Genomic DNA, 113212 nt, shown 5'->3' on the forward strand with positions numbered 1-113212 from the left:
GAGAAGCAGAGCCCCGCGGCCAAGCGGTCCTGGGCCGAGGCCGGCGTCCCGGCCACCGTGCTCGCCGCCTACCGCAGGGCCGAGACCACCATGCGGCGCGGCGACCCGGGCTGCCGGCTGCCCTGGCAGTTACTGGCGGCGATCGGCAAGGTCGAGTCCGGCCACGCGGCCGGCGGCCGGGTCGACAAGAACGGCACCACCGTCTCGCCGATCCTCGGCCCGGTCCTCAACGGCGCCGGGTTCGCCGACATCGCGGACACCGACGGGGGCGTCTACGACGGGGACGCGACATACGACCGGGCGGTCGGCCCGATGCAGTTCATCCCCTCGACATGGGCGCACTGGGGCCGCGACGGCAACGGCGACGGCCGCCGCGACCCGAACAACGTGTACGACGCGGCGCTCGCCGCCGGGGCCTACCTGTGCGCCGGTACGCGCGATCTGTCGATCCCCTCCGACATGAACCGGGCGATCCTCAGCTACAACCACTCGGAGACGTATCTGCGCACGGTGCTGTCCTGGCTGGAGTTCTACCGCAAGGGCATCCACCCGGTCACCGATGGCACGGGGCCCGTCCCCAGGAGCCCCGGCGCGGGCGGCCCGAGCAAGGCCGGGCACCCCGTGGGCGGCTCCGGCTCCAAGGACGACGACGGCGGCATCGAGGTCGGCCCGCAGCCCGGCACCAGCACCCACCCGACCGCGCCGGGCACCCACGACCCCGGCCCGGACCCGAGCACCACGCCCGGCCCGGACCCCACGGACACCACCGGCCCCTCGCCCGACCCCTCGGACCCCGGCTCCCCGGACCCGAGCACGACCCCCGACCCGGACCCGACCACGACGAAACCGGCCCCGGGCTGCACGACCACCCCGACCCCCGACCCGACCGGCACCACCGAGCCCACCGGCTCCCCCTCACCCGACCCCATGGAGACCGCCGAACCCTGCACCACACCCACCCTGCCGCCCACGGCTGACTAGGCGCCCGCCAGCACCTGGGCGAGGTCGTAGCGGACGACCTCCTCCAGCTGGGCGTACGTGCAGCTGTCCGGCGTACGGTCGGGCCGCCAGCGGCGCCACTGGGCGGTGTGCCGGAAGCGGTCGCCCTCCATGTGGTCGTACGCCACCTCACAGACCCGCTCCGGCCGCAGCGGCACCCAGGACATGTCCTTCTTGCCGGACCAGCGGCTAGGGGCGCCCGGCAGCCGGGCGCCCGCGTGCGCCTCGGCCTCGGCCCAGGCGTGCCACGGGTGGTCGTCGGCGCCGGTCAGCAGGGGTGCCAGCTCGGTGACCAGCTCCGCGCGGCGCTTCATGGGGAAGGCCGCGCACACCCCGACGTGCTGGAGCGCGCCGCCGTCGTCGTACAGGCCGAGCAGCAGCGAGCCGACGACCGGGCCGCTTTTGTGGAAGCGGTAGCCGGCCACCACGCAGTCCGCGGTGCGCTCGTGCTTGATCTTGTACATGGCCCGGACGTCCGGCCGGTACGGCGCGTCGAGCGGCTTCGCGACGACCCCGTCGAGCCCCGCCCCCTCGTACCGCTCGAACCACTCCCCGGCCCGGGCCGGGGCGGTCGTGGCCGGGGCCAGGTACACCGGCGCCGACGCCCCGGCGAGCGCCGCCTCCAGGACCGTGCGCCGGTCCGCCTGCGGGGTGTCCAGGAACGAGTCGTCGCCCAGCGCCAGCAGATCGAAGGCGATCAGCGCGGCCGGGATCTCCCCGGCCAGCAGCCGCACCCGCGAGGCGGCCGGGTGGATGCGCTCGCTCAGGCGGTCGAAGTCGAGCCGCCCGTCGTGCGCGACGACGATCTCGCCGTCCACCACGCACCGTTCCGGCAGATTGTCCCGGACCGCGTCCACCACCTCGGGGAAGTACCGGGTGAGCGGCTTACCGGTCCGGCTGCCGATCACCACCTCGTCACCGTCCCGGTGCACGATCGCCCGGAAGCCGTCCCACTTGGCCTCGTACTGCATGCCCGGCGGGATCTTCTTCACCGACTTGGCGAGCATCGGCTTCACGGGCGGCATCACCGGCAGGTCCATGGCCCGATTGTGGACCGTACGGCAACCGGAGTCTCCCGATATGCGGCATATGTGTGCCCGGCCTACCGTGGCCGACATGGCAGCAGCGGGCACAGCGGTGGAGCTGGACGCGGCCGGGCGGGCGGTCCGGCTGTCGAATCCGGACAAGGTCTACTTCCCGGCGAAGGGCTACACGAAGCGGGACGTCGCCGAGTACTTCCTGGCCGTCGGCCCCGGCATCCTGCGCGCCCTGCGCAACCGGCCCACCACCCTCCAGCGGTTCGTGGACGGCGTCGAGGGCGAGTTCTTCTACCAGAAGCGCGCCCCCAAGAACCTCCCCGACTGGATTCCCACCACCGAGATCGCCTTCCCGAGCGGCCGGTCCGCCCGGGAGATGTGCCCCACCGAGGTGGCCGCCGTCCTCTGGGCCGCCAACCTCGGCACCCTCACCTTCCACCCCTGGCCGGTCCGGGGCGGGGACACCGACCACCCCGACGAACTGCGCATCGACCTGGACCCGCAGCCCGGCACCGATTACGCCGACGCGGTCCGCGCCGCCCACGAGCTGCGCGGTGTCCTGGAGGAGCACGGGCTGCGCGGCTGGCCCAAGACCTCCGGCGGGCGCGGTATCCACGTCTTCGTACCCATCGAGGCGCGCTGGACCTTCACCGAGGTGCGGCGCGCCGCGATCGCGGTCGGGCGCGAGCTGGAGAGCCGGATGCCGGACCGGGTGACCACCGCCTGGTGGAAGGAGGAGCGCGGCGAGCGGATCTTCGTCGACTACAACCAGACCGCCCGCGACCGCACCATCGCCTCCGCCTACTCCGTACGGCCCTTCCCGCACGCCCCGGTCTCCGCCCCGCTGCGCTGGGAGGAGCTGGACGACGCCGAGCCCCGCGACTTCGACCTGCGCACCATGCCCGTGCGGTACGCGGAACACGGCGATGTGCACGCCGGCATGGACCAGGAGGCGTTCCGCCTGGACTCGCTGCTCGAACTCGCCGACCGCCACGCGAGCGACGGCGGCCCCGGCGACCTGCCCTACCCGCCCGAGTACCCGAAGATGCCCGGCGAGCCCAAGCGCGTGCAGCCGAGTCGCGCCCGCCGGGACCCGGACGACCGGGCGTGAGCGAGCCGGAGCACGGGGCGCACGGGCGGCCGCTGACCCGGGGCCAGAAGTGGCAGGGCTTCAAGGAGTCCCCGTACTTCCCGGCGATCGTCCTGCTGTTCATCCTCTCCGCCGCCGCCGGGCTGTTCGCCGGCTCCTACACGTACGCGATGGCCAACCCGACCCCGCACAGCGTCCCCACCGCCGTGGTCACCGAGCCGGACACCGAGCGCGGCCGGGAGTTCGTCGCCGGGATGGACAAGGCTCTGGACGCCTCCCTGGTCATCCACGTCTATCCGACGGCGGCCGCCGCGCGCGAGGCCCTGGAGGAGCAGCGGGTCTTCGCCATCGTGCGGTCCGGCGGCCGGGGGGTGTCCCTGGACGTGGCCGCGGCCTCCGGGGCGGCCGTCGCCCAGCTGCTCGCCGAGTCCGCCGTGAAGGTGGGGGACGCGCTCGGCATCCCGGTCGCCGTGCGGGACGTCAAACCCCTCCAGAAGGGCGACCCGCGCGGGCTCGCGCTCTTCTACATCTCGCTCGCCGCGGTGATCGTCGGCTTCGTGGGCTCCATTCAGCTCAGCGTGCACGCCCGGTCGTTGATCCCGCTGGAGCGGATCGGCTTCACCGTCGCGTACGCGCTCCTCGGCGCCTTCGCCATCGCCGCCGTGGTCGACTGGCTGCTCGGGGCGGTGGACCTGCCCTTCGTCGAGTCCTGGCTGATCCTCGCGTTCACGATGTTCACCTCGGGCATGGTCTTCACCATGTTCAACACCCTGATCGGCCGCTGGGCGATGCTGCCGACCTGGGGCGTCATGGTGCTCCTGGGCAACCCGTCGTCCGGCGGAGCCGTCTCCTGGCCGCTGCTGCCCTCGCTCCTCGGGCACATCGGACGCTGGCTGCCGCCGGGCGCCTCCGTGAACGCCCAGCACACCGCCGTCTACTACCAGGGCCACCAGCGCGTCTTCCCGTATCTGGTCCTCGCGACCTGGTCGCTGGTCTCGTGCACCGTCTTCTGGGTGTGGCGCCACCGGCACCCCGGCGGCCGCGCGCACATGCCGCAGCACGCGGCGACGGTCACCTGATCCGTCAGACGTATTTTGCGACTCGCCCACCGGGCTTGGCGGCTCTGGGGCGGACTTTGTCCTTACTGTGGGTAAGCGATTTTCCCGGGCCCGTCACGGCCCGTCGCCAAAGCCTCGGCAGCAGCAGTGGGGAGTTCGACATGGACCGCAGAAGTTTCAGCCGGCGGATGCTGATGGGCGGCGGGGCCGTGGCGGCGGCCGGGGTGGCCTCGCTGTCCCTCCCGGCACCCGCCGCCGCCCAGCCGCACCGGGTCCGCCGCGCGCCCGCCGGGGGAGTGGTCCGGCACATCAAGATGTACGTGGAGAAGCTGGCGGACGGCCGGATGGGCTACGGGCTCGAAAAGGGCAAGGCCACCGTGCCCGGCCCGCTCATCGAGCTCGACGAGGGCGACACCCTGCACATCGAGTTCGTCAACACCCTGGACGTCCCGGCCGGGCTGCACGCGCACGGCGTCGACTACGACATCGCCAGCGACGGCACCCGGATGAACCACAGCACCGTCGAACCCGGCGCCACCCGCACGTACACCTGGCGCACCCACACCCCCGGCCAGCGCCCGGACGGCACCTGGCAGCCCGGCAGCGCGGGCTACTGGCACTACCACGACCACGCCGTCGGCTCCGACCACGGCACCGGCGGCATCCGCGAAGGGCTCTACGGGCCACTGATCGTCCGGCGCCGGGGCGACATCCTGCCGGACAAGACCATCACGATCGTCTTCAACGGCATGTCCATCAACAACACCCCGGCCGGGGAGAGCCCGGACTTCACGGCCACGCTCGGGGACCGGCTCGAAGTCGTCATGATCACGCACGGCGACTTCTACCACACGTTCCATATGCACGGTCACCGCTGGGCGGACAACCGTACGGGCATGCTCACCGGCCCCGACGACCCGAGCCGGGTGGTCGACACCAAGATCGTCGGCCCGGCGGACTCCTTCGGCTTCCAGGTGATCGCGGGCGAACACGTGGGCGCGGGCGCCTGGATGTACCACTGTCATGTGCAGAGCCACGCCGACCGGGGCATGGGCGGCATGCTCCTCGTAGCCGGCCCGGACGGCACCGTCCCCGGACACGACGGATAGACGGCTCAGGGGCGGGCGGCCGCGCCGAGGCGCCGCTGCTCCTCCTCCACGATCCGGCGGGCCAGCTCGCCCTCCGACACGTCCACCGCGTCCGGCGTCGTCTCGGCGACATCACTGCGCCGGGCGTACGCGTCGAACAGCCGCTCCTTGCGGGCCACGATGTCCAGCATGCGCCGGTCGATGCTGTCCGTGGCGAGCAGCCGGTGCACCCGGACCGTCCGTATCTGGCCCATCCGGTGCACCCGGGCCACCGCCTGATGCTCCGTCGTCGGCTTGATCTGCGGTTCGCACAGGATGACGACGGACGCGGCCTGCATGTTCAGCCCGACCCCGCCCGCCTGGATCTGGCTCAGCAGCACCGCGTGCCCGTCCGCCGCCGCGAACGCGTCGACCAGCTCCTGGCGCCTGGCCGCCGCCACGCTCCCCGTCAGCACTCCCGACACCCCGTCACCGAGCGCCCCGCGCACCGTCTCCAGGACCTCGCGGAAGTACGAGAACACCACGACCTTCAGACCGTTGCCCGCCGCCTCCGCGACCAGCTCGCGCAGCCGGTCCAGCTTGGCGGAGGTCTCCGGCCGGGCATAGGCCGCCCGGCGCATCCGCATGAAGTGCCCGTCGGCCACCGCCTCCCGGTACGCCAGCAGGTCGCCCTCGCTGAATTCCTCCCACTCGTCCACCTGGACCACGGCGGGCAGCTCGGCGAGGACGTCCTCCTGATTGCGCCGCAGATAGGCGGGAGCCACGGCCCGGCGGAACGCCCGCGAGCCCGCCGCGCCGTGCCCGGCGCCGACCGAGGGGGCCAGCTCGGGCCGGAGCCGGCGGACCAGGCTGCGGAACTCCTCCACCCGGTTCTCCATCGGCGTCCCGGTCAGGAACAGCACCCGGTCCGTCCGCCCCGACCAGCCGGCGACCGCGCGCGAACGACGGGTCTCCGGGTTCTTGACGTAATGCGCCTCGTCCACCACCAGCATCCCGGGCCGCACCCCGCTCTCCCCGGCGTCCGGCAGGGTGTGCAGCGCGTCGAAGGTGGTCAGCGCGACCCCGCCGGAATCCCGCCACTCCGCGAACGCGGCCCGCCGCTCCGGCCCGTGCACCGGCAGCGCGCGCAGCGTGGACCTGGTCCGGACCTCCCGCGTCCAGTTGATGAGGACGCTCGCCGGGCACACCACCAGGAAGTGCGTCTCCCCGTGCGCCGCGAGGTGGGCCAGGGCCGCGATGGCCTGGACGGTCTTGCCGAGCCCCATCTCGTCGCCCAGGATCACCCGCTTCTGGACGAGCGCGAACCGGGCACCGAACGACTGGTAGCCGCGCAGCGAGACCCGCAGCCGGGCGTCGTCCAGCCGCAGCCCGCGCACCCGGTCGGCGATCGCCGACGGCAGGAACCCCTCCGCCGCGTCCCGGTCCGGCCCCGAGCCGGAGAGCTCCGCGAGCAGGCTGTAGTACTCGGCGGACCGCAGCTCGAAGTCGACCCAGGCGGCGGCCGGGGACCCCGGCGCCCGCAGCAGATCGGCCGACACCTGGGCGAACAGCGACGGCAGCCCGCGCCCCACCGCGTCGGCGACGGCCGCCCGCACCCCGGCCACCGCCTCCCGCGCCCCGGCCCGCGACCGCCGCCCCGCGAACAGCATCCGCAGCCGCCCCCGCGCCGGACCGGCCGCCGTCAGCAGCGGATCGAGGCGCCCGGCCAGCGCCCGCGCCCCGTCCACCGCCCGCCGCGCGTCCGGGCCCGCCGCCACCAGCCCGTACACCGCGCCGAGCAGCGCGGTCACCGCCTCGTTCCGGTCGTCCACATCCACGCGGACCGCGACGGTGTCCCGCACCGCGTGCGCGATGCCGCCCGCCGCCGCCAGGGCCTGATCGGCCGTCTGGGCGCCGACGCCGGGGATCTGGCGGAGCTCGTAACGGTTCGCGCCGTACACCTGGCCGACCGTCGTGAAACCCGCCTGCTCGATCGCGCCGAGACGCAGCCGGCCCTCGGTGACGTCCTTCAGCCGGGAGACGGGGATGGCGGCGAGATCGGCGCGCACGAGGGCGTCCAGCAGCGGGTCCAGGCAGGTCCGGACGGCGGTGACGGCCCGGGTGTGGTCCGCGAGGACCCCGCGCGCCGCGTCCAGCAGACCGTCGGCGCGGAGGAGCAGTTCCCGCGCGGCCCGCCCGGCCGATGCTCCGCCCTCGGTCATGTACGTCCCTCTGTCTCCGCGACCCCGCCGCCCTTCGCGTACGTGGCTCATATCGTCCCATGCGGCATCGGCGACCCGGCCGGGCGGACACCTCATTGACGCGGCGTTGATCAGTCGTTTATCGCGGCAGGGCACTGTGGCCGTCATGCTGATCAACACCGCGACCGACCCCGCCTTCGCCTGGCAGGAGACGGCCCTGTGCGCCCAGGCGGGCCCCGAGTTCTTCTTCCCGGCCCCCGGCAGCTCCACCCGTGAGGCCAAGCAGCTCTGCAACGCCTGCGAGGGACGGCAGGCGTGCCTGGAGTACGCCCTCGACAACGACGAGCGCTTCGGCGTCTGGGGCGGCCTGTCCGAGAAGGAGCGGGAGCGGCTGCGCAGAGTCGGCCGCGTGCGGGCCTGAAACACCCCCGCACGTGCGAGACTTCGGCCTCCATCGTTTTCGTACGCGGACCCCGTGACCGTGGCGGAAGCCGCGTCGGCCTGGAGGAGGAGCCGAGTTGAGCGAGTACGACTATGTCGTCGTCGGGGCGGGTTCGGCCGGCTGCGTGCTGGCCGCGCGGCTGTCCGAGGACCCCACCGTGCGGGTCGCCCTGGTCGAGTCGGGCGGCCCCGACCGCAAACAGGAGATCCGGATCCCGGCCGCCTTCCCGCAGTTGTTCAAGACCCCGTTCGACTGGGACTTCAGTACGGTGAAACAGCCGGCGCTCGGCGGCCGTGAGCTGTTCTGGCCGCGCGGCCACACCCTGGGCGGCTCGTCCTCGATGAACGCGATGATGTGGGTACGCGGACACCGCGACGACTACGACGCGTGGGCGGAGTCCGCCGGACCGGACTGGGCCCACGACGCGATCGTCCCCTACTTCCGGCGCGCCGAGCGCTGGTCCGGCCCGGCCGGCGACACCACGGTGTACGGCACCGAGGGCCCGCTCCACATCGCGCCGCCCCGCAGCCCGTCCCCGCTGACCGCCGACTTCGTCACCGCCTGCCGCGACGACGGCCTGACCTTTCTGCCCGAGCTGAACGCGCCCGACCACAGCGGGGTCGCCCTCACCCCCGTCAACCAGCGGCGCGGCCGGCGCTGGAGCGCGGCCGACGGCTATCTGAAACCGGCCGCCCGGCGCGCCAATCTGGACATCCTCCCGCACACCCGGGTCCGCGTCCTCGCCTTCGACGGCGACCGGGCCACCGGGGTGGAGACGGAGAACTCCGGCACACTCACCGCCCGCCGCGAGGTGATCCTCAGCGCCGGCGCCATCGGCTCCCCGCACCTGCTGCTGCGCTCCGGCATCGGCGACCCCGGCGAACTGCGCCGCGCGGGCGTCGAGGTGCGCGCCGCGTCACCGGACGTCGGCCGCAACCTCCAGGACCACCTGTCCTTCGCGGTCACCCTGCACTGCCCGCGCCCGGTCACCCTGACCGGCGCCGACACCCCGAAGAACATCGCCCGCTACCTGCTCACCGGGCGCGGACCGCTCAGCTCCAACCTGGCGGAGGCCGTCGCCTTCGTCCGCAGCGCCACCGCCCCGGCCGCCCCGGACCTGGAACTGATCTTCGCCCCGGCCCCGTTCATCGACCACGGACTGACCCCGCCCACCGAACACGGCATCACGATCGGCGTCATCCTGCTCCAGCCCGAGAGCACCGGCCGCATCACCCTGGACACCGACCACCCGGACCCCCGCTCCGCCCTGCGCATCGACCCGGGCTACCTCGCGGCCGGCGCCGATCTGCGGCGCATGATGGACGGCGTCCGCCACGCCGAACGGCTCTTCGCCCACACCGCCCTCGCCCCGCACACCTCGACGCCCATGGGCCACTACCCGGGCGAGGTGGACGACGACCGCCTGGCCGAGGCGATCCGGACCGGGGCGGAAACCCTCTACCACCCCGTCGGCACCTGCCGGATGGGTGAGGACCCCGGCTCGGTCACCGACCCCCGGCTCCGGGTGCGCGGCGTCCGCGGCCTGCGCGTGGTCGACGCCTCGGTCATGCCGCGCATCACCCGGGGCCACACCCACGCGCCCACGGTCGCCATCGCCGAGAAGGCCGCCGAACTGATCAGGCAGGACGCCCGGGGCTAGGGCCCAGGGGCCGCCGCAGGGCCGGGATCAGGACGGGATACGGAACGTCTCCCCGTACATCTTCCAGGTCAGCGGCGGCTCCAGGGACAGGTTCTCGTCCTCAAGGAAGACGCGCTGCGCGGTGTCGATGCGCGAGGTGTCGTGCCGCTGGTTCTTCTTCGACTTCATCACGGCCCGCGAGGCGTCCAGGAAGATGTCCAGATACGCCGACTCGTCACCGCCCTCCGCGACCGTGTCCGCCTCGGCCAGTGCCGCCTGCCGGATGCCGTAGAAGGAATCCGCCTCGTGCCCCGGCCCCTGGAGCACCATGGTGTCGAAGTAGATGAACTGGCCCAGCGTGCCGAGACCGTCCAGCTTCGCCAGGCGCACCGCCGGCTCGAAGTACTGCTTGTCGCGGACCTCCTCCTGCGCCGCGCGGAACGCCGGGTCCTCGGCCGCCTTCTGCCACGCACCCGTGAACCCCGGGTCCAGGCCCTCGTGTGACCCGGTGCCGTCGACCTTGCGCAGCGCGGGCAGATACGGAGCGAGCGGATTGTCCGGGTGGTCCTTGGTGAACGCCTCGACGAACGCCAGCATGTCGTGCGTACCGGAGCAGAAACCGACGAGCCCGGCCGCGTAACCGGTGCCGTCGCCGCTGTCCTCGATCGTCGCGTACTGGGTGCGCCAGTCCAGCGTCGAGCCCTCCGCGCTGGCCAGCAGCTCCCACGCGATCTCGCGCATCTTCGGCGCGGCGAGCCCGGCCGGCGCCCGGTCGATCCGCTTGTTCATCGCCGCGCGCTCCGCGTCGTCCGCCTCCGCGAACGGGTCCGGGTTCACCGGCCCGGTGGCCGACGCCTCGGCGGCCTTGGGCGAGGCCGTGGGCAGTGCGGCGTCGTCGTCGCCGGTGTTGAAGAAGAGGGCGACGGCTATCGCCAGCGGCGCACCGATCAGAACGAAGCGGGTCACAGGTTTCACCGGCACAGCGTACGGTCCCCCTGCTCGACTGTTTCGGCCCGCCACCCTGCCGTGGCCACCGGCCCGCCGCCCCCCGACGGTCAGCCCTGGGCGCGGGCGGCCATCCGGGCCTTCCGGGCGGCCAGCTTCTCGTCGAACTTCGCGGCCTCGGTGTCCAGACCGTGCATGTACAGGCCCAGCTCCTCCTGGGCCTTCAGGCCGTCCGGGCCCAGGCCGTCGATGTCGAGCACCTTCAGATAGCGCAGCACCGGCTGGATGACGTCGTCGTGGTGGATGCGCATGTTGTAGATCTCACCGATCGCCATCTGCGCGGCCGCCCGCTCGAAGCCGGGCATGCCGTGACCGGGCATCCGGAAGTTGACCACGACGTCGCGCACGGACTGCATCGTCAGGTCCGGGGCCAGCTGGAACGCGGCGCCCAGCAGATTCCGGTAGAAGACCATGTGCAGGTTCTCGTCGGTCGCGATGCGGGCCAGCATCCGGTCGCAGACCGGGTCGCCCGACTGGTGCCCGGTGTTGCGGTGCGAGACGCGGGTTGCCAGCTCCTGGAAGGCCACATAGGCCACGGAGTGCAGCATCGAGTGCCGGTTGTCCGACTCGAAGCCCTCCGCCATGTGCGCCATCCGGAACTGCTCCAGCTTGTCCGGGTCGACGGCGCGCGAGGTGAGCAGGTAGTCCCGCATCACGATGCCGTGCCGGCCCTCCTCGGCCGTCCAGCGGTGCACCCAGGTGCCCCAGGCGCCGTCGCGGCCGAAGAGCGTGGCGATCTCGTGGTGGTAGCTGGGGAGGTTGTCCTCGGTGAGGAGGTTGACCACGAGCGCGATCTTGCCGATGTCGGTGACCTTGGACTGCTCGGCCTGCCACGCCTCGCCGTCCGCGAAGACGCCGGGGAAGTTCCGCCCGTCCGAGAAGGGGACGTACTCGTGCGGCATCCAGTCCTTGGCGACCTTGAGGTGCCGGTTGAGCTCCTTCTCGACCACCTCTTCCAGCGCGAACAGGAGGTGGGCATCGGTCCACGCCTGTGAACTGCCGAGATGGGGAGAAGTAATGGTCACGAGGGCTCCTGGGGACGGGAGAACTACCTACGGCTTCGTAGGTTACGAGACCGTAGGTTAAAGCGACGGTAAGGCTCTGGCCAAGCCCGAACGGGCGAGCGTCGCTCACTCTGCGTCACCGAAGGCCGGAGGGGGTGCGCGCCGGACCGGCACACACCCCCTCGTTTCCCGCGTCAGAGCCCGGCGCGCACCTCCTCGGCCGAGGTGTCCCGCAGCTCCCCGTCGAGCAGCAGCCAGCGGGTGATCCCCAGCGACTCCAGGAACGGCACGTCGTGGCCGGCCACGATGAGCGCCCCCTCGTACGCCTCCAGCGCCTCGGTCAGCCGTCGTACGCTCGCCAGGTCGAGGCTGTTCGTCGGCTCGTCCAGCATCAGCAGCCGGGGCGCCGGCTCGGCCAGCAGCAGCGCGGCCAGCGTCGCCCGGAACCGCTCCCCGCCGGACAGCGTCCCCGCCGCCCGGTCCGCCCGCGCACCCCGGAAGAGGAAGTGCGCGAGCCGCGCCCTGATGTGGTTGTCGGTGGCGTCCGGGGCGAACCGCGCCACGTTCTCCACCACGCTCAGCCCGTCGTCCAGCACGTCCAGCCGCTGGGGCAGGAAGCGCAGCGGGACGTCGGTCACCGCCTCGCCGGACACCGGTGCCAGCTCACCGGCGAGCGTACGGAGCAGCGTGGTCTTGCCCGCCCCGTTGCGCCCGACCAGCGCGATGCGCTCCGGACCGCGCACCTCGTACTGGCCCCGCACCCGTGCCCCGTAAGCGAGTTCCAGATCGCGCAGGACCAGCACGCCCCGGCCCGGATGGACCCGGGTGTGCGGCAGTTCGACCCGGATCTCGTCGTCGTCGCGGACCAGCTCGACGGCGTCGTCCAGGCGCTCCTTCGCCTCGGCCAGCCGCTCCGCGTGCATGATCCGGTGCTTGCCCGCGGACTCCTGGGCGGCCCGTTTGCGGGCCCCCATGACGATCTTGGGCTCGCGCTTCTGCTCGTACATCTTCTGCCCGTACCGCTTGCGCCGGGCCAGTTTGACCTGGGCCTCGGCCAGTTCGCGCTTCTGCCGCTTCATGTCGGCCTCGGCGACGCGCACCATGCGCCCGGCCGCCTCCTGCTCGACGGCCAGCGCCTCCTCGTACGCGGAGAGGTTGCCGCCGTACCAGGTGACGGTGGAGTCCCGCAGGTCGGCGATCTGGTCGACCCGCTCCAGGAGTTCCCGGTCGTGGCTGACGACGACGAGCACCCCGTGCCAGGCGTCGACCGCCGCGTACAGCCGCTGTCTGGCGTACAGGTCCAGGTTGTTGCTCGGCTCGTCGAGGAGCAGCACATCGGGCCGGGCCAGCAGCAGCGCGGCCAGCCGCAGCAGCACGCACTCGCCGCCGGACATCTCGCCGATCGTGCGGTCGAGCCCGATGTGGCCGAGGCCCAGCCCGTCCAGGGCGGCGCGGGCCCGCTCCTCGACGTCCCAGTCGTCGCCGACGGCGGTGAAGTGCTCCTCGCCGACGTCACCGGCCTCGATGGCGTGCAGCGCGCGGCGGACCGCGTCGATCCCGAGCGCGGCGTCGACGCGCAGCTCCGTGTCCAGGACCAGATTCTGCGGCAGATAGCCCACCTCGCCGGCGACGCCGATCCGGCCCCCGGTGGGTTCGAGTTCCCCGGCGAGCAGCCGGAGCAGGGTGGACTTCCCGGCCCCGTTGAGACCGATGAGCCCCGTGCGGCCGGGACCCACGGAGAGGTCCAGGCCGTCCAGGGCCCGGCCGCCGTCGGGCCAGACCAGGGAGAGCGACGAACAGGTGATGTGGGCGGTGGGGGCAGACATGAGGAATCTCCCGGTTGCGAGGAAGGACAGGGCAACGGGACGAGACACCGGCCACTGGCATTCGACGCGTTCCGGGAGGAATTCCGGGATCGCGGAGGGAAGGCCCTGGTCGCGGAGGACGGCTCGGAGAGCTGAGGTCGCACTCGGGCGCGCGGACACGGCGAAAGCCGGTCATGGCACGCGACACGGTGTCTCGGGACCTCAGACCTTCAACGGCCTGCTCCAATCGGCGACGACAAGGACACCGGAAACGGTACGCGGGACGAGGAGAGGGGGCAATCGAATTAACGGCCGCGCGGAAGCGGCCCCGGCGGTCTCAGCAGGGACCGAACAGCTCGGTCAGGCTCCGGTCCAGGCCGAGGAACCGGTGCTCGTGGCCGCAGGGCACCAGCTCCTGGGCCCGCCGCAGGAACCGCCGCAGCTCCGCGGTGCGCACATGCACCATCGCGATCCCCTCGGCGGCGTGGAACTCCAGCACCGTACGGTCGTAGCCGAACGGCCTGATCCGTACGTCCCCGAGCCCGGACGGCACCTCCATCCCGGCGGCGAGCAGATCCCGGGAGAACTGCCAGGACACCTCGGTCCCCTCCAGCGTCGCCGGTGCCGGGAACGCCATGCGTACGGCGAAGGGGTCCGCCCGGTCGTAGCTCAGGACGGCGGGCAGGGTCTCCATCTGCGGCGCGGACGCCACCATGCGGGCCTGTACGGACTGTGCGATGACCGTGGACACGAACCTGCTCCCTCTCGCGACCGGACGAACGGTTCCCGGCACCCGTACAGACGGCGGAACCCGCCGATCCGTGCACCGGGAGACGGCGTGAGCTGTGTCACCGCGCACACCGCTGCCTGTTCAGGTGCCCCGTTCCGGCCGGAGCACCCGTCAGAGCCGCTGACGGTACGGGGCGAGCGCGTCCGAGGTCTTGGTCGCGATGAACTCGGTGATCCGGTACGCGCAGACGCCCTCGACCACGAACGGATCGGTCGCCGCCAGCTCCTCGATGGCCGCCCGGTCGTCCCCGACCGCGAGGATCACCCCGCCGTCCCGGGGGTTCTTCCGACCGGAGGCGATGAACACCCCGGCCTCGTACTGCCGGTCGAGCCAGGTGACATGCGCGCTCAGCGCGGCGTCGACGCGGTCCAGCGGGGCGGTGTAGGACAGCTCAAGTACGAACATGATCTCAGGCTACCGGCGGGGACTTTGCGGACACGCCCTAGGGTGACGCACCATGACAGCGCTTCAGATGCCTTCCGACGCCGCCGAGGCCCGTGCCGTGCAGGAGGCCCTGCGCGGCCGGGTGATCCTCGACGAGCCGGGCCCGCCGCCGGGGACCGGGCGGGTGACCGGGGTCGACGTCGCCTATGACGACGAGCGCGACATCGTGGTGGCGGCGGCCGTCGTGCTCGACGCCGCGACGCTGGCGGTGGTGGACGAGGCGACCGCCGTCGGCCGGGTCAGCTTCCCGTACGTCCCGGGGCTGCTGGCCTTCCGCGAGATCCCGACCGTGCTGGCCGCCCTGGAGAACCTGGGCACCGGCCCCGGGCTCGTCGTCTGCGACGGGTACGGCAGGGCCCACCCCCGCCGCTTCGGCCTCGCCAGCCACCTCGGCGTTCTCACCGGGCTCCCGGTCATCGGCGTCGCCAAGAGCCCGTTCACCTTCACCCACGAGCCGCCCGGACCGGAGCGCGGGGACCAGTCGCCGCTGCTGGACGGGGCGGAGGAGGTCGGCCGGGCCCTGCGCACCCGGGCCGGCACCAAGCCGGTCTACGTCTCCGTCGGGCACCGCACCGGCCTGGACAACGCCGTCGCGCACACCCTCGCGCTCGCCCGGGACTTCCGGCAGCCGGAGACGACGCGCCGGGCGGACTCCCTGTGCCGCAGGGCCCTGCGCGAGGCGACCGGCTGAAGCTCAGCGCACCGCCGCCACCCGGAACCGCAGCCCCGCCGCCACCAGCCGGTCCAGCAGGGCGTCGCCCATCGCGGCGGCCGTGGTGACCTGCCCCGAGGTGGCCGGCAGCTCGTCCAGCGCCAGGCACAGCGCCGACTCCGCGAGCATCTTCGCCGTCTCGTCGTACCCCGGATCGCCGCCCGACACCTCCGTGAACACCCGCCGCCCGCCGCCCTCGCCGACGAACCGCACGGTGAACCAGCTGCGCCGCCTGCGCTCCGCGTCCGGGCCCGCGCCCGGCTCGTAACGCCCCATCAGCCACTCCCGCGCGGCCGGTACCTGCGCCGCGCCGAGCAGCACGCCGAGCGCGGCGGTGCCCCCGAGGGCCACCGGGAGGCGCTTGACCGAGGCGTAGTGGCGGTAGCGGAAGTCGGGGCCGTAACGGGGCAGCGCCTTCGCCGAGCGGGCGATGATCCGCGCGTCGAGCGTCGGCAGCGGAAGCGCCCAGGTGCCTGTGTCCGGGCTGAAGCGGGGGCGGCCGAGCGGGGCGTGGACACGGCGGCCGGCGAGCCGGGGCTCGTACAGCCGGCGCTCCTTCGCGGCGCGCGCCGTCTGCGCGCCCCGGCCCATCGCGGTGAGCGCCGAGGCGAACGTACCGCCGGAGAAGACGGCGTTGCTGCGGACGAAGCCGTCGATGCGCAGCGGCACGTCCTCGGGCAGCTGCCGGACCGTGAAGTAGGCGCCGAGGTCGTGCGGCACGGAGTCGAAACCGCAGGCGTGCACGATGCGGGCGCCGGTCTCGCGGGCCCGGGTGTCGTGCGCCACGTACATCCGGTCCACGAACTCCGGCTCGCCCGTCAGGTCCGTGTAGTCCGTGCCCGCCTCCGCGCAGGCGGCGACCAGCTGCTCGCCGTACCAGACATAGGGGCCGACGGTCGTCGCCACCACGTGCGTGGACTCGGCGAGCTCGCGCAGCGAACCGGGTTCGGCCGCGTCCGCCTCCAGCAGCGGCAGGTCCGCGCAGCGCGGATCGAGGGCGGTCAGCCGGGCGCGCAGCTTCGCCAGCTTGGCGCGGTCGCGCCCGGCGAGGGCCCAGCGACAGCCGTCGGGGGCGTGCCGGGCCAGATACCCGGCGGTGAGCGCGCCCACGAAACCGGTGGCGCCGAAAAGGACTACGTCATAGGGGCGTGCGGGCCCGTTCTGCCTGTTCACGAAAGCCTCCACGGAGGACGGCGCCGGACGGAGCGAGCAGAGGTTAGCGCGGCCGCCGTGGCGGTGTGCGGGCGGGAGGGGGTCATGGGGGAGTATCCATGAGTATCCGCGAGAAGAACTAAGCGCTTGCTCGGCCCAGGGGGTTGTGCGGAGCGCGGTGCGTTCCTAGCATCATCGGTGTTACATCAGTTGTGTCATACCGCTGGGGGCTCGATGGCGAGTACAGGTAACGGCCCGCGCGGCCCGCGCGGTCCCCTCGACGGGCTTCGCGTGGTGGAACTCGCCGGCATCGGCCCCGGCCCGTTCGCCGCGATGCTGCTCGCCGATCTGGGCGCCGACGTGGTGCGCGTCGACCGCCCCGGCGGCGCCGGACTCGGCATCGACCCGGCCCGCGACCTCACCAACCGGAACAAGCGCTCCGTGCTGGTCGACCTCAAGGCCCCGGACGGCCCGGCCACCGTCCTGGACCTGGCCGCCCGCGCCGACGTCCTCATCGAGGGCTACCGGCCCGGCGTCGCGGAACGCCTCGGCGTGGGCCCCGAAGCCTGCCTGGCCCGCAACCCGAAGCTCGTCTACGGCCGGATGACCGGCTGGGGCCAGGACGGACCGCTCGCCGAGCGCGCCGGACACGACATCGCGTACATCGCGCTCACCGGCACCCTCTCCATGATCGGCCGGCCGGACGAGCCGCCCACCGTCCCCGCCAATCTGGTCGGCGACTACGCGGGCGGCTCGCTCTACCTCGTCATCGGCATCCTCGCCGCCCTCCAGCACGCCCGTACGCCCGGCGGCACCGGACAGGTGGTCGACGCGGCGATCGTGGACGGCGCCGCCCACCTCGCCACGATGATCCACGGCATGCTCGCGGCCGGCGGCTGGCAGGACCGGCGCGGCGCCAACCTGCTGGACGGCGGCTGCCCGTTCTACGGCTCGTACGAGACCGCCGACGGGCAGTACATGGCGGTGGGCCCGCTGGAGCAGCGGTTCTACGACGCGTTCGTGCAGCTCCTCGGGATCGCGGACACCGTCCCGGACCGGAACGACCTGGCCCGCTGGGACGAGCTGCGCGCCGCCGTCGCGGACCGGTTCCGCAGCCGCACCCGCGCCGAGTGGACCGAGGTCTTCGACGGCTCGGACGCCTGTGTGGCGCCGGTCCTCTCGCTCCGTGAGGCCCCGCACCACCCCCATCTCGCCGCCCGCGCCACCTTCGTGGAGCACGGCGGACTCACCCAGCCCGCGCCCGCGCCCCGCTTCTCGGCCACGCCCACGTCCGTGCGCACCGGGCCCGTCCTGCCGGGCGCCGACACCGAAGCCGTCGCCGCCGACTGGGACGTGCCCGGCCTGCGGACCACCCGGAAGGACACCACGCCCTGATGCAGCGGCAGATCTTCACCGAAGAGCACGACGCGTTCCGCGAGACCGTGCGCACCTTCCTCGCCAAGGAGGTCCTTCCGCACTACGAGCAGTGGGAGAAGGACGGCATCGTCTCCCGCGAGGCGTGGCGCGCCGCCGGCCGGCAGGGCCTCCTCGGCCTCGCGGTGCCCGAGGAGTACGGAGGCGGCGGCAACCCCGACTTCCGCTACAGCGCGGTCCTGGCCGAGGAATTCACCCGGGCCGGCACCCCGGGGATCGCGCTCGGCCTGCACAACGACATCATCGGCCCGTATCTCACCGGCCTCGCCACCGACGAGCAGAAGCGGCGCTGGCTGCCCGGCTTCTGCGACGGCGAGATCATCACCGCCATCGCCATGACCGAACCCGGCGCAGGCTCCGACCTCCAGGGCATCCGCACCACCGCCGAGGACAAGGGCGACCACTGGCTGCTCAACGGCTCCAAGACCTTCATCTCCAACGGCATCCTGGCCGACCTGGTGGTCGTCGTCGCGAAGACCACCCCGGAGGGCGGCGCGAAGGGCCTCTCGCTGATCGTGGTCGAGCGCGGCGCGGAGGGCTTCGAGCGGGGCCGCAACCTCGACAAGATCGGCCAGAAGTCGCAGGACACCGCCGAGCTGTTCTTCAACGACGTGCGCGTCCCCAAGGAGAACCTGCTCGGTGAGCGCGACGGCGCCTTCATCCACCTGATGACCAACCTCGCCCAGGAACGCATGGGCATAGCCGTCGCCGGGATCGCCGCCGCCGAACACCTCCTGGAGATCACCACCGCGTACGTGAAGGAGCGCGAGGCGTTCGGCCGGCCGCTCGCCAAGCTCCAGCACATCCGCTTCGAGATCGCGGAGATGGCCACCGAGTGCGCCGTCACCCGGGCCTTCCTGGACCGCTGCATCGTGGACCACTCCGACGGCACCCTCGACGCCGTGCACGCCTCGATGGCGAAATGGTGGGCGACCGAACTACAGAAGCGTGTCGCCGACCGCTGCCTCCAACTGCACGGCGGCTACGGCTACATGGCGGAGTATCCGGTGGCCCGGGCGTTCACCGACGGCCGCATCCAGACCATCTACGGCGGCACGACCGAGATCATGAAGGAGATCATCGGCCGCTCGCTGCTCGCCTGACCCGTTCGCCGCCCACCACGCTCGCGCCACCACCCTCGAAAGGCAGCTGTCTTGAGTACCGAAGCATTCGTCTACGACGCGATCCGCACCCCGCGCGGCCGCGGCAAGGCCAACGGCGCCCTGCACGGCACCAAGCCCATCGACCTCGTCGTCGGCCTGATCCACGAGATCCGCGCCCGCTTCCCGGGCCTGGACCCGGCCGCCGTGGACGACATCGTCCTCGGCGTGGTCAGCCCGCTCGGCGACCAGGGCTCCGACATCGCCCGCATCGCCGCCATCGCGGCCGGCCTGCCCGACACCGTCGCCGGCGTCCAGGAGAACCGCTTCTGCGCCTCGGGCCTCGAAGCCGTCAACCTGGCCGCCGCCAAGGTGCGTTCGGGCTGGGAGGACCTGATCCTGGCGGGCGGCGTCGAGTCGATGTCCCGCGTACCGATGGGCTCCGACGGCGGCGCCTGGGCGATGGACCCGATGACCAACTACGAGACCGGCTTCGCCCCCCAGGGCATCGGCGCCGACCTCATCGCCACCATCGAGGGCTTCTCACGCCGCGACGTGGACGAGTACGCCGCGCTCTCCCAGGAGCGCGCCGCCGAGGCGTGGAAGGACAACCGCTTCGCCCGGTCCGTCGTCCCCGTCAAGGACCGCAACGGCCTCGTCGTCCTCGACCACGACGAGCACCTGCGCCCCGGCACCACCGCCGACTCGCTCGCCGCGCTCAAGCCGTCCTTCGCGACGATCGGCGAGATGGGCGGATTCGACGCGGTGGTGCTCCAGAAGTACCACTGGGTCGAGAAGATCGACCACGTCCACCACGCGGGCAACTCCTCCGGCATCGTGGACGGCGCCTCCCTCGTCGCCATCGGCAACCAGGAGACCGGCGAGCGCTACGGCCTCACCCCGCGCGCCCGTATCGTCTCCGCCGCCGTCTCCGGCTCCGAGCCGACCATCATGCTCACCGGCCCCGCCCCCGCCAGCCGCAAGGCGCTCGCCAAGGCCGGACTGACCATCGACGACATCGACCTCATCGAGATCAACGAAGCCTTCGCCGGGGTCGTCCTGCGCTTCGTCCGGGACATGGGCGTCTCCCTCGACAAGGTCAACGTCAACGGCGGCGCCATCGCGCTCGGCCACCCGCTGGGCGCCACCGGCGCCATGATCCTCGGCACCCTCATCGACGAGCTGGAGCGCCGCGACCAGCGCTACGGCCTCGCCACCCTGTGCGTGGGCGGCGGCATGGGCATCGCCACCGTTGTCGAGCGTCTCTGACCGCCCCCTTCCTACGGAGAAGACACACCCATGACCGAGAGCACGACCATCCGCTGGGAACAGGACGAGACCGGCGTCGTCACCCTCGTACTGGACGATCCCAGCCAGTCCGCCAACACGATGAACCAGGCGTTCAAGGACTCCATCGCGGCCGTCGCCGACCGCGCCGAGGCCGAGAAGGACTCCATCCGGGGCATCATCTACACCTCCGCCAAGAAGACCTTCTTCGCCGGCGGAGACCTCAAGGACATGATCCGGATCGGTCCTTCGAGCGCGCAGCTCGCGTTCGACACCGGCACCGCCATCAAGAACTCGCTGCGCCGCATCGAGACCCTCGGCAAACCGGTCGTCGCCGCCATCAACGGCGCGGCCCTCGGCGGCGGTTACGAGATCGCGCTCGCCTCCCACCACCGCATCGCCCTCGACGCGCCCGGCTCCCGCATCGGCCTCCCCGAGGTCACCCTCGGCCTGCTCCCCGCGGGCGGCGGCGTCACCCGCACCGTGCGCCTCATGGGCATCGCGGACGCCCTGCTCAAGGTCCTCCTCCAGGGCACCCAGTACACCCCGCGCCGCGCCCAGGAGAACGGCCTCGTCCACGAGGTCGCCGCCACGCCCGAGGAGATGCTGGCCAGGGCCCGCGCCTTCATCGACGCCCACCCGGAGTCCCAGCAGCCCTGGGACGTCAAGGGCTACAAGATCCCCGGCGGCACCCCCGCGCACCCGAAGTTCGCCGCGAACCTGCCCGCCTTCCCGTCGAACCTGAAGAAGCAGATCGCGGGCGCCCCCATGCCCGCGCCGCGCAACATCCTCGCCGCCGCCGTCGAGGGCTCCCAGGTCGACTTCGAGACCGCGCTGACCATCGAGGCCCGGTACTTCACCGAGCTGGTCACCGGCCAGGTCTCCAAGAACATGATCCAGGCGTTCTTCTTCGACCTCCAGGCCGTCAACTCCGGTGCCAGCCGCCCCAAGGGCATCGCGGAGCGCCCGGTCCGCAAGGTCGCCGTCCTCGGCGCGGGCATGATGGGCGCGGGCATCGCGTACTCCTGCGCCAGGGCCGGGATCGACGTCGTCCTCAAGGACGTCTCAGCCGAGGCCGCCGCCAAGGGCAAGGCGTACAGCGAGAAGCTGCTCGACAAGGCGCTGTCCCGGGGCCGTACGACCGAGGCCAAGCGCGACGAGCTGCTGGCCCGCATCACCCCGACCGGTGACGTGGCCGACCTCGCGGGCTGCGACGCGGTCATCGAGGCCGTCTTCGAGGACACCGCCCTCAAGCACAAGGTGTTCCAGGAGATCCAGGACGTCATCGAGCCCGACGCGCTGCTCTGCTCCAACACCTCCACCCTCCCGATCACCGTCCTCGCCGAAGGCGTCTCGCGCCCCGTCGACTTCATCGGGCTGCACTTCTTCTCGCCGGTCGACAAGATGCCGCTGGTCGAGATCATCAAGGGCGAGAAGACCGGGGACGAGGCGCTGGCCCGCGCGTTCGACCTGGTCCGCCTGATCAAGAAGACCCCGATCGTGGTCAACGACTCGCGCGGCTTCTTCACCTCGCGCGTCATCGGCCAGTTCATCAACGAGGGCGTCGCCATGGTCGGCGAGGGCGTCGAGCCCGCCTCCGTCGAGCAGGCCGCCGCGCAGGCCGGCTACCCGGCCAAGGTGCTCTCGCTGATGGACGAGCTGACGCTCACCCTGCCGCGCAAGATCCGCAACGAGACCCGCAAGGCCGTCGAGGAGGCGGGCGGCAGCTGGCCCGGCCACCCGGCGGACGAGGTGATCGACCGGATGGTGGACGAGTTCGGCCGCCCCGGCCGCAGCGGCGGCGCGGGCTTCTACGAGTACGACGAGACGGGCAAGCGGACGCGCCTGTGGCCGGGCCTGCGTGAGCACTTCGTGCAGCCGGACACGGACATCCCGTTCACCGACATGCAGGAGCGCATGCTCTTCTCGGAGGCGCTGGACAGCGTCCGCTGCCTGGAGGAGAACGTCCTCATCACCGTCGCCGACGCCAACATCGGTTCCATCATGGGCATCGGCTTCCCGCCGTGGACCGGCGGCGTGCTCCAGTACATCAACGGGTACGAGGGCGGCCTGCCCGGCTTCGTGGCCCGCGCCCGGGAACTCGCCGAGCGCTACGGGGACCGCTTCCTGCCGCCCGCGCTGCTGGTGGAGAAGGCGGAGAAGGGCGAGACCTTCCACGACTGACCCGGCACGCCGAGTGCCGTACCGCCGTTCCCGGGCGGTACGGCACTCCGTGCGTTCACTCGGCGGTGAACGCCGCCCGCAGCTCCTCCTTCAGCGACCGCTGGAACGCGGTCACCAGTGCCTGGAGCACCATCGGCTGCATGTGCGCGGACAGCGACTTCATCGCCTTGACGTGCTCGGGGTCCGCCTCCCGCTCCCGGTACGGATTCCACACCTCGTCCCGGAAGAGCCGGGTCAGCTCCTGCGCGGCCGACCGGGTGTGCTCCAGCAGCACCGTACGGGCGGCGAGGATCGTCTCGTGCGCGATCGGCACGTCCAGCAGCTCCACGCCGAGCCGCAGCAGCCCCGGGTCCAGCCGGAACACCCCGTCCTCGGGCGCGGACCGCTCCAGCACCCCCATCGCGGCCAGCCGGTCGAGATCCTGACCGCTCAGCGACCGCCCGGCCCGCCGCTCCAGCTCCGCCCGCGAGGCGTCCTCCGCCGAGTCCGGCGCCCAGGAGGCGACCAGGGCCCGGTGGATGGCCAGATCGTGGGCGCTCAGATCGGCCGGCAGCTGCTCCAGGTACCGTTCGATCGCGGCGAGCGTCATGCCCTGGTGCTGAAGCTCCTCGATGAGCGCCAGCCGCGACAGATGGTCATGCCCGTAGTGCCCGACCCGGCGCGGCCCGATCACCGGCGGCGGCAGCAGCCCCCGCGTGCTGTAGAACCGCACCGTCCGCACGGTCACCCCGGCCCGGGCCGCCAGCTCGTCAACGGTGAGCTTCGGCCCCTCCACCTCGGTCGCCATGTCCGCTCCTCGTGTCCGGTGCCCGGTGCAACAGTATTGCTGTCTCACCACCGATGTGAAAGTGCGGGCGGGCCGCGCCGCGACGGAGAGCGGTGCGCCGTCCAGGTGGCCGCACCGCCCCGGCCTGGTACGGGCGTACACCACGTGTCACTCTGTTCCGGCTCCTGTCGTGGAGCGGACCGGCGGAACGGGGAGGGCCAAATGACGGCACACGGCACCGGCGGGGTGGCCCCGGCGGCCTCCGACGCGCTGGGGGAGCAGATCCTCGACGCAGCGCGTGAGCAGTTCATGACCTTCGGGCTGCGCCGCTCGACCGTGGACGACGTGGCCAAGCGCGCCGGGGTGTCGCGGGTGACCGTGTACCGGCGGATCGGCAACAAGGACAGCCTGGTGTCCGCGTGCCTGCTGCGCGAATACCGCAGGTTCGTGGAGGAGGTGGACGAGGCCGTCGCCGCGCTCCCCACCCCCGAGGACCGGCTGGTCGAGGGCTTCGCCGCCGTGCTCCGGCATATCCGCGAACACCCGCTCATCGGCGGGCTGCTGCGCCTGGAGCCGGAGACCATGCTGCCCTTCCTGACCGTGGAGAGCGGCCCCGCCTTCCTCGCGATCCGGGGTTATCTGGCGGGCAGGCTGCGCGAGGTCCGGCGGCTGGAGGGCGGACCGGAGACGGACCCGACGCCCGTCGCCGAGCTCATGGTCCGGATCACCGTCTCCTTCCTCCTCAACCCGGTCAGCTGCTTCGAGCTGGACGACGACGCCCAGGTCCGCGACTTCGCCCGCCGTTGCCTGGTCCCGCTGCTCGCCACCTGACGGGCGCCTCAGCCGTGCCCGGGTCCCGGCCGGGCGGCATTCGCGTCGGCGGTCTCGTCCGGCAGCGGTTCCAGCGGCCGGCTGCGCGCCCAGTGCGGTCCGAGGTCGTCCAGCCGCCAGCCGAAGGGGTACGAACGCGGCTGCGGCCGGGCCGGGAAGCGGCGCGGCCTGGCCGGCATCCCGCGTACACACCGCGCCCGCAGCCGCAGCGCCGCCGACGCCGAGGTCCGCACCCACCGGGGCTGCGGCCGGAAGCCCAGCGCCCTCAGCAGCGGCTCGTCGAGCACCGCCAGCGCGAACCGGGCCACGAACGGCCGCAGCGGACGCGGGTACCAGCCCGCCATCACCCGGAACGTGGCACTGGCCACCCGCCGGTTCGCCGGGTCGTACGCGAACATCCGCTCCTCGTACGCGTCCAGCAGCCGCTCGAACCCCTCGTACGTGTCGGGCACGTCCTCGATGCCCATCATCGCCCCGGTCCGCCGCCCCGCCTCCGCCAGCGCCCGCACCTCCTGCGCGCACAGCGGGCGCCAGCCGTACCGGTCGATCCAGCGCTTCGGCCCCACGACCGTCGTCGCCAGGACGTACCGGAAGTCGTCGTTCTCGATGTGGTACTTGCCGTGGATGCGGTTCAGATGCCGCGCCGCCGCCCGCCCCCGCTCCGAGTCGAAGCCGTCGGCGGCCATCTCGTACCCGATCAGCACCGTGTCGTCGTACCGCTTCTGCCCGTTGCGCTCGAACTCCTGGGTGCGGTCGAGGAGTACGGAGATCCGGGGGACACCGTAATCACGCAGGAACGCCACGCTCACGCCCTGCCGGTAGTCCCACGGGAACTCGTACAGGGAGATCAGCCGAAGGATCTCGGCGTAGTCCCGCGCCGGATCCATCCGGCGGATCTCACGCAGGCGGCTGTACCGGCCCATGGTGAGCCCTCCTGTCCGTGGCCCGGCCTCAACGTGCCCGTTCTCGAAGCGATGTGACGGCACGTCGGTCCCGGAGAGTCAAAGTTACAAATACTATTGACTTGTTTCATCGGTGCCGTCAACACCACCGCGGGGACGCGCGGGCGGGCTCAGGCCGAGGCGCGGCGGACCAGCCGCGTCGGCGTGATCACCGACTCCGGGACCGCGCCGCCGTCCTCCAGCCGCTCCATCAGCAGCCGGACCATCAACCGGCCCATGCCCACCACGTCCTGACGTATCGTCGTCAGCGGCGGGTCCGTCGCCTCGGCCACCGACTCCATGTCGTCGAAGCCGACCAGGGCCACGTCCTGCGGCACCCGCCGCCCCCGCTCCCGCAGCACCCGCAGCGCGCCCGACGCCATCAGGTCGTTCGCCGCGAACACCGCGTCCACGTCCGGCCGCCGCTCCAGCAGCTCGGCCATCGCCCGGGCACCGCCGTCCACGGTGAAGTCGCCGTCCGCGAGCAGCGCCGGGTCGGCGTCCGGCAGGATGTCCGCGTAGCCGTCGATCCGGTCCAGCGCCGAGGTCTGGTCGCGCGGGCCCGCGATGTGCGCGATGTTCCGGCGGCCGAGCCCGGCCAGATGCCGTACGGCCTCCCGGGCGCCGCCCCGGTTGTCGCAGTCCACGAACGGCACCGCGTCGGTCGGCGCGCCCGGCCGCCCGGGCCTGCCGCCGTAGACCGCCGGGACACGGAAACGCCGTATGGCGGCCGGGAGTTCGTCGTCGGTGTGCAGCGAGAAGGCCAGCACCCCGTCGACATGGCCGCCGCCCAGATAGCGGCTGACCCGCTCGAAGTCGCCCCGGCCCTCCACCAGGAGCAGCACCAACTGGGCGTCATGCGCGTTCAGTTCACGGCTGATGCCCCGGATGTGCTGAGAGAAGAACGGGTCGGAGAAGATCCGCACCTCGGGCTCGTCGATGATCACCGCCACCGCCCCGTTGCGCCGGGTCACCAGGGTGCGCGCCGCGTGGTTCGGGACATAGCCCAGCTCCTCGACCGCCTTGCGCACCTGGTCCACGAGCGGCTGTCGGACGCCCGCGCCCCCGTTCACCACCCGGGAGGCCGTCGCCCGGGAGACCCCGGCACGGGCCGCCACCGCTTCCAGCGTGGGGCGTGCGTGGAGCGGGGCATCGGGGGACGGACCGGGCAAGGGACGCTCCTCTGTGGCACATCGGCTCCGGCCGGTCGGCCGGCCCCGCCAGCCTAGGCCCTGTCCCCTCGATCATGCCCCGGGCCGGGTCCCAAGCGGCCCGGACCGTCTGCCCGTTTCCGGAAAACATCGGTGCACGGGGCTACCGTGTGCCGCGCCGCCGCAGTACCTTCCGGCCATGCCGATCGCGCCGACGGCCGGGGGACGGCGGCTGCCCCGGCGCGGCCGTGTCCGCGAGCTCGCGCTGGCGGTCGTCTCCGCCGCGCTGACCGTCCCCCTGCTCGGCGTCCCCTCGGACGCCGCCCGCACCACCGCGCCCCGTACCGGCTTCGAGGTCTCCGGCGGGGCGCGCTGGACCCGGCAGTCCGAGGAGGCGTCGCTGCTCGCGGCCCTCGCCCGGCACGGTGACCAGGTCTCCGTGCACCGGATCGGCACCACGTCCGAGGGCCGCCCCCTGCGCCTCGTCCGGATCGGCAGCACCGACCCCGACGCGCTCACCGTGCTCCTGGTCTGCGGCCAGCACGGCGACGAACCCGCCGTGCGCGAGGCGTGCCTGAGCACGGTCCGGGACCTCGCGTACGCCACCGACGCCCGGACCCGCGCGCTGCTCGCCCGGACCGGGATCCTGGTCGTGCCCACCGCCAACCCCGACGGCCTGGCCGCGGGGACCCGGACCAACGGCGACGGCGTGGACATCAACCGCGACCACCTCGCCCTGCGCAGTCCGGAGGCGCGTGCCGTCGCCGGCGTACTGCGCGATCACGAGCCCGATGTGATCGAGGACTTGCACGAGTACGGTGCCACCTCCCCGTACTACGACAAGGACCTGCTGGTCCTGTGGCCCCGCAACCCCAACACCGACACGCGGCTGCACGACGAGGCGCGGGCCCTGGCCCTGGACCGGGTGCGGCCCGCCGCCGAGAAGGCCGGATTCACCACCGGTCTGTACGGCGAGTGGACCGACCCGGCCACCGGCCACCCGGTCAAGCGGACCGCCGGCGACGGCCAGGAGCGCATCCTGCGCAACCTCGCCGGCCTCGGCCACGCGGTCGGACTCCTGGTCGAATCCCGTACGGACGCGCTCTCCGCCGAGGAGCGCGCCGAACCCGCGCTCAACGCCCGCCGCCGCGTGACCTCCCAACTCGTGGTCCTCAAGGCGCTCTTCCGGTACGCGGACGAGCGGCGGGCGGGCATCGCCGCCGCCACCGCCGCCTCCCGCGCGGCGGGGGCCGACGACCGGGGGCCGGTGTTCCTCGGGGGCACGGACGACGAGGCCCCGGCGCCGGGCGACACTCTCACCGACCCGCCCTGCGGCTACCGCCTCACGCGGGAGCAGTTCGCCCGCGTCCGGGACGAACTCGCGCTGCACGCCGTCACCTCGCGGCCCGACGGCGACGGGGTCTACGTACCCCTGCGGCAGCCGGCCAGGAAGCTGATCCCGCTCCTGCTGGACGTAAGGGCCGCATATCACCTCACAAACGGTCAACCCGATACCGCTTGTTGATCCCGAAAGATGAGCTTTAGGTGTGGTACTGCCTACGGAGAGCGATTTATCAGTTTCCGTGAAAGGTGCCATTCGTGTCGCAGGACGATCAGAGAACGGGCGGCAGAGGGGATGTGCCGGTGACGGCCGACCTCCCCGGCGAACCGGGCCACGGCCGGCGCCCCGTCACCGACCGGGTGGTGTTCGGTGTCACGGCCGGCCTCACCCTGGCCTTCGTCATCTGGGGGGCCACCGCCACCGACTCGCTGGAGGACGTCTCCGACAAGGCCCTCAACGGCCTCATCCACAACGGCGGTTGGGCCTTCATGCTGGCCGCGTCCGGCTTCGTGGTCTTCGCCCTGTGGCTCGCGATCAGCCGGTACGGAAACATCACGCTCGGCCAGGAGGGCGAGGAGCCGGAATTCCGCACCGTCTCCTGGGTCGCGATGATGTTCAGCGCCGGTATGGGCATCGGCCTGATGTTCTACGGGGTCAGCGAGCCGCTCGCCCACTTCACCGACCCGCCGCCCGGCACCCACCCCGCCGACGCGGCCGAGGCGATGCAGACGGCGATGGCCACCACCCTGTTCCACTGGACGCTGCACCCGTGGGCGATCTACGCGGTGGTCGGCCTCGGCATCGCGTACAGCACGTTCCGGCGGCGCAGGCGGCAGACGATCAGCGCCGTCTTCGAGCCGCTGATCGGCCCCCGGCACGCCCACGGCGGCCTCGGCCGGTTCATCGACATCCTGGCCATCTTCGCGACCCTCTTCGGCTCGGCCGCCTCGCTGGGCCTCGGCGCCCTTCAGATCGGCAGCGGCTTCCACGAGCTGGACTGGAAGGAGAAGACCGGCACCGGCCTGCTCGTCCTGATCATCGCCGTGCTGACCGTCGCGTTCATCGCCTCGGCGGTCTCCGGTGTGGAGAAGGGCATCCAGTGGCTGTCCAACATCAACATGGTGCTCGCCCTGATCCTGGCCGTGTTCGTCTTCATCGCGGGCCCCACGATCATCGTGCTCGACCTCATCCCCACCTCGATCGCCTCCTACTTCGGTGACCTCGCGCAGCTCGCGGGCCGCACCGAGGCCACCGGTGAGGGCAAGGTCGCGGACTGGCTCGGCAGCTGGACCGTCTTCTACTGGGCCTGGTGGATCTCCTGGACGCCCTTCGTCGGCATGTTCATCGCCCGCATCAGCAAGGGCCGCACCATCCGCCAGTTCATCGGCGGCGTCATCCTGGTGCCCAGCACCGTCAGCCTGCTCTGGTTCGCCGTCTTCGGCGGCACCGCGATCAAGCTCCAGGAGGGCGGCGAGCTGAGCGGCGCCGAGACGCAGGAGGCGCAGCTCTTCGGAGTACTCCAGCAGTTCCCCGTCGCCACGCTGATGAGCATCCTGGTGATGGTCCTCGTCGGCATCTTCTTCGTCTCCGGCGCCGACGCCGCGTCCATCGTGATGGGCACCCTCTCCCAGAAGGGCATCCTGGAACCCGCCAAGTGGGTCGTCATCTTCTGGGGCGTCGTCACCGGCGCGGTCGCCGCCGTCATGCTGCTCATCGGCAACGGAAAGGGCGACGCCCTCGCGGGCCTCCAGAACCTCACCATCCTGGTCGCGGCCCCCTTCACCATCGTCATGATCTGCATGTGCGTGGCCCTGATGCGCGACCTGCGCCACGACCCCCTGATCGTGCGCCGCGAATTCGGCGTGGAGGCCGTCGAGTCGGCGGTCATCGAGGGCCACGCCAGGTACGACGGCGACTTCGAGATCCGCATCGGCCCGGGCGGCAGCCAGATCACGACGGAACGCCACGACGGCGCCGGGCCGGGGGGCTCCAGCCAGGCGTGAGGGGCCCGCGGGGGCGGGCGGGCCTCGCGGGGGCGGGCGGGCCCGGCGGGCCCCTCCCGGCCCGGCGCCGCCGCTTTCAGGTGCGGTTGCCGACGGCCCCTCAGGCCACCAGCCGTGCCGCCTCCCGGGCGCAGCCCAGGGCCACCGTGACGCCCGCGCCGCCGTGGCCGTAGTTGTGCACCAGCCGGGCGCCGCCGGACAGGGGCTCCGCCTCGATGCGGACGCCCGCGTCGCGGGCCGGGCGGAGGCCCACGCGGTGGCCGATGATCTTCGCGTCGGCGATCTCCGGGCGTATCCGGGCGCACCGTGCCACGATCTCCTCGGCCGTACGGGGATCGGGCGACGCGGTCCAGTCGTCGGCCACCGCCGTGCCGCCGAGCACCAGGCGGCCGGGCTGGGGGAAGAAGTAGGTGGTCGCGCTCGACGCGGGGTCGGCCTCGGTGAACCACTCGTGGATGCCCGGGTTCTCCACCAGCACCAACTGCCCGCGCACCGGGCGCACCCCGGCGTCCGGGACCAGCTCGCGGGCGCCGAGGCCGGCGCAGTTGACCACCGTCCCCGCCTCCGCGGCGGCCTCGGCGAACGAGGTGACCGTGCGGCGCTCGACCGTGCCCCCGGCCGCCCGCACCCGGTCCTCCAGCCACGCCAGGTGCGCCGGCATGTCGATCAGCGGCAGCCGGCACCGCAGCCCCCCGGCGGTCTCCACGGCGTCCTCCAGCTCCCCGGCCCACGCCCCGAGGTTCGCCAGGCGCTCGCCCCGGTGCAGCCCTGCCACCAGGCGTACGCCGGTCTCCTCCGGGCGTACGGCCAGCTCCTCGTACCACCGCAGCGCGGCCAGCGACCAGTCGCCGACGCGGTCCAGCGGCTCGATCCGGTAGGGCCACCACAGGGCGCCCGCCACGGCCGACGTCGTGTCGCCGGCCGGCTCGCGCGACCAGACCCGCACCCGGCGGCCCCGCTCGGCCAGCACCTTCGCCGTGGTCAGCCCGCTGACCCCGCCGCCCACCACGATCACGTCCGCCACCACTGCCGCCTCCCGGTCCGCATACCTGGGCGCCCGCCCGGCCGCCCCCGGCACATTAGGATCTGCACCCTGATGACTGCCACTCTCGTCGCCAAGGATCTCGCCGCCGGACACGGCGACCGCACGCTGTTCGCCGGGCTCGACCTCGTGGTCGCCCCCGGTGACGTGATCGGTCTCGTCGGAGTCAACGGCGCCGGAAAATCGTCCCTGCTCCGGCTGCTCGCCGGCCTCGACCGGCCGGAGGAGGGTGAGCTGCGGCTCTCCCCGCCCACCGCCAACGTCGGCCATCTGCCCCAGGAGCCCGAGCGGCGCCCCGGCGAGACCGTACGGGAGTTCCTGGCCCGCCGGACCGGCGTCGCCGAGGCCCAGACCGCCATGGACACCGCCACCCAGGCCCTGGTCGCGGGCGCCCCCGGCGCGGACGACGCCTACTCCGAGTCCCTGGAGCGCTGGCTGTCCCTCGGCGGCGCGGACCTGGACGAGCGCGCCGAGGAGACCGCCGCCGAACTCGGCCTCACCGTCGGCCTCGACCTGCCGATGACCGCGCTCTCCGGCGGCCAGGCGGCCCGCGCCGGACTCGCCTCGCTCCTGCTGTCGCGCTACGACGTCTTCCTGCTGGACGAGCCCACCAACGACCTGGACCTGGACGGCCTGGAACGCCTGGAGAAGTACGTCTCCGGGCTCCGCTCCGGCACCGTCGTCATCAGCCACGACCGCGAGTTCCTGATGCGCACGGTCACCAAGGTCCTCGAACTCGACCTGGCCCAGCAGCAGATCAACCTGTACGGCGGTGGCTACGCGGCCTACCTGGAGGAGCGCGAGCGCGCCCGGCGGCACGCCCGCGAGGAGTTCGAGGAGTACGCCGGCAAGCGCTCCGCGCTGGAGAGCCGCGCCCTGATGCAGCGCTCCTGGATGGACAAGGGCGTCAAGAACGCCCGCCGCAAGGCCACCGACTCCGACAAGATCGGCCGCAAGTTCCGCAGCGAGTCCAGCGAGAAGCAGGCCGCGAAGGCCCGGCAGACGCAGCGCATGATCGAACGCCTCGACGTGGTCGAGGAGCCGCGCAAGGAGTGGGAGCTGCGCATGGAGATCGCCTCCGCGCCCCGCTCCGGCTCGGTCGTCGCCACCCTCCGCGAGGCCCGCGTCGCACGCGGCGACTTCGTCTTCGGCCCCGTCTCGCTCCAGATCGACTGGGCGGACCGGGCCGCCATCACGGGTGCCAACGGGGCCGGCAAGTCGACCCTGCTCGCCGCGCTGCTCGGCCGCCTCCCGCTGGACTCGGGGCACGCGCACCTGGGCTCCGGCGTGGTCGTCGGCGAGGTGGACCAGGCGCGCCGGCTCTTCCACGGCTCGGAGACGCTCCTGGAGGCGTTCTGCGCGGCGGTCCCGGAGACGGAGCCCGCCGACGTACGCACGCTGCTCGCCAAGTTCGGACTGCGCGCCGACCATGTGATGCGCCCGGCGACGACCCTCTCACCGGGCGAGCGCACCCGGGCGGCACTCGCCCTGCTCCAGGGCCGGGGCGTCAACCTCCTGGTGCTGGACGAGCCCACGAACCACCTGGACCTGCCCGCCATCGAGCAGCTGGAGTCCGCGCTCGACTCGTACACCGGCACCCTGCTCCTGGTCACGCACGACCGCCGGATGCTGGAAGCGGTCCGCACGACGCGCCGGATCGAGGTGGCGGAGGGCCGTGTGACGGAGGTCTGATTCCCTCCGGCGTTCGAGGAGCGGGGCCCGGGGCAGCGCCCCGGTTTCGGGAAGGGGCGGCAGGGGACAAGGGCCGCCCCCACCCGCCCCCGTCCCCTACTCGCCCTTCAACAACCCCGCCCGCCGCAACGCATCGGCCATCGCCCCACTGGCCGGAGCCGCCGCAGGCGCGGACCGGCCGCCGCCCCCACCGCCACGGGACTGGCGGCCACCGCCCCCCTGCCGGGGCCGGGGCGGCCGCCCGCCCCGCTCACCCCCGGACGAAGCCCCACGGCCACCGGCCGTCTGCTCATCGTCCAACCGCAACGACAACGAAATCCGCTTCCGCGGAATATCGACCTCCATCACCTTCACCCGCACCACATCCCCCGGCTTCACCACATCCCGGGGGTCCTTCACGAACGTCCGCGACATCGCCGACACATGCACCAGCCCGTCCTGATGCACCCCGACGTCCACGAACGCCCCGAACGCGGCGACGTTCGTCACGACGCCCTCCAGCACCATCCCGGCCTCCAGGTCGCCGATCTTCTCGACGCCCTCCTTGAAGGTGGCGGTCTTGAACGCGGGTCGCGGGTCGCGCCCCGGCTTCTCCAGCTCCTTCAGGATGTCGCTCACCGTCGGCAGCCCGAACTTCTCGGACACGAAGTCGTCGGCCCGCAACGACCGCAGGACACCCGTGTTGCCGATCAGCGCGGCCACGTCCCCGCCGGTCTTCTTCACCATCGCGCGCACCACCGGATACGCCTCCGGGTGCACGCTCGACGCGTCGAGCGGGTCGTCGCCGCGGATGCGGAGGAAGCCCGCGCACTGCTCGTACGCCTTCGGACCCAGCCGGGCCACGTCCTTCAGGCTCCGGCGGGACCGGAAGGGCCCGTTCGCGTCGCGGTGCGCCACGATGTTCTCGGCGAGCCCCGAGCCGATGCCGGAGACCCGGGAGAGCAGCGGCGCGGACGCGGTGTTGACGTCGACGCCCACCCCGTTCACGCAGTCCTCCACGACCGCGTCCAGCGACCGTGAGAGCTTCACCTCGGACAGGTCGTGCTGGTACTGCCCGACACCGATCGACTTCGGGTCGATCTTCACCAGCTCGGCCAGCGGGTCCTGGAGCCGGCGCGCGATCGAGACGGCACCGCGCAACGACACGTCCATGTCGGGCAGTTCCTGCGAGGCGAACGCCGAGGCGGAGTACACGGAGGCGCCCGCCTCCGACACCATCACCTTGGTCAGCTTCAGCTCCGGGTGCTTCGCGCACAGCTCACCCGCGAGCTTGTCCGTCTCCCGGGACGCCGTGCCGTTGCCGATGGCGATCAGATCGACCCGGTGCTCCCGGGCCAGCCGCTCCAGGGTCGCCAGCGACTGGTCCCACTTGTTGGCCGGGACATGCGGGTGGATGACGTCGGTCGCGACGACCTTGCCCGTCGCGTCCACGACGGCGACCTTCACCCCGGTACGGAAACCGGGGTCGAGCCCCAGCGTGGCCCGCGTTCCGGCCGGCGCGGCGAGCAGCAGATCGCGCAGGTTCGACGCGAAGACGCGTACCGCCTCGTCCTCCGCGGCCGTACGCAGCCGCAGCCGCAGGTCGATGCCGAGGTGCACCAGGATGCGGGTCCGCCAGGCCCACCGCACGGTGTCGGCCAGCCACTTGTCGCCGGGGCGCCCCCGGTCGCCCACGCCGAAGCGCCGGGCGACCATGGTCTCGTACGAGGACGGGCCGGGCGCCTCGGACGGCTCCTCCGGCTCCAGGACCAGGTCGAGCACGTCCTCCTTCTCGCCCCGGAGCATCGCGAGCACCCGGTGCGAGGGCAGCGCGGTGAACGGCTCGGCGAAGTCGAAGTAGTCCGCGAACTTGGCGCCCGCCTCCTCCTTGCCGTCCCGCACCCGGGCCACCAGCCGCCCGCGCGTCCACATCCGCTCGCGCAGCTCGCCGATGAGGTCGGCGTCCTCCGAGAAGCGCTCCGCGAGGATGGCGCGGGCGCCCTCCAGGGCCGCCGCCGGGTCCGCGACGCCCTTGTCCGCGTCCACGAACGCCGCCGCGGCGGCGAGCGGCTCGACCGAGGGGTCGGCCAGCAGACCGGAGGCGAGCGGTTCGAGACCGGCCTCCCGGGCGATCTGCGCCTTCGTCCGTCGCTTCGGCTTGAACGGGAGATAGATGTCCTCAAGCCGCGCCTTCGTGTCGGCGGCCCGGATGCGCGCCTCCAGCGCCTCGTCCAGCTTGCCCTGCTCCCGTACGGATTCGAGGACCGCCGTCCGGCGCTCCTCCAGCTCCCGCAGATACCGCAGCCGTTCCTCAAGCGTGCGCAGCTGCGCGTCGTCGAGCATCTCGGTCGCTTCCTTGCGGTAGCGCGCGATGAACGGCACGGTGGACCCGCCGTCGAGCAGCTCGACGGCCGCCTTCACCTGTCGCTCGCGTACGCCGAGCTCCTCGGCGATCCTGCCTTCGATGGACGTCGTCACGGTTCTACCGACTCGCCTTCTCCTGCTGGCTGTGCTGGTCGGGCCCCGGCCGCCGCTGGGACGGACCCGGAGCCACACGCCCTGCATTGTGCCGGGTGGCCGGGCGCCGTGTCGCCCGGCCACCCCAGTGAGCGGCCGCGGTTTTTACGGTCAGCCCGTCGCGCTCGCCGGGAAGGCGCCCGCCGCCGCGGCCGTGGCGAGGAAGCCGCGCCCCAGCTCGGTCAGCCGGGCCACACCCGGCCCGCCCAGGTGCTCGTACGGGCCCCGGTCCATCCGGTCCGTGGCCTCCTCCACCTCCGTGCGCAGCGCGGCGCCCGCCTCGGTCAGCTCGCCGTCCGCCGTGAGCAGCCCGCGCCCGCGCAGCCGCTCCGACGCCTCCTCCCAGTCGGTGCGCCGCCAGCCCCGGCTGGCCAGCAGCCAGCGGATCGCCATGCCCTTGCCCGTGGCGGTGTGGCTGACCACCGCTTCGAGCGGGTCGAGCTCCGCGGTGAGGAGCGCGGCGAGATGGGCGTCGCCCCGGTGCTCGCGCAGCAGCGTCGCCGCGTGCCAGTACGCCAGGTGCGGTGCGCCGGGCACCGGCAGACCGGCGTGCGCCGCGTACAGCGGGCGGGCGTGCCGGGTGCAGCCCTCCGTGGCGCGCAGGGCCAGCCGCGCCGCCTCGGCCATCTCGGGCGAGGCGATGATCTCCTCGCCGAGCAGCCGGCGCAGCGTCGCGTCGGCGGCGCGCAGCCGCGCGTCCAGGACCTTGGCGGGCGAGGCGATGCCCCAGATCGCGGGGACGTGCCGGGCGATCATCGCCGGGTTGAAGTTGTAGAAGGTCGCGGCCACCGTCTCCGCCCCGACCGCGCCCATCGCGGCGGCGCGGGTGGCGAAGTAGACCGCGGAGGGGTCGTCGATGCCGATCCCGCCGAGCTCCTTGCCGAGGTCGGGGGAGAAGTAGAGCGAGGAGTGCAGCGGGTTCAGGGCATTGTGGCAACGCCGGCCGGCCCGGGGCGGGAGAGTACTCATACCCGAACGTTACCGACTGGTCGGTACGGCCAGGAACCCCTGGGCGCACGTGACCTGCGCCGCAGCCGGTGATGGCAGGAAAGGTGGGGAACCCGTCATTGCGGCCATCCCGGCGGCCGCCCAGGATGGCGGACATGAAGCAGCGATCCGTGCTCGTCGTCCTCTTCGACGGCATCCAGAGCCTCGACGTCACCGGCCCCATGGAGGTCTTCGCCGGGGCGTCAGGCTTCCCGGACGTCGCGTACGAGCTGCGCACCGCCTCGCTGGACGGCGCCCCGGTCCGCTCCTCCTGCGGCCTCACCCTGGTCCCCGACGGCAGCCTTGCCGACGCGCCGGCACCCCACACCCTCCTCGTTCCCGGCGGCTGGGGCACCCGCGACCCCGACCCCGCGCTCGTCGAGTGGCTCCGCGCGCACGGGCCGCTGCCGGAGCGGCTGGTCTCCGTGTGCAGCGGGGCGCTGCTGCTCGCGGCGGCCGGACAGCTGGACGGGCACCGGGCGACGACGCACTGGAACGTGTGCGAGAAGCTGGCCCGCGAACACCCCGCCGTCGAGGTCGACCCCGAGCCGATCTTCGTACGCGACGGCAGGATCGCCACCTCCGCCGGGGTCACCGCGGGCATCGACCTCGCGCTGGCCCTGGTCGAGGAGGACCACGGACGGGACGTCGCCCTCACCGTCGCCCGGCACCTCGTCGTCTTCCTGCGCAGGCCGGGCGGCCAGTCCCAGTTCAGCGCCCAGCTCAGCGCCCAGACGGCGCGCCGTGAACCGCTGCGCGAGGTGCAGCACTGGATCACCGAGCACCCCGGCGCCGACCTCTCCGTCGAGGCCCTGGCGGCCCGGGCCCGCCTCTCGCCCCGCCACTTCGCCCGCGCCTTCCAGGCGGAGACGGGCACCACACCCGGCCGGTACACCGACCGGGTCCGCCTGGAACACGCCCGCCGGCTCCTGGAGGACACCACCGACGGGGTCGCCCAAATCGCCCGCGACTGCGGCTACGGCACCCCGGAGGCGATGCGCCGGGCCTTCGTCAAGGCGCTCGGCGCGGGCCCGGCCGAATACCGCCGCCGCTTCGGCTCCCGTACCGCCGGCCACTCCTGACCCACCCGAGAGACAGGAAACCCATGCAGATCGCCATCGCCCTCTTCGACCGCTTCACCGCGCTGGACGCCGTCGGCCCGTACGAGATCCTGTCCCGCGCCCCCGGCGCCGAGACGGTCTTCGTCGCCGAGCGCACGGGCGCGGTACGCAACGACAGCGGCACCCTCGAACTGGTCGCCCACCGCACGTTCGACCAGGTCCCGGCCCCCGATCTGGTGATCGTCCCCGGCGGCCCCGGACAGCACCACCAGATGGCGAACGAGAACCTGCTCGGCTGGCTGCGACGCGCCGACGAGGCCAGCACCTGGACGACCTCCGTGTGCAGCGGATCGCTGCTGCTGGCGGCGGCCGGGCTCCTTGAGGGGCGGCGCGCCGCCTCGCACTGGCTCGCCCTCGACACCCTGAAGGACCACGGCGCCGAGCCCACCGGCGAACGCGTCGTCTTCGACGGCAAGTACGTCACCGCCGCCGGCGTCTCGTCCGGCATCGACATGGGCCTCACCCTGCTCGGCCGGATCGCCGGCGACCGGACCGCCCAGGCCGTACAGCTCCTCACCGAATACGACCCCCAGCCGCCCTACGACGCCGGATCGCCGGACAAGGCGCCGGCCGACCTGGTCGAGGAGTGGCGGGGCCGGAGCCGCTTCATCCTTCAGTAGGCGCCCCAGCCGAAGCGGGGCGCGCGGCGTTCCAGGAAAGCGGCGACCCCCTCCGCGGTGTCGCCGCTGCCGCGTGCCTGACCGGCCCAGTACGCGTCCCGGTCCGTGCGCCCGGCCGCGAACTCCTTGGCGGCGGCCTGGGTCAGCCGGGACCGGGACACCAGGGTGCTCACGTACGCCGCGACCCGCCCGTCCAGCCCGTCGGCCGGCAGCACCTCGTCCACCAGGCCCGTCCGCAGCGCCCGCCCCGTGTCGATCAGCTCACCGGAGAACAGCAGGTGCTTGGCCGTCGCCGGCCCTGTGAGGGCGACGAGGCGGCGGGTGGACGATGCCGGATAGACGATGCCCAGCTTGGCCGGGGTGACCCCGAACAGGGCGCCCTCGGCCGCGAAGCGCAGATCGCAGGCGGCGGCGAGCTGGCTCCCGCCGCCCACGCAGTACCCGCGCACCGCCGCGAGGGTCGGCAGCGGGAACGCGGCCAGCGCCTCCTCGGCCGCCACGGCCAGGCTCTGCGGATCGCTCCCGGGGTCCCGCAGCGAGGAGATGTCGGCGCCCGCGCAGAAGGTGTCGCCCGCGCCCGTCAGGATCAGGGCGCCCACGGACGGATCGGCCGCCAGCTTGTCGAGCAGGACCGGCAGCGCCTCCCACATGGCCGCCGTCATCGCGTTGCGCTTGGCGGGGTTGCTGATGACGACGGTGGCGACGCCGTCCGTGACGGTGTGCTCCAGCCGGGGTTCCGTACGGTCCATGGCGCGGATGCTATCCGTGGGGTCCGAACCTACGATCGGAAGGGGCCGTGAAACAGGCACGCACCCGAGGAGCCCCACGTGGACGGTCCCGAACGCGAAGGCAGGAAGCTCCACCGCAGCTTCGGCGGTCTGGCCCTGCTCGGCATCCTGCTCGTCGTCGCCGGCCTGGTCGGCCTCGTCTACACCGGCGTCGCGACGCTCACCTCGATGATCCTGTTCGGCTGGCTGCTCCTGGTCGGCGGCCTCGTCGGCCTGGTGCACGCCGTCCAGTCGCGCGGCACCAACTACTTCTGGCTGGGCGTGGTGGTCGCCGCGCTGAACATCGCCGCCGGCGTCGTCGTCATCCGCCACCCGCACGGCACCGCCGAGGCGCTGACCATGTTCGCCGCGCTGCTCTTCCTGACCGGCGGGGTCTTCCGGCTCGTCGGCAGCGTCGTGGTGCGCGGCCCGCAGTTCGGCTGGACGCTGCTCCAGGGCGCCTTCGGCCTGCTCCTCGGCCTGCTCGTACTCTTCGACTGGCCGCACAGCAGCCTCTACGTACTCGGCTGCTTCTTCTCGCTGGCCCTGCTCTTCGACGGGCTCGGACTCGTCGCCGTCGGGATCGGCGGCCGGCGCATCGTCTCGATGGTCGCCGAGGACGGACAGAAGCAGTCCGAAAACTGACACTCTCGCGTAAATGGCGTCGAGTTCGGTCAATAGGAGTCGACTTCTGTTCAATAGTACGGACCGAAGCAACCTCGCCCGCCACCCTGTACTCGATGTGAAGTCACTACGAGATGTGAAGTCACCACGAGTGGAGAGCGGGTACCGGACTATGGAGAGCCGCGGGAGCACCCCCGCCCGGCCCGTGCCGTACGAAGGGGCCTGGCGCTTCACCGCCCCGGCCACGGACCTCTCCGTACCCCAGGCCAGGCACGCCGTACGCGATCTGCTGAAGCGCCAGAACGTGCCGATCGAGGACGACATCGCCCAGGGCCTGCTGCTCATCGTCTCCGAGCTGGTCACCAACGCCGTCAAGCACGCCGCGCTGCTCTCGCCCGAGCTCGCCGTGGAGGTGGCCGTGGGCGAGGACTGGGTCAGGGTGTCCGTCGAGGACAACCACCCCTACCGCCCGACGGCCCTGGAGACCGACTACGCGCAGACCGGCGGCCGGGGCCTGCTGCTGGTCCGGGAGATCACCCGGGAAGCCGGCGGCACCTGCGACGTCGAGCACACCGCGGGCGGCGGCAAGGTCATCTGGGCGGCCCTGCCGCTGAGCACCGCCCTCTGACCCCTCCGCCGCACCCGGCCTACCAGCCGGCGCCGTCCCCGGTCAGCTCGCGGATCGCCGGCCGGGCCGCGTCCAGCACGGTCATGAACCACGCGGAGAACGGCTCACGGGCATGCCGCTCGGCCAGCTCCGCCGCCGTCACGAAGGCCGTCCCGCCGACCTCCTCCGGATCGGGCCGCAGCCGCTCCTGCGCCAGGCCCACGAAGAGGTGGTTGAACTCCTGCTCCACCAGGCCCGAAGCCGGGTCCGGGTGGTTGTAGCGGACGGTGCCCGCCTCGGCCAGCAGCGAGGGCGAGACCCCCAGCTCCTCGTACGTACGCCGGGCGGCGGCGGCGAACGGGGCCTCACCCGGGTAGGGGTGGCCGCAGCAGGTGTTGGACCAGACACCGGGGGAGTGGTACTTGCCCAGGGCGCGCTGCTGGAGCAGCAGCCGGCCCTGCTCGTCGAAGAGGAACACGGAGAACGCGCGGTGCAGTTGGCCGGGCGCCTGATGGGCGGCGAGCTTCTCCGCCGTGCCGATGGTGGTGCCGTTCTCATCGACCAGTTCGAGCATGATCGCTTCCGCTGTGCCGTTCGACGAGGTGTTCGCCGCGGTGGCTGGTGTGGTCGGCATACCCATCCTTCGCTGTGGTCCCGGCCCCGTGCAGCCGGTCCCGTCGAGTCTGCTCAAGTCTGCCGTACAAAAGCGGCTTGTCCGTACTTAGGGTCCTGGCATGTCCGCCCGGTCCCGGCCGGTGTCTCAGACCCCGAAGGCGGGCGGATACTCAATCGTGCCCCTCGGGACCGGCGCGGAATCATCGAGCACCAGCGCCATCATCGACTCGTCCGGCACCTCGAACGGCGCCCGGATTCCGTACCGCGAGGCCGGTACGAAACCGAACCTCGGGTAGTACGTGGGGTGCCCGAGGACCAGGACCAGCCGCTCCCCGTACCGCCGCGCCCCCTCCAGCACCGCCCGCACCACGGCCGAGCCGGCGCCCCGGCCCTGGTGCTCCGGCGCGGTGGCGACCGGCGCCAGCGCCAGGGCGGGCACACCGTCGACCCAGCAGCGGCTCAGCAGGGCGAACGCGGCGACCGAGCCGTCGGGTGCCTCGGCGACGTACGAGAGGCCGGGCAGCCAGGCCGACGAATCCCTGCGGAGCGTGTCCACGAGCTCGGCCTCCGCCTCCGTCGGGAACGCGGCGGTGTTCACGGCGCGCACGGCGGGGATGTCGTCCCGCGTCTCGGGGCGGGCGGGCCAGGTGATGTCGTTCAACGTGGGGACCCTCGGGTGGGCGGGCACCGGCCGACGGGCCGGTTCGTACACGTCCCAGAGACCCTACACCTCGGGCCGCACACGTCCGGGGCTCAGTGGCAGAGCCTCGCCTCGTGCTCCGCGTGCCCGCTCGGCTCCAGCTGGAAGGTGCAGTGCTCCACGTCGAAGTGGTCGCCCAGGCAGCCCTGGAGCTCGTGCAGCAGTTTCTCGTGGCCGATCGAGTCGAGCAGGTCCTGCTGCACCACCACATGGGCGGAGAGCACCGGCATCCCCGAGGTGATCGTCCAGGCGTGCAGATCGTGGACGTCCAGCACCCCGGGCAGCGCCGTGATGTGGTCGCGGACCTCCGCCATGTCGACGCCGGGGGGCGCCGCCTCCAGGAGCACGTTCAGCGTCTCGCGCAGCAGCCGCACCGTGCGCGGGACGATCATCAGCCCGATGATCAGCGAGGCGATCGGGTCCGCCGCCTGCCAGCCGGTCGCCATCACGATGCCCGCCGAGACCAGCACGGTCACCGAGCCCAGCGTGTCCGCCAGCACCTCCAGATAGGCGCCCCGCACATTGAGGCTGTCCTGCTGCCCGCGCGTCAGCAGCGACAGCGACACCGCGTTCGCGACGAGACCCACCAGGGCGAAGGCGATCGTCAGCCCGCCCCGGGTCTCCGCCGGGTCGATGAAGCGCTCCACGGCCTCGAAGAGCAGATAGCCGCCCACCCCGAGCAGCAGGCAGCAGTTGGCCAGGGCCGCCAGGATCTCCGCCCGGGCATAGCCGAAGGTGCGGTTCGGCCCGGCCGGCCGGTTGGCGAAATGGATCGCCAGCAGCGCCAGCCCCAGCCCCAGCGAGTCGGTGGCCATATGGGCCGCGTCGGCGATCAGCGCGAGCGAGCCGGACAGCACACCGCCGACGACCTCCATGACCGTGACGGCCAGGGTGATGCAGAGCGCGATGCGCAGCCGCCCCTTGTGCGCGGCGGCCGCCGTGCCGGTGAGCGCCGGCCCGTGCGTGTGTCCGTGATCGTGCCCTGCCCCCATGGGGACGCCTCCCGGTCGTCTCGCGGACCCGGGCTTCCGGCCCGGGCCCTGCCAGTCAACTACGGGTGGGGGGTATCGGGCAACACGGCACTGAACACCGTTGTCAACGCCATTGACCTGCGGAAACGTATGCAGGTCAGAGCCCTGGACGCAGGCATGTCAGAGCCCCTTCGCGGCGGACGGCCACCCGGCTTTGTCAGGCGGGGCGGCCATCAACGATGATGATCGCGGACGGAGCGTATGGTCCGGCCCCACCCGGAACGGGGCGCGAACGGGCAGTGAACTCGCGCTTCCGTTCATCCGATAGCCTCTGCCGACATGCCGCCGGCCGCTTCTGGCCGCACTGTCGCGTGCCGATCCGTGTCAGCACCCAAGGAGTGAGTTCGTCTGTCGACCGCCATTCTCACAGGTGCTCCGCTGCCCGGATCGTCACTGGAGGACGATCTGCGGTCGCTGGGCTTCGACGTCCGGACAGCCGCCGACGTCACCGAAGCGGCCACCCTGCTCGCCGCCGTCCCGGCGGCCCACCGCGTCGCCCTGGTCGACCCCCGCTTCGTCGGCCACCGCCACGCCCTGCGGCTCGCCCTGACCGACCCCCGCTTCGCCGCGGCGGCCGTGCCCGGCGCTCTCACCGCACAGGCCGAGGCGCGCCCCGCCCTGATCGGCGCCCTGCGCGCCACCACCGACGCGGTCGGCGCCGGAGTCCCCGCGGGCGGCACCGCCACGGTCACCGACCGCACCGTGCCCGGCAGGCTCGCCGCGGCCATGGAGGCCGGCGGCACCGAGGTGCAGCGCCCCGAGCTGGGCTCGCTCGTCGCCACCGTGCCCGCCGACGAGACCGCCCGCGCCGCCGCCCGCACGGACGTCGAGGCCGTGGACGACGAGGCGGTCCGGCTGCGCAGCGCGGTGAAGGCCCGCGACGGCTTCTTCACCACCCACTTCATCAGCCCGTACTCGCGCTACATCGCCCGCTGGTGCGCGCGCCGGGGCCTCACCCCGAACCAGGTCACCACCGCGTCCCTGCTCACCGCGCTGATAGCGGCCGGCTGCGCGGCCACCGGCACCCGGGGCGGCTACGTCGCGGCGGGCGTCCTGCTCCTGTTCTCCTTCGTGCTGGACTGCACCGACGGGCAACTCGCCCGCTACTCGCTCCAGTACTCCACGATGGGCGCCTGGCTGGACGCCACCTTCGACCGGGCCAAGGAGTACGCCTACTACGCGGGCCTCGCCCTCGGCGCGGCCCGGGGCGGCGACGACGTCTGGGCACTGGCGCTCGGCGCGATGGTCCTCCAGTCCTGCCGCCACATCATCGACTTCTCGTTCAACGAGGCCAACCACGACGCGGTGGCGAACAGCAGCCCCACGGCTGCCCTCTCCGACAAGCTCGACAGCGTCGGCTGGACGGTCTGGCTGCGCCGCATGATCGTGCTCCCGATCGGCGAGCGCTGGGCGATGATCGCCGTCCTCACCGCGGTCACCACCCCGCGCATCGTCTTCTACGCCCTGCTCATCGGCTGCGCCTTCGCCGCCTGCTACACCACCGCGGGCCGCCTCCTGCGCTCCCTGACCCGCAAGGCCCGGCGCACCGACCGCGCCGCCCGGGCCCTCGCCGACCTCGCGGACTCCGGCCCGATCGCCCAGCTGATCGCCGCCCGGGGCCCGAAACCCGGCGGCGCCTGGACCGCCCCCGTCGTCGCCCTCGTCGGCACCGGCGCGCTGATCGCCGCCGCGCTCCAGCAGCCCTTCGGCAGCCGCCAGACGGTCATCGCCGCCGCCTTCTACGCGGTGTGCTCCGGCATAGCCGTGGCCCGCCCCCTCAAGGGCGCACTCGACTGGCTCGTGCCCCCGGTCTTCCGGGCCGCCGAGTACTGCACGGTCCTGATCCTGGCCGCCCGCAGCGACCTCGACGGGGCGCTCCCCGCGGCCTTCGGCCTGGTCTCGGCCGTCGCCTACCATCACTACGACACGGTGTACCGCATCCGAGGCGGCACCGGCGCCCCGCCCCAGTGGCTGGTGCGCACGATCGGCGGACACGAGGGCCGGACCCTGGTCGTGGCCGTGCTCGCCGCCGCACTCACCGGAGCCTCCGGTTTCACCACGGCGCTCACCGTGCTCGCCGTGGCCGTGGCCGTGATCGTGCTGGTGGAGTCCATCCGCTTCTGGGTGTCCTCCGGGGCGCCCGCCGTTCACGACGAAGGAGAACCCGCATGATCGGCCTCGTACTGGCAGCCGGCGCAGGACGGCGCCTGCGCCCCTACACCGACACGCTGCCCAAGGCGCTCGTGCCGGTGGACGGCGACAAGACGATCCTCGACCTCACGCTGGCCAACTTCGCCGAGATCGGGCTCACCGAGGTCGCGATCGTCGTCGGCTACCGCAAGGAGGCCGTCTACGCCCGCAAGGAGGAGCTGGAGGCCACCTACGGCCTGAAGCTCACCCTCGTGGACAACGACAAGGCCGAGGAGTGGAACAACGCCTACTCCCTGTGGTGCGCCCGTGAGGAGCTGAAGCGCGGGGTGCTCCTCGCCAACGGCGACACCGTCCACCCGGTCTCCGTCGAGAAGACCCTGCTGGCCGCCCGCGGCCAGGGGCAGAAGATCATCCTCGCCCTCGACACGGTGAAGTCCCTCGCCGACGAGGAGATGAAGGTCGTCGTCGAGGACGGCAAGGGCGTCCGGCGCATCACCAAGCTGATGGACCCGGCCGAGGCCACCGGTGAGTACATCGGCCTCACCCTCATCGAGGCCGAGGCGGCCGAGGAGCTGGCCGACGCGCTGAAGGCCACCTTCGAGCGCGACCCGGACCTCTACTACGAGGACGGCTACCAGGAGCTCGTCAACCGCGGCTTCACCGTGGACGTCGCCCCCATCGGTGACGTCAGCTGGGTCGAGATCGACAACCACGACGACCTCGCGAAGGGCCGGGAGATCGCGTGCCGGTACTGACCCGACTCATCCCGTCCCCGGTCTTCGTGGACATCAGCCGGGGTGCCATGCACGACCTGGCCGGTCTCCTCGCCGACCAGCGGATCTCCGCCTCCGGCAAGCTCGCCATCGCGATCAGCGGCGGCTCCGGGCTCGCCCTGCGCGAGAAGCTGGCCCCGGCCCTGCCGGGCGCCGACTGGTACTGCGTCGCCGGCGGCAACATCGACGCCGCGGTGCAGCTGGCCGACGACATCAAGGGCAAGCGCTACGACGCCGTGGTCGGCCTCGGCGGCGGCAAGATCATCGACGTCGCGAAGTACGCCGCGGCCCGGGTCGGCCTGCCGCTCGTCTCGGTCGCCACCAACCTCGCCCACGACGGCCTCTGCTCGCCCGTCGCCACCCTGGACAACGACAACGGCCGGGGCTCCTACGGCGTCCCCATGCCCATCGCCATGGTGATCGACCTGTCGGTGATCCGTACCGCCCCCGACCGCTTCGTACGGTCCGGGATCGGCGACGCGATCTCCAACATCTCCGCCATCGCCGACTGGGAGCTGTCGCACCAGGTCAACGGCGAGCAGATCGACGGACTCGCCGCCGCCATGGCGCGTACCGCCGGCGAAGCCGTCCTGCGCCACCCCGGCAATGTGGCCGACGACGAGTTCCTCACCGTCCTCGCCGAGTCGCTGGTGCTCTCCGGCATCGCCATCTCGATCAGCGGCGACACCCGGCCCTCGTCCGGCGCCTGCCACGAGATCAGCCACGCGTTCGACCTGCTCTTCCCGAAGCGGGCCGCCAGCCACGGCGAACAGGTCGGCCTCGGCGCCGCCTTCGCCATGCACCTGCGCGGAGCCGTGGACGAGTCCGGGCTCTTCGCCGACGTCCTGCGCCGGCACGGCCTGCCGGTCACGCCCGAGGAGATCGGCTTCACCGCCGACGAATTCGTCCAGGCCGTCGAGTACGCGCCCCAGACCCGCCCGGGACGCTTCACGGTCCTGGAACACCTCAGCCTCTCCACCGAACAGATCAGGGACGCGTACGCCGACTATGCCAAGACCATCAGTAGCTGAACTCCGCCCGGTCGTTCACCCGCCGGGCGTCAAGGACCGGCGCAGCGGTGAGCACTGGGCGGGCCGGATATACATGCGCGAGGTCTCCCTGCGCATCGACCGGTACCTGGTGAACACCAAAGTCACGCCCAACCAGCTGACCTACCTGATGACGCTGGCCGGTGTGCTCGCCGCCCCCGCGCTGCTCGTCCCGGGCATCTGGGGCGCGGTGCTGGGCGTCGTCATGGTCCAGCTGTACCTGCTGCTCGACTGCGTGGACGGCGAGGTCGCGCGCTGGAAGAAGCAGTTCTCGCTCGGCGGCGTCTACCTCGACCGGGTCGGCGCCTATCTGTGCGACGCGGCCGTCCTCGTCGGCTTCGGCCTGCGCGCCGCCGACCTGTGGGGCACCGGCCGCATCGACTGGCTGTGGGCCTTCCTCGGCACGCTCGCCGCGCTCGGCGCGATCCTGATCAAGGCCGAGACGGACCTGGTCGGCGTCGCCCGCCACCAGGGCGGACTGCCGCCGGTCAAGGAGTCCGCCTCCGAGCCGCGCTCCTCCGGCATGGCGTTCGCCCGCCGGGCCGCCGGCGCGCTCAAGTTCCACCGGCTCATCCTGTGCGTCGAGGCGTCCCTGGTGATCCTGGTCGCGGCCGTCCTGGACGAGGTGCGGGACGACTTCTTCTTCAGCCGTCTCGCGGTCGCGGTCCTGGCGGGCATCGCCCTGCTCCAGACCCTGCTGCACCTCGTGTCGGTCCTGGCATCGAGCAGGCTGAAGTGAGCACACCCATGAAACTCGGCGCGGTCATCATCACCATGGGCAACCGCCCGGCCGAGCTGCGCGCCCTGCTCGATTCGGTCGCCGCCCAGGACGGCGACCGGATCGAGGTGGTCGTCGTCGGCAACGGCTCGCCCGTCCCCGACGTCCCGCCGGGCGTCCGCACCGTCGAGCTGCCCGAGAACCTCGGCATCCCCGGCGGCCGGAACGTCGGCATCGAGGCGTTCGGGCCCTCCGGCACCGATGTGGACGCCCTGCTCTTCCTGGACGACGACGGGCTGCTGCCCCTCACCGACACCGCGGAGCTGTGCCGGAAGGCGTTCGCCGAGGACCCCAGGCTCGGCATCATCAGCTTCCGCATCGCGGACCCCGAGACCGGGGTCACCCAGCGCCGGCACGTGCCCCGGCTGCGCGCCGCCGACCCGATGCGCTCGTCCCGCGTGACGACGTTCCTGGGCGGCGCCAACGCGGTGCGCACCCGGGTGCTGGCCGAGGTCGGCCCGCTGCCGGGCGACTTCTTCTACGCGCACGAGGAGACGGACCTCGCCTGGCGGGCGCTGGACGCCGGCTGGCTGATCGACTACCGCGCGGACATGGTGCTGCACCACCCCACCACGGCCCCGTCCCGCCATGCCGTCTACCACCGCATGGTGGCCCGCAACCGGGTCTGGCTGGCCCGGCGCAACCTCCCCGCGCCCCTCGTCCCGGTCTATCTCGGGGTGTGGATGGCGCTGACCCTGCTGCGCCGGCCGTCCGGCGAGGCGCTGAGGGCGTGGTTCGGCGGATTCCGGGAAGGCTGGCGGACACCCTGCGGACCGCGCCGCCCGATGAAGTGGCGTACGGTGTGGCGACTGACCAGGCTGGGCCGCCCTCCGGTCATCTGAGAGGCTCCTCCCTGGGAGCATGAGGCGTATTTTTCTTGTCGGGACCTGTCCGCCCTGAGCCGCGCCCGCGACTGGCTGCGCATTTCGAATACGAGAGTTTCTTCTGGTGAGTGACACAACCCATGGCGGCGCGGTTGCGGTGAGCAGCCCGCCATCAGCCGACGACGGCCTGAGCGCGGCCGAGCTGGCCGCGAAGTACGGCCTTGCGGTCAGCGGTGCCCGGCCCGGACTCCTCGAGTACGTGCGCCAGCTCCGGGGGCGACGCCATTTCATTCTGGCGTTCTCCCGGGCCAAACTGACCGCCCAGTACAGCCAGGCGAAGCTGGGCCAGCTGTGGCAGGTGGCGACCCCGCTCCTGAACGCGGCGGTCTACTTCCTCATCTTCGGGCTGATCCTCGGCACGAAGAAGGGGATACCGCAGGAGGTCTTCATCCCGTTCCTGGTGACCGGGGTGTTCGTCTTCACCTTCACGCAGAGTTCCGTGATGGCCGGGGTACGCGCGATCTCCGGGAACCTCGGCCTGGTGAGGGCCCTGCACTTCCCGCGCGCCTCGCTGCCCATCTCCTTCTCGCTCCAGCAGCTCCAGCAGCTGCTGTACTCGATGATCGTGCTGATCGCGGTCACGGTCGTATTCGGCACCTATCCCCGGCTCTCCTGGCTGCTGGTGCTCCCCGCCCTGGGGATGCAGTTCTTCTTCAACACCGGACTGGCGCTCGCCATGGCCAGGATGGGCGCCAAGACCCCGGACCTGGCGCAGCTGATGCCGTTCGTCATGCGCACCTGGATGTACGCCTCCGGGGTCATGTTCTCCATCCCGGTGATGCTCGCGGACAAGCCGGGCTGGATCGCCGACGTGCTCCAGTACAACCCGGCGGCCATCTACATGGATCTGGTCAGGTTCGCCCTGATCGACGGATACGGCTCCGAGAACCTGCCGGACCACGTCTGGGCGGTCGCCCTCGCCTGGTCGGTCGTGGTGGGCATCGTGGGCTTCGTGTACTTCTGGAAGGCAGAGGAACGGTACGGCCGTGGCTGACGACAACACCGCGGGGCGCGTCCCCACCGTGATCGCCGACGACGTGCACATCGTGTACCGGGTCAACGGCGGCGGCGGTGGCAAGGGCAGCGCCACCGCGGCACTGAGCCGGATCGTGCGCCGCGAGAAGGGCCAGGAGCGCGGGGTGCGCAAGGTGCACGCCGTGCGCGGGGTCACCTTCACCGCCTACCGGGGCGAGGCGATCGGGCTCATCGGGACGAACGGCTCCGGCAAGTCCACGCTGCTCCGCGCCATCGCGGGCCTCCTGCCGACGGAGAGCGGCAGCGTCTACACCGACGGCCAGCCCTCGCTGCTCGGCGTCAACGCCGCGCTGATGAGCGATCTGACCGGCGAGCGCAACGTGGTGCTCGGCGGCCTCGCGATGGGCATGAGCCGCGAGGAGATCCGCGAGCGCTACGAGGACATCGTGGAGTTCTCCGGCATCAACGAGAAGGGCGACTTCATCACCCTGCCGATGCGCACCTACTCCTCCGGCATGGCCGCCCGCCTCCGCTTCTCCATCGCGGCCGCCAAGAACCACGACGTCCTCATGATCGACGAGGCGCTGGCGACCGGTGACCGCAAGTTCCAGATCCGCTCCGAGGCGCGGATCAGGGAGCTGCGCAAGGAGGCCGGCACGGTCTTCCTGGTCAGCCACAGCAACAAGTCGATCCGGGACACCTGCAACCGGGTCCTGTGGCTGGAGAAGGGCGAGCTCCTGATGGACGGCCCGACCGAGGAGGTCCTGCGGGCCTACGAACGCGAGACCGGCAAGTAGACGCCCCGCACCGCACACGGCCCCCGCCGGACCTTTCCGGCGGGGGCCGCGTCCTGTCCGGACCGTGGACCGGAGTCCGGACATCCGCGCCTCGTCGTACGGCGGCCGTCGCGATCTCCTACCGCCGGATGACGTGAACGCGCTCCGGCGGGGGGAAAGTTGACGCGGACCCCGGGGCCGGTGCCGCGCGCCTCGTACCCCGGCGTTTGGATGAGCGTTGTACAACGTAAGCTGTACCGGTGCTGATTCGCCGCAAGTGGGGCGATACCGCCTGGGGGGACGGCCGGGAGCCGTCCTCGGCACTCGGAAGGGCGGGCGGCGTGTCCGGAATGGGGTATTTTGGGTCAGCAGTGTAGAACGGGAGTTGTGACGGCTATGACGGAAGATCTCCCGCTCCGAGGTGCTCACGCCGTCCCCGCGCAGGGCGGTCCGCGGTGACCCGTACCCGGCAGGCGCGGCTCGATACCGCCGCATCCGGAACCCTCGGCAAGGCGGCCCACGAGAACTTTCCGGTCGCCCCCTTCTTCCTGCCGCGCGCCTGGCGCGACGACCTCATGGCCGTGTACGGCTTCGCCCGGCTCGTGGACGACATCGGCGACGGCGACCTCGCCCCCGGTGGCGCCGACGCCGTGTACCTCGGGCTCGAACCGGCTCAGAGCGACGACCGCCTCGCGATGCTCGACGCGCTCGAAAGCGACCTGCACCGCGTCTTCGCGTCCACCGGCGAGACCCCGCACCACCCGCTGATGCGGGCGCTCCGCCCCACCGCCCGGCGCCGCGCGCTCACCCCCGAGCCGTTCATCGGTCTCATCGAGGCCAACCGGCAGGACCAGAAGGTCCGCCGCTACGGCACGTACGAGGAACTCCTCGCCTACTGCGAGCTCTCCGCCAACCCCGTCGGCCGCCTCGTCCTCCAGCTCACCGGGACCGCGAGCCCCGAACGGCTGCGCCGCTCCGACGCCGTGTGCACCGCACTGCAGATCGTGGAGCATCTCCAGGACGTCGCCGAGGACCTCGGCCGCGACCGCGTCTATCTTCCGGCCGAGGACATGGCCCGGTTCCACGTCGGCGAGAGCGACCTCGCGGCGCCCACCGCCAACGCCTCGGTCCGCTCCCTGATCGCTTACGAAGCGGAACGCGCCCGGGATCTGCTGAATGAAGGCACCCCCCTGGTGGGTAGCGTCCACGGCAGGCTGAGACTGCTTCTCGCCGGATTCGTGGGAGGAGGACGCGCCGCCCTCACCGCCGTCGCGGCCGCCGGATTCGACGTACTGCCCGGACCGCCCGGACCCACCAAGCCCAGCCTGCTGCGCGAAGTGGGAGTTGTCTTGCGAAAAGCGCGTAGAGAGGGATGAGCCGGACCGTGGAGGGACAGACGACGTACATGTCGGCACCGGTACAGGCCGCTTACAGTTACTGCGAGGCCGTCACCGGACAGCAGGCGCGTAACTTCGCGTACGGCATCAGGCTGCTGCCGGCCGAGAAGCGGCAGGCCATGTCGGCCCTGTACGCCCTCTCCCGCCGGGTGGACGACATCGGCGACGGCGAACTGGAGCCGGAGACCAAGCGCGTCCGGCTGGAGAGCACCCGCACCCTGCTCGACCGCGTCCGCGCCGGCAAGGTCGAGGAGGACGACACCGACCCGGTCGCCGTCGCGCTCGCCGACGCCGCCCGCCGGTTCCCGCTGCCGCTCGACGGGCTCGACGAGCTCATCGACGGCGTCCTGATGGATGTGGACGGCGCCGTCTACGAGACCTGGGACGACCTCAAGGTCTACTGCCGGTGCGTCGCGGGCGCCATCGGGCGCCTGAGCCTCGGCATCTTCGGTACGGAACCGGGCGCACCCGGCGCCGAACGAGCCCCCGAGTACGCCGACACCCTCGGCCTCGCCCTCCAGCTGACGAACATCCTGCGCGACGTCCGCGAGGACGCGGGCAACGGCCGCACCTATCTGCCCGCCGACGACCTCGCCAAGTTCGGCTGCTCCGCGGGATTCCAGCGGGCCACCCCGCCGCCCGGCTCCGACTTCGCGGGCCTCGTCCACTTCGAGGTCCGGCGCGCCCGCGCCCTGTTCGCCGAGGGTTACCGGCTGCTGCCGATGCTCGACCGGCGCAGCGGCGCCTGCGTGGCGGCCATGGCCGGCATCTACCGCAGGCTCCTCGACCGCATCGAGCGCGACCCCGAGGCGGTGCTGCGCGGCCGGGTCTCGCTCCCGGGCCACGAGAAGGCGTACGTCGCGGTGCGCGGCCTGTCCGGACTCGACGCCCGGCACATCTCACGGCGCACCGCCCGAGGGCGTGTCTGAATGCGCCTCAGGTACATCTCGCGCACCATGTGCATCAAGGACGAACGCGGCGGACGGCGGGCAACCCCCGCCCGGGCCGCCGCGTCCCTGTCTGGGCAGGACCGATCCGAGCAGGGCCGACGGGCACACAGCAGCCGAGAGGGGGACGCATGAACGACGACGCGACGCGCCGCTCCCGCGCGGTCGTGATCGGCGGCGGGCTCGCCGGTGTCACGGCGGCGCTCCGCCTGGCCGACGCCGGGCTTGACGTGACCCTGCTCGAAGGACGGCCCCGGCTCGGCGGGCTCGTCTTCTCCTTCCGCCGGGGCGGGCTGACGGTCGACAACGGCCAGCACGTCTACCTGCGCTGCTGCACCGCCTACCGCTGGTTCCTCGACCGGGTCGACGGCGCCCGCCTGGCACCCCTGCAAAACCGTTTGGACGTGCCCGTTCTGGACGTCGGGCGGCCTGCGGGCCCCCGCCTCGGACGGCTGCGCCGCAACGCTCTCCCGGTCCCGCTGCACCTCGCCGCCGGGCTCGCCGGATACCCGCACCTCTCGCTCGCCGAACGCGCCGGCGTCGCCCGCGCCGCGCTCGCCCTCGGCCGGCTCGACCCGGACGACCCCGCCCTCGACGCCGAGGACTTCGGCAGCTGGCTCGCCCGGCACGGCCAGTCACCGCGCACCATCGAGGCGCTGTGGGACCTGGTCGGCGTCGCCACCCTCAACGCCACCGCCCCCAACGCCTCGCTCGGGCTCGCCGCGAAGGTCTTCAAGACCGGACTGCTCTCCGAACCGGGCGCCGCCGACATCGGCTGGGCCGCCGTACCCCTCGGCGACATCCACGACACGATGAGCCGCAAGGCCCTCGACTCCGCCGGCGTCCGCACCGAACTGCGTACCAAGGCCCACGGCCTCACCCGCACCGACGACGGACACTGGGTGGTCGACACCGGCGCCGAACGGATCGAGGCGGACACCGTCGTCCTGGCCGTGCCGCAGCGCGAGACCCACGACCTGCTGCCCGAAGGCGCGCTCGACGCACCGGACAAGCTCCTGGAGATCGGTACGTCCCCGATCCTCAACGTGCACGTCGTCTACGACCGCAAGGTGCTCAAGCGGCCCTTCTTCGCCGCACTCGGCTCCCCGGTCCAGTGGGTCTTCGACCGCACCGAGGCGTCCGGCCTCACCGGACCCGGGCAGTACCTCGCGGTCTCCCAGTCCGCGGCCGGCGAGGAGATCGATCTCCCCGTGGCCGAGTTGCGCGCCCGCTACCTGCCCGAGCTGGAACGGCTGCTGCCCGCCGCCCGCGGCGCCGGCATCCGGGACTTCTTCGTCACCCGCGAGCGCACCGCGACCTTCGCGCCCGCACCCGGCGTCGGCCGGCTGCGTCCCGGGACGCTCACCCGCGCCCCCGGACTCTTCCTGGCAGGTGCCTGGACCGCCACCGGCTGGCCCGCCACGATGGAGGGCGCGGTCCGCAGTGGCGCGAGTGCCGCGGACGCCGCGCTCCTGGCACTCGGCGCCCCCACCAACATCCGCTGCGAGGCGGCATGAGCAGTACCACCGGAACAAGAGGAGAGTCAGTGACCCCGGCGAATCCGGCTTCCGACACCGTGGCGGACACCACGGACGTCACCGCGCTTCTGGAGCGCGGACGGGCCCTTTCCACGCCGGTGCTCCGGGCCGCCGTCGACCGGCTCGCACCGCCCATGGACACCGTGGCCGCCTACCACTTCGGCTGGATCGACGCCCAGGGCAGGCCGGCCGACGGTGACGGCGGCAAGGCCGTCCGCCCGGCCCTGGCCCTGCTGTCCGCCGAGGCGGCCGGCGCCGCGGCGGAGGCCGGCATCCCCGGCGCCGTCGCCGTCGAACTCGTGCACAACTTCTCGCTGCTGCACGACGACCTGATGGACGGCGACGAGCAGCGGCGCCACCGCGACACCGTATGGAAGGTGCACGGCCCCGCCCAGGCCATCCTGGTCGGCGACGCCCTGTTCGCCCTGGCCAACGAGGTCCTGCTGGAGCTCGGCACGGCCGAGGCCGGCCGGGCGGCCCGGCGGCTGACTACGGCGACCCGCAAGCTCATCGACGGGCAGGCGCAGGACATCTCCTACGAGCACCGCGAGCGCGTCACCGTCGAGGAGTGCCTGGAGATGGAGGGCAACAAGACCGGCGCCCTGCTCGCCTGCGCCTGCTCCATCGGCGCGGTGCTCGGCGGCGCCGACGACCGCACGGCCGACGTCCTGGAGGCGTACGGCCACCACCTCGGGCTCGCCTTCCAGGCGGTCGACGACCTGCTCGGCATCTGGGGCGACCCCGAGTCCACCGGCAAGCAGACCTGGAGCGATCTGCGCCAGCGCAAGAAGTCCCTGCCGGTCGTCGCCGCGCTCGCCGCGGGCGGACCGGCCTCCGAGCGGCTGGGCGAGCTGCTCGCCGCCGACGCCAAGAGCAGCGACTTCGACAGCTTCTCCGAGGAGGAGTTCGCCGCCCGCGCGGCGCTCATCGAGGAGGCGGGCGGTCGCGAGTGGACCGCCCAGGAGGCGCGTCGTCAGCATGCGGTCGCCATAGAGGTGCTGCACGGTGTCGACATGCCGGAACCCGTGCGGGCGCAGCTCACCGCGCTCGCGGACTTCGTCGTCGTACGAAAGAGATGATCACCATCTGGTCCATATGACTCGCAGTCGCCGGCCGGCGCCCCACGGGCGCCGGCCGACGGAGACCCCAGCACAGCAGAGGACCACCTGCACGAAGGGGAAGCCATGACAGCGACGACCGACGGAAGCACCGGGGCCGTTGACCCCCGCGCAGCCTCGGCCAGTAGGAAGACAACCGAATCAACGATCGCCGCGGACGGTGTGCTCGCCGCCGCGCGGCGGGCCGCGGAGCGCTCGGTGGAGCATCTCCTCGGCAGGCAGGACGAGCAGGGCTGGTGGAAGGGAGACCTCGCCACCAACGTCACGATGGACGCCGAGGACCTGCTGCTCCGCCAGTTCCTCGGCATCCAGGACCCCGCCACGGTCCGGGCGGCCGCGGGATTCATCCGCGGCGAACAGCTCGGCGACGGGACGTGGGCGACCTTCCACGGCGGCCCCGCGGACCTCTCCACCACCATCGAGGCGTACGTCGCGCTGCGGCTGGCCGGCGACCGGCCGGAGGACCCGCACATGGCCCGCGCCGCGGGCTGGGTCCGGGAGCAGGGCGGCATCGCCGCGAGCCGGGTCTTCACCCGGATCTGGCTGGCCCTCTTCGGCTGGTGGAAGTGGGACGACCTGCCGGAGCTCCCCCCGGAGCTGATGTTCTTCCCGAAGTGGGTCCCGCTCAACATCTACGACTTCGGCTGCTGGGCCCGCCAGACCATCGTGCCGCTCACCATCGTTTCGGCGAAGCGGCCGGTCCGGCCCGCCCCCTTCGCCCTGGACGAGCTGCACACCGACCCCGCGCACCCGAATCCGCCCAAGCGCCCCGCACCGGCGCGGAGTTGGGACGGACTCTTTCAGCGGCTCGACAAGGCGCTGCACGTCTACCACCGGTTCGCGCCGCGCGGACTGCGCCGGGTCGCGATGAACGCCGCGGCCCGCTGGATCATCGAACGCCAGGAGAACGACGGCTGCTGGGGCGGCATCCAGCCGCCCGCCGTCTACTCGGTCATCGCCCTGCACCTCCTCGGCTACGACCTCGAACACCCGGTGATGCGGGCGGGCCTGGAATCGCTCGACCGCTTCGCCGTGTGGCGCGAGGATGGCACCCGCATGATCGAGGCGTGCCAGTCCCCGGTCTGGGACACCTGTCTGGCCACCATCGCGCTCGCCGACGCCGGGGTCGCCCCCGACCACCCGGCGCTCGTGAGGGCGGCGGACTGGATGCTCGCCGAGGAGATCGTCCGGCCGGGCGACTGGGCGGTGCGCCGGCCCCGACTGGAGCCCGGCGGCTGGGCGTTCGAGTTCCACAACGACAACTACCCGGACATCGACGACACCGCGGAGGTGGTCCTCGCCCTGCGCCGGGTCCGCCACCCCGACCAGGCCCGGGTGGACGCCGCGATCGAGCGCGGTGTGCGCTGGAACGTCGGCATGCAGTCCCGTAACGGGGCCTGGGGCGCCTTCGACGCGGACAACACCAGCGCCTTCCCCAACCGGCTGCCCTTCTGCGACTTCGGCGAGGTCATCGACCCGCCGTCCGCCGACGTCACCGGGCACGTGGTGGAGATGCTGGCCGTCGAGGGCCGTGCCGCGCACCCCGTCACCCGGCGCGGCATCGAGTGGCTGCTGTCCGAACAGGACGCGGGCGGCGGCTGGTTCGGGCGCTGGGGCGTCAACTACGTGTACGGGACGGGGTCGGTGGTCCCCGCGCTGACCGCCGCCGGGCTGTCCCCGTCGCACCCGGCGATCCGCCGCGCGGTCGACTGGCTGGAGTCCGTCCAGAACGACGACGGCGGCTGGGGCGAGGACCTGCGCTCCTACAGCGAGGAGAAGTGGATCGGCCAGGGCGCCTCCACCGCGTCCCAGACCGCCTGGGCGCTCCTCGCGCTGCTCGCCGCGGAGCGGCGGGACACCGTCGCCGTGACCCGGGGCATCGCCTGGCTCACCGAGACCCAGCAGGCCGACGGCTCCTGGGACGAGCCCTACTTCACCGGCACCGGGTTCCCCTGGGACTTCTCCATCAACTACCACCTCTACCGGCAGGTCTTCCCGCTCACCGCACTCGGGCGGTATGTGCACGGCGACCCGTTCGCGGGCCGCACGCCGACGCGCGAGGGGGTCTGATGGCAGAGGCCGGGCCGGCCGCCCCGCTGCTGATCGCCTGCGCGCTCGGCATCGAACAGCTCGCCCTGCGCACCGGCCGGGGGAGGGCGGTGGACGCCCCGGAGCGGGTCACCGTGCTCCGTACCGGCATGGGCCCCAAGGCGGCCGAGACCGCAGTGGCGCGCGCGCTCGGGCCGGACGGCGGGGCACCGGACACCGCGGTCATCGCCGCGGGGTTCTGCGCCGGCCTCGCGCCCGGGATGCACCCGGGCGACCTGGTGGTGGCCGAGGAGACCCGGGCCGCCGGGGACCCCGTCCCGTGCACCGGTGCGGAACTGCTGGCCGAGGCGCTGGCCAGGGCCGTACCGGGGCGCACCGTACACACCGGCCCGCTCACCGGGTCCGACCATGTCGTCCGGGGACATGAGCGGGCCGAGCTGCGGGCCACCGGGGCGATCGCGGTGGACATGGAGTCCGCCGCCACCCTGCGCACCGCCCTGCGGTCCGGGCCACGCCCGGTTGCCGCCGTACGGGTGGTCGTGGACGCTCCGGAGCATGAGCTCGTCCGCATCGGCACGTTCCGCGGTGGAATATCGGCTTTCCGCGTTCTCCGTGCCGTCCTGCCGGCTTTCTATGAATGGCACCGATCTTTGCTGCTCCCCAGGAGGTGAGCTAGATGGCCATGCCGCTTCGTCAGTCCATCAAGGTTGCGACGTACCTCATTGAACAAAAGCTCCGCAAGCGGGACAAGTTCCCGCTGATCGTCGAGCTGGAGCCGTTGTACGCCTGCAACCTCGCCTGCGAGGGCTGCGGGAAGATCCAGCACCCGGCCGGAGTCCTCAAGCAGCGCATGCCGGTGGCCCAGGCCGTCGGCGCCGTGCTCGAATCGGGCGCCCCGATGGTCTCCATCGCCGGCGGCGAACCGCTGATGCACCCTCAGATCGATGAGATCGTGCGCCAGCTGGTGGCGAAGAGGAAGTACGTCTTCCTCTGCACCAACGCGGTGCTGCTGCGCAAGAAGATCGAGAAGTTCACGCCCTCGCCCTACTTCGCGTTCGCCGTGCACATCGACGGGCTGCGCGAGCGGCACGACGAATCGGTCGCCAAGGAAGGGGTGTTCGACGAGGCGGTGGCGGCGATCAAGGAGGCCAAGCGGCGCGGCTTCCGGGTCACCACCAACTCCACCTTCTTCAACACCGACACCCCGCAGACCATCATCGAGGTGCTCAACTTCCTCAACGACGACCTCAAGGTGGACGAGATGATGATCTCGCCCGCCTACGCGTACGAGAAGGCTCCCGACCAGGAGCACTTCCTGGGCGTCGAGCAGACCCGCGAGCTGTTCAAGAAGTCCTTCGCCGGCGGCAACCGGAGCCGGTGGCGGCTGAACCACTCGCCGCTCTTCCTGGACTTCCTGGAGGGCAAGGCCGACTTCCCGTGCACCGCCTGGGCCATCCCCAACTACTCCCTGTTCGGCTGGCAGCGGCCCTGCTACCTGATGAGCGACGGCTACGTACCGACGTACCGGCAGCTCATCGAGGACACCGACTGGGACAAGTACGGCCGGGGCAAGGACCCGCGCTGCGCCAACTGCATGGCGCACTGCGGCTACGAGCCCACCGCCGTCCTCGCGACCATGGGCTCCCTGAAGGAGTCCCTGCGCGCCATGCGTGAGACCGTCGGCGGCAACGGCTGAGCCGCGACACCCGGCCGGGCTCCCACGCGGAGCCCGGCCATCACCGTGAGCAGGAACAGGACCACAGAGAAGGGGGCCCGGGTATGACGCTGCTCCAGAGCATCCGGGGGCCGCACGATCTGAAGGCACTGAACGCGTCACAACTCGGCGAACTCGCCGACGACATCCGCACATTCCTGGTCCAGGCGGTGGCCAGGACCGGGGGCCATCTGGGCCCCAACCTCGGGGTGGTGGAGCTGACCATCGCCCTGCACCGGGTCTTCGACTCGCCCGTCGACCGCATCCTGTGGGACACCGGCCACCAGAGCTACGTACACAAACTGCTCACCGGGCGCCAGGACTTCTCCAAGCTGCGCGGCAAGGGCGGGCTCTCCGGCTACCCGTCCCGCGAGGAGTCCGAGCACGACGTCATCGAGAACTCGCACGCCTCCACCGTCCTCGGCTGGGCCGACGGCCTGGCCAAGGCCAACGAGGTACGCGGACGGGGCGGCCAGGTCGTCGCCGTCATCGGGGACGGGGCCCTCACCGGCGGCATGGCCTGGGAGGCGCTGAACAACATCGCGGCCGCCAAGGACCGCCCGCTGATCGTCGTCGTCAACGACAACGAGCGCTCGTACGCGCCCACCATCGGCGGCCTCGCCCGCCACCTGGCCACCCTGCGCACCACCGACGGCTACGAACGCTTCCTGTCCTGGGGCAAGGGCCTGCTGGAACGCACCCCCGTCATCGGGCAGCCGCTGCACGGGGCGCTGCACGGGGCCAAGAAGGGCTTCAAGGACTTCGTCGCCCCGCAGGGCATGTTCGAGGACCTGGGGCTGAAGTACATCGGCCCGGTCGACGGGCACGACACCGCCGCCGTCGAGGCCGCCCTGCACCGCGCCAAGGGCTTCCGGGGCCCGGTCCTCGTCCACTGCATCACCGAGAAGGGCCGCGGTTACGCCCCCGCGCTCCAGGACGAGGCCGACCGCTTCCACGCCGTCGGCGCGATGGACCCCCTGACCTGCGTCCCGCTCGCGCCCGCCGCCGGCCCGTCCTGGACCTCCGTGTTCGCGGACGAGATCGCGGCCATCGGGGCGGAGCGCCCGGACGTCGTCGCGCTCACCGCCGCGATGCGGGACCCGGTCGGGCTGACGAAGTTCGCCGAGCGGTTCCCGGACCGCGTCTGGGACGTCGGCATCGCGGAGCAGCACGCGGCGGTCAGCGCGGCGGGGCTCGCCACGGGCGGGCTGCACCCGGTCGTCGCCGTCTACGCCACCTTCCTCAACCGGGCGTTCGACCAGCTCCTGATGGACGTCGCCCTGCACCGGTGCGGGGTCACCTTCGTCCTGGACCGGGCCGGGGTCACCGGGCCCGACGGCGCCTCCCACAACGGCATGTGGGACCTGTCCGTGCTCCAGGTCGTGCCCGGGCTGCGGATCGCCGCCCCGCGCGACGCGGACCGGCTGCGCGAGGAGCTGCGCGAGGCGGTCGCGGTGGACGACGCGCCGACCCTGGTGCGGTTCCCGAAGGAGTCGGTCGGGGAGACGATCGCGGCGGTCGGCCGGATCGGCGGAATGGACGTGCTGCGGCGCGACGAGGACGCCGATGTGCTCCTCGTCGCCGTCGGCGTGATGGCCTCCGTCTGCCTGCGCACCGCCGAACTGCTGTCGGGCGCCGGCATCCGCTGCACCGTGGTGGACCCGCGCTGGGTCAAGCCGGTCGACGCGATGCTGCCGCCGCTCGCCGCCGGACACCGGCTCGTCGCGGTGGTCGAGGACAACAGCCGGGCCGGGGGCGTCGGTTCGGCGGTCGGGCAGGCGCTCCGGGACGCGGGCGTCGACGTACCGCTGCGCACCTTCGGCATTCCCGAGCAGTTCCTCGCGCACGGCAAGCGGTCCGAGGTGCTGGCCGACATCGGACTCACCCCGGTCGAGATCGCCGGCCGGATCAGCGCCGTCACGGCCGCCCGGAAGGCGGCCGGCGGCACGGGGCAGGACGCTCCGGGCAACGGGCACAAGGAGAGCGGGGCATGAAGGACGACGAGCCCAAGGGCTTCGATCTGGCGCGGCTTCTCGCCGAGCGCGGCGCCGAACGCTACGAGCTGCACAGCAAGCACCTCAACCACCAGCTCCCGCGCATGCTGCACACCATCGGCTTCGACAAGGTCTACGAACGGGCCGAGGGCGCGCACTTCTGGGACGCGGACGGCAACGACTACCTGGACATGCTCGCCGGCTTCGGCGTCATGGGGCTCGGCCGGCACCACCCCGTCGTACGCAAGGCGCTGCACGACGTCCTCGACGCCTCGCTCGCCGATCTGACCCGCTTCGACTGCCAGCCGCTGCCCGGGCTGCTCGCCGAGAAGCTGCTGAGTCACAGCCCGCATCTGGACCGGGTGTTCTTCGGCAACAGCGGCACCGAGGCCGTCGAGACGGCCCTCAAGTTCGCCCGGTACGCCACCGGCCGGCCGCGTGTCCTGTACTGCGACCACGCCTTCCACGGGCTGACCACCGGCTCGCTCTCGGTCAACGGCGAGGGCGGCTTCCGGGACGGCTTCGCCCCGCTGCTGCCCGACACCGCGGTCCCGCTCGGCGACCTCGCCGCGCTCAGCAGGGAGCTGAAGCGGGGCGATGTGGCCGCACTGGTGGTGGAGCCGATCCAGGGCAAGGGGGTGCTCGCCGCGCCGCCCGGCTATCTGCGCGAGGCGCAGGAGCTGCTGCGCAAGCACAAGGCCCTCCTCATCGCCGACGAGGTGCAGACCGGTCTCGGCAGGACCGGCGACTTCTACGCGTACCAGCACGAGGAAGGCGTGGAACCGGACCTCGTCTGCGTCGCCAAGGCGCTCTCCGGCGGCTATGTCCCGGTCGGGGCGACGCTCGGCAGGGACTGGATCTTCAAGCGCGTCTACTCCTCGATGGACCGGGTCCTCGTCCACTCTGCGAGCTTCGGCTCCAACGCCCAGGCGATGGCGGCGGGGCTCGCGGTGCTGTCGGTGATGGAGGACGAGGAGACCGTCGCGCACGCGCGCCGCACCGGCGACCTGCTCCGCGAGCGGCTGTCCGCGCTCGTCGGGCGCTACGAGCTGCTGCACGAGGTGCGGGGGCGCGGGCTGATGATCGGCATCGAGTTCGGCCGCCCCACCTCGCTGAAACTGCGCAGCCGCTGGACCATGCTCCAGGCGGCCCGCAAGGGCCTCTTCGCGCAGATGGTCGTCGTGCCGCTGCTCCAGAAGCACCGCATCCTGACCCAGGTCTCCGGCGACCATCTGGAAGTGATCAAGCTGATCCCGCCGCTGGTCATCGACGACGCGGACGTCGACCGCTTCGTGGCGGCGTTCACCGCCGTCATGGACGACGCGCACAGCGGCGGGGGACTGATGTGGGACTTCGGGCGGACCCTGGTGAAGCAGGCCGTCGCCAACCGCTGAGACGTTTTCGCCCCCGAGTTTTGCCCCTGAGGCAAGAAATTTGCCTCAGGGGAAAGTGTTTGGCCCAATGGAGGCATGAACCCTCCGGACGACCTGGCGGCCGGTGAGCTGCCCGGTGTCGCGCCACGCCTGCGCGATCTGCGCCGAGGCCGTGGTCTCACCCTGGAGACCGCGGCCCAGCGGGCCGGGCTCTCGCCCGCCCACCTCTCCCGGCTCGAAACGGGCCGGCGCCAGCCCTCGCTGCCGATGCTGCTCCAGCTGGCCAGGATCTACGGTACGACGGTCTCCGAGCTCCTCGGCGAGACACCCCCGGAACGGGACGCGATCATCCGCGGCCGCCCCTTCGAGGGCGCGGCCGCCGACGGCTGGCTGTACCAGCAGGCCGGCGGCTCCGGCCGGGCGATGCAGGCGCTGCGCGTCCGCGTTCCGTACGGCGCCCAGGGCGACCTGGTCCGTGTCCACCCCGGCGAGGAGTGGCTGTACGTCCTGACCGGCCGCCTCCGGGTGACGCTCGGCGAGACCGTGCACGACCTCGCGCCCGGCGACGGCGCGCACTTCGACTCGCTCACCCCGCACCGGATCGCCGCCCCCGAACCCGAGGGCGCCGAGCTGCTCTTCGTCCACACCCTGTTGCAGAGTCCCGCCGCCGACCTGTGCCTCGGCGGCCGGGTCCACCGCGGCTGAGACGTTTCCGCCGCCGGACCCCCGGCAGCCAGAGAGGCCAGTCATGTCCGATTCAGAGCACTACGACCCGCTCACCCCGGCCCCGCGCCCCGGCGCCGACAGCCAGGAGAAGAAGATGCCGCGCGGACTCGTGATCCGGCTCTTCGCCTACCTGGTGGCCGGGCACGTCATCGCCGCGTTCCTGTACCTGCTCTTCGCGGTCGGCATGCACAACCAGTAGGCCGGTCCGTCTCGGCCCTAGTCCAGGAGCCGTTCGCGCAGCTGCTCACGGGTGGTGGGGGCGAGCTTCAGTCCCTCGGTGAGATAGCGGTCCGTGCCGCCCCAGGTCTCGTCAATGGTGGTGAAGGCCGCGGCGAGGTAGTCGGGCTGGGCGCCGAAGAGCGGATTGAGCAGCTCCAGCACCTCAGGGGACATCCCGGCCGCCGAGGTGTCGCTGCGCCGGATGCGGTAGCGGCGGTGCGCGTCGTTCGACTTGAGGTAGTCGGCCTCGATGGCCTCCCGGCCGACGCCCACCGCCAGCAGCGTCACCGCGATCGACAGCCCGGCCCGGTCCTTGCCGGCCGCGCAGTGCATCAGGGCCGGCACGCTGTCCTCGGCCAGGGCGTGCAGCACCCGGCTGTGCTCGGCGGTGCGCTCCAGGATGATCGAGCGGTACGAGGCGACCATGCGGTTCGTCCCCTTGCCGTCGGCCAGGATCGAGCGCAGCTGCGCCAGGTCGCCGTCGCGCACCATCCGCCAGAACTCGGCGCCGTCCGCCGGGTCGCTGAGCGGGATGCTCACATTCCGTACGCCCGGCAGCTCGATGTCCAGGCCGTCCAGCTTGTGGTCGGCCGCGTTGCGGAAGTCGAAGACGGTGTGCAGCCCGAGCCCGCCGAGGAAGGCCGCGTCCTCGGCCGTGGCGTGTGCCAGATGACCGCTGCGGTAGAGCCTGCCGCGGCGCACCCGGCGGCCGTCGGTGGTGGGCAGGCCACCCAGGTCGCGGAAGTTGCGGACGCCGGTGAGGACGGGCTCCGTCGGCGGGGTCTGCGGCAGCTGCTGCGTCACGGTCACTCCTGGAGGCTCTGCCCCGGCGCGTGTCGCCGACGGGCCCACGACCGCGACGATACGACATCGGTTCCTGGGGCAATCATCTCGGCCACCCGCCGGTCCGCCCGCTCCGGTGCTGACACGAACGACGGCCGCGACATGTCCGTATTGCCGGATTGGGAATAACTTGCCCCGGTTGTACGGGGGATGATCACTTGCTCGTGAGCGGGATCATATCCGTGACGGTGTGTGGTGACGCCCCGGCGGGGTACTCCCCGCACCGCGCGGAATGCCAAGATCCGTAATCCACGGAGTGTGACCGGAATTCGGCGCCGTAATTCCGGTGCGGAATCCGGTGCGGAACGCGTGGCTTGTTTCCGTCGTCCCGGCTCGCTTACGTTCCATGCCATCCGGATGGAACGCCCAATCCTGCCGCCGTCCGGAATTCGCACCCACTCACCGTGTGGCAGGAGCGGGGGAACCAGGTAAGCCGCCGACCGGGACGACCGGACGGCTAGGGGTGAAGTCGCGCCAGGCGCGGCCGGGCATCTCCAGCCCGAACCCGACAGCTCACCTCGCAGGCGCCGGAGAGGAAATTCTTCATGCCCAATTCGGGTAAGCACCGCCGTCCCAAGTCCAGCACCATCGCCCGTGGCGTCGTCGCCGCGAGCGCCGGCGGAGCCGTCATCGCGCTTCCGCTGCTCGGCGCCACCGGTGCCCACGCCGCGGAGCGGTCCGCCCCGGCCACGTCGAAGTCGGCCGCCGCGCACACCGCCCCGGCCAAGCCCGCGAAGAGCACCGGCACCACCACGTACTCCGTCGTCTCCGGCGACTACCTGTCGAAGATCGCGGCCCAGCACCACCTCAAGGGCGGCTGGCACAAGCTGTACCAGGACAACCGCGAGGTCGTCGGCGGGAACCCGAGCCTGATCTTCCCGGGCATGAAGCTGACCCTCGGCGCCAAGGCGGCCCCCGCCGCCACCACGTCCGAGGCTCCCGCCAAGACGGCGGCGAAGACCGAGACGAAGGCCGCGCCCAAGGCCGAGACCAAGACCGCGCCCAAGGCCGAGACCAAGACCGAGGCGCAGGCCGAGACCAAGACCGAGGCCCCCGCCTCCCAGGACAACGCCTCCGGCTACGTCCACCCGGTCCCGGGCAACCACACCACCGCGTACCGCGCCTCCGGCGCCAACTGGTCCAGCGGCAGCCACACCGGCATCGACTTCCCCGTCTCCACCGGAACCAGCGTGAAGGCCATCACCTCCGGCACCGTCGTCACCGCCGGCTGGGGCGGCGCCTACGGCAACCAGGTCGTCATCAAGCACGCCGACGGCCACTACTCCCAGTACGGCCACATGTCCTCGCTCTCCGTCTCGGCGGGCCAGACCGTGACCGCGGGCCAGCAGGTCGGCCTCTCCGGCGCCACCGGCAACGCCACCGGCCCGCACCTCCACTTCGAGGTCCGCACCGGCCCGGAGTACGGCTCGGACATCGACCCGATCGCCTACCTGGCGTCGCACGGGATCAACGTCTGATCCAGGCGGTACCGGCCCGGTGATCCGGGTCACCGAACGGCACAGAGGGGCGGCGCACGGCGGTGCGCCGTCCCTCTGCTTATTCCCCCTTTACCGAAAACTGACCGGGTGGTTTATCTCACCACCCGTCAACCCCTTATTACGGTCGCGTAGGTCACATTCCGGGGTGCAGGATATGCGGTTGTGGCAGACGATTCGAACAACCTCCAACAGGGCGTCACCGACCGACAGGACGCCATCGGGTCGTACGCGGCGATTGGCGACAGCTTCACCGAGGGAGTCGGCGACCCCGGCCCGGACGGAACGTTCGTCGGCTGGGCCGACCGGCTCGCGGTACTCCTCGCGGACCGGCTCCCGGAGCCCGGCCCGGCGACCGGGGACTTCCGTTACGCCAATCTCGCCGTACGAGGACGCCTCCTCGACCAGATAGTCGAGGAGCAGGTGCCCCGCGCCAAGGAACTCGCCCCCGATCTGGTGAGCTTCTGCGCAGGCGGCAACGACATCATCCGGCCGGGCACCGACCCGGACGACGTGGCCGAACGCTTCGAGAGGGCGGTCGCCGACCTCACGCGGTCGGTGGGCACCGTCATGGTGACCACCGGCTTCGACACCCGCGGCGTCCCCGTGCTGCGCCATCTGCGCGGCAAGATCGCCACCTACACCGCCCACGTCCGGGCCATCGCCGACCGCTACGACTGCCCGGTCCTCGACCTGTGGTCGCTGCGCTCCGTGCAGGACCGGCGCGCCTGGGACGGCGACCGGCTCCACCTGTCGCCCGAGGGGCACACCCGGGTCGCGCTCCGCGCCGCCCAGGTCCTCGGCCTCGACGTGCCGGCCGACCCGGACCAGCCGTGGCCGCCGCAGCCCCCGCGCGGCACGCTGGAGATCCGCCGCGACGACATCCACTGGGCGCGCGAATACCTGGTCCCGTGGATCGGGCGGCGGCTGCGCGGCGAGTCCTCCGGGGACCACGTCGAGCCGAAGCGGCCGGACCTGCTGCCGCTCTGACCGGCCCCCGTCCGCTGTCCTCAGTCGTCCCGCGACCGCGTCGCGGCGACCGGGGACAGCGGCAGCGCCGCCGGGACGCGCTCCAGGACCCCGCCCGCGAACACGTCGTACAGCGGCAGCGTCTCCAGGTGCACATAGCCGATGTGGCAGTCGCAGACGGCGAGCGGGCAGGCCCGCGGCCCCAGCGCCCGCCGGTAGCTCCCGTCGTACAGATTGCCCAGCTCCGCCCGGACGAAGTGGCAGCGGCGCACCATGCCCTCCCCGTCCACCGAGATCACCGACTCACCGGTCCGGCAGGGCAGCCCCGCCGAGCGGTGCGGATGGCGGCTGTACGGGAACAGCGGGTCGATCGCCGTCCACCGCTCCGCCTCCTCGTCCGTGTAGGTGTGCCCCTCGGCCGCGTTGACCCAGAGATAGACCTCCTCCGGGAGCGCCGCGCGCAGCCGCCGCGCCTCGCCGAGATGGGCGTCGAACCCGACGACACCCACGCTGTGCCGGACCCCGAGCTCCCGCAGCTCCGCGCACCGGCCCAGGAAACGCTCGTACGGTGTCTGCCCCGGGTGGTACGTGCACCAGAGCGCGATCCGTTCGCGGGCCGGCTCCGGGGCCTCGGCCAGCCACCGCGTACGCCCGCTCAGGTTCGTCTGGATCGCGACCCGGCGCACATGCGGGAGGCCCGCCAGCTCCACGATCGCCCCGCGGTACCAGGACCGCACCAGGCCCTCGCCCCACGGCGTGAACAGCACCGAGATCCGGTCACCGGTCTGCGCCGCCACCCACGCGGTGAACCGTTCGAGGGCCGCCCGGTCGGCCCGCAGCTGCTCCCGGCTGTCGCGCCGCTTGGCGAACGGGCAGTACGGGCAGTCGTAGTCGCAGGAGGCGAGCGGCCCCCGGTAGAGAATCGTCAGGTCCACGGGTGACTCACTTCAGCTCGTACGCGGCCATCGCGGTCCGCACGGCGGGGGAGAAGAGCTCCGGGCCCAGCGCGTCGGAGTAGGCCAAGCCCTCCGGCGACAGCCGCAGCAGCCCCTGTGCCTCCGCGTCCAGCCAGCCCCGGTCCTCGAACCGGGCCAGCTCATCCGGGAAGTCCTCGTACGGCGAGGTGCCGAACCGCTCGCGGTACTCGTCCAGGGCCATGCCCTCGGCCTGGAGCACCGACTGGAGGAGATGGCGGCGGCGCGCCTCGTCCCCGTCGGTGTACCGCCCGACCTCGGCACGGGAGAAGTCCGCGGTGGCGGTGTAGGCGTCGATGATGCCCCGAACCTCGCTCATCCGCACCGCGTAGTCGAAGGAGTAGTGCAGCCGCGAGGTGTAGGAGCGGGCGCCGCAGCCCAGGCCGATCATGCCGTCCGTCTGGCAGGCGTGGTCGTCGGGCCCCTCCGCGCGCGGGGCGTCGGCGCGGCGGAACATCCGCATCGACACCTGCTCGTAGCCGTGGGCCAGGAGGTGGTCGCGGCCGGCCCGGTACAGCCGCAGGCGCTGCTCGTCCCAGTCCGTGTCGGCCTCCCCGGGGGAGCGCTTGCCGAGCGCGGTCAGCGGGCGCACGTACAGCGGGTAGAGATACAGCTCCTCCGGCCGCCAGCGCAGCGCCGCGTCCAGCGAGGTGCGCCAGCTCCGCTCGGTCTGGCCGCCGATGCCGTAGATCAGATCGATGTTGAGCACGGGTATGGAGGTGTCCCGGATGAGGCCGAGCGCCCGGTCCACGTCGGCGGCGTGCTGCGGGCGCACCGCCGCGCGGGCCTCGGCCGCCACGAAGGACTGCACCCCGATGCTGATCCGGGTCGTGCCCCGCTCGGCGAGCACGGCCAGCCGGTCGGCGGTCGCGGTGGACGGGGAGGTCTCCACGGACAGCGGGACGGACCGCAGATCGGCACCCATTCGCTTCTCCGCGATGTCGCACAGCCGCGCCAGCTCGCCCGCCGTCAGGAAGGTGGGCGTGCCCCCGCCGAACGCCGCCGCGGCGAACCGTACCGGTTCCGCGTCGCCCAGCGCGTCCCGTATGGCCGTCGCCTGCCGGTCCAGCGCGTCGAGATAGCGCGAGGTCAGCTCGTCGGGGGCGCCGATCCGGGTGAAGAGGTTGCAGAAGCCGCAGCGGACCTCGCAGAACGGGATGTGCATATAGAGGGAGAGCGCGTCCTTGCGTTCCCCCGCCCACAGCTCGCTCAACTCGGGCCGCCCGCCCGGCTGCTCGGCCAGCGGACGGTACGCCGTCTTGTGCGGATAGGCGTACACATAGCTCTCGTACGGGCGGGCGGTGTGCGTCACGGTCATCGGACGGCCCCCGGTTCCAGGAAGAAGTGGGCGTACGGGACGGTCCAGACGGACTCGTGGCCGAGCCGGTGACCGGTGTAGCCGTCGTCGCCGTAGGCCGTGCCGTGGTCGGAGCAGACGATGGCGAAGGCACGGCGGCGGCTGCTCGCGGCGGCGAAGAGCCGGCCGATATGGGCGTCCACGTATTCCAGGGCGGCGGCGTGCGTATCGCGGCTGTCACCGGCGTCGCGGGTCGCCCCGGCCCGGTGGAACCAGTTCGGCTGGTGGAGCGCGGCGACGTTGACGAAGAGGAACAGCCGCTGCTCGGGCGGCAGGGCCGCGACCACCTCCTCGGCGCGGGTCACCTGCGCCTCGAACGAGGTGGGCGAGGCGACGCCGAACTCCGGCTCCCAGTGCGCCTCCTGGAACATCCCGGGGAGCACCGAGCCCAGCGGGCCGCGCAGATTGAAGAAGCCCACCCCGCCGACGCACACCGTGCGATACCCCTCCTTCGCGAGCCCCGACACCAGGTCCGGGGTGTCGAACACGAAGGTGCGCTCCGCCGTCGTCTCGCTGCCGGCGAACCGGGCGGCGAACAGCCGGGGATGCGGCCCGGGCGCGGCCGGGGTGGGCAGGAAGCCCGCGAACATCGCCTGGTGCGAGGCGTATGTGAAGCTGCCCGGGGCGTGCCGCTGCTCCCAGACGCCGCCCGGCAGACAGCGGGCCAGGTTCGGGATGCGCCCGGCGGCGGCCAGCTCGGCCGCGACGTCGTACCGCAAGGTGTCCAGGGTGACGAACAGCAGGTCGTGGCTGCCCACGACCTCGCTCATATCGGGGTCGGGGCAGTGCCCGGGGGTGTGCTCGGGGCTGTACTCAGGGGGTGGTGCTGACACGGTCGTTCCTTGTTCGGTCCAGTACGGCGGCGAGCTGCGCCGCGTAGGTGTCCAGGCCCTCGGCGCCGCTGCCGGGCAGGCCGGTGAGCCTGGGCAGCAGATCCCCGAAGGCGTTGACCTCGCCGACGGCGAAGCGCCGCCAGCCGGTCAGGGGCAGCAGATCGACGCCGACGCACAGGGTGTCCGGGAAGGCTGCGGCGGCCCGCTCGCAGATCGCCAGGGCCTCGCCCCAGCTGCCGCCCGCCGCCTCGACCGCCGCCCGCACCCCGGCCAGGTCGCCGCGCGCCCCGCCCAGATGGAGATTGGTCATCGGTGAGGCGCTGGTGCGCACCACGGCGTGGGTGGCCCGGCCGGCGACCACGACGACGCGCAGGTCGGCGGCCCGGCCGCGCTGGGTGGCCTTGGGCAGCCAGCGTTCGATGTGCAGCCCGTCGGGCGCCAGCGCGTCGATCACCGCCGCGATCTCGCGCTCCGTGGTGCACCGGCGGACCCGCAGCGAGTTGTACAGCCGGCCTGCCCGGTCCCGCTCGACGGAGGTGGCCGCCCGGATCCGGCCCCCGCCCGCCGTCTCCACGGCCAGCACCCCGGAGGCGGACGAGCCGTGCGCGGGCTTCACGAACACCCGGGGCATGCGGTGGGCGGCCATCAGGGCCCGCACATCGTCCCAGCCGCGCACCGGCGCCCCGGCCGGTCCCGAGGTCGGGGACGGGGGGACGGGCACCCCGGCCGCGTCCAGCACCCCGTGGCACAGCCGCTTGTCGAAGAGCGCCGCGATGTCCGCCGGGCCGTCGAGCAGCCGGGCGCCGGCCTCGGCGGCGGCCCGGGCCACCTCGCGTACGGCGGCGGTGAACCGCGCGTACCAGAGGGCCGAGCCCTCCACCCGGGTCGGCTCGTCGGCCCCGCGCAGCAGCCGGTCCACCTCCGCGTCCTCGCCGGGTGACTCGATGCGCACGGTCTCCCCGGGCAGGAAGCGCGCCCCGTCCCGGAGCACGTCCAGCCAGGGGACCGTACGAGCCTCGGGCAGACCGGCGGCGGCCACCGCGTCCTGGAACAGGGCGACGCGGCGGCTGCCCGGATTGCCGACGACCGCGAGGCGCGGCGGGCCGCTACTCACTGACCGCGACATAACGGGAATCGTCCTCGTCGTCCGGGTCCCAGTCGTCCGCCTCTTCGAGGTACACATGGACGTCGTGACGCTTCGACAGCTCCTTGAAGCGCTCCATCACCTCGTCGCCGAGATAGTGGTGGTGCAGGTCCAGGTAGTCCAGATGGGTGAGCGGCTGGCCTTCGAGCAGGGCCAGGCCCCCCGCGTCGCTGAGGGTGCCCATCGACAGCGCCAGGGACTCCAGCTGCGCGACGACGGGGGCCGAGGCGACCGCCACCGCGATCTCGTCCTGGATCTCGCTGTTCTGCAACCCCAGATGACGCAGCCCCGGGAAGGCGCCCCCGGACAGCAGCGGAGCCATGTCCGCTACCGTGGCGTCCCCCGAATACCACTGGGAGCCGAGCCACACTTCCAGCCGCTCCAGCGCGGGCAGTTCGCAGGCGCCGACCGCGCGCACGACATGCCCGGGCAGGCCGCCGGACTCGAAGCGCAGGGCCTTCAGCGCCTCGTGCCGCACGGGGTGCAGCTCCAGCGACTCCTCGTTCAGCCCGCTGCCACCACCCCGTACCACCAGCTCCTCCAGGAGCGGGAACGCCCGGAGCACCGGCGTGATGTCGCACATCTGGAGCCACGACACCTCGCACTCCTCGCCCACCACATCGGCGAGGAACAGCGCGCGCAGCGCCGGGAAACGGGCCGCGTCCGCGGCGATCCGCTCCACCACGGGAGCGAGCGAGCTGTAGTCGTCCTGCCACCAGGGGCCGATCACCAGCGCACGGACCTGCGCCGGATCGACCTTCTCCAGGAAGTGCTGCCAGACGACGGCGAACTCCGGGCCCTCCCAGGTGCATTCCAGCCGCCAGGCCATGGCGTCCGCCGTGGACGGCGTCGCGGGCCACGGGCTGCCGTCGCCCGGCTCCGGCAGGGTGAAGACGGGCAGGCCGTGGAAGGAACAGGGGTGATCGATGCCGGTCATCGCGCCGTCACTCCGAGACCGTCACGTACCGGCCCGCCGGGCCCCGGTTGTCCCACGGCTCACAGCGCTCCGAGAGGTCCACCCGCACCCCGTGCGGCGCCAGCGCCTCGGTGACGCGCCGCTCCATCGGCTCGGTGAGGAAGTGGTGGTGCAGGTCCAGCACATCGAGGTGGGTCAGCGGCTGGCCGTCGAGCAGGGCGGCCGCCCCCTCGTCGCCGAGCGTGCCGCAGGACAGGTCCAGCGTCTTCAGCCGGGCCACCAGCGGGGCCGAGGCCACCGCGGCCGCGATCTCGTTCTGGATCTCGCTGTTGCGCAGGCCCAGGTGGTGCAGGGCGGGGAAGCGCGTCCCGGCGAGCAGCGGCGCCAGATCCGACACATCGGCGTCGCCGCCGTAGGCCGAGACGCCGAGCCACAGGTCCAGCCGCTCCAGCGCGGGCAGTTCGCTCCCCAGGACACCGCGCACCACCTCGCGCGGCAGCCCGCCCGTCTCGATGGTCAGCGCCCGCAGCCGCTCGTGCTTCGCCGCCGGGAACACCAGCTCGGAGCCGCCGCGCACCCCCAGCTCCACCAGCGCGGGAAAGGCGTCGAGCAGCGCGGTGACATCGCTCTGCTCGATCCAGGAGATCTCCGCCTCCTCCATCGTCAGATCCCCGACGAACACCGCTTCGAGCGACGTCAGCCGGTCGGCGGCCGCGATGACGAGACCGATCGGATACGAGGACTTCTCCTCGTACGACTCGCCCCACTGCCCGATGATCAGGGCCCGGACGCCCGCCGGATCGACCTCCGCCAGGAAGGCGTCGAACTCCTCCTCCCAGGTGCCCTCGTCCTCGTAGGCGTCGATCGACACCCGCCAGGCGGCGGCACCGGCGGCGGGCCGGGGGCCGCCGTCCGTGCCGGACTGGAAATCGACGGCCGGAAGGCCGAGCAACTCGTGAAGGTGGTCCACGGACATGCCCTGAGCTCCTGATGACGGCGACGGATTGATGTCCGCAAGGTCTATCAAGGCCCACTGACAATGCCGCGACCGCCCCCGCCCGGGACGGCCCGACGGCCGATTGTCAGACCCCCGCCGTAGCGTTTTCGATGTGGCCGGCACACCGGGTGCCACCACGGAGGGGAGAGGTCTGTGTACCGGCAGGGCGATGTACTGATCGTGCCACTGGAGGAGTCGGCGGTGCCCCCGCACCTCCTGGAGGCGGCGGGCGAACTGCGCGACGCGCGGGGCCGGCTGGTCCTCGCGCTCGGCGAGGTCACCGGACACGCGCACGCCGTGCCGGGCCGCGGCCGGCTGATCCGGGAAGGCGGGGTGTTCGGCCCGATGCTGCTCCACCTCCCCGAGGGCGGGCGCGTGGTGCACGAGGAGCACGCGACGATCCCGCTGCCCCAGGGCTGGTTCCGCGTGGTGCGCCAGCGGGAGTACGCGCCGGGGGCGGTCCGCATCGTCGCCGACTGAGCGACGGCACGGCGGGCACGGCGGCAGGACCTGAAGGCCGGCACCGGGAGGACCGGGCCGGAAACGATGCGGAACAGGGGACGGGGAAGACCGATGCAGTACGTGGACTCTTGGCGGGCCGTGGCGGCGGCGACGGGCGCGGCGGACCGGGCGGCCGCCGAGGACGGGGTGCGGCTCGCCTACCGCAGCGCGGGGCTGGCCGAGCCGGAGGAGTTCGTCTGGGCCGGCTCGCCCAGGGAAGCCGTGGAAGCCGTCGGGAAGCTGACCGGCCAGGGGCGCTCCGTGCGCGACGAGGTGCGCACCCGCCCCTGGGCGGAGGAGCGGCGCCGGGTGTACGACGCCCTGGGCCCGGCCGGCTGGTCCGCCCTCTGGTCGGCCACCGGCGCCCAGCTCTGGGAGACCACGGCGGGCCTCGCCGAGCGGATACGGGCCGGGGTGGTCGCCGACCTCGCCGGTGCGGACACCGCCGCCGAGTCCCGGGTGCGCCTGGTCCTGCTCGACGCGGTCCTCGGGCAGCACGACGCGGCCTGGCTCGCCGCCTTCGACGGCCGGGGCGACCGGCTCGACGGACTCGCGGCGGTGGCGCGGAACGCGGGCTGGTGGTGGCCCTACGAACGGGTCGTGGTGATCTGCGAGCGTCCGGAGGCCCTGCACCGGGACGAGGCGGGCCGGCTCGACCGGGGCGACGGACCGGCGCTCTCCTACCCGGACGGCTTCGCTCTGTACGCCTGGCGCGGGATGCCCGTGCCCCGGGAGTTCCTGGACGAGCTGGCCGCGCTGACCCCGAAGCGCATCCGCTCCGAGGAGAACGCGGAGCTGCGCCGCGTGATGCTGGAGTTCTACGGCTACGACCGCTATCTCACCGAGTCGGGCGCCGAACCGGTCCACCGCGACGAGACGGGCATCCTCTGGCGGATCGCGCTCGCCGGTGACGAGGACGTCGTCATGGTCGAGGTGGTCAATTCGACGCCCGAGCCGGACGGCACCCACCGCACGTACTGGCTCCGGGTCCCGCCCAGGACCAGGACCGCGAAGGAGGGCGTCGCCTGGACGTTCGGCCTCGACAGCGAGGTCTACGAGCCGCTTCAGCAGACCTGACCGGGGAGGGGACCCGGGAAGAAGGGGGGAGGGGATAGGGAGCGCGGTCAGGCGGTCAGGGCCTCGTGGTCGATGCCCAGCTCACGGGCGAGCGCCTGCTCGGTCCACTCCAGCATCGTGGCCCGGGACAGCGGCCCGTTGTACGAGGTCATCTGCACGGCCAGCCCGTCCAGCAGGGCGGTCAGCCGCCAGGCCACGGACATCGGGTCGTCGCAGTGGAACTCGCCCGCCGCCGCGCCCTCGTCGATGACCTCGGCCAGCTCGGCCTTCCACTGCTGGTCGAGATCGCCGGCCACATTGCGCAGTGCCGGGTCGCGGAGGGAGGCCGCCCAGCCCTCGATCCACAGCCGCCAGCCCTTGGCCTGGCCCGTCGGCGCGTACCAGCGGACGGCCGCGCGCAGCCTGCGTACGGCGGTCGTGCGGCGGCTCAGCAGCTTGCGCAGATGGGCGAGATCGCTCTCGGCGGCATGCGCGAAGGCGGCCGCGACCAGCTTCTCCTTGGTGGAGAAGTGATACAGCACGAGTGCGTTGCTCACGCCGAGCACGGACGCCACATCGGCGATCCGCACGGCCGCGACACCGCGCACCTCGATCTGTTCGACGGCGGCACGCAGCAACTCCTCGCGCCGCTCCGCCACTCCCAACCGCACTCTTGCCACGCGGTCACCCTAACCAATGCCGCCCGGAGCGGATCGGGCGGACCGGAGCCGGACGGGCGGCCCCGGTCAGCGGTACCAGCCGAAGCGCTCCGCCATCACCGGCAGCCGGTCGGCGGCCACCGCGTGCGCCGCCGCCCGCGGTGTGCAGCCGTCCGCCGCCGCGCGGGCCAGCACCAGGCCGACCAGTGCGCGCATCGCCCGCCGGGTGTGCGCGAACGCCTCATCGGCGTCGGCCCGGATGTCGCCGAACAGGGTCCACCACCACCAGGCGTTGGTCCCCGAATTGACCACCACATCGGGCAGCACGGTGATCCCGCGCGCCGCGAGCAGCGTCTCGGCCTCCGGCAGCACCGGCATGTTGGCGGCCTCCACCACCCAGCGGGCCCTGATCCCCGCCTGGTTCACCGCGTCCACGGCGTAGGACACGGCGGCCGGGACGAGCACCTCCGCGTCCTGGACCAGCCAGGCGTCGGCAGGCAGCTCCCGGTCACCGGCGCGCAGCGCGCCCCGGTCAACGGTGCCGTGCGCGTCCCGCGCGGCGAGCAGCGCCTCGACGTCGAGCCCGGCCGGGTTCGCGATCGTGCCCTTGACATCGGCGACGGCGACCACCCGGAGCCCGGCCCGGGACAGGAAACGGGCGGTCGCCCCGCCCATGGTCCCGAGCCCCTGGAGCGCCACCCGGGCACCCTCGTACGCGACCCCGTCCCGGTCCAGCGCGGCGAGCGCCGCCTCGGCGACCCCGCAGCCGCCGACCAGCTCGTCCAGGCCGATGCCGTCCACCTCCAGGGCGAAGGCGTCGGCCAGCCGGCGCCGGGCCCCGGCCTCGTCGTCGAGCAGCGGATAGACGGCCTGCACGGTGGAGACCAGACCCGCCTCCGCCGCCGCGCGGTCCACCAGGTCCTGCGAGAGGCCCAGGTCCTCGCCCATCGTCCAGACGCTCTCGATGTACGGGCGCATCGCCCGCAGATAGCGGACCAGGACGCCGTAGGCCGCCGGGTCGCGCGGATCGCAGTCGATGCCGCCCTTGGCGCCGCCCAGCGGGATGTAGCGGGCCCCGGGCCGGTCCGCGTCGAAGTGCAGGGCCTCCTTCATCGTCATGCCCCGGGCCAGCCCCGCCACCTCCTCCAGCGTGCAGCCCGGGCGCATCCGCAGACCGCCGCTGGACACCCCGCGCACCAGCCGGTCCACCACGAGGTGGCCCCGGCAGCCGGTGGCATGGTCGGTCCAGGTCAGCGAGATGAGCGGGGCGGGCGGGGACACCGGAGGCGTCGTCATCGGAAGTGCTCCTCGGTCACTGTCGGCGGGCGGTCCCGGGCAGGCGGTCCCGCGGGCCGGCGTCACCGGCCGCATTACTGAACCGTCGGTCAGTATCAGGAGCCGGGGCGCCCCTGTCAACGCGGCCTGGGCCGCCACGCGGCCCCGGTGGCCGAAACGCGCCGGTACGGCGGGAGGCGGGCAGGTGTACGGACGGCGACGCGGGCAAGGCGGTCGGTGCGGAACACCACCCAGCCGGGTGTTCCGCTCTCGCACTGTCGTACCCCTTGTCCATAATGGGACGACCCCGACTCCTCAGGAGACCCCGTGACCGGCGCTGACCACAGGCTTCCGCTCCGCACCCGGCTGCGTGCGCTGCGCCCCGCCGCCTTCGGGGCCGACCCGGACGGCGCGCGCATGGAGCGCATCCGCCGTTCCCCCCAGTTCGCCGACGGGGTCTTCCAGAACCCGGTGGGCGCGCGGATCAGACCCTCCGGTTCCACCCTGGAGTTCGCCCGGGTCTACTTCCGCAAGGAGGAACGGGCGCTCCGGGCCCCCGCCGCCCCGGTGCCCGTGCACGCCACGACCGTCGCCGACCTCGCCCGGCCGCCCGCCTCCGGGCTCCGGATCACCTGGATGGGGCATTCCAGCGTCCTCGCCGAGATCGACGGGCGGCGCGTGCTGTTCGACCCGGTCTGGGGCGAGCGCTGTTCCCCCTTCGCATTCGCCGGCCCCCGGCGCCTGCACCCGGCCCCCGTGCCGCTCGGCGCCCTGGGACCGGTCGACGTGGTGGTGATCTCGCACGACCACTATGACCACCTCGACCTCCCGACGATCCGCGCCCTGGCCCGTACCGACACGGTCTTCGCCGTCCCGCTCGGCGTCGGCGCACACCTGGAGCGCTGGGGCGTCGCCCCCGACCGGCTTCGCGAGCTCGACTGGAACGAGACCACGACGGTCGCCGGCATCAGCCTCACCGCCACCCCGGCCCGCCACTTCTGCGGACGCGGCCTGCGCAACCAGCAGCACACCCTCTGGGCCTCCTGGGCCGTCGCCGGACCCGCGCACCGGATCTACCACAGCGGCGACACCGGATACTTCCCCGGCTTCCGGGACATCGGCGCCGAGCACGGCCCGTTCGACGCGACCATGATCCAGATCGGCGCGTACAGCCAGTACTGGGCCAAGGACCGGACGGACAGCATGCCGGAGCCGGGCGCCTGGCCCGACATCCACATGAGCCCCGACGAAGGCGTGCGCGCCCACCTCGACCTCCAGGGCGACGACCCCGGCGCGGGCGTCATGCTGCCGATCCACTGGGGCACGTTCAACCTCGCGCTGCACCCCTGGGCCGAGCCCGCCGAGTGGTCGATGCGCGCCACCCGGTCCGTGGGCGTCACCATGGCCGCCCCGCTCCCCGGCCGGCCGTTCGAGCCCGCCGATCCGCCGCCCGTCGAGCCGTGGTGGCGCGCCGTCGCCGCCGAACCGGCCCCCGGCTGGGGCAACTGGCCCCCCGTCCACGTACCGCTCCACGAACCGGCGGACACTCCCGCGCCGGACACCGGCAGGGACCGCGACCGGGCACCCCAGCCCTGAGATCCCAGGGGGGCGGCGATGCTGCGGGTGCACTTCACCCCGGACGACCTCGCACGGGTCCGGGTCGCGCCGGGCCCCGACTTCCTCTGGGAGATCGGCAACAGCGTGCAGACCCTCCAGCGGCGTGACGGCGAGCGGGAGTTCGGCGCCTGGCGGCGCTGGGCGCGGCCCCGGCTCTCCGGCAGCCCGCGGCTGCTCTCCCGGCTGCTGCCGCCGCGCGGCTACTCACCCGACTTCCTCACACCCACGACCGGCGACCGAGGCTCCCTCCAGGCATCCGTCGACGTCCTGCTGAGCACCCCGCGCCCACGGCTCCGCGCCGAACTGGCCCGGCTCGCCACCCCCGTACGGCTGCCGGGCTGGCTCGGGGAACTGGCCGGCGGCGACGCGGAAGCCCTGCGCGAGCTGGGCGGAGCCCTGCGTACGTACCAGCGCGAAGCCCTCGCACCGCACTGGCGCCGGGTGCACGCCGACATCGACGCCGACCGCGCCCTGCGGCTGCGCAGCCTCCTCGAAGGCGGCACCGAAGGGCTGCTCGCCGGACTCGGACCGCAGTTCCGCTGGCGGGCGCCCGTCCTCGAAGTGGCCTACCCCGTCGACCAGGACCTGCGGCTGCGCGGCCGGGGCCTCGTCCTCCAGCCGTCGTTCTTCTGCTGGCCCACCCCCGCCACCCTGGCCGACGGCGAGCTGCCGCCCGTGCTGGTCTACCCCATCCACCGCACCCCCGACTGGTGCGTCCCCGCCCGGGGTACCCGCCCCACGCCCGGGTCCGGGCCGCTCGGACCGCTCCTCGGCCACACCCGCGCCGGTGTCCTGCGCGCCACCCGCACCGGCTGCTCCACCCTGGAGGCGGCCCGGCTCCTCGGCGTGACCCATCCCGCCGTCAGCCAGCACCTGAACGTGCTGCGGGAGGCGGGGCTGATCACCACCGTGCGCCGGGCCGGGCGCTCCTTCCACGTCGCGACCGCCGAGGGGCGCGCCCTGCTCGCCACCGAGGACCCGGCCCCGGCGTGACGGCACGTCACCTGCGCCTGTAAGCACCAGCTTTCGGTCCTTGCGGGCCCCACGGCGGCGGGACCACCCTGGTGGCCTGAATCGCACGGCCGCGCACACACCCGCGTGGCCGCTTCGCACCCTAGGCCGGTCCCCCCACCCTCAGGAGCCTTCATGCGCAGGAGACTCGTGTCCGCCGCCATCGCCGCGGTCGCCCTCGGAGCCCTCGTCCAGCCCGGCACCGCCTTCGCGTCGGCGGCCCCGCACCTCGGCCCCGCCGCCGTCACCGCCCACGGCTCGTCGGCCGGAACCGCCGTCGTCAGCGGGCACAACCAGCCCGGCACCCGGATCACGGTGGAAGCCGGGAGCACCGCCACCGCGCACTGGCTGGACGTCGACTACCAGGTCCAGCAGACCGGTTACTGGTGCGGCCCCGCCGCCACCCGCATCGCGCTCTCCGCCCGCATCTCCCCGCCCAGCCAGTCCGACCTGGCCTGGCAGCTCGGCACCACCGTGAACGGCACCGACCACATATCCCAGGTCACCGGGGTGCTCAACGCCAACCTGGGCGGCGGCTGGTACGAGACCAAGGAGATGCCCAACGACCCGCCCACCCAGGCCCAGCGCGACCTGCTCTGGTACGACATCGTCTTCGACATCGACCGCGGCTACCCGCTGGTCACCAACATCGTGGCCCCGCCCGGCAACCAGCCGCCCGGCTACCCGTCGAACCAGACGATCTACCACTACTTCACGGTCATCGGCTACGACTCCGCCGACCGCACCGTCCTCATCGCCGACCCCGCCTCCTTCGGCGGCAACCAGATCTACTGGCTCTCCTTCGACCAGCTCGCCACCCTGATCCCGCCGAAGGGATACTCCGCATGAGCGCCCGCGCGAACGACCGCCCCAGCCGCAGGAACGTCCTCAGGGCGGCCGGCGGACTCTCCGCCGCGACCGCCCTCGGCGCCGCCGGACTCCTGGCCTCCGCCACACCGGCCGCCGCGGCCGGGGACGGATTCGGCCTGCGCATCGTGGACCGCAACGAGAGCGACCCGCGCATGCGGTACTACCGCTTCGCCACGGACGCCATCGGCTGGAACCCGGGCGTCAACGTCCTGCTCCCCGACGGCTACCACACGAGCGGCCGGACCTACCCCGTGCTCTACCTGTTCCACGGCGGCGGCACCGACCAGGACTTCATCACCTTCGACCGGATGGGTATCCGAGCCTGGACCGCCGGCAAACCGCTCATCGTCGTGATGCCCGATGGCGGACACGCCGGCTGGTACTCCAACCCGGTCAGCTCCAACACCGGCCCGCGCAACTGGGAGACCTTCCACATCGCCCAGCTGCTCCCGTGGATCGACGCCAACTTCCGTACGTACGCCGAATACAACGGGCGGGCCGTCTCCGGGTTCTCCATGGGCGGGTTCGGCGCGCTCAAGTACGCCGCCAAGTACTACGGGCACTTCGCGTCCGTCAGCGCGCACTCCGGCCCGGCCAGCCTGCGCCGCGACGCCGGGCTCGTCACGCACTGGGCCAACATCTCCTCCGCCGCGATCGAGCTGGCGGGCGGCTCGGTCTACGGGGTGCCGCTCTGGGACGAGGCCCGGGTCAGCGCCGACAACCCCGTCCAGCGCATCGAGAGCTACCGCAACAAGCGCGTCTTCCTGGTCGCCGGCACCAGCCCCGACCCGGTCAACTGGTTCGACCAGGTCAACGAGAACCAAGTGCTGGCCGGACAGCGCGAGTTCCGCTCGCTGCTCGGCAAGGCCGGGATTCCGCACGAGTGGCACGAGGAACCGGGCGGCCACTTCGTCCGCCCCGCCCTCTTCCGGAGCGACCTGGACGGAATCATCGCCCGCCTCCGTAAGGCGTAGCACCTCCGCGCCCCGGCACACGAGCCCCCTCGGCACGCATCGAGGGGGCTCACTCGCGTCCGAGGAGGGCTCACTCGCGTACGGCAACGGCCGCCGCCCCGGAAACCGGCCCGCAGGAATCGGTCGCCCGTGCGAGCGCTCATACCAGAGCGGGACGGATGGCGGGCAAGTTCCACAACTGCCCATCACGCCCGCACTTCCGACGACTACCGTGTGTGCCCGGTGATCAACGGTGGGCTCATATTCTCCGGGCCTGCCCGGCCGATGACCCGAGAATGCCCGACCACCGTAGGCGCCACCACATGAACGCAGATGCCTGGGGCCCCACGTACCGAGGACGCTGATGTCTCAACTTCGCGCACCCGACGCGCGACCCGACCGACGAGAGGGCGGGCGGCACGGCCGACCGGGCGCCCGTTCCCACTCGGCAGCGGCCAGACCGCGCGCCGCCCGCCCGACGCCTGAGGCGCGCATACGCCCTCAACTCCTGCGCACCGCCGTGCTGCCGGCCCTCGCCGTCGCCCTCGCCGGCGCCGCGGCCGTCATCTTCACCGCCCGCGCGGGCCACGCACGCCCCTCCACCGAGCTCTGGATCGCCCTCGGCTCGGCGGCCGCCCTCGCCCTCGCCGCGATCCTCGCCGCCTTCCTGGCCGCCAACCGGGCCGCCACCACGGTCTTCGGCCGCTGCCTCGCGCTGCGCCGGACCAGCGCCCAGAGCCAGGCCGACCTGCAACGCGTCGTGGAACAGCTGCGCAACGGCGAACCCGTGCCCGCCCGGCGCGCCCCCCGGAACCAGCCGCCCGGCGGCGACCCCTTCGAGCTGCTGGCCCAGGAGCTGGGCCGCCAGCAGGAGGCCGCCGTGGCCGCCGTCGTCGAGGCGTCCCGGCTCTCCGAGCCCAGCGGCGAGGACCAGAAGGTCGAGGTCTTCGTCAACCTCGCCCGCCGCCTCCAGTCGCTCGTACACCGCGAGATCCAGCTGCTGGACGAGCTGGAGCACGAGGTCGAGGACCCGGACCTGCTGAAGGGCCTCTTCCACGTCGACCACCTCGCCACCCGCATCCGCCGGCACGCCGAGAACCTCGCCGTGCTCGGCGGCGCCGTCTCCCGCCGCCAGTGGAGCAACCCGGTCACCATGACCGAGGTGCTGCGCTCGGCGATCGCCGAGGTCGAGCAGTACCCCCGGGTCAAACTCGTCCCCCCGATCGACGGCACCCTGCGCGGCCACGCCGTGGCCGACGTCATCCACCTCCTCGCCGAACTCGTGGAGAACGCCACGGTGTTCTCCGCCCCGCACACCCAGGTCCTGCTGCGCGCCCAGCGCGTCACCGCCGGGCTCGCCCTGGAGGTCGAGGACCGCGGACTCGGCATGCCGGGCGACGAGCAGAAGCGGATGAACGCCCTGCTCACCGACCCCGACCAGGTCAACGTCGCCCGCCTTCTCCAGGACGGCCGCATCGGCCTCTTCGTGGTCGCCTCGCTGGCCCGCCGGCACGGCATCGCCGTACGGCTCCAGAGCAACATCTACGGAGGCACCCAGGCCGTCCTGGTCCTCCCGCAGACCCTGCTCGGCGCCGACGAGGACGCCCCCGCCGCAGCCGGCGAGGCACCCGCCCCGCCCACCGGGCCCGTGCACCGCCCGCCGCCCCTGGAGGAGCGCCCGGCCCCGCGCGAGCCGGCGCCCGCCCCCGAGCCGGAACGCCGGCCCTACGTCCCCAGCCAGCAGCCCAGCCCGCACCGGACCCCGTCCCCGCCGGCCCCGGCCCGCCAGGGCGAGGCCCCGCCGCTGCCCCTGCGCGCCGAACGCGTGGACCGGCCCGCGGCGGCCGCGCCCGACCATGGGACCGCTCACAGGACCCCGCCCGACGACGGCACCGCGCCGAAGACCGCGGCCGACCGGCCCCTGCTGCCCAAGCGCGCCAACCAGGAGCACCTGGTCCCGCAGCTCAGGGAGGCCCCCGCGCCCCGGTCCGGGGACGAAGCCGTCCTGCACGACCCCGGGCTCGTCGCCGCCTTCCGGCGCGGCATCGACCTCGCCGAGGCCCGGGCCGAGGCCGAGGAGGAGCCCGCGCCCGAGGCCCCGGCCGGTGCCACGCACATGACGACGGCCGCCCAGCCGGGCGCACCGGCCCGGCCGCTCCCCGTCCGGGGCGCCGCCCGGCCCGCGCAACTGCACGGCGCCGGCGCCCACCCCGGCGACCACGACCCACTCGCAGCGAACCCCATCAAGGAGTAGATGCCCCATGGCGACCGATACGCCGTCCGGTCAGGTCTCGGACCTCGACTGGCTGCTGAGCGGCCTCGTCCAGCGCGTGCCGTACACCCGCAGCGCGGTCCTGCTCTCCGCCGACGGGCTGGTGAAGTCCCTCCACGGCATGGACGCCGACAGCGCCGACCACATGGCGGCGCTGGCGGCCGGCCTCTACTCGCTGGGCCGCAGCGCCGGGGCGAGGTTCGGGGACAACGGCGAGGTCCGGCAGGTGGTCGTGGAGCTCGACTCGACGCTCCTGTTCGTCGCCACCGCCGGCTCCGGCACCTGTCTGGCCGTCCTCGCCGGCCGCAACGCCGACGCCGCCGTCCTCGGCTACGAGATGACCATGCTGGTGAAGAGCGTGCGGCCCTATCTGATGACCCCGGTGAGACAGACGGCCGGGACACCGGGCACCGCGGGGCTGTGACCATGGCGGTCACCCAGGACGGGCCGCTGCTCGACGACGCGGCGGGCCGCCTCATCCGCCCCTACACGGTGAGCAACGGCCGTACCCGTCCCACGGCCGTGCTCGACCTGCTGTCCCTGGTGATGGCCACCGGAAGCGTCCCGCAGACCCACCTCGGCCCCGAACACTCGGTGGCCCTGGGACTCTGCGAGGGCCCCACCTCGGTGGCCGAGATCGCCGCCCATCTGAGGCTGCCCGCAGTCGTCACCAAGGTCCTCCTCTCGGACCTGGTCGACTGCGGCGCCGTCACCGCCCATGCGCCCGCCTTCCAAGACATGCCCACCGACCGACATCTGCTGGAGGCAGTGCTCGATGGCTTACGACGACAGCTCTGACGGCTACGGCTACCCGGACGGTACCGGCTATGGCTACGGCTACGCGGACGACGGCTACGCGAACGACGGCTCCGGCGGCGGGTACGGGCAGGACACCGCCACCGCCACCGCCGGGTACGCCGCCCCGCAGGCCGAGCCCGAGGGCTTCCCCGTCGCGTTGAAGGTGCTGGTCGCCGGCGGATTCGGCGTCGGCAAGACCACGTTCGTCGGCGCCGTCAGCGAGATCGCGCCGCTCAGTACGGAAGAGCTGCTGACCCAGGCGAGCGCCGCGACCGACAGCCTGGAAGGCGTCGAGTCGAAGACCTCCACCACCGTGGCGATGGACTTCGGCCGCATCACCCTGGACGACCAGCATGTGCTGTACCTGTTCGGCACACCGGGCCAGGAACGCTTCTGGTTCATGTGGGACGAACTCTCGCAGGGCGCGCTGGGAGCGGTCGTGATCGCGGACACCCGCAGACTGGAGGAGTGCTTCGCCGCCGTCGACTTCTTCGAGCGGCGCGGCATCGGATTCGTCGTCGCCGTCAACGAGTTCGACGGCGCCTACCGCTACGGCCCCGAGGAGGTCCGCGCCGCGCTCGACCTGTCGCCGGAGGTGCCGGTCGTGCTCTGTGACGCCCGCATGGCCAGCTCCGGCACCGGCACGCTGGTGACGCTGGTCCAGCACCTCATCAACGCCACCGACGACGCCGTGCCGCTCCCCGGGCCCGCCGGATTCGGGGCCAGGCCGTGATCCCGCGCGCCGCCGGGCGGCTGCTGCTCACCCCCGTCGACGGTGAGGCGCCCACCCGTACGCGGCGGCTGCGGAGCCTGGGACTCGGGGAGCGGGACGACGCCTCGTTCGACAACTTCGACGCCTTCGCCGACCGGGTGGCCGAAGTGACGGACGTGCCGTTCTCGATGGTCAACTTCATCGACGGCAACCGGCAGTTCTACGCCGGACTGCACACCCCCGCCGGGACCCGCAGGGGCTCGGACCTGGGGGCCACCGCGGCGGGCAGCGGCCGCAACGGCCGGTATGTGGCCCTCGACCACGGCTACTGCCCGCATGTGGTCGTCCGGCGCAAGGCGCTCGTCCTGGAGGACGTCTGCGACTACCCGCGCTTCGCGGGCAATCCGGTCGTGGACGACATAGGCATCCGCTCCTACCTGGGGGCACCGCTCATCGACCGCACCGGCATCGCCCTGGGCGCCGTCTGCGCCGTGGACACCGTGCCCCGCCCCTGGGGAAGGGCGGGGCTCGACACCATCAAGTCCCTGGCGCAGGAGCTGGTCGGACATCTCGACCGCAGGGAGGACCACAGCCCCCGCTTCTGACGGGACCGCCGAGCGCGGTCCGTACACGTCGGCCGCACTCGTCCACTGAGGGTGTCCATTCGGACACGGAGCGCGGCACCCGTGAAAGCGGTTCGTGACCACTCGATGAAGTGCGGTATTGTTCTCATGCGCGTTCAGCCAGGGGGAAGCCCCAGGTCAGGCGGGCATCGGGACGTGGCGCAGCTTGGTAGCGCACTTGACTGGGGGTCAAGGGGTCGCAGGTTCAAATCCTGTCGTCCCGACTGGTGACAGTCGTGGACCGAGGGCCGGTTTCGGAGAAATCCGAGACCGGCCCTCGGTCATTCGGGCACCGTCGCGCCGGCCGGCGCGGCCGGCTGGATTGCCGAGCATGGGGCCTCGGGTGTTTCTCTTCGATCTCGGTGGTGCCGTCTGCCGCTTTCACCGTGAGCGGCGGCTGGAACTTCCCGGGGCCGCGTGTGGGCTCTCCGCGCGGCGCGTCGAGTCGGAGCTGTACGGGGCCGGGCTGATCGCGGCCTGGGGCCGGGGGCAGGGGAGCGCCGATGAGTGCGCGCTCGGCGCGACCAAGCCCGCCGGGGACGCCTTCGCGGGCGTGCTCGGGATGCTCGGGGCCGTCCCCGGCGAGGCGTTCTTCGTGGACGGCCGGGAGGCCAATGTCCGGGCGGCCCGCGAACTCGGGCTCACCGCCGTGCTCTTCGAGGGTGGGGCCGCGCTCCGGCGGACCCCGGAGCGGCCGCTCACGGGCTGAGGCCCGCCGCTCACCACACCCCGTCGCGCCCGGCCGCCCCCTCCGTGGACTCGCGCAGGACCAGGCGGTGCGCCACCACCCGGTCCCGCGGGTGCTCCGCGGCCGGGCCGTCCGTCTCCTCCGGGCGGCGCGTGGCCTCCTCGATGCGGTGCAGCAGCAGGTCCACCGCGACCCGGGCCACCGCCTCCTTGTCCGGGGCGACCGTGCTCAGGGACGGCACGCCGAAGCGGCCGCCCTCCACATCGTCGAAGCCGATCACCGCCACGTCCTCGGGCACCCGTGCCCCGTAACCGTGCAGCGCGCGCAGCGCACCCAGCGCCAGCTGGTCGTTCAGGCAGAGCAGGGCGTCCGGCCGGACGCCGGCGGCCAGCACCCGGCGGACCGCCTCGGCGCCGTCCGCCATGTGGAACGCCGCCACCGGCAGCAGCGACGCCGGGTCGTACGGCAGGCCCGCCCCGGACAGCGCGAGGCGGAAGCCGCGGGTGCGGGCCTGGGCCGTACCGACACAGCCGTCGTCCCGGCCGCCGACCGTGAGGATGCGGCGCCGGCCCAGCGCGAGCAGGTGCTCGGTGGCCTCGCGGGCCGCGCGTTCGTTGTCGATCGCCACATGGTCCGCGCCCTCGTTGAGCAGCTCGCCGAGCAGCACGGTCGGCGGCGGTCCGGTGTGGGCGCGCAGGTCGTCCGGCGCGAGGGCGAGCGGGCTGAGGATGACGCCGTCCACGAAGTCCGAGCCGAAACCGGCCAGGGCGGCCTTCTCCCGTTCGCGGTCGCCGCCCGACTGATGGATCAGCACGGTCAGGGAGCGCTTTTCGGCCTCCCGGACGACATGCCGGGCGAGCTCCGCGAAGTACGGGACGTCGAGTTCGGGCACCACCAGGGCGATGATGCCGGTGCGTCCGCTGCGCAGATGGCGGCCGGCGAGATTGATGCGGTAGCCGAGGTGGTCGATGGCCTCCTGCACCACGCGCCGGGTCCGGTCGGACACATGCACATAGTCGTTGAGCACGTTGGACACCGTTTTCTCCGACACTCCCGCGTGCCGTGCGACGTCCTTGATCCTCGGTCGTGCCACCCGTAGCTCCCCACCCTCGGTACGCGCCGAGTCTATGCCGTACGCCCGGGCCGCCCCGGGCCGATGGGCGGTGCATCCGGCACAGGTGATGACCCAGCTCTTTACAGCCAATGTACATCGATGTAAAAACAGGTCACCGCATCGGGAGACCGGCGCGGATCACCCCCGATGTGCACGGGCGGCCGACGGCTGCCGTGCCGATGGCGCCTGCCGTCGGCCGGGCACGTCGTCCGGCGTCGAAAGGTCAGTGATGAACTCTGCACCTCCCGCACGAGGGCTGCCCGGACCCCGGGACCCCGGCCGTCCGGCCGCCATCGGGCGCCGCGGACTGTTGCGTTACGGCACGGCCGGGGCGGCCGCGCTCCTCGCGGCGGGCCCGCTCACCGGCTGCGCCTCTCCGGCCGGCGCGGGCGGGGCGTCCGCCCTGAAGGTCTGGGACCTCTTCCAGGGCGGCGACGGCATGCTCATGGACGAGATGATCGCCGCCGTCTCCAAGGGCTCCGACGGCTTCGACGTGGACCGCACGATCCTGGACTGGGGCCCGTCGTACTACACGAAGCTCGCCATGTCGGCGGCGGGCGGCCGGGCCTCCGACGTCGCCGTGCTCCACCTGTCACGGCTGGCCGGATACGCCCCGGGCGGTCTGCTCGACCCGCTCGACCTCGACGTCCTCGCCGAATTCGGCGTGAGCGAGAAGGACTTCGCGCCCGCCGTCTGGAAGCGCGCCCAGCACCAGGGCACGGTCTACGCGGTCCCGCTGGACGTCCACCCCTTCATCGTCTTCTACGACAAGGACATGGCCGACAAGGCCGGACTGCTCGACTCCGCGGGCCACCTGGCGCCGATGGGCTCGCCCGAAGCCTTCCTGGACGCCGGCAAGAAGCTCGCCGGGATCACCGGCAAGTCCGGGGTGCTCTTCGGGCACGTCACCGACACCGCCCAGAGCTGGCGCCAGTTCGCCGCGCTGTACGCCCAGACCGGGGCCTCCTTCACATTGCCCGACGGCGGGCCGCCGAAGATCGACATCGATGCCGCGGTGAAGGCCGTCAGCTTCATGAAGCAGCTCTTCGACGGGCGCACCAACCCCAACAACCTCGACTACAACGGCGCGATGGCCGCCTTCATGGACGGCCGCGGCGGCATGATCATGGCGGGGGAGTGGGAGCTGCCCACGTTCCGCAAATCCGGCATCAAACACCTGGGCGCGGCCCCCTTCCCGCAGGTGTTCGCCCGCCCGGCCGTCTACGCCGACTCGCACAGCTTCGTCCTGCCGCACCAGGACAGTCCCGACCCGGCCCGCCGCCGCCAGGCCCACCGCTATATCGCCGAGATCATCAAGCAGAGCCTGACCTGGGCGAGCGCCGGCCACATCCCCGCCTATCTGCCGGTGCAGGCCCGCCCCGAGTACGCGAAGCTCGACCCCCAGTCGTCCTACGCGGCCGCCGGCGAGATCGCCGTCCTCGACCCGCCGAACTGGTTCGCCGGAGCCGGCGGCAACTTCCAGAACCGCATGTGCCAGCCGCTCCAGTCGGCGCTGCTGGGCAACACCTCCGCCGAGAGCGCGGTACGGCAGATGGTCCGTGAGGCGGACACGCTGCTGCGCCGGCCCAACCCGGTCGCCTGACGACAGCCGAAGGAGCCGCATCGTGACCACCACCGCGCCCGCCGGAGCCGCGGCGCCCCCGCAGCCACCCGCCGCGACGACGAACGCGCCCCGGCGCCGCCGCTCGCTGACCCGGGGCGGCGGGCTGTTCGTCCTGCCGTTCCTGGTCGTGTTCGCGCTCTTCCTGGTCTGGCCCGTCGTCCAGGGCCTCTGGATGAGCCTCACCGACGCCTCGCTCAGCCTGCGCGGCACCGAGTTCGTCGGATTCGCCAACTACACCGAGGCGTTCGGGGACCCGGATGTCTGGAGCAGCCTCGGCAACACCGTCCTCTTCACCGTCATCTCCTGCGTACCGCTCGTCCTGGTCGCGCTCGGCATGGCACTGCTCGTGCACAGCGGACTGGCCGGCCAATGGGTGTGGCGGCTGGCCTACTTCGCCCCGTATCTGCTGCCCGTCACCGTGGTCACGCTCATCTGGACGTGGCTCTACCAGCCCGACATCGGCCTCGGTAACCAACTGCTGACCTCGCTCGGCATGGAACCCGTCGGCTGGCTCTCCGACGAGTCGGTCGCGATGTGGTCGGTCGCCGCCCTCACCGTCTGGTGGACCGTCGGCTTCAACTTCCTGCTCTACCTGGCCGCCCTCCAGTCCCTGCCCACCACGTACGACGAGGCCGCCGCGCTCGACGGCGCGGGCGCCTGGCGGCGGCTGTGGTCGGTCACCCTGCCGCAGCTGCGGCACACCACCGTGCTGGTCGCGATGCTCCAAGTCCTCGCTTCCCTCAAGGTGTTCGACCAGATCTACATCCTCACCAAGGGCGGCCCCAACGGCTCGACCCGCCCGATCCTCGAATACGTCTACGACGTCGGGTTCACCGGATACCGGCTGGGCTACGCCTCGGCGGTCAGCTACATCTTCTTCGCGATCGTCATCGTCGTCTCCGTCCTGCAACTCCGCTTCTTCCGTCAGGAGGGCTGACCGTGTCCGCCATCTCCACCCCTGTACGGCGGCCGCGCCGGCCGCGCGAGGAGTCCGGCTCGCCCCTGCTGCTCGGCCACGGCCGGCTGCCCCGGGCGCTCGCCGGAACCGCGCTGACCGTGCTCGCCGTCGCCTGGCTGCTGCCCTTCGTCTGGGCGGTCGCCACCTCGCTCCAGAGCGAGCAGGACGTGATGAAGTCGGGCCTCTCGCCGTTCAAGGGAGCCTTCACCCTCTCCGCGTACCGGCAGATCCTGGACCGCGGCAACGTGCCGACCTGGGCGTTCAACAGCCTGCTCATCTCCGTCCTGGTCACTCTGCTCACCACGGCCGTCTCGACGCTCGCCGCGTACGGCTTCTCGCGCGGCACCTTCCGCGGCCGCCGGACGCTGCTCGCGGTCACCGTCGGCGCGATCATGGTCCCGCCGCAGCTGCTGATCGTCCCGCTGTTCAAGCAGATGACGATGTTCCACCTGGTCGACACCTACGCGGCGGTCATCCTGCCGCAGGTGGTGGCGCCCATGATGGTCTTCATCCTGAAGCGCTTCTTCGACGCGATACCCCGCGAGCTGGAGGACGCCGCCCGCATCGACGGCGCCTCCGAACTGCGGGTCTTCACGTCCATCGTGCTTCCGCTGTCCCGGCCGATCGTCGCCGCCGTCGCGATCTTCGTGTTCATCGGCGCGTGGAACAACTTCATGTGGCCCTTCGTCGTCACCAACGACCCGGACCTCATGACGCTCCCGGTCGGCCTCGCCACCGTCAAGGACGCGTACGGCATCCAGTACGCCCAGTCCATGGCGTCGGCCCTGCTGGCCGCGCTGCCGCTGATCGTGATGTTCCTGCTGTTCCAGCGCCGCATCGTCAACTCCGTCGCCACCACCGGCCTCGGCGGCGGCTGACCCCGCCGGCTGTCCCTGCCCCGGCGCCGGTCTCCCGGCCGGCCGCCACCACGATCCACCTGGAGTACCTGTGCACACCCCCTCCGTCCCCCGTCCGGAGTACCCGCGCCCGCAGTTCGTCCGGCGCGACTGGCTCAACCTCAACGGGACCTGGCAGTTCGAGACCGACCAGGGGGACAGCGGTCTCGAACGCGGGCTCCTGGAACGCGACCTGACCGGTGAGATCCTCGTACCCTTCGCCCCCGAGTCGGAGCTCTCCGGTGTCGGCGACACCGACTTCCTGGAAGCCGTCTGGTACCGGCGCCGGTTCACCGCGCCCGCCGAGTGGGCCGGCCGCCGGGTGCTGCTGCACTTCGGCGCGGTCGACCACGACACCACCGTCTGGGTGGACGGCACCGAAGTCGTACGCCACCGGGGCGGCTTCACCCCCTTCACCGCCGACCTCGGCGACCTTGCCCCGGCCGGCCGCGAGGTGGAGATCACCGTCCGCGCCCGCGACCCGAAGTCCGGCCCGCAGGCCCGCGGCAAGCAGGCGATCCAGTACGCCAACCACGACTGCAACTACACCCGTACGACCGGCATCTGGCAGACCGTCTGGGCCGAACCGGTCCCCGAAGCGCATCTGCGCCGCCCCCGCATCACCCCCGACCTGGCCGCCGGGGCCTTCCACCTCGAACTGCCGCTGTCCGCCAACCTCCCCGGCCACCGGGTGCGCGCCGTCCTCAGCGACGGCACCGGCGAGGTCTGCCGCGCCGAGGCCCGTGCCGACCTCGACCTGGCCCCCCGCCTGTACCTGCCCGTCCCGGAGGACCGGCGCCGCGAGTGGAGCCCCGAGGACCCCCATCTGTACGGGCTGCGCCTCGAACTCCTGGGCCCCGACGGCGAATCCACCGACACCGTCGAGAGCTACGCGGGCCTGCGCTCCGTCTCCGTCCGGGGCAGGGCCGTCCTCCTCAACGGCCGCCCCCGCTTCCAGCGCCTCGTACTCGACCAGGGCTGGTATCCGGACGGGCTGATGACCGCCCCCACCGACGAGGCCCTGGTCCGCGACATCGAACTCGCCATGGAGGCCGGCTTCAACGGGGCCCGGCTGCACCAGAAGGTCTTCGAGGAGCGCTTCCTCCACCACGCCGACCGCCTCGGCTACCTGGTCTGGGGCGAGTTCGGCGACTGGGGCTGCGAGGCCGGCGGCTCCTCCGGCGACAACCAGCGGCCCGACGCCTCCTTCGTCGCGCAGTGGCTGGAAGCCGTCGAACGCGACTACTCCCACCCCTCGATCGTCGGCTGGTGCCCGCTCAATGAGACGTACCAGAAGCTCCACGACCGGATCACCCAGCTGGACGACGTGACCCGCGCGATGTTCCTCGCCACCAAGGCGATGGACACCTCCCGCCCGGTCATCGACGCCTCCGGCTACTCCCACCGGGTCCTGGAGACCGACATCTACGACTCCCACACCTACGAGCAGGACCCGGCCGCCTTCCGGCAGCTGGTCTCCGGGCTCGCCAAGGGGGAGCCGTTCGTCAACACGTACGAGAACGGCGCCGCGTACTCGCAGCCGTACCGGGGACAGCCCTACTTCGTCAGCGAGTTCGGCGGGGTCTGGTGGGACCCGGAGGCCGCCGCGGAGCAGTCCGGCAGCGACCGTACGGTGTCCTGGGGCTATGGCGACCGGGTGCGCACCGAGGACGAGTTCCATGAGCGGTTCGCCGGTCTGACCGGTGTGCTGCTGGCGGACCCGGACATGTTCGGCTACTGCTACACCCAGCTGACCGACGTCTTCCAGGAGCAGAACGGCGTCTACCGCTTCGACCGGGGCACCAAGCTGGACATCGCCCGCGTCCGGGAGGCCCAGCTGCGGCCCGCGGCGATCGAGGAGCAGGACGCCGGCTGATCGGTGACGGACCCGCGGATGCCCGCCCTCACCAGGGCGGGCATCCGCGGTCTCAGACCCGTTCGAGCCGCCAGAGCTGCGGCTGCTGTCCGTTGCACGTCCACTGCTGGACGTTGGCCCCCGCCGTACGGGAGCCCTGCGAGACGTCCAGGCACTGCCCGGACGACTTCACGGCCAGGCGGTAGTAGCCCCGCCCGGCGTTCTCAAGCCGCCAGTCCTGCGCGGCCGCCGCGTTGCAGTACCACTGCCGTACGTTGGCGCCGGGCGTCGCGGAGCCGTTCTCCACGTCCAGGCAGTAGCCGCTGTCGACGCCGGTGAGCGTGAACGCGTCGCCGTGCGCCCGCAGCGTCCACGCCTGCGGACCGAGGCCGTTGCACGTCCACTGCTGTACGTTGCCGCCCGCGTCCCGTGAGTCGGCGGCGACGTCCAGGCACTGGGCGCTGTTGGCGTTCACCAGCCGGTAGCGCGCACCGTCCGCGACCCCGGCCGCGTCACCGCTGCCGGTGAGCGAGCCGGTGGCCACGTACGGGCGGCAGACGTCGCCGTCCCAGTCCGTCGCGATCTCCAGCACGGTGCGGCCGTCCGCCGAGGGCAGCAGCGGCGAGCTGTAGTTCGGGCAGTACGTGGCGGTCGGTGCCGCGACCTTCACGGGGGCCTCGATCTCGTACCACGGGCCGGTGCCGTTCTCCGTGTTGGCGAGGATCGTGCGGCCGCTGTCGGCGGCGGGGGTGCCGTCGCGGTTCAGGAGCTGCTGGCCGATGAGGAGGAGCCGGCCGTTGGCCCCGCCGCCCGGTGCGGGGGCCCAGGCGATGGTCGGCGCGGCGCGGAAGTACTTGCCGTCCACGGTCTCCGGGCGGTAGCCCAGCGAAGCGGGGTCGCCCCAGTCCCAGCCGTCCGGGGAGGACCGGTAGTGCACGACGCACTGGTACTGGCCGCCCGGATTGCAGATCTCGTAGCTCATGAAGTACGTGCCGTTCGGCAGCCGGCGCACCATGGGCATCCCCGGCCGGTCCGGCTCCCAGGAGCTGGCGACCGTGTTGCGGCGGTCCTGCCAGGTGACCCCGTCGTAGCTGCGGGCGGCGGCGAGCTTCTGGTTGTGCGCGGGGTCCGTCTCATCGGCGTAGTGGCAGACGAGCGCCCCGTCGGCGGCGACGGAGAACTCCGGCTCCCACAGCCCGCCCGTGCCGTTCGCGGTGGCGCAGGTGGAGAGGTAGGACCAGGTCCGGCCCACGTCGTTGCTCCGCCAGACGCGCAGAGCCATGCGCCGGTTCTGCTCGTCCGCACCGGATGACGCGGACCACAGCAGGGTGCCGGGCGCCAACGAACCTACCTGGCGCGGGAGTTCGAAGAGGGTGGAGCAGCACAGGCCCTGCCCGCCCGACGACTCCGGGTCGGCCACACTGCCCACCTGCCGGAAGGTGGCTCCGCCGTCGGTGCTCTCGTGGATGGCACCGATGCCGTTGTTGCCGTTGAAGGTGACGACGCCGGCGAGCACCCGGCCGTTGGCGGAGCCGTTGTGCTCCAGCCGGATCGCCCTCGGGTACAGGCCGGTCCCGCTGCCCAGCGGGGTGCCGTTGGCGGCGGCGACGGCGGGCGCGGCGGGGGAGGTGGATGCGGCGGGGACGGCGGGCGCCGCCGACGCCGGGGCGAAGGTCAGGCCGATGGCGGCGGCACGCGCCGCCCAGCGGGCGAGGCGGCCGGCCGTCGTGGGGGAGGGGCGGGATACGGGTCTGGGGGGTCGGCGCAAGGAGAGCACGGGCTTCCTTCCTCGGGGGCACGAAGGCGTGGGGGCGCGAAGGCATGGGGTGGCCGAGTGGGGCTGCTGACGGCGAAACAGTAGGACTGGATATACATCGATGTAAACAGGGTGGACAGCTTCCGCTTCAACGGCTGCCCGAGCGCGTCGAGGTCGGGCGCTTCAGGGCGCCGTGAGCGTCATCTCGAAGGAGTACCGGGATGCCCGGTACAGATGGCGGCCGTACTCCACCGGGCGGCCCGTGTCGCCCAGCACCGTGCGCTCCACGGTGAGCAGGGTGCCGCCGCGCCCCTCCGCCAGCAGCCGGGCCTCGGCCGCGGTGGCCCGGCGGGCGCCGATGGTCTGCTCGGCGGACCGCAGGCCGATGCCGGAGCGCCGGAGCAGTGCGTAGAGCCCGTGCGCGGACAGGTCGTCCTCGGTGAGGTCCGCGATGCCCATCGGCAGATGGTTCTCCAGGACGGCCATCGGCTCGTCGTCCGCGTACCGGAGCCGGCGCAACTCGACGGTGTCCATGCCCGGTTCGAGCTGGAGCGCGGCGGCGATCCGGCCCTCGGCCGGGCGGACGCGCATCGACAGGACCTCGGTGCGCGGGCGGCGGTCCTCGCGTTGCAGGTCCTCGTACAGGCTGGTCAGTTCCACCTGGCGGCGGACCCGGTTGTTGACGACCCGGGTGCCGACCCCGCGCTTGCGCGACAGCAGCCCCTTGTCCACCAGATGCCGCATGGCCTGACGCATCGTCGGGCGCGAGAGCCCGAACCGGTCCGCCAGCGCGATCTCGTTCTCCAGCCGGGCGCCGGGCGCCAACGTGCCGGATTCGATGAGGTGTTGGAGCTGCTGCGCGAACTGGAAGTACAGCGGCACCGGGCTGGACCGGTCGATGGTGATCAGCCTGGTGAGCGGCTCCATGCCGGGCTCCTCGGAACGTCGTGCCACGTACTCAGTATGCCGTAACCCCGCGTCCAGCTCAGTACGTATATATGTCAGTACAAATGCTTGACCGGGTGCGATCGGCGACGATACAAAGACGAAGATCAGGAGCGTCGGCCCGCCGTCCCCCAGTCGCCCCGGAGGCACCCGCGCATGCGCATCGGACTCATCGGAACGGGCCGCATCGGCGCGTTCCACGCCGCCACCCTCGCCGCCCTGCCCGTCGTCGGCCGTCTCGTCCTGCACGACGCCGTCGAGCAGCAGGCCCGCGAGCTGGCCGGGAAGCTGGGCGCCGACTGGGCGGGCGACCTGGACGCGCTGCTCGGCTCCGGCCTGGACGGTGTCGTGATCGCCGCCCCCACCGCCGTCCACGACGCGCTGATCCGCGCCGCCGTCGCCGCCGGGGTGCCCGTCTTCTGTGAGAAGCCGGTCGCCGCCGGCCTCGAAGCCACCCGGGCCCTGCTGGCCGGCACCGCCGCTTCCGGCATTCCGCTCCAGGTCGGCTTCCAGCGCCGCTTCGACGCCGGCTACACCGCCCTGCGGGACGCGGCCGCCGCCGGGGAGCTGGGCTGGCTGCACACCGTACGGGCGTGCACCGCCGATCCGGCGCCCCCGCCGCCCGGATATCTGCCGCTGTCCGGCGGCATCTTCCGGGACTGCGCCGTGCACGACTTCGACAGCGTGCGCTGGGTCACCGGGCGCGAGGTCGTGGAGGTCAGCGCCACCGGGGCCAACCGGGGCGACGGCTCCTTCGCGGCGGCCGGTGACGTCGACACCGCCGTCGCCGTCCTCACGCTGGACGACGGCACCCTCGTCAGCTGCACCGCCACCCGTTACAACGGCGCCGGATACGACGCGCGCATGGAGCTCGCAGGGTCGCGGGCCACGCTGGCCACCGGGTACGGCGACCGCGCGCCCCTGCGCACCACCGCCGGCGGGACGCCGTCCGGGACCACTCCGTACGACGGCTTCCTCAGCCGCTTCCACGACGCGTACGTCGCCGAGATGGCGGCCTTCACCGAGGTCGCGGCGGGTCTGCGGCCCAGCCCCTGTACCGGCGCCGACGCCCTGGCCGCGCTGCTGATCGCGGAGGCCGCCGACCGCTCGCGGCGCACGGGGCGGCCGGTGCGCGTGGGGGAGTGAGGGCGGGGAGGCCGGACCGGGGTGAGGGGTCGAATGAACGTCCGGTTACCATATGAGCGCCGCCTAGCTCGAAAGATAAACCTGTGACTGTCAATGACGACGCGTTCACCAACTGGAAAAACCGCGAGGAGATTGCGGAATCGATGATTCCGATCATCGGGAAGCTGCACCGCGAGCGGGACGTCACCGTCCTCCTGCACAGCCGCTCGCTGGTGAACAAATCGGTGGTGAGCATCCTCAAGACCCACCGATTCGCCCGGCAGATCGACGGCGCGGAGCTCTCGGTCACCGAGACCCTGCCCTTCCTCCAGGCCCTCACCACCCTCGACCTGGGCCCCTCCCAGATCGACATCGGCATGCTCGCCGCCACCCACAAGGCCGACGACCGCGGCCTCAGCGCGGCGGAGTTCACCGCGGAGGCCGTCGCCGGCGCCACCGGGGACAACAAGATCGAGCGCCGCGAGGCGCGCGACGTCGTCCTCTACGGCTTCGGCCGCATCGGCCGCCTGCTCGCCCGGCTCCTCATCGAGAAGGCCGGCTCGGGCAACGGCCTGCGGCTGCGCGCCATCGTGGTCCGCAAGGGCGCGGGCCAGGACATCGTCAAGCGCGCCTCGCTGCTGCGCCGCGACTCCATCCACGGCCAGTTCCAGGGCACCATCACCGTGGACGAGGCCAACAACCGGATCGTCGCCAACGGCAACGAGATCCAGGTCATCTACTCGGACGACCCGACCTCCGTCGACTACACCGCCCACGGCATCGACGACGCCATCCTCATCGACAACACCGGCAAGTGGCGCGACCGCGAGGGCCTGTCCAAGCACCTGCGCCCGGGTATCGCCAAGGTCGTGCTGACCGCCCCCGGCAAGGGCGACGTCCTCAACGTCGTGCACGGCGTCAACCACGACATGATCAAGCCCGACGAGCAGATCATCTCCTGCGCCTCCTGCACCACCAACGCGATCGTGCCGCCGCTGAAGGCGATGGCCGACGAGTACGGCGTGCTGCGCGGACACGTGGAGACCATCCACTCGTTCACCAACGACCAGAACCTGCTGGACAACTACCACGGCTCCGACCGCCGCGGCCGCTCCGCACCGCTCAATATGGTGATCACGGAGACGGGTGCCGCCTCCGCCGTCGCGAAGGCGCTGCCCGACCTGGAGGCGACGATCACGGGCAGCTCGATCCGCGTCCCCGTCCCGGACGTGTCGATCGCCATCCTCAGCCTGAAGCTGGGCCGCGAAGCCACCCGCACCGAGGTCCTCGACCACCTCCGCGAGGTGTCGCTGACCTCCCCGCTCAAGCGGCAGATCGACTTCACGACCGCCCCCGACGCGGTGTCGAGCGACTTCATCGGCTCCCGCCACGCCTCCATCGTGGACGCGGGACCCACCCAGGTCGACGGCGACAACGCGATCCTCTACCTCTGGTACGACAACGAGTTCGGCTACTCGTGCCAGGTCATCCGGGTCGTGCAGTACGTCTCCGGCGTCGAGTACCCGACCTTCCCGGTCCCGGTCGCCTGACCCCGGCCCGTACGACGACAGGTCCCGCCCGCCGCGATGGCGGGCGGGACCTTTCCGTCAGCCGGTCCCGGAGGCCGTGACGGCGGGTGCCGGCGCATACCCGGTCGCCCGGGTGGTGAACGTGCCCCGGCCCTGCGTACGGCTGCGCAGCCGCGTCGCGTAACCGAACAGCTCGGCCAGCGGCACGGTCGCCGTGACCACCGCCGCACCGCCCCGCGTGGTGGAGCCGGAGACCCGGCCGCGCCGGGCGGCCAGGTCGCCGAGCACCCCGCCGACCGCGTCACCGGGCACGGTGACCGTCACCTCGACCACCGGTTCCAGCAGCACCATCGCGCTCGCCCGCAGGGCCTCCCGCAGCGCGAACCGCCCCGCCGTGCGGAACGCCATCTCCGAGGAGTCCTTGGGATGCGTCGCGCCATCGGTCAGCGTCACCCGCACCCCGGTCACCGGATGCCCGCCCAGCGGCCCCTCGGCCAGCGCGTCCCGGCAGCCCGCCTCGACCGCCCGCACATACTCCTGCGGCACCCGGCCGCCGACGACCGCCGAACCGAACGCGAACTCCGCCGCCTCCTCGCCGCCGGTGGCTTCCAGCGGTTCGACGTCGATGACGACATGCGCGAACTGCCCGGCCCCACCGTCCTGTTTGACATGCCGGTAGACCAGCCCGGACACCCCGCGCACCAGCGTCTCCCGGTGCGCGACCTGCGGCCGGCCGACCCGTACGTCCAGACCGTGGTCGCGGCGGATCTTCTCCGCGGCCACCTCCAGATGCAGCTCGCCCATGCCCGAGAGGACGGTCTGACCGGTCTCGGGGTCCGTGCGCACCACCAGCGACGGGTCCTCCTCGGCCAGCCGGACCAGCGCGGCCATCAGCCGCTCGGTGTCCGTGCTCCGCCGCGCCTCCACCGCCACGGACACGACCGGATCGGCCACCGCGGGCGGTTCCAGGACCAGCGGGGCGCCGGGCGCGCACAGCGTGGCACCGGGCCGGACGGCCTTCGGGCCGATGACCGCGACGATGTCCCCGGCCACCGCCGCGGCCACGTCCACATGCCGGTCCGCCCGGACCCGCAGAATGCGCCCGACACGCTCGGTGCGCCGGGTGGTCGCGTCCAGCACCGTCTCCCCCTTCCGGATCGTTCCCGCGTACACACGCAGATACGTCAGCCGGCCCGTCGCGGTCGCGTTCACCTTGAACGCCAGTGCGGCGAACGGCCCTTGAGGATCGGCGGCCCGTTCCTGCACCGCCCCGTCGAGCACACCCCGTACCGGCGGCACATCGAGCGGGGAGGGCAGATACGCGACGACCGCCTCCAGCAGCGGTTCGACACCCCGGTTCCGGTACGCCGAACCGCACAGCACCACGACCCCCTCACCGGTCCGCGTCAGATCCCGCAGCGCCCCGGTCAGAGTCTCCGCCGACAGCTCGGAGCGTACGCAGAACTCCTCCAGGGCCGCCGGATGCAGCTCCGCCACCGCCTCCTCCAGGAGCCGCCGGCGCCGGGCCGCCTCCTCGCGCAGCCCGTCGGGCACCTCGCCCTCCTCGTGAACCTCGGCGCCGTCCGCCCACACCAGGGCGCGCATACGCACCAGGTCGACCACTCCACGGAAGGCGTCCTCCGCCCCGATGGGCAGCTGCACCACGAGCGGGACGGTGTGCAGCCGGTCCCGGATCGAGGCGACCGCCGTGTCCAGGTCCGCGCCGGCCCGGTCCAGCTTGTTGACGAAGGCGATGCGCGGAACGGAGTGCCGGTCCGCCTGGTGCCATACCGACTCGCTCTGCGGCTCCACCCCGGCGACCGCGTCGAACACCGCGATCGCGCCGTCGAGCACCCGCAGCGAACGTTCCACCTCGTCGGCGAAGTCCACGTGCCCCGGGGTGTCGATGAGGTTGATCCGGTGACCGTCCCAGGTGCAGCTGACGGCCGCGGCGAAGATGGTGATGCCCCGGTCGCGCTCCTGGGAGTCGAAGTCCGTGATGGTCGTACCGTCGTGGACCTCACCGCGCTTGTGCGTGGTGCCGGTGGTGTAGAGGATCCGCTCGGTCACGGTGGTCTTGCCGGCGTCGACATGGGCCAGGATGCCCAGGTTGCGGACGGTGGTCAGAGCGGTGACGGGGGAGTGGTGCTGGTGGGTACGCACGGCCGGTGGCCTTTCGGGATGATCCGGAAGAAGACGGCGCGATACCCCCGGACGAAACAGCCCGGATGCGGGCCTCGGGGCCCCACTGGAGATGACTACGAGTCAGAAAACGTGCGGGGCCCGGGTGTTCGTCACGGGGTCCGGGGCCGGCCGCGCAGCCGGCTCCGGGCGGCGCGAGACACCAGGATCACCTCGAACCGCGACGGGGGGACGACGGCGGCGGTGCGGTATCGCACGGCGGTCTCCCCTCAACGGTCACGGCGGACGCGCCGGCGGACGGCCGGCGCGCGGTGTGCGGCGAGTTTAGGGAAGGCGGGGCGCGCGGGGGAACCGGTTTTCCGGCCGGGTCCGCCGGGGACCCAGGGGCCGGCAGGCGGTCCGGCACCGGCGCAGCGCGCTCCGGCCGCAGCCGCGCCACTCGGCGGGCGACGGGCCGGCACCCCGGCCGCCCCGGGTGATCAGGGCGTTCACCGGTGTGTGCGGGTCCAGGGCCATCGTGCGCGCGAACAGCACACCGATCACGAGCGGGGCGAGCGAGAGGGCCAGGGAGGTGCCGGCACTGGTGACGTGCCGCACGCGGAGGCGCTTCGGGTCGGGAGCCATGACCCCATTTCAGCGGCGGCGCCCCGGCCCGGGATCGGGGAACGTACTCAGACCGCACGGCCCGGATACTCACCCGGGCCGTGCGGCGCGCCCGCCGGGCCGTCAGGCGTCGGTGCCGGAGCCGCCGCCCGACGCCGCCTTGATGCCCTTCGTGATCGTGTCCAGGACGGACAGCGAAGGTGCCTTGCTGTTGATGTCGAAGCCGGAACGGACCACCACCATCATGTCCTTGGCCAGCGGTGACGGGAAGGCCAGCGACTCCACGTAGCCGTCGTCGCCGTTCTTCGTCACCACCTTCCAGCGCACCCGGTAGCCCTGCTGCCCGGCCACCGTGACCGCCTCGGACTTCAGCTCCTTGTGCGAGGTGATGCCGCCGTAGATCTTCTCGCCGTAGGACGCGTCGGCGTTGGCCTCGATGTCCTTCTCGGCGGTGGCCTTCGCCGTCCTGGTGGTCAGCTTCAGCGCCTCGGCGGGGGCGGAGAACACCCCGCCGCGCACACACTTCTCGCTGGTGTCACCGGGGCAGGCGTACGTCCCGGTGGTCACCCCGGCGCCCATCCCCGACTCGCCCTTCCAGCCGTCCGGGACCGGGATGCTGATGCCGCTGGCCAGATCCGTCGCGTAACCGTCCTCGATCTGCGGCTGCCCCTGCTCCGGCGACCGGTCGTCGTTGCCGCCGCCGGTGCCGCCGTCGCCGCGCTCCTCACCGTTGTCGCCGCCGCTGCCGCCCGGGCCGTCGCCGCGCTGCCGGTCGGGTCCGGGGGAGGGAGAGCCGGACGGGGCGGTGGCGGCGGTGTCGCTCTTGCCGTCCGAGTCGTCCGTCAGCAGATAGACACCGCCTCCGATGGCGGCCAGCACCACCACGGCAGCGGTGATACCCGCCCCGATGCGTATGCGCCTGCTGCGGGCGGCCGCCGGCGGTACGCGCAGATGGTCGGTCCACTGGGTGCCGTCCCACCAGCGCTCGTGGCGGGGGCCAAATCCTGAATACCCGGGGTCTGGATGCCAGCCGGGCGGGCTCGTCTGGGTCACGCCCGACACGTTAACCGGACTGCCTGAGAATCCTATGAACCGGGTGGGCGAACCTGACCGGCCCACCGCCCGCATCTGCCGCCCGCCATGGTCTAGACATGTGGAGGGGGTATCGCTAGCATCCGCCGACGAGGGCGCGGCGGACCCGCCTGACCGCGCCCAGAAGTGAGGGCCCCATGGAAGCGACCGCCCCCGACCGTCGTTTCGCCGAGGACTACCGCCTCGCCCGGGAGATCCCGCGCGACGGGCTCACCGCCTGGCGCGCCGCCATCGCCGCCGAAGTGGCACTCGCACCGGGCGCCACCGTCCTGGACGTGGGCGCGGGCACCGGCTCCTTCGCCGCCGCTTTCGCCGACTGGTTCGGCGTCCGGGTCCTGGCCGTGGAACCGGCCGCCGCCATGCGGGCGCTGATCCCCCGCAACACGCTGATCGAGGCGCTGGACGGGCGGGCCGAGGAGCTGCCGGTGCCGGACGGCTGCGCGGACGCGGCCTGGCTGGGCTCGGTCGTCCACCACATCGGCGATCTGCCCGCCGCCGCCCGGGAGTTGCGCAGGGCGCTGAAGCCCGGCGCCCCCGTGCTCATCCGCAACTCCTTCCCGGGCCGGTGCGCACGGGACCTGCGGGTCCGCTTCTTCCCCGGCGCCGAACGCATCGTGGACGGCTACCCCACGGTGGAGCAGACGTGCGCCGCGTTCGCCGGGGCCGGCTTCACCCGCGTCGCCCTGCACGCGGTGCCGCAGGAGAGCGCGCCGAGCCTCGCCGCGTTCGCCGACCGGATCAGGCGGGACACCGACGCGAAGCTGCGCGGCCTCGGCGACGACGAGTTCGAGCGCGGGATGCGCCGGCTGCGTACCGCGGCGGAACAGGAGCCGGACCGGCCCGCCGTGAGCTGGATGGACCTCCTGGTCCTGGCCTGACCGCCCGCCCCGCCGACGTAAGGTCGGTCCGTATGAAGCTCAGCGACGAGGAGGGGCGGGCCGTACGGGCCGCCATGGCGGGCGAACTGCGACTGCTCGACCCGGCGGTACGGGCGTCGCCCGAGGCGGTGACGGAACTGCTCGACCCGGACTTCGCCGAATTCGGCGCCTCCGGACGGCGCTACGACCGCGCCTCCATCCTCGCCGTCACCTCCGCCGTCGCGGACGACGACCCCGGCCCCGAGGTCACCGAGCTGTCCGGCACCCTGCTCGCCCCGGACCTGGTCCATCTGACATACGTCACCGAGCGCGGCGGCCAGTTGTTCAGGCGCAGTTCGCTGTGGCGCAGGACCGGTGAGCGGTGGCGGATGTACTTCCACCAGGGCACCCCGGCCGGTCCCGCGCGGGCCACCGCCGAATATCCCGCGGACAGCCCCGGCGGCGTTGCATAGGCTCACCCGATGACACCATCCCGCCACCCGTCCAAGCCCCGGCCCGGCGACCGCGTCGCCGTGCTCTCACCATCCTCCGGTCTGCCCGGAATCCTGCCGCTGCCCTACGAGTTGGGCCTGCGCAGGCTCCGCGAGGACTTCGGCCTGGAGCCGGTGGAGTATCCCTGCACCCGGAAGATGGGCGCCACCCCGCAGGAGCGCGCCGCCGACCTCCACGCGGCGTTCGCCGACCCGGAGATCAAGGCCGTCATAGCCAGCATCGGCGGCGACGACCAGATCACCGTGCTGCCCCACCTGGACCGCGAACTGCTGCGTGCCAACCCCAAACCGTTCTTCGGCTACAGCGACAACACCAACCTGCTGGTGTTCCTCGACAACCTCGGCATCGTCGGCTACCACGGCGGCGCGGTCATGGTCGAGTTCGGCCGCCCCGGCGCGCTGCACCCGCAGACGGCCGAGTCCCTGCGGGCCGCGCTCTTCACCCACGGCGAGTACGAGCTGACGCCGGCGAAGGAGACCGGCAGCATCAGCCGGGACTGGAGGGACCCGCGCACCTTCGAGCAGGAGCCCGGCCTGCTTCCCGGCGACGGCTGGACGTGGCACAACGCGGACCGCGTGGTCGAGGGTGCGAGCTGGGGCGGCAACCTGGAGATCCTGGCCTGGCTGCTGATGGCCGACCGCGAGATCCTGCCCCCGGAGGCTTACGACGGCCGGGTGCTGTTCCTCGAAACCTCCGAGGAGCTGCCGAGCGCCGACGAGGTGTACCGCATCCTGCGCAACATGGGGGAGCGGGGCCTGCTGCGGCGCTTCCCCGCCCTGCTGATGGGGCGCGCGAAGAACTGGTCCTTCGACAAGCCGCTCGACGCGGAAGCCGGCGCGGCGTACCGCCGGGAGCAGCGGGAGGCGGTGCTGCGCGCCCTCGCGGAGTACGCCCCCGGCACCATGGCGGTCTTCGACGTCGACTGCGGTCACACCGACCCGCAGGTGATCATCCCGTTCGGCGGCAGAATCCGGGTGGACGGCGAGGCCCGGCGTATCACCGTCACCTACTGAGCGGGGGCTCTCCGTTTTGTGGTCCGACCACATGGTGTGTGTGACATAGTCGGGATGTTACGCATACGCCCGAACGGGAGTGGAGGAGCGGATGCCCGTCGAGTGGCAGCCCGTGCGGCAGGTCCGGACCCATGAACTCGTGCTCCAGAGCATCGAGGAGCAGGTCTTCGCCGGGAAGCTGAGGGCCGGGGACCGGCTCCCGCCGGAGCGCGAGCTGGCCCCCGTGTTCGGGGTGAGCCGGTCGGCGCTCCGGGAGGCGCTGCGGGTGCTGGAGACGATCGGTGTGCTGGTCGCGCAGCCCGGCCGGGGCCACGACTCCGGGGCCCGTATCGTGCGCAATCCGGACGACGCGCTCGGCCGGCTGCTGCGTCTGCACTTCGCCCTCGGCAGCTACAGCCTGCACGACGTGATGGAGGCCCGGGTCGCCCTGGAGCGCTCCAGCTTCGCGGCCGCCGCGGAGCACGCGTCCGGCGAGGACCTGGACGCGGCGGGTGCGGTGGTCGCCCGGATGGCACGGGAGGGCATCGAGCCGGAGGAGTTCAACGAACTCGACACGCGGTTCCACGTCCAGGTGGCCAGCAGCTCGGGCAACGCGCTGACCTCCACACTGACCGCTGCGGTACGCGAGTCCGTACGGCCTCTCATCCTGCGGGCCCTCGAAGAGGTGGACGACTGGCCCGCCGCCCAGGCCCGGCTCAACGCCGAGCACACGGAGATGCTGAGGCTGGTGCGTACCGGTGACGGAGAGGCGGCGGCCGACCTCGCCGAGCGCCACATCCGCGGCTTCCACGGCACGCTGGTCGACGAGGACCGGACCGAGGCCGGTGGCGAGGGCGCCGAGTAGCACCCCCGCCGCACGGTCCTACGGCGGCGTCCAGGACAGCGCGGCCGTGGACCGGAGGTTGGCGAACAGCGCGTTGGCCGAGGTGCTGGAGCCGGTCATGGCGGTGCCGAGCCGGCCGAGCACCGGCGAGAGCTGATTCGGCGATCACTTCGGGTGCGTCTGCACCCTCCCGTAATCGGCCGGAGGATAATATGGTCGGACCATAACTTCGGATCGGGGAGGCTCCATGCGTATCGGACTCTTCGCCACCTGTCTGGGAGACACACTCTTCCCCGAGGCGGTGAAATCCACCGCGGTGCTGCTGGCCCGCCTGGGCCACGACGTGGTGTTCCCGCCGGGCCAGACCTGCTGCGGCCAGATGCACGTCAACACCGGCTACCAGCGCGAGCCCGTCCCGCTGGTCCGCAACTTCGCCGCCCAGTTCGGCGACACCTCCATCGACGCCGTCGTCATGCCGTCGGGCTCCTGCGCCGGATCGGTCCGCCACCAGCACGAGATCGTCGCCGAGCGGTACGGGGACGCGGCGCTGCGCGCGGGCGTCGCCACCGTCAAGGCGAAGACCTACGAGCTGTCCGAACTCCTGGTGGACGTGCTGGGCGTGACCGATGTCGGCGCGTACTTCCCGCACCGGGTCACGTACCACCCCACCTGCCACTCGCTGCGCATGCTCAGGGTCGGCGACAAACCGCTGCGGCTGCTGCGCGCCGTCGACGCGATCGACCTGGTCGAGCTGGGCGAGGCCGACTCCTGCTGCGGATTCGGCGGCACCTTCGCCGTGAAGAACGCCGACACCTCGACGGCCATGCTCCGGGACAAGATGCGCAACGTGACCGCGACCGGAGCCGACGTGTGCACCGCCGGCGACTCCTCCTGTCTGATGCACATCGGCGGCGGGCTCTCCCGTATCAAGGCCGGCACGCAGACCCTGCACCTCGCCCAGATCCTGTCCGCCACCCGCACCTCGCCGCACGCCCTGACGGAGGCCGCCCGATGAGCGCGACGTTTCTCGGCATGCCCGCGACCCCGCCCCGCTCCCCGTACGGCACGGGCAATCTGCGCGGCGACCGGAAGTTCCCCGCCGCCGCCCACGACGAGCTGGGCAACGAACAGCTGCGCCGCAACCTCGGCCGCGCCACCCACACCATCCGCGCCAAACGCCTCCACGTCACCGGCGAACTGCCCGACTGGGAGGAGCTGCGCGACGCCGGATCGGCCATCAAGACCGACACCATGAACCGGCTCCCCGAACTCCTGGAGGAGCTGGAGCGCAACGTCACCGCGCGCGGCGGCACCGTCCACTGGGCGCGCGACGGCGTCGAGGCCAACGAGATCGTCGCCCGGCTCGTCCAGGAGACCGGCAGCGACGAGGTCATCAAGGTCAAGTCCATGGCCACCCAGGAGATCGGCCTCAACGAACACCTGGAATCCCTCGGCATCACCGCGCACGAGACCGACCTCGCCGAACTCATCGTCCAGCTCGCCCACGACAAGCCCTCGCACATCCTCGTCCCCGCCATCCACCGCAACCGGGACGAGATCCGGGAGATCTTCCTCAAGGAGATCCCCGGCGTCGACCCGGCCCTGGACAACGTCCCCGCCCACCTGGCCGCCGCCGCCCGCGCCTATCTGCGCGAGAAGTTCATGACCACCAGGGTGGCCGTCTCCGGGGCCAACTTCGGGATCGCCGAGACCGGCACCCTCTCCGTCGTCGAGTCCGAGGGCAACGGCCGCATGTGCCTGACCCTCCCCGATACGCTGATCACCGTCATGGGCATCGAGAAGGTCCTCCCGCGCTACCAGGACCTGGAGGTCTTCCTCCAGCTCCTGCCGCGCTCCTCCACGGGCGAGCGGATGAACCCGTACACCTCGATGTGGACCGGAGTCACCCCCGGGGACGGACCGCGGACCTTCCACCTGGTCCTCCTCGACAACGGCCGGACCGCGGCCCTCGCGGACCGCATCGGCCGCGAGGCGCTGAACTGCATCCGCTGCTCGGCCTGTCTCAACGTCTGCCCGGTGTACGAACGGGCCGGCGGGCACGCCTACGGTTCGACCTACCCCGGACCCATCGGGGCCGTACTCACCCCGCAGCTCGCCGGGATGCACGCCGTCAAGGACGACCCCAACAGCTCGCTGCCGTACGCCTCCAGCCTCTGCGGGGCCTGCTTCGACGCCTGCCCCGTCAAGATCGACATCCCCTCGCTGCTGGTCGAGCTGCGCCACCAGCACACCGAGCAGTCCGGCACCACCGCCGAAAAGCTCGCCATGAAGGCGGCCGGCGCGGTGATGGGCCGGCCCAAGGTGTACACCGCCGCGCAGAAGGCGTCGCGGCTCGGCCGGGTCCTCGCCCGGGACGGGAAGCTCCCGGCGCTGCCGCCCCCGCTCAACGGCTGGAGCGACAGCCGCGACACCCCCGCCCCGCCGAAGCAGACCTTCCGCGCCTGGCTGGCCTCGGCCGAGGGCACGGCCGCCATGCGCGAGGCCGCCGCCGAACACACCCGTAACCAGCAGCAGGAGGACGGCGCATGACGACCGCCCGCGACACCGTGCTCGGCCGCGTCCGGGACGCGCTCGCCCTCGCACCCGCCCGCGAGACAGCCGCCGGCGAAACCCCCGTCCCGCGCGCCTACCGCACCGGGCGCACCCTCCCCGACACCGAACGCCTCGCCCTCTTCACCGACCGGCTGGTCGACTACAAGGCGCAGGTCCGCACATGCACCGCCGGCCGGACCGCCGAGGTGATCGCCGAGGTGCTGCGGGAGCGGGGGGCCGCGCGCATCGGGGTGCCCCCGGGGCTCGACACCGGGTGGCTGGCCGGGTACGACGGCGAGGTGCGGCAGGACTCCGCGGACATCCCGGCGCCGCGCCTGGACGCCCTCGACGGTGTCGTCACCGCGTCCGCCGTCAGCTGCGCCGAGACCGGCACCATCTTCCTGGACGGCTCGCCCGACCAGGGGCGCCGGGCGCTGTCCCTCGTCCCCGACCTCCATGTGTGCGTGGTCGACCTGTCGACCGTGGAGGTGGGCGTGCCGGAGGCGGTGGCCCGGCTGGTGCCGGAGCGCCCGACCACGCTGATCAGCGGGCCCTCGGCCACCTCCGACATCGAGCTGGAGCGGGTCGAGGGCGTCCACGGCCCGCGCACCCTCGCGGTCGTGATTCGCACAGATGTCTAGGTGATCATGCCGGGCGGGATTACGCTCTCTGCCTGGCATGGACACACTTACCCTCTGGCAACTGGCGGCACTGGCCGCGGCTTCCGCACTCGTCGGCTTCTCCAAGACGGCCGTCAGCGGCGCCAACACGATCAGCCTCGCGGTCTTCGCGGCGGTACTCCCCGCCCGCGAATCCACCGGGGTGCTGCTCCCGATCCTGATCGCCGGCGATGTGCTCGCCGTCCTCGTCTACCGGCGCCACGCGCACTGGCCGACCCTGCTGCGGCTCTTCCCGGCCGTCGCGGCCGGTGTGGTGGCGGGCACCCTGTTCATGATGTGGGCCGACGACGCCACCGTGCGGACCTCGATCGGCGCGATCCTGGTCTTCATGGCCGGCATCACCGTCTGGCGCCGCCGCCGGGCGGAGGCCGTCGCCGAACCGGGCGCCGAACCCGGCGCCGACGACCGGCCGCCGACCGCCGGTGAACGGCTCAAGGCACGTTCGTACGGGGTGCTCGGCGGTTTCACGACCATGGTCGCCAACGCGGGCGGCCCGGTGATGTCGCTCTATCTGCTCTCGGCCGGATTCCGGAAACTGGGCTTCCTGGGCACCTCGGCGTCGTTCTTCCTGATCGTCAACACCTCGAAGGTGCCGTTCAGCGTGGGCCTCGGGCTGATCGACGGGCACTCCCTGCTGCTGGACGCCTGCCTGCTGGCGTTCGTGCTGCCGGGCGCCTGGATCGGCCGGAAGTGCGTGGACCGCATCAACCAGCGGCTCTTCGAGCGCATCGTCCTGGCCGCCACCGTCGTCGGCGGCCTCCAACTCCTCCTGACCTGACGGCGTCAGGCCGTCAGGTCAGGCCGTCGGGGCCGGTCAGACGATGCCCTCCTCGATCTCCGCCTGCTCGCGCGCGCTCCCGTACGCCGACGGCGTGCCGTACGAGCGCCGGGCGACGAACCACCACACCGTGGCCAGGACCAGCACGACGACCAGGGCGACCGACGCGTAGTTCATCGAGCCGATGGTCACCGGGGACGACTGCGGCAGCAGGAACAGCACCGTCACGATCGCCACCCACACCACCGCGATCCAGCCGACCGGCTTCGACCAGCGGCCCAGGTGCCACGGCCCGCGCTGGAAACGGCCCCCGGCGCGCAGCTTCAGGAAGATCGGGATCGCGTACGCGGGCGTGATCCCGATGACGTTGATCGCGGTCACCGCGCCGTACGCGGTCTCCGAATACAGCGACGGCAGCGCCAGCACCCCGGCGACGATCACCGACAGCCACACCGCCGGCACCGGTGTCTGCGTCCGCGCGCTCACCTTCCGCCAGAGCGAGGAGCCGGGCAGCGCGTTGTCCCGGCTGAAGGCGAACACCATCCGGCTGGCGGCGGCGACCTCGGCGTTCCCGCAGAACAGCTGCGCCGCGATCACGATCAGCAGCATCGCCGTCGCGCCCGAGGTGCCCAGCGCGTCGATCAGGATCTGCGCGGGCGGCACACCGGTGTCGCTGTTCTGCGTACCCACGTAGTCCTGGATGGCGAAGGTGAGCCCGGCCAGCAGTACGAAACCGGCCACCCACGACACCCAGATCGCCCGGACGATGCCGCGCGCCGCCGACACCGAGGCGTTCGAGGTCTCCTCCGACAGATGGGCCGAGGCGTCGTAGCCGCAGAACGTGTACTGCGCGAGCAGCAGCCCGATCGCCGCCACGTACAACGGGTTGTGCCAGCCGGTGTCGTTGACGAACTCGGTGAATACGAACGAGGGCGACTGGTGGTGCGCGGGCACGATCGCCAGTACGGAGACGATCACCGCCACACCCACCAGGTGCCACCACACACTGATCGAGTTGAGGATGCTCACCAGCCGCACCCCGAACAGGTTGATGACGGCGTGCAGCAGCAGGATGCAGACGAATATGATCATCGTCTTGCCCGGGGTGGGTGTGAAGCCCCACTGGATCTTCATCAGCGCGCCCGTGAACAGCGCGGCGCCGTAGTCGATGCCCGCGATGGCGCCGAGCAGCCCGAGCAGATTCAGCCAGCCGGTGTACCAGCCCCACTTGCGGCCGCCCAGCCGGTCCGCCATGTAGTACAGCGCCCCCGACGTCGGATACGCGCTCGTCACCTCGGCCAGCGCCATCCCGACGCACAGCACGAACAGACCGACCCCGGCCCAGCCCCACAGCATCACGGCCGGCCCGCCCGTCGACATGCCGAAGCCGTACAGGGTCATGCACCCGGACAGGATCGAGATGACGGAGAAGCTGATGGCGAAGTTGCCGAACCCGCCCATGCGGCGGGCCAGGACCGGTTGGTAGCCGAGCTCACGGAGCCGTTGCTCCTCGTCGTTCGGCGCACTGGTCCCGGCACCCTTGCGGGGCGAGGCGGACACGGACATGGAGGACCTCCTGGGGGGTGGATGGCAACTCGGAAAAGGAAGGGGGCTCAGCCGGGGTCCGCCGCCAGCGCACGGGCGCGGGCCCGCACGAAGACCTCCTCGGCACCGCCGGGGGCGTCCGGCGTACGGGAGCGGCAGGCCCAGGGCAGCGAGGTGAAGTACGGGCCCAGCTCGCGGAACACCTCGGCCGCGTCGGCGAACCGGAGCGCCCCCCACAGGGCGTGTGCCAGATGGTTGAGATCGGGCAGGGTGCGGCCGGCGGCGGGGGAGCTGCGGTACCAGATCCTCAGCGCGCGCAGCGCCTCGCGCTCGGCGTCCTCGGTGACCCAGTGCAGATCGAGGGCCTTGTCGTGGTCGTGCTCACGGCGGTAGCGCTCGACCCGGACATACAGCGGGAGTACGTGGAGGGCCGAGCCCTCGGGCGCCGTGGACGACGCCCACTGCACGAAGTTCACCGCCTCGGAGAGCGCGCCGCCGGCCCCGCGCGCGTACACGAACTGGAGCATCCGGTGGTACGCCTCGCGGTTGTGCGGGTCGCGCCGGTCGGCCTCCGCCAGCAGCCCCCACGGGCCGGGGAACAGCATGGGCCCGGGCGGCGGGAGCCGGTGCTCGGCGAGCCGCTGGTCGTCGTCCAGCTGGGACAGGGCCAGCAGACACACCCAGGGCACCGGGTCGGCCGGTGCGGCGTGCGCCGCCGAACGGCACGCCTCCCACGCCTCCTGCCAGAGCTCCCGGCCGCTGGGGTGGCCCGAGCGGTTGGCCCGTACCGCGCGCTCCACGGCGACCCGGGCGCGCATCACGGCCGCCGCGGGGCTCTCCGGCTCCTCGGTCAGCCAGGTCCGTATCGCGTCCGTCCCCGCCGCGACCGCGCCGAGGACCTGGGTGCGCTGGGTCCAGCGGGCCCAGTCCGGGGTGCCCGCCAGCAGGTCGCGCATGGCGATCCAGCGGCCGGTCCGTAAGTCCTGTAACGCCGCTCGGAGTTCATTGTCGTGGCCGGCCGGATGGTAAACCGGCCGGAATTCACCGTTGGCCATGGACGCGCTCGGGACGGAGTGCTGAATTCATCGATCCTCAGGGATTATTGCGGCGTAGAAACAGTTGAAGTACGAACCGCTTTCGGGCTTCCGGTTGCTGCTCGGCGGTGAGTGTAGAGCCCTTTGTGTGGAACTCTCGAACGAATCATTGATTCTGCTCAAGTCACTTGCGGCTTACTCGTGTTGGCGCTACCCCGACGCCTTCGAAAGGTTCCGGACAGACGGCCGGCACCTGCTTGACGTAACCGCTGGGCTGCACCACTCTGGGTGGCCGCAACGAAGATCATGATTCCGTTCGAGCCCCGGGCTCGCGTACCGCTGGAGAACCGATGACAGGCCCGGTGCTGGCAATCGACCAGGGCACATCGGGAACCAAAGCGCTGGTGATCTGTCCCGAGCGCGGTGTGACCGGTTCCGGTTCAGCCCCCGTACGCCCCCGCTACGGTCCCGGCGGAGCCGTCGAGACGGACCCGGCCGAATTACTCGCATCGGTCGTCGCGGCCGGCCGGCAGGCCCTGGCCGAATCGGGCGGCACCGTCGAAGCCGTCGGGCTCGCCAACCAGGGCGAGACGGTCCTCGCCTGGGACCCGGACACCGGGCGGCCGCTCACCGAGGCGATCGTCTGGCAGGACCGCCGCGCCGCGGACATCTGCGCGGAACTCGCTCCCCGCAGCGACGAGTTGCACCACCTCACCGGACTCCCGCTCGACCCCTACTTCGCCGCCCCCAAGATGGCCTGGATCCGCCGCGAACGGACCCGCGAGGGCGTCGTCACCACCAGCGACACCTGGCTCGTCCATCAGCTCACCGGCGCCTTCGTCACGGACGCCGCCACCGCCGGACGCACCCAGCTCCTCGACCTGGACCGCGTCGCCTGGTCCCCGGCCGCGCTGGACGCCTACGGCCTCGGCGACGAGCGGCTGCCGACCGTCACCGACGCCGCCGGAACCTTCGGTACGACGGGCGTCTTCGGCGGCGACCTCCCGCTCACCGGACTCCTGGTCGACCAGCAGGCGGCCCTGCTCGCCCAGAGCGCCCTGGACCCGTCCGTCGCCAAGTGCACCTACGGCACCGGCGCGTTCCTCCTCGCCGGCACCGGCACCGCACCGCGCCGCAGCACCGGCGGGCTGGTCAGCTGCGTGGCCTGGCGGCTCGGCGGGCGCACCAGCTACTGCCTGGACGGCCAGGTCTACACGGCGGCCTCCGCGGTGCGCTGGCTCACGGACCTCGGGGTGATCGCGGGCGCCGCCGACCTCGACCCGGTCGGCGCCACCGTCCCCGACACCGGCGGCGTCACCTTCGTCCCCGCACTCGCCGGCCTCGCCGCCCCCTGGTGGCGCAGCGACCTGCGCGGCTCGGTCACCGGGCTCGGCCTGGACACCTCGGCCGGGCACCTGGTGCGCGCCCTGTGCGAGGGGATCGCCGCCCAGGTGGCCGAGCTGGCCGCCGCGGTCACCGCCGACCGGGGCACACCGCTGTCCGTCCTGCGCGTCGACGGCGGCCTCACCCGCTCCGCCCTCCTCATGCAGACCCAGGCCGACCTGCTGCAACGCCCGGTCGAGGTGTCCGCGCTCCCCGACGTCACCGCGCTCGGCGTCGGCGCGGTGACCCGCATGGGCGCCGACCCCGCACTCCCGCTCGCCCGGGCCGTCCCCGCCTGGAAACCGGCCGCGGTCTACGAACCCCGCATCGGCCCGGACGAGGCGGCCGAACGCCTCACCACGTTCCGGACGGCCGTACGCGGGCTGCTGGAGCGGGCGTGAGCAGCCGGGTGCACCTGGCTCCGAGGGGCGTGAGCGGCCGGGAACACCTCGCCCCGAGAGGCGTGAGCACCACGTGGTAGCCCCGCGCCACACCCCCGCCACCCCCGCCACCACCGTCACCCGTGCCGGACACCCGCTCCCCGACGCCCCGCCCTACGACGTCACCGTCATCGGCGCCGGAGTCGTCGGCACCGCCATCGCCCGCGCACTGTCCCACCACCCCCTGCGCACCGCCCTGGTCGAGGCCACGGACGACATCGCCAACGGCACATCCAAGGCCAACACCGCGATCCTGCACACCGGGTTCGACGCCGCCCCCGGCACCCTGGAGGCCCGCCTCGTCCGCGAGGGGCAGCGGCTGCTCTCCGCGTACGCCGCCCGCACCGGCATCCCCGTCGACCGCGTCGGCGCCCTCCTCATCGCCTGGGACCGGGAACAACTCGACGCCCTGCCCGCCCTGCTGGCCAAGGCCGAGCGCAACGGCTACCCCGCGGCCCGGCTGCTGGACGCCGAGGAGACCGCCGCCCGCGAACCGCACCTCGGGCCCGGCGCGCTCGGCGCCCTGGAGATCCCCGACGAAGCCGTCATCTGCCCCTGGACCACCCCGCTCGCGTACGCCACCGAAGCCGTCCTGGCCGGGGTCCACCTCCACCTCGACTGTCCCGTCCAGCACATCGCGTACGCCGAGGGCCTGCACACCCTCACCACCGCCCGGGGCACCCTGCGCACCCGCCTGCTGATCAACGCCGCCGGGCTGCACGCCGACGCGATCGACCGGCTGCTGGGCCTCGACACCTTCACCGTGCGCCCGCGCCGGGGGCAGCTCATCGTCTTCGACAAGCTCGCCCGCGACCTGGTCCACCACATCCTGCTGCCCGTTCCCACGGCCGCCGGCAAGGGCGTCCTGGTCGCGCCGACCGTCTTCGGCAACGTCCTGCTCGGCCCCACCGCCGAGGACCTGGACGACAAGGACGCCACCGAGTCCACCGCCGAAGGGCTCGCCCAGCTGCGCGAGAAAGGCCGCCGTATCCTGCCCCGGCTGCTCGATGAAGAGGTCACCGCCGTCTACGCGGGCCTGCGCGCCGCCACCGGCCAGGAGGACTACCGGATCACGGCCCACCCGGACCGCGCCCTCATCACCGTCGGCGGTATCCGCTCCACCGGACTCACCGCCTCCATGGC

At 72.4% G+C, this 113212-nt stretch carries 103 protein-coding genes, 1 tRNA gene, 1 pseudogene and 1 riboswitch (2 of these 106 cut by a window edge); of the genes and pseudogenes, 68 read left to right on the forward strand and 37 right to left on the reverse strand.

The window, feature by feature from the left end; genetic code table 11:
• Positions 1-981: the 3' portion of a lytic murein transglycosylase gene (locus tag OG338_RS26925; RefSeq protein WP_405939814.1), read on the forward strand. 225 nt of this gene lie to the left of the window's left edge; only the last 981 of its 1206 coding nucleotides appear in the window; the start codon falls outside the window, past its left edge; its stop codon occupies positions 979-981.
• Here OG338_RS26925 and OG338_RS26930 read toward each other — a convergent pair.
• Entirely contained in the window at positions 978-2039 is a 1062-nt protein-coding gene (locus OG338_RS26930; protein ID WP_405939815.1) for an ATP-dependent DNA ligase, read from the reverse strand. The two genes, OG338_RS26925 and OG338_RS26930, sit on opposite strands and share 4 nt — an antisense overlap.
• A 97-nt stretch (positions 2040-2136) precedes the next feature.
• On the opposite strand from OG338_RS26930, the gene ligD reads away from it, so the two are divergent.
• The 3 genes from ligD to OG338_RS26945 all read left to right on the forward strand — a co-directional run bounded on the left by ligD (position 2137) and on the right by OG338_RS26945 (position 5293).
• The gene (gene ligD, locus OG338_RS26935) at positions 2137-3147 is read left to right on the forward strand and encodes a non-homologous end-joining DNA ligase (RefSeq protein ID WP_405940537.1); all 1011 of its coding nucleotides are present in this window, start codon (positions 2137-2139) and stop codon (positions 3145-3147) included.
• Complete coding sequence (locus OG338_RS26940; RefSeq protein WP_405939816.1) at positions 3144-4205, forward strand: ABC transporter permease; 1062 nt, start codon at positions 3144-3146, stop codon at positions 4203-4205. The genes ligD and OG338_RS26940 overlap by 4 nt, the downstream gene beginning before the upstream one ends.
• A 140-nt stretch (positions 4206-4345) precedes the next feature.
• On the forward strand, positions 4346-5293 hold the full coding sequence (locus OG338_RS26945) for a multicopper oxidase domain-containing protein (protein ID WP_405939817.1): 948 nt from the start codon (positions 4346-4348) through the stop codon (positions 5291-5293).
• A 5-nt stretch (positions 5294-5298) separates the two neighbouring features.
• Here the strand turns inward: OG338_RS26945 and OG338_RS26950 are convergent, their stop codons facing one another.
• Positions 5299-7473, reverse strand: coding sequence for a DEAD/DEAH box helicase (locus tag OG338_RS26950; protein WP_405939818.1), 2175 nt, complete (start codon positions 7471-7473; stop codon positions 5299-5301).
• Positions 7474-7618: 145 nt separating this feature from the next.
• Here OG338_RS26950 and OG338_RS26955 point away from each other — a divergent pair, with 145 nt between their 5' ends.
• Both OG338_RS26955 and OG338_RS26960 read left to right on the forward strand, forming a co-directional pair.
• Positions 7619-7873, forward strand: a complete 255-nt coding sequence (locus tag OG338_RS26955; RefSeq protein ID WP_405939819.1) for a WhiB family transcriptional regulator — start codon at positions 7619-7621, stop codon at positions 7871-7873.
• A gap of 97 nt (positions 7874-7970) precedes the next feature.
• A complete protein-coding gene (locus tag OG338_RS26960) occupies positions 7971-9554 on the forward strand; it encodes a GMC family oxidoreductase (RefSeq protein ID WP_405939820.1) in 1584 nt (527 codons plus the stop codon).
• 27 nt (positions 9555-9581) lie between these two features.
• Here the strand turns inward: OG338_RS26960 and OG338_RS26965 are convergent, their stop codons facing one another.
• From OG338_RS26965 to OG338_RS26985, 5 genes are all read right to left on the reverse strand, one after another.
• A complete protein-coding gene (locus OG338_RS26965; protein ID WP_405940538.1) occupies positions 9582-10499 on the reverse strand; it encodes a chitosanase in 918 nt (305 codons plus the stop codon).
• A gap of 89 nt (positions 10500-10588) precedes the next feature.
• Positions 10589-11563 carry an acyl-ACP desaturase gene (locus OG338_RS26970; protein WP_405939821.1) on the reverse strand — a complete coding sequence of 325 codons (975 nt, stop codon included), beginning with the start codon at positions 11561-11563 and terminating at the stop codon, positions 10589-10591.
• A 173-nt stretch (positions 11564-11736) separates the two neighbouring features.
• Entirely contained in the window at positions 11737-13368 is a 1632-nt protein-coding gene (locus OG338_RS26975) for an ABC-F family ATP-binding cassette domain-containing protein (RefSeq protein WP_405939822.1), read from the reverse strand.
• A 316-nt stretch (positions 13369-13684) separates the two neighbouring features.
• Entirely contained in the window at positions 13685-14098 is a 414-nt protein-coding gene (locus OG338_RS26980) for an SsgA family sporulation/cell division regulator (RefSeq protein WP_405939823.1), read from the reverse strand.
• Between the two features lie 150 nt (positions 14099-14248).
• Complete coding sequence (locus tag OG338_RS26985) at positions 14249-14542, reverse strand: YciI family protein (protein ID WP_405939824.1); 294 nt, start codon at positions 14540-14542, stop codon at positions 14249-14251.
• 67 nt (positions 14543-14609) lie between these two features.
• Between OG338_RS26985 and OG338_RS26990 the strand changes: the two genes are divergently transcribed.
• Complete coding sequence (locus tag OG338_RS26990; RefSeq protein WP_405940539.1) at positions 14610-15272, forward strand: endonuclease V; 663 nt, start codon at positions 14610-14612, stop codon at positions 15270-15272.
• 3 nt (positions 15273-15275) lie between these two features.
• Here OG338_RS26990 and OG338_RS26995 read toward each other — a convergent pair whose 3' ends face one another.
• Positions 15276-16466 carry a saccharopine dehydrogenase family protein gene (locus OG338_RS26995; protein ID WP_405939825.1) on the reverse strand — a complete coding sequence of 397 codons (1191 nt, stop codon included), beginning with the start codon at positions 16464-16466 and terminating at the stop codon, positions 15276-15278.
• A gap of 213 nt (positions 16467-16679) precedes the next feature.
• Here OG338_RS26995 and OG338_RS27000 point away from each other — a divergent pair, with 213 nt between their 5' ends.
• From OG338_RS27000 to OG338_RS27015, 4 genes are read left to right on the forward strand one after another with little or no spacing between them, the layout of a single operon-like run.
• Positions 16680-17840, forward strand: coding sequence for a CaiB/BaiF CoA transferase family protein (locus OG338_RS27000; RefSeq protein ID WP_405939826.1), 1161 nt, complete (start codon positions 16680-16682; stop codon positions 17838-17840).
• On the forward strand, positions 17840-18982 hold the full coding sequence (locus OG338_RS27005; protein ID WP_405939827.1) for an acyl-CoA dehydrogenase family protein: 1143 nt from the start codon (positions 17840-17842) through the stop codon (positions 18980-18982). The genes OG338_RS27000 and OG338_RS27005 overlap by 1 nt, the downstream gene beginning before the upstream one ends.
• Positions 18983-19033: 51 nt before the next feature.
• Positions 19034-20248: an acetyl-CoA C-acetyltransferase gene (locus OG338_RS27010; RefSeq protein WP_405939828.1), complete on the forward strand. Its 1215-nt coding sequence runs from the start codon at positions 19034-19036 to the stop codon at positions 20246-20248.
• 30 nt (positions 20249-20278) lie between these two features.
• Entirely contained in the window at positions 20279-22450 is a 2172-nt protein-coding gene (locus OG338_RS27015; RefSeq protein ID WP_405939829.1) for a 3-hydroxyacyl-CoA dehydrogenase NAD-binding domain-containing protein, read from the forward strand.
• Positions 22451-22505: 55 nt separating this feature from the next.
• Here the strand turns inward: OG338_RS27015 and OG338_RS27020 are convergent, their stop codons facing one another.
• On the reverse strand, positions 22506-23237 hold the full coding sequence (locus OG338_RS27020; RefSeq protein WP_405939830.1) for a MerR family transcriptional regulator: 732 nt from the start codon (positions 23235-23237) through the stop codon (positions 22506-22508).
• 201 nt (positions 23238-23438) lie between these two features.
• Here OG338_RS27020 and OG338_RS27025 point away from each other — a divergent pair, with 201 nt between their 5' ends.
• On the forward strand, positions 23439-24047 hold the full coding sequence (locus OG338_RS27025; protein WP_405939831.1) for a TetR/AcrR family transcriptional regulator: 609 nt from the start codon (positions 23439-23441) through the stop codon (positions 24045-24047).
• Between the two features lie 8 nt (positions 24048-24055).
• Here the strand turns inward: OG338_RS27025 and OG338_RS27030 are convergent, their stop codons facing one another.
• Entirely contained in the window at positions 24056-24970 is a 915-nt protein-coding gene (locus OG338_RS27030) for an oxygenase MpaB family protein (protein ID WP_405939832.1), read from the reverse strand.
• 149 nt (positions 24971-25119) lie between these two features.
• The gene (locus OG338_RS27035; RefSeq protein ID WP_405939833.1) at positions 25120-26160 is read right to left on the reverse strand and encodes a LacI family DNA-binding transcriptional regulator; all 1041 of its coding nucleotides are present in this window, start codon (positions 26158-26160) and stop codon (positions 25120-25122) included.
• Positions 26161-26338: 178 nt separating this feature from the next.
• Here OG338_RS27035 and OG338_RS27040 point away from each other — a divergent pair, with 178 nt between their 5' ends.
• Both OG338_RS27040 and OG338_RS27045 read left to right on the forward strand, forming a co-directional pair.
• Positions 26339-27664: a M14 family metallocarboxypeptidase gene (locus OG338_RS27040; protein WP_405939834.1), complete on the forward strand. Its 1326-nt coding sequence runs from the start codon at positions 26339-26341 to the stop codon at positions 27662-27664.
• Between the two features lie 74 nt (positions 27665-27738).
• Complete coding sequence (locus tag OG338_RS27045; protein WP_405939835.1) at positions 27739-29484, forward strand: BCCT family transporter; 1746 nt, start codon at positions 27739-27741, stop codon at positions 29482-29484.
• A 100-nt stretch (positions 29485-29584) separates the two neighbouring features.
• Here the strand turns inward: OG338_RS27045 and OG338_RS27050 are convergent, their stop codons facing one another.
• The gene (locus OG338_RS27050) at positions 29585-30508 is read right to left on the reverse strand and encodes an FAD-dependent oxidoreductase (RefSeq protein WP_405940540.1); all 924 of its coding nucleotides are present in this window, start codon (positions 30506-30508) and stop codon (positions 29585-29587) included.
• 72 nt (positions 30509-30580) lie between these two features.
• On the opposite strand from OG338_RS27050, the gene OG338_RS27055 reads away from it, so the two are divergent.
• Positions 30581-32218 carry an ABC-F family ATP-binding cassette domain-containing protein gene (locus tag OG338_RS27055; RefSeq protein ID WP_405939836.1) on the forward strand — a complete coding sequence of 546 codons (1638 nt, stop codon included), beginning with the start codon at positions 30581-30583 and terminating at the stop codon, positions 32216-32218.
• A 96-nt stretch (positions 32219-32314) separates the two neighbouring features.
• Here OG338_RS27055 and OG338_RS27060 read toward each other — a convergent pair whose 3' ends face one another.
• Positions 32315-34675 (reverse strand): Tex family protein, encoded by a 2361-nt coding sequence (locus tag OG338_RS27060; RefSeq protein WP_405939837.1) that lies wholly within the window; start codon positions 34673-34675, stop codon positions 32315-32317.
• A gap of 150 nt (positions 34676-34825) precedes the next feature.
• Positions 34826-35683 carry an SCO6745 family protein gene (locus OG338_RS27065; protein ID WP_405939838.1) on the reverse strand — a complete coding sequence of 286 codons (858 nt, stop codon included), beginning with the start codon at positions 35681-35683 and terminating at the stop codon, positions 34826-34828.
• A 134-nt stretch (positions 35684-35817) separates the two neighbouring features.
• Between OG338_RS27065 and OG338_RS27070 the strand changes: the two genes are divergently transcribed.
• Entirely contained in the window at positions 35818-36783 is a 966-nt protein-coding gene (locus OG338_RS27070; protein ID WP_405939839.1) for a GlxA family transcriptional regulator, read from the forward strand.
• A gap of 23 nt (positions 36784-36806) precedes the next feature.
• A complete protein-coding gene (locus tag OG338_RS27075; RefSeq protein ID WP_405939840.1) occupies positions 36807-37442 on the forward strand; it encodes a DJ-1/PfpI family protein in 636 nt (211 codons plus the stop codon).
• Here OG338_RS27075 and OG338_RS27080 read toward each other — a convergent pair.
• A complete protein-coding gene (locus OG338_RS27080; RefSeq protein WP_405939841.1) occupies positions 37436-38191 on the reverse strand; it encodes an enoyl-CoA hydratase/isomerase family protein in 756 nt (251 codons plus the stop codon). The genes OG338_RS27075 and OG338_RS27080 overlap by 7 nt on opposite strands.
• 78 nt (positions 38192-38269) lie before the next feature.
• On the opposite strand from OG338_RS27080, the gene OG338_RS27085 reads away from it, so the two are divergent.
• Together OG338_RS27085 and OG338_RS27090 are read left to right on the forward strand one after the other, a co-directional pair.
• Positions 38270-38854 (forward strand): HdeD family acid-resistance protein, encoded by a 585-nt coding sequence (locus tag OG338_RS27085; protein ID WP_405939842.1) that lies wholly within the window; start codon positions 38270-38272, stop codon positions 38852-38854.
• 151 nt (positions 38855-39005) lie between these two features.
• Complete coding sequence (locus tag OG338_RS27090; protein WP_405939843.1) at positions 39006-39461, forward strand: ATP-binding protein; 456 nt, start codon at positions 39006-39008, stop codon at positions 39459-39461.
• 19 nt (positions 39462-39480) lie between these two features.
• Here OG338_RS27090 and idi read toward each other — a convergent pair whose 3' ends face one another.
• From idi to OG338_RS27110, 4 genes are all read right to left on the reverse strand, one after another.
• Complete coding sequence (idi, locus tag OG338_RS27095) at positions 39481-40074, reverse strand: isopentenyl-diphosphate Delta-isomerase (RefSeq protein ID WP_405939844.1); 594 nt, start codon at positions 40072-40074, stop codon at positions 39481-39483.
• A gap of 126 nt (positions 40075-40200) precedes the next feature.
• Entirely contained in the window at positions 40201-40716 is a 516-nt protein-coding gene (locus tag OG338_RS27100) for a GNAT family N-acetyltransferase (RefSeq protein WP_405939845.1), read from the reverse strand.
• Positions 40717-40808: 92 nt separating this feature from the next.
• Entirely contained in the window at positions 40809-41747 is a 939-nt protein-coding gene (locus tag OG338_RS27105) for a cation diffusion facilitator family transporter (RefSeq protein WP_405939846.1), read from the reverse strand.
• A gap of 429 nt (positions 41748-42176) precedes the next feature.
• Positions 42177-42311 carry a hypothetical protein gene (locus OG338_RS27110; RefSeq protein WP_405939847.1) on the reverse strand — a complete coding sequence of 45 codons (135 nt, stop codon included), beginning with the start codon at positions 42309-42311 and terminating at the stop codon, positions 42177-42179.
• Between OG338_RS27110 and OG338_RS27115 the strand changes: the two genes are divergently transcribed.
• The 18 genes from OG338_RS27115 (at position 42249) to OG338_RS27200 (ending at position 62227) form a co-directional block, all read left to right on the forward strand.
• Positions 42249-43958, forward strand: coding sequence for a DUF5941 domain-containing protein (locus OG338_RS27115; protein WP_405940541.1), 1710 nt, complete (start codon positions 42249-42251; stop codon positions 43956-43958). The genes OG338_RS27110 and OG338_RS27115 overlap by 63 nt on opposite strands.
• The gene (locus OG338_RS27120) at positions 43955-44692 is read left to right on the forward strand and encodes a sugar phosphate nucleotidyltransferase (protein ID WP_405939848.1); all 738 of its coding nucleotides are present in this window, start codon (positions 43955-43957) and stop codon (positions 44690-44692) included. Before OG338_RS27115 ends, OG338_RS27120 begins: the two co-directional genes overlap by 4 nt.
• On the forward strand, positions 44680-45741 hold the full coding sequence (locus OG338_RS27125; RefSeq protein WP_405939849.1) for an iron-containing alcohol dehydrogenase family protein: 1062 nt from the start codon (positions 44680-44682) through the stop codon (positions 45739-45741). The genes OG338_RS27120 and OG338_RS27125 overlap by 13 nt, the downstream gene beginning before the upstream one ends.
• Positions 45719-46498 (forward strand): CDP-alcohol phosphatidyltransferase family protein, encoded by a 780-nt coding sequence (locus tag OG338_RS27130; RefSeq protein ID WP_164404264.1) that lies wholly within the window; start codon positions 45719-45721, stop codon positions 46496-46498. Before OG338_RS27125 ends, OG338_RS27130 begins: the two co-directional genes overlap by 23 nt.
• 8 nt (positions 46499-46506) lie before the next feature.
• Complete coding sequence (locus OG338_RS27135; RefSeq protein WP_405940542.1) at positions 46507-47379, forward strand: glycosyltransferase family 2 protein; 873 nt, start codon at positions 46507-46509, stop codon at positions 47377-47379.
• A gap of 106 nt (positions 47380-47485) precedes the next feature.
• Positions 47486-48415, forward strand: a complete 930-nt coding sequence (locus OG338_RS27140) for an ABC transporter permease (protein ID WP_405939850.1) — start codon at positions 47486-47488, stop codon at positions 48413-48415.
• A complete protein-coding gene (locus OG338_RS27145) occupies positions 48408-49193 on the forward strand; it encodes an ABC transporter ATP-binding protein (protein WP_405939851.1) in 786 nt (261 codons plus the stop codon). Before OG338_RS27140 ends, OG338_RS27145 begins: the two co-directional genes overlap by 8 nt.
• A gap of 434 nt (positions 49194-49627) precedes the next feature.
• The gene (hpnC, locus tag OG338_RS27150) at positions 49628-50548 is read left to right on the forward strand and encodes a squalene synthase HpnC (RefSeq protein ID WP_405939852.1); all 921 of its coding nucleotides are present in this window, start codon (positions 49628-49630) and stop codon (positions 50546-50548) included.
• Positions 50545-51498 (forward strand): presqualene diphosphate synthase HpnD, encoded by a 954-nt coding sequence (gene hpnD / locus OG338_RS27155; protein WP_405939853.1) that lies wholly within the window; start codon positions 50545-50547, stop codon positions 51496-51498. Before hpnC ends, hpnD begins: the two co-directional genes overlap by 4 nt.
• Before the next feature lie 149 nt (positions 51499-51647).
• Entirely contained in the window at positions 51648-53033 is a 1386-nt protein-coding gene (hpnE, locus tag OG338_RS27160) for a hydroxysqualene dehydroxylase HpnE (RefSeq protein WP_405939854.1), read from the forward strand.
• Entirely contained in the window at positions 53030-54133 is a 1104-nt protein-coding gene (locus OG338_RS27165) for a polyprenyl synthetase family protein (protein WP_051083889.1), read from the forward strand. Before hpnE ends, OG338_RS27165 begins: the two co-directional genes overlap by 4 nt.
• Positions 54134-54238: 105 nt before the next feature.
• On the forward strand, positions 54239-56242 hold the full coding sequence (gene shc, locus OG338_RS27170; protein ID WP_405939855.1) for a squalene--hopene cyclase: 2004 nt from the start codon (positions 54239-54241) through the stop codon (positions 56240-56242).
• Complete coding sequence (locus tag OG338_RS27175) at positions 56242-56892, forward strand: 1-hydroxy-2-methyl-2-butenyl 4-diphosphate reductase (protein ID WP_405939856.1); 651 nt, start codon at positions 56242-56244, stop codon at positions 56890-56892. The genes shc and OG338_RS27175 overlap by 1 nt, the downstream gene beginning before the upstream one ends.
• A gap of 5 nt (positions 56893-56897) precedes the next feature.
• Entirely contained in the window at positions 56898-57917 is a 1020-nt protein-coding gene (gene hpnH / locus OG338_RS27180) for an adenosyl-hopene transferase HpnH (RefSeq protein ID WP_405939857.1), read from the forward strand.
• 83 nt (positions 57918-58000) lie between these two features.
• Positions 58001-59929, forward strand: coding sequence for a 1-deoxy-D-xylulose-5-phosphate synthase (dxs, locus tag OG338_RS27185; RefSeq protein WP_405939858.1), 1929 nt, complete (start codon positions 58001-58003; stop codon positions 59927-59929).
• Complete coding sequence (locus OG338_RS27190) at positions 59926-61323, forward strand: aspartate aminotransferase family protein (protein ID WP_405939859.1); 1398 nt, start codon at positions 59926-59928, stop codon at positions 61321-61323. Before dxs ends, OG338_RS27190 begins: the two co-directional genes overlap by 4 nt.
• 75 nt (positions 61324-61398) lie before the next feature.
• Complete coding sequence (locus OG338_RS27195; protein WP_405939860.1) at positions 61399-62007, forward strand: helix-turn-helix domain-containing protein; 609 nt, start codon at positions 61399-61401, stop codon at positions 62005-62007.
• 43 nt (positions 62008-62050) lie between these two features.
• Positions 62051-62227 carry a DUF6126 family protein gene (locus OG338_RS27200; RefSeq protein ID WP_018100137.1) on the forward strand — a complete coding sequence of 59 codons (177 nt, stop codon included), beginning with the start codon at positions 62051-62053 and terminating at the stop codon, positions 62225-62227.
• Positions 62228-62244: 17 nt separating this feature from the next.
• On the opposite strand, the gene OG338_RS27205 is transcribed toward OG338_RS27200, so the two are convergent.
• Positions 62245-63051 (reverse strand): tyrosine-protein phosphatase, encoded by an 807-nt coding sequence (locus OG338_RS27205; protein WP_405939861.1) that lies wholly within the window; start codon positions 63049-63051, stop codon positions 62245-62247.
• A gap of 421 nt (positions 63052-63472) precedes the next feature.
• Positions 63473-63632, forward strand: a riboswitch (cyclic di-AMP (ydaO/yuaA leader).
• 3 nt (positions 63633-63635) lie between these two features.
• On the opposite strand from OG338_RS27205, the gene OG338_RS27210 reads away from it, so the two are divergent.
• Positions 63636-64568 carry a peptidoglycan DD-metalloendopeptidase family protein gene (locus OG338_RS27210; RefSeq protein WP_405939862.1) on the forward strand — a complete coding sequence of 311 codons (933 nt, stop codon included), beginning with the start codon at positions 63636-63638 and terminating at the stop codon, positions 64566-64568.
• A gap of 183 nt (positions 64569-64751) precedes the next feature.
• Entirely contained in the window at positions 64752-65576 is an 825-nt protein-coding gene (locus OG338_RS27215; RefSeq protein WP_405939863.1) for an SGNH/GDSL hydrolase family protein, read from the forward strand.
• Positions 65577-65596: 20 nt separating this feature from the next.
• Here OG338_RS27215 and OG338_RS27220 read toward each other — a convergent pair whose 3' ends face one another.
• The 6 genes from OG338_RS27220 to OG338_RS27245 are packed head-to-tail and all read right to left on the reverse strand — an operon-like array spanning position 65597 to position 71755.
• The gene (locus OG338_RS27220; protein ID WP_405939864.1) at positions 65597-66490 is read right to left on the reverse strand and encodes an STM4011 family radical SAM protein; all 894 of its coding nucleotides are present in this window, start codon (positions 66488-66490) and stop codon (positions 65597-65599) included.
• 7 nt (positions 66491-66497) lie between these two features.
• Entirely contained in the window at positions 66498-67847 is a 1350-nt protein-coding gene (locus tag OG338_RS27225) for an STM4012 family radical SAM protein (protein WP_405939865.1), read from the reverse strand.
• Complete coding sequence (locus OG338_RS27230) at positions 67844-68656, reverse strand: STM4013/SEN3800 family hydrolase (protein WP_405940543.1); 813 nt, start codon at positions 68654-68656, stop codon at positions 67844-67846. The genes OG338_RS27225 and OG338_RS27230 overlap by 4 nt, the downstream gene beginning before the upstream one ends.
• Positions 68657-68699: 43 nt before the next feature.
• The gene (locus tag OG338_RS27235) at positions 68700-69845 is read right to left on the reverse strand and encodes an STM4014 family protein (RefSeq protein WP_405939866.1); all 1146 of its coding nucleotides are present in this window, start codon (positions 69843-69845) and stop codon (positions 68700-68702) included.
• The gene (locus OG338_RS27240) at positions 69826-70800 is read right to left on the reverse strand and encodes an STM4015 family protein (protein WP_405939867.1); all 975 of its coding nucleotides are present in this window, start codon (positions 70798-70800) and stop codon (positions 69826-69828) included. Before OG338_RS27240 ends, OG338_RS27235 begins: the two co-directional genes overlap by 20 nt.
• 7 nt (positions 70801-70807) lie before the next feature.
• Positions 70808-71755, reverse strand: a complete 948-nt coding sequence (locus OG338_RS27245; RefSeq protein ID WP_405939868.1) for an STM4015 family protein — start codon at positions 71753-71755, stop codon at positions 70808-70810.
• Between the two features lie 174 nt (positions 71756-71929).
• On the opposite strand from OG338_RS27245, the gene OG338_RS27250 reads away from it, so the two are divergent.
• Together OG338_RS27250 and OG338_RS27255 are read left to right on the forward strand one after the other, a co-directional pair.
• The gene (locus OG338_RS27250; RefSeq protein WP_405939869.1) at positions 71930-72256 is read left to right on the forward strand and encodes a hypothetical protein; all 327 of its coding nucleotides are present in this window, start codon (positions 71930-71932) and stop codon (positions 72254-72256) included.
• A 93-nt stretch (positions 72257-72349) separates the two neighbouring features.
• Positions 72350-73354, forward strand: coding sequence for a DUF6745 domain-containing protein (locus tag OG338_RS27255; RefSeq protein WP_405939870.1), 1005 nt, complete (start codon positions 72350-72352; stop codon positions 73352-73354).
• A gap of 47 nt (positions 73355-73401) precedes the next feature.
• On the opposite strand, the gene OG338_RS27260 is transcribed toward OG338_RS27255, so the two are convergent.
• A complete protein-coding gene (locus OG338_RS27260) occupies positions 73402-73992 on the reverse strand; it encodes a TetR/AcrR family transcriptional regulator (RefSeq protein WP_405940544.1) in 591 nt (196 codons plus the stop codon).
• A gap of 87 nt (positions 73993-74079) precedes the next feature.
• Positions 74080-75288 (reverse strand): Glu/Leu/Phe/Val dehydrogenase dimerization domain-containing protein, encoded by a 1209-nt coding sequence (locus OG338_RS27265; protein ID WP_405939871.1) that lies wholly within the window; start codon positions 75286-75288, stop codon positions 74080-74082.
• Between the two features lie 306 nt (positions 75289-75594).
• Here OG338_RS27265 and OG338_RS27270 point away from each other — a divergent pair, with 306 nt between their 5' ends.
• The 11 genes from OG338_RS27270 to OG338_RS27320 all read left to right on the forward strand — a co-directional run bounded on the left by OG338_RS27270 (position 75595) and on the right by OG338_RS27320 (position 84832).
• Positions 75595-76863 carry an MBL fold metallo-hydrolase gene (locus OG338_RS27270; protein WP_405939872.1) on the forward strand — a complete coding sequence of 423 codons (1269 nt, stop codon included), beginning with the start codon at positions 75595-75597 and terminating at the stop codon, positions 76861-76863.
• 18 nt (positions 76864-76881) lie between these two features.
• Positions 76882-77877, forward strand: coding sequence for an ArsR/SmtB family transcription factor (locus tag OG338_RS27275; protein WP_405939873.1), 996 nt, complete (start codon positions 76882-76884; stop codon positions 77875-77877).
• Positions 77878-78030: 153 nt separating this feature from the next.
• Positions 78031-78744, forward strand: coding sequence for a C39 family peptidase (locus OG338_RS27280; RefSeq protein WP_405939874.1), 714 nt, complete (start codon positions 78031-78033; stop codon positions 78742-78744).
• Positions 78741-79739: an alpha/beta hydrolase gene (locus tag OG338_RS27285; protein WP_405939875.1), complete on the forward strand. Its 999-nt coding sequence runs from the start codon at positions 78741-78743 to the stop codon at positions 79737-79739. The genes OG338_RS27280 and OG338_RS27285 overlap by 4 nt, the downstream gene beginning before the upstream one ends.
• Positions 79740-80082: 343 nt before the next feature.
• Complete coding sequence (locus OG338_RS27290; RefSeq protein WP_405939876.1) at positions 80083-81972, forward strand: ATP-binding protein; 1890 nt, start codon at positions 80083-80085, stop codon at positions 81970-81972.
• A 7-nt stretch (positions 81973-81979) separates the two neighbouring features.
• A complete protein-coding gene (locus OG338_RS27295; protein ID WP_073965658.1) occupies positions 81980-82414 on the forward strand; it encodes a roadblock/LC7 domain-containing protein in 435 nt (144 codons plus the stop codon).
• Between the two features lie 2 nt (positions 82415-82416).
• Entirely contained in the window at positions 82417-82788 is a 372-nt protein-coding gene (locus tag OG338_RS27300) for a DUF742 domain-containing protein (RefSeq protein WP_026171133.1), read from the forward strand.
• Positions 82766-83521 carry a GTP-binding protein gene (locus OG338_RS27305; protein ID WP_405939877.1) on the forward strand — a complete coding sequence of 252 codons (756 nt, stop codon included), beginning with the start codon at positions 82766-82768 and terminating at the stop codon, positions 83519-83521. Before OG338_RS27300 ends, OG338_RS27305 begins: the two co-directional genes overlap by 23 nt.
• Positions 83518-84105, forward strand: a complete 588-nt coding sequence (locus OG338_RS27310) for a GAF domain-containing protein (protein WP_405939878.1) — start codon at positions 83518-83520, stop codon at positions 84103-84105. The genes OG338_RS27305 and OG338_RS27310 overlap by 4 nt, the downstream gene beginning before the upstream one ends.
• A gap of 168 nt (positions 84106-84273) precedes the next feature.
• Positions 84274-84347 (forward strand) — tRNA-Pro (locus OG338_RS27315).
• A gap of 119 nt (positions 84348-84466) precedes the next feature.
• Positions 84467-84832 carry a hypothetical protein gene (locus OG338_RS27320; RefSeq protein ID WP_405939879.1) on the forward strand — a complete coding sequence of 122 codons (366 nt, stop codon included), beginning with the start codon at positions 84467-84469 and terminating at the stop codon, positions 84830-84832.
• Between the two features lie 10 nt (positions 84833-84842).
• On the opposite strand, the gene OG338_RS27325 is transcribed toward OG338_RS27320, so the two are convergent.
• Positions 84843-85904 carry a LacI family DNA-binding transcriptional regulator gene (locus OG338_RS27325; RefSeq protein ID WP_405939880.1) on the reverse strand — a complete coding sequence of 354 codons (1062 nt, stop codon included), beginning with the start codon at positions 85902-85904 and terminating at the stop codon, positions 84843-84845.
• Positions 85905-86154: 250 nt separating this feature from the next.
• Between OG338_RS27325 and OG338_RS27330 the strand changes: the two genes are divergently transcribed.
• From OG338_RS27330 to OG338_RS27345, 4 genes are all read left to right on the forward strand, one after another.
• Positions 86155-87528 (forward strand): extracellular solute-binding protein, encoded by a 1374-nt coding sequence (locus tag OG338_RS27330; protein ID WP_405939881.1) that lies wholly within the window; start codon positions 86155-86157, stop codon positions 87526-87528.
• Between the two features lie 22 nt (positions 87529-87550).
• Positions 87551-88486 (forward strand): carbohydrate ABC transporter permease, encoded by a 936-nt coding sequence (locus OG338_RS27335; RefSeq protein ID WP_405939882.1) that lies wholly within the window; start codon positions 87551-87553, stop codon positions 88484-88486.
• 2 nt (positions 88487-88488) lie between these two features.
• Positions 88489-89385, forward strand: coding sequence for a carbohydrate ABC transporter permease (locus OG338_RS27340; protein ID WP_405939883.1), 897 nt, complete (start codon positions 88489-88491; stop codon positions 89383-89385).
• Positions 89386-89455: 70 nt separating this feature from the next.
• Entirely contained in the window at positions 89456-91279 is a 1824-nt protein-coding gene (locus OG338_RS27345; protein ID WP_405939884.1) for a glycoside hydrolase family 2 protein, read from the forward strand.
• Between the two features lie 52 nt (positions 91280-91331).
• Here the strand turns inward: OG338_RS27345 and OG338_RS27350 are convergent, their stop codons facing one another.
• Positions 91332-93035: an RICIN domain-containing protein gene (locus OG338_RS27350; protein WP_405939885.1), complete on the reverse strand. Its 1704-nt coding sequence runs from the start codon at positions 93033-93035 to the stop codon at positions 91332-91334.
• A gap of 162 nt (positions 93036-93197) precedes the next feature.
• The gene (locus OG338_RS27355; protein ID WP_405940545.1) at positions 93198-93941 is read right to left on the reverse strand and encodes a GntR family transcriptional regulator; all 744 of its coding nucleotides are present in this window, start codon (positions 93939-93941) and stop codon (positions 93198-93200) included.
• 174 nt (positions 93942-94115) lie between these two features.
• On the opposite strand from OG338_RS27355, the gene OG338_RS27360 reads away from it, so the two are divergent.
• Complete coding sequence (locus OG338_RS27360; protein ID WP_405939886.1) at positions 94116-95105, forward strand: Gfo/Idh/MocA family oxidoreductase; 990 nt, start codon at positions 94116-94118, stop codon at positions 95103-95105.
• An 83-nt stretch (positions 95106-95188) separates the two neighbouring features.
• The gene (locus tag OG338_RS27365; RefSeq protein WP_405939887.1) at positions 95189-96634 is read left to right on the forward strand and encodes a glyceraldehyde-3-phosphate dehydrogenase; all 1446 of its coding nucleotides are present in this window, start codon (positions 95189-95191) and stop codon (positions 96632-96634) included.
• Between the two features lie 57 nt (positions 96635-96691).
• On the opposite strand, the gene fusA is transcribed toward OG338_RS27365, so the two are convergent.
• From fusA to OG338_RS27380, 3 genes are all read right to left on the reverse strand, one after another.
• Entirely contained in the window at positions 96692-98776 is a 2085-nt protein-coding gene (fusA, locus tag OG338_RS27370) for an elongation factor G (RefSeq protein ID WP_405939888.1), read from the reverse strand.
• A 303-nt stretch (positions 98777-99079) separates the two neighbouring features.
• On the reverse strand, positions 99080-99379 hold the full coding sequence (locus OG338_RS27375) for a hypothetical protein (RefSeq protein ID WP_405939889.1): 300 nt from the start codon (positions 99377-99379) through the stop codon (positions 99080-99082).
• Between the two features lie 102 nt (positions 99380-99481).
• Positions 99482-100411, reverse strand: coding sequence for a DUF2510 domain-containing protein (locus OG338_RS27380; protein WP_405939890.1), 930 nt, complete (start codon positions 100409-100411; stop codon positions 99482-99484).
• Between the two features lie 176 nt (positions 100412-100587).
• On the opposite strand from OG338_RS27380, the gene OG338_RS27385 reads away from it, so the two are divergent.
• From OG338_RS27385 to OG338_RS27400, 4 genes are all read left to right on the forward strand, one after another.
• Positions 100588-101328, forward strand: a complete 741-nt coding sequence (locus OG338_RS27385; protein WP_405939891.1) for a class I SAM-dependent methyltransferase — start codon at positions 100588-100590, stop codon at positions 101326-101328.
• 32 nt (positions 101329-101360) lie between these two features.
• Positions 101361-101780 carry a DUF4440 domain-containing protein gene (locus OG338_RS27390; RefSeq protein ID WP_405939892.1) on the forward strand — a complete coding sequence of 140 codons (420 nt, stop codon included), beginning with the start codon at positions 101361-101363 and terminating at the stop codon, positions 101778-101780.
• A 9-nt stretch (positions 101781-101789) separates the two neighbouring features.
• Positions 101790-102833: a S66 peptidase family protein gene (locus tag OG338_RS27395; protein WP_405939893.1), complete on the forward strand. Its 1044-nt coding sequence runs from the start codon at positions 101790-101792 to the stop codon at positions 102831-102833.
• Positions 102834-102924: 91 nt separating this feature from the next.
• Entirely contained in the window at positions 102925-103677 is a 753-nt protein-coding gene (locus OG338_RS27400) for a FadR/GntR family transcriptional regulator (RefSeq protein WP_405939894.1), read from the forward strand.
• 42 nt (positions 103678-103719) lie between these two features.
• Here the strand turns inward: OG338_RS27400 and OG338_RS27405 are convergent.
• A pseudogene (locus OG338_RS27405) lies at positions 103720-103809 on the reverse strand (L-lactate permease); the annotation flags it as partial.
• 94 nt (positions 103810-103903) lie between these two features.
• On the opposite strand from OG338_RS27405, the gene OG338_RS27410 reads away from it, so the two are divergent.
• Genes OG338_RS27410 through OG338_RS27425 form a run of 4 tightly spaced genes read left to right on the forward strand, consistent with a single transcriptional unit; the run spans position 103904 to position 107667 of the window.
• Positions 103904-104671, forward strand: coding sequence for a (Fe-S)-binding protein (locus tag OG338_RS27410; RefSeq protein ID WP_405939895.1), 768 nt, complete (start codon positions 103904-103906; stop codon positions 104669-104671).
• Complete coding sequence (locus OG338_RS27415; protein WP_405939896.1) at positions 104668-106206, forward strand: LutB/LldF family L-lactate oxidation iron-sulfur protein; 1539 nt, start codon at positions 104668-104670, stop codon at positions 106204-106206. Before OG338_RS27410 ends, OG338_RS27415 begins: the two co-directional genes overlap by 4 nt.
• Positions 106203-106850 carry a lactate utilization protein C gene (locus OG338_RS27420; protein WP_405939897.1) on the forward strand — a complete coding sequence of 216 codons (648 nt, stop codon included), beginning with the start codon at positions 106203-106205 and terminating at the stop codon, positions 106848-106850. The genes OG338_RS27415 and OG338_RS27420 overlap by 4 nt, the downstream gene beginning before the upstream one ends.
• Positions 106851-106887: 37 nt before the next feature.
• On the forward strand, positions 106888-107667 hold the full coding sequence (locus OG338_RS27425; RefSeq protein WP_405939898.1) for a sulfite exporter TauE/SafE family protein: 780 nt from the start codon (positions 106888-106890) through the stop codon (positions 107665-107667).
• Between the two features lie 36 nt (positions 107668-107703).
• Here OG338_RS27425 and OG338_RS27430 read toward each other — a convergent pair whose 3' ends face one another.
• Complete coding sequence (locus OG338_RS27430; RefSeq protein ID WP_405939899.1) at positions 107704-109233, reverse strand: amino acid permease; 1530 nt, start codon at positions 109231-109233, stop codon at positions 107704-107706.
• A gap of 47 nt (positions 109234-109280) precedes the next feature.
• Entirely contained in the window at positions 109281-110267 is a 987-nt protein-coding gene (locus tag OG338_RS27435) for a hypothetical protein (protein WP_405939900.1), read from the reverse strand.
• Between the two features lie 329 nt (positions 110268-110596).
• On the opposite strand from OG338_RS27435, the gene OG338_RS27440 reads away from it, so the two are divergent.
• Both OG338_RS27440 and OG338_RS27445 read left to right on the forward strand, forming a co-directional pair.
• A complete protein-coding gene (locus OG338_RS27440) occupies positions 110597-112030 on the forward strand; it encodes an FGGY family carbohydrate kinase (protein WP_405939901.1) in 1434 nt (477 codons plus the stop codon).
• A 73-nt stretch (positions 112031-112103) separates the two neighbouring features.
• Positions 112104-113212, forward strand: the 5' portion of a protein-coding gene (locus tag OG338_RS27445; protein ID WP_405939902.1) for an NAD(P)/FAD-dependent oxidoreductase. Its footprint extends 334 nt past the window's final position; 1109 of the gene's 1443 nt are visible here — the first part of the coding sequence; it begins with the start codon at positions 112104-112106; the stop codon falls past the right edge of the window.

It is taken from the genome of Streptomyces sp. NBC_00726 (genome assembly GCF_045161735.1).
In the GTDB taxonomy this organism is placed as follows: Bacteria; Actinomycetota; Actinomycetes; order Streptomycetales; family Streptomycetaceae; genus Streptomyces.

Excerpts from the sequence above, each read along its gene's own strand:
- OG338_RS26930 (WP_405939815.1), bottom strand. The coding sequence starts at position 2,039 with ATGGACCTGCCGGTGATGCCGCCCGTGAAGCCGATGCTCGCCAAGTCG.
- OG338_RS27210 (WP_405939862.1), top strand. The coding sequence starts at position 63,636 with ATGCCCAATTCGGGTAAGCACCGCCGTCCCAAGTCCAGCACCATCGCC.
- OG338_RS27425 (WP_405939898.1), top strand. The coding sequence starts at position 106,888 with ATGGACACACTTACCCTCTGGCAACTGGCGGCACTGGCCGCGGCTTCC.
- OG338_RS27240 (WP_405939867.1), bottom strand. The coding sequence starts at position 70,800 with ATGACCGGCATCGATCACCCCTGTTCCTTCCACGGCCTGCCCGTCTTC.
- OG338_RS27190 (WP_405939859.1), top strand. The coding sequence starts at position 59,926 with ATGAAGGACGACGAGCCCAAGGGCTTCGATCTGGCGCGGCTTCTCGCC.
- OG338_RS27130 (WP_164404264.1), top strand. The coding sequence starts at position 45,719 with ATGCCAAGACCATCAGTAGCTGAACTCCGCCCGGTCGTTCACCCGCCG.
- OG338_RS27430 (WP_405939899.1), bottom strand. The coding sequence starts at position 109,233 with ATGTCCGTGTCCGCCTCGCCCCGCAAGGGTGCCGGGACCAGTGCGCCG.
- OG338_RS27290 (WP_405939876.1), top strand. The coding sequence starts at position 80,083 with ATGTCTCAACTTCGCGCACCCGACGCGCGACCCGACCGACGAGAGGGC.
- OG338_RS27230 (WP_405940543.1), bottom strand. The coding sequence starts at position 68,656 with ATGAGCGAGGTCGTGGGCAGCCACGACCTGCTGTTCGTCACCCTGGAC.
- OG338_RS27275 (WP_405939873.1), top strand. The coding sequence starts at position 76,882 with ATGCTGCGGGTGCACTTCACCCCGGACGACCTCGCACGGGTCCGGGTC.
- OG338_RS27435 (WP_405939900.1), bottom strand. The coding sequence starts at position 110,267 with ATGGCCAACGGTGAATTCCGGCCGGTTTACCATCCGGCCGGCCACGAC.
- OG338_RS27420 (WP_405939897.1), top strand. The coding sequence starts at position 106,203 with ATGACGACCGCCCGCGACACCGTGCTCGGCCGCGTCCGGGACGCGCTC.
- OG338_RS27300 (WP_026171133.1), top strand. The coding sequence starts at position 82,417 with ATGGCGGTCACCCAGGACGGGCCGCTGCTCGACGACGCGGCGGGCCGC.
- OG338_RS27305 (WP_405939877.1), top strand. The coding sequence starts at position 82,766 with ATGGCTTACGACGACAGCTCTGACGGCTACGGCTACCCGGACGGTACC.
- OG338_RS27105 (WP_405939846.1), bottom strand. The coding sequence starts at position 41,747 with ATGGGGGCAGGGCACGATCACGGACACACGCACGGGCCGGCGCTCACC.
- OG338_RS27245 (WP_405939868.1), bottom strand. The coding sequence starts at position 71,755 with ATGTCCGTGGACCACCTTCACGAGTTGCTCGGCCTTCCGGCCGTCGAT.
- OG338_RS27390 (WP_405939892.1), top strand. The coding sequence starts at position 101,361 with ATGAAGCTCAGCGACGAGGAGGGGCGGGCCGTACGGGCCGCCATGGCG.
- OG338_RS26955 (WP_405939819.1), top strand. The coding sequence starts at position 7,619 with ATGCTGATCAACACCGCGACCGACCCCGCCTTCGCCTGGCAGGAGACG.
- OG338_RS26990 (WP_405940539.1), top strand. The coding sequence starts at position 14,610 with ATGCCTTCCGACGCCGCCGAGGCCCGTGCCGTGCAGGAGGCCCTGCGC.
- OG338_RS27285 (WP_405939875.1), top strand. The coding sequence starts at position 78,741 with ATGAGCGCCCGCGCGAACGACCGCCCCAGCCGCAGGAACGTCCTCAGG.
- OG338_RS27200 (WP_018100137.1), top strand. The coding sequence starts at position 62,051 with ATGTCCGATTCAGAGCACTACGACCCGCTCACCCCGGCCCCGCGCCCC.
- OG338_RS27195 (WP_405939860.1), top strand. The coding sequence starts at position 61,399 with ATGAACCCTCCGGACGACCTGGCGGCCGGTGAGCTGCCCGGTGTCGCG.
- OG338_RS27025 (WP_405939831.1), top strand. The coding sequence starts at position 23,439 with ATGACGGCACACGGCACCGGCGGGGTGGCCCCGGCGGCCTCCGACGCG.
- OG338_RS27225 (WP_405939865.1), bottom strand. The coding sequence starts at position 67,847 with ATGACCGTGACGCACACCGCCCGCCCGTACGAGAGCTATGTGTACGCC.
- OG338_RS26945 (WP_405939817.1), top strand. The coding sequence starts at position 4,346 with ATGGACCGCAGAAGTTTCAGCCGGCGGATGCTGATGGGCGGCGGGGCC.
- OG338_RS27295 (WP_073965658.1), top strand. The coding sequence starts at position 81,980 with ATGGCGACCGATACGCCGTCCGGTCAGGTCTCGGACCTCGACTGGCTG.
- OG338_RS27175 (WP_405939856.1), top strand. The coding sequence starts at position 56,242 with ATGGCAGAGGCCGGGCCGGCCGCCCCGCTGCTGATCGCCTGCGCGCTC.
- OG338_RS27000 (WP_405939826.1), top strand. The coding sequence starts at position 16,680 with ATGGCGAGTACAGGTAACGGCCCGCGCGGCCCGCGCGGTCCCCTCGAC.
- OG338_RS27005 (WP_405939827.1), top strand. The coding sequence starts at position 17,840 with ATGCAGCGGCAGATCTTCACCGAAGAGCACGACGCGTTCCGCGAGACC.
- OG338_RS27065 (WP_405939838.1), bottom strand. The coding sequence starts at position 35,683 with ATGAGTACTCTCCCGCCCCGGGCCGGCCGGCGTTGCCACAATGCCCTG.
- shc (WP_405939855.1), top strand. The coding sequence starts at position 54,239 with ATGACAGCGACGACCGACGGAAGCACCGGGGCCGTTGACCCCCGCGCA.
- hpnD (WP_405939853.1), top strand. The coding sequence starts at position 50,545 with ATGAGCCGGACCGTGGAGGGACAGACGACGTACATGTCGGCACCGGTA.
- OG338_RS27015 (WP_405939829.1), top strand. The coding sequence starts at position 20,279 with ATGACCGAGAGCACGACCATCCGCTGGGAACAGGACGAGACCGGCGTC.
- OG338_RS27395 (WP_405939893.1), top strand. The coding sequence starts at position 101,790 with ATGACACCATCCCGCCACCCGTCCAAGCCCCGGCCCGGCGACCGCGTC.
- hpnH (WP_405939857.1), top strand. The coding sequence starts at position 56,898 with ATGGCCATGCCGCTTCGTCAGTCCATCAAGGTTGCGACGTACCTCATT.
- OG338_RS27330 (WP_405939881.1), top strand. The coding sequence starts at position 86,155 with ATGAACTCTGCACCTCCCGCACGAGGGCTGCCCGGACCCCGGGACCCC.
- OG338_RS27415 (WP_405939896.1), top strand. The coding sequence starts at position 104,668 with ATGAGCGCGACGTTTCTCGGCATGCCCGCGACCCCGCCCCGCTCCCCG.
- OG338_RS27030 (WP_405939832.1), bottom strand. The coding sequence starts at position 24,970 with ATGGGCCGGTACAGCCGCCTGCGTGAGATCCGCCGGATGGATCCGGCG.
- OG338_RS27440 (WP_405939901.1), top strand. The coding sequence starts at position 110,597 with ATGACAGGCCCGGTGCTGGCAATCGACCAGGGCACATCGGGAACCAAA.
- OG338_RS26950 (WP_405939818.1), bottom strand. The coding sequence starts at position 7,473 with ATGACCGAGGGCGGAGCATCGGCCGGGCGGGCCGCGCGGGAACTGCTC.
- OG338_RS27235 (WP_405939866.1), bottom strand. The coding sequence starts at position 69,845 with ATGTCGCGGTCAGTGAGTAGCGGCCCGCCGCGCCTCGCGGTCGTCGGC.
- OG338_RS27070 (WP_405939839.1), top strand. The coding sequence starts at position 35,818 with ATGAAGCAGCGATCCGTGCTCGTCGTCCTCTTCGACGGCATCCAGAGC.
- OG338_RS27280 (WP_405939874.1), top strand. The coding sequence starts at position 78,031 with ATGCGCAGGAGACTCGTGTCCGCCGCCATCGCCGCGGTCGCCCTCGGA.
- OG338_RS27360 (WP_405939886.1), top strand. The coding sequence starts at position 94,116 with ATGCGCATCGGACTCATCGGAACGGGCCGCATCGGCGCGTTCCACGCC.
- OG338_RS27265 (WP_405939871.1), bottom strand. The coding sequence starts at position 75,288 with ATGACGACGCCTCCGGTGTCCCCGCCCGCCCCGCTCATCTCGCTGACC.
- OG338_RS26975 (WP_405939822.1), bottom strand. The coding sequence starts at position 13,368 with ATGTCTGCCCCCACCGCCCACATCACCTGTTCGTCGCTCTCCCTGGTC.
- OG338_RS27135 (WP_405940542.1), top strand. The coding sequence starts at position 46,507 with ATGAAACTCGGCGCGGTCATCATCACCATGGGCAACCGCCCGGCCGAG.
- OG338_RS27090 (WP_405939843.1), top strand. The coding sequence starts at position 39,006 with ATGGAGAGCCGCGGGAGCACCCCCGCCCGGCCCGTGCCGTACGAAGGG.
- OG338_RS27400 (WP_405939894.1), top strand. The coding sequence starts at position 102,925 with ATGCCCGTCGAGTGGCAGCCCGTGCGGCAGGTCCGGACCCATGAACTC.
- OG338_RS27080 (WP_405939841.1), bottom strand. The coding sequence starts at position 38,191 with ATGGACCGTACGGAACCCCGGCTGGAGCACACCGTCACGGACGGCGTC.
- OG338_RS27410 (WP_405939895.1), top strand. The coding sequence starts at position 103,904 with ATGCGTATCGGACTCTTCGCCACCTGTCTGGGAGACACACTCTTCCCC.
- OG338_RS27355 (WP_405940545.1), bottom strand. The coding sequence starts at position 93,941 with ATGGAGCCGCTCACCAGGCTGATCACCATCGACCGGTCCAGCCCGGTG.
- OG338_RS27040 (WP_405939834.1), top strand. The coding sequence starts at position 26,339 with ATGCCGATCGCGCCGACGGCCGGGGGACGGCGGCTGCCCCGGCGCGGC.
- OG338_RS27020 (WP_405939830.1), bottom strand. The coding sequence starts at position 23,237 with ATGGCGACCGAGGTGGAGGGGCCGAAGCTCACCGTTGACGAGCTGGCG.
- OG338_RS27165 (WP_051083889.1), top strand. The coding sequence starts at position 53,030 with ATGAGCAGTACCACCGGAACAAGAGGAGAGTCAGTGACCCCGGCGAAT.
- OG338_RS27255 (WP_405939870.1), top strand. The coding sequence starts at position 72,350 with ATGCAGTACGTGGACTCTTGGCGGGCCGTGGCGGCGGCGACGGGCGCG.
- hpnE (WP_405939854.1), top strand. The coding sequence starts at position 51,648 with ATGAACGACGACGCGACGCGCCGCTCCCGCGCGGTCGTGATCGGCGGC.
- OG338_RS27075 (WP_405939840.1), top strand. The coding sequence starts at position 36,807 with ATGCAGATCGCCATCGCCCTCTTCGACCGCTTCACCGCGCTGGACGCC.
- dxs (WP_405939858.1), top strand. The coding sequence starts at position 58,001 with ATGACGCTGCTCCAGAGCATCCGGGGGCCGCACGATCTGAAGGCACTG.
- OG338_RS26985 (WP_405939824.1), bottom strand. The coding sequence starts at position 14,542 with ATGTTCGTACTTGAGCTGTCCTACACCGCCCCGCTGGACCGCGTCGAC.
- OG338_RS27120 (WP_405939848.1), top strand. The coding sequence starts at position 43,955 with ATGATCGGCCTCGTACTGGCAGCCGGCGCAGGACGGCGCCTGCGCCCC.
- OG338_RS27375 (WP_405939889.1), bottom strand. The coding sequence starts at position 99,379 with ATGGCTCCCGACCCGAAGCGCCTCCGCGTGCGGCACGTCACCAGTGCC.
- OG338_RS27055 (WP_405939836.1), top strand. The coding sequence starts at position 30,581 with ATGACTGCCACTCTCGTCGCCAAGGATCTCGCCGCCGGACACGGCGAC.
- OG338_RS27385 (WP_405939891.1), top strand. The coding sequence starts at position 100,588 with ATGGAAGCGACCGCCCCCGACCGTCGTTTCGCCGAGGACTACCGCCTC.
- idi (WP_405939844.1), bottom strand. The coding sequence starts at position 40,074 with ATGCCGACCACACCAGCCACCGCGGCGAACACCTCGTCGAACGGCACA.